Raw genomic sequence first — 115,343 nt, 5'->3', positions numbered from 1 at the left:
AACGCAAACAGAATTATCATAATCGTACCTGCCGGAGAGATATAAGGTATTCTATTCACAATCGAATCCCCAATCACATCTGTCGAACTCGATTGTACACCAGATGATACTCCGGATGCTGCTGAACCTCCGCCTCCAATCAACACTGCGAGTAACCCAACAAGCACTGCCTTCCAGTAATTTGCTTTTAATCTGATCTTTGCTTTTTCTTTCAGTCCTTTACGACTCCATGTTCCCATTATAACTCCTCCTGTCTCCTTTTATATTTCAAAAAGTAGTTCTTTGTTTTCTATGCCTAGAGTATAGCAAACGAATCTTAAAGTACAATGGGCGGAACCTTAATATAACCTTAAACACATCTATGTCAGAAAATACAGTTTATCTTTCTATATACTTTTTGTTGACATTTCTCGAATTCTACCTTAGAATGTCTATATAAGAAACGAAGTTTACTACCGTGTAACAATTCTATTGTTCAGGCGGGCTGCTCGTTTCTTTTTTTGTTCTTACTAAATCATATAAGTATAATTTTCCGTCCGAATCACATCGCACTAATATTCTTGCTGTATAAACATTATATTTTGTTATTTCTCCTTCCGAATCATATGTTGGAATCCCAAACCTCGTATCATATCTATACCACCCATATTTTGCTTTTTGTTTATGTTTTTGTTCATAATCTTCATCTGTCGACTTATTTGTTGCAATACTGATTAACTCTTCAATTGCTGTCACCATATTAGCTTTCGCTTTTGCATTAGCACCTTTTAACTTCATCTTATCATTTGCGTGACAAAACTCATCTGGAAAATCCGAACCCACATATACTTTTTCTGACGTCTCTAATATTTCATAATGATTACCAATATACTCTTTTAGATAACTTTCAACCATTTTCCAATCTATCGTTCTTCTGGTCTTAAATTTTATATCGTTAATTAAAACAAGTTGCTTTCCATCTTTGTCACTAATTATTTTGACCATATCCTCTTGCACATCTCTACCTCTCATTTCGTAGTATACCGTTGGTATATTTTATATTAATATATTCCAATGGTATATTCAAGTAAAATATGCTATACTTTGATCAGTTCCAATATTACAAACAAAAGGGAGCACTAATTATGAATACAATTACTTTAAATTGTGAACGACTTATCCAATGTAGAAAAAAAATGGGCATTACAAAACAAGAAGCTGCCAAACGAATGAACATGTCTCAACCTGCTTATTTAAGATATGAATCTGGTACCAGAACTCCTTCTATTCATGTTATTAACTCTATGGCAAATGTTTTGAACACATCAGCAGATTATCTTATAGGCACAACAGACGATCCACATCCAGACAGCTATTTAATTAACAAAGATACTGATCCTGAGTTATTTACCCTTATAGAAGATTACCGTTCTGATCCAAACGTAAAAAAAAGATTAGAAACGTATTATAAATCTATTTCCAGTATATATGCAAACAATCCTAAAGAGTTATAGTTTCCTTCCATATATCCTTTCGCTTATTATTTATTGCAATTATCTAACTGTGAATCATATTATATATAATAGACAGTCTTGGAAAGGGTGCCAACCAACTCTTATGAGCCACTCCACCCTTTCCATTTTCATTCAACAAAAAATCATGATTTTTTACCACAACTCCTAAGACACACTCTTTATCTTCTTATACACATTCATATACTCGCAATTCCCACTTCTCTCTTTAAACGCCGGATACAGGAATCCCGCTGTTGGTTTTCCCGGCTCATACTCGCCTTCCAGCGGACTAAGTGTACACAGCAGATAAGTATAGACTTCTTCCGATCCTTCCAACCATTCCTTATCACTGCCCTTGACCGGCACATCGTACTGTCCGAAATATAAGAAGCATGCGTAAGAATAACCAGGCTGATATTTCTCGCCGATCACCTCGTATAAGATATCTAAAAATGCATCATTTTTTAATTCTGATTCCAGTATTCCATCGAGAAGCTGCCAGATACTTCCCGGTTTCCGTTCTGCTGCCGGAATCGGATATTCCTTCAGTTCCTCGTTTGTTTTAGCGAGGAGGAGTGTCTTGGCCAGATTCAGATTACGACTGCGCTCTGCTGCTGAAAGCTTCAGAAAATGTGTATTAAATGTTCCATCTACATAACCTTCTTCATCAAAATATGCACCTGCGATTCTTGCCACTGATGCCCTGGCCGGTGTCATTCTTCTGCTGAGCTCCAGCATATCTTCTCGATTAATCATTCCCTTCATTGCTCCCTGTTTATATTATCCTTATTTCAGTTCTTCTAAGATAGAATATCCAACGGTTCCTTCCGGCATACGGATATCAAAATTATCTGCGATCGTCGCTCCGATCACCGCAAATGTATCTGTATCCGGCATCTTTCCGCCTTCTTTCATTTTCTTTGAATACGCCAGTAACGGCACGTATTCACGCGTGTGATCTGTGCCGGTGTAGGTCGGATCATTCCCGTGATCTGCCGTTATGATCAGCAGATCATCTTCCCGCATGGTATCTAAAAGTACGCCCAGGTTCTGATCCATTTTTTCAATCTCTCTTCCGTAACCTTCCGGATTCCTGCGATGTCCCCACAGCGCATCAAAGTCCACCAGATTCACAAAGCACAGCCCTTCAAAGTCCTTCTTACAGATATCGATCGTCTGCTCCATGCCATTAACAGAACTGGTGGAATGCAGACTTTCGGTAATTCCTTCACCGCAGAAAATGTCATGAATCTTCCCAATGCCGATCACATCATACCCTGCATCTGCAAGTGCATTCAGTGTAGTTGCTCCTGACGGCTTCAACGCATAATCCCTGCGATTACTTGTACGCTTAAATTCACCCTTTTTCTTACCAACATATGGCCTTGCAATGACTCGTCCGACACGCCATTCTTCCTTCATCGTCAGTTCCCGGGCGATCTCACAGCATCGATACAGATTCTCCAGATCGAAGGTCTCTTCATTGCCACAGATCTGCATCACAGAATCAGCTGACGTATAGACGATCATAGCTCCGGTTGCGATTTCTTCCTCGCCCAGCTCTTCGATAATTGCTGTACCACTGGCGCTCTTGTTGCCAATAACCCGCTTTCCACAGCGTTCTTCCAGTTCTTTGATCAGTTCCAGCGGAAACCCTGTCTCCGTAAATGTACGGAATGGCTTCTCCGTACGCAGTCCCATCATTTCCCAGTGCCCTGTCATAGTATCCTTGCCATTGCTGCACTCAGCCATTTTGCAATATCTTCCCACAGGCTGTTTGATACCTGTCATATCACCACCAGAATGCAGATTCAGCATACCAAGCTTCCGGAGATTCGGAATATCCAGTGTCCGCATCCGCTCCAGAATATGTCCAAATGTATCCACACCAATATCTCCGAATTTTTCCGAATCCGGCATAGCACCAATGCCCAGTGAATCCATCACGATCACAAATATTCTCTTATATTCTTTCATATCCGTCACTCCTCGTCTGCTGTCATCACCTATTGCTCTGTGTTTATCTTGCAATTCTTGCCGGTCCAAAGCCTTCCGGCAATAATTCTTTTAATGTATAAATCCGATACTCTTCCCGGCTGATCGCAAGTATAATTTTGAATTGCTCCGGTTCGCAAAATTCCATCATTACCTGTCTGCACACGCCACAAGGTGATGTATAATCGGCAAGCTTCCCATCTTTTCCACCAACAATGCAGATGGCGGTAAAATGCCTCTCTCCCTCACTGACTGCTTTGAAAAACGCAGTCCGCTCTGCACAGTTAGTCGGTGTATATGCTGCATTTTCGATGTTGCATCCTGTATATATCTCACCACTTTCTGTCAGTAATGCCGCGCCTACACGAAAACCGGAATAAGGCGTATATGCACAAGACATTCCCTCGATTGCGCGATCAATCAGTCTGCGAATCATATCTGCATTTAATTCTTCACATTTAGCCATTCTCATCGTGCTCCTTCTTTCCTGCCTTTCTGTGGTCATCCTGTATCAGCCTGCGCACAGCATTAACCGCCACACGGACAGCAAGATCTGTATCGTGAGCTACCGGATTCCAAAGCCCGGCTTTTTCCCGCTCCTGATTAGCCATTACAAGGAAGCACGCTCCTGCCCTTGCCCGCAGATGGGATGCCACGATAAAAAGTGCCGCCGTCTCCATCTCTGATGCAAGACAGCCAAGCATCTTCCAGGCTTCCCATTTCCGGATCAGTTCATACCCTGCCGGTAATTTCTCCGGTTCGTGCTGTCCATAGAATGCATCCTTGCTCTGCACAACTCCGGTATGATAATCTGCGCCCATCTCCTCTGCCGCATCTGCCAGGGCATTTATCACGTTCAGGTCAGCAACCGCAGGATACTCAATCGGTGCATATTCCTTACTGGTTCCTTCCATCCGCACCGCACCAGTCGCGACCACAACGTCTCCACTCTTCACTTCCGGCTGAATGCCCCCACAGGTACCGATCCTGATAAATGTATCCGCACCACACCGATACAGCTCTTCCATGGCAATTGCCGCCGATGGTCCGCCGATACCTGTCGATGTCACACTGACTTTCTCACCGCACAGCTCTCCGGTATATGTTACAAATTCACGATTCTCAGCTATTTTTACAGGATGATCCAGGTACTGTGCAATCTTCTCACAGCGCCCCGGATCTCCCGGCAGGATCACATAGCGTCCTACCTCGCCCTCTGCTGTCTGTATATGGTATTGTCTGTTTGCATCTTCTGAATAATTTTTCATACGCAGTCACCTCTTCTGTCCTCAGTGTAGCACACACATTTTCACAAGTAAAGGCGGTGTATGGCAGTTGACATTTACCTGATTTTCGGAAATAATGTAGCGAGAATGCTTACTTTACGGAGGTCATTATGTACCACTATTACATGTTCAACAAACCATTTGGCTGTGTCTGCGCCAGACGCGATGACCGTTACCCTACCGTTATGGATTATTTTTCCGATCTTGATAATCCGGATCTGTCTCCGGTGGGACGGCTGGACCGTGCTACCGAGGGACTGCTTCTCGTCACCGATGACGGTATGTTTAACCAGAAGCTGACACATCCCTCTTATAAAAAAGAAAAGACCTACCTCTTCACAGCAATGGGAACGCTGTCAGAGGAAGATCTCTATGCATTGGAACACGGTGTACAGCTAACGGGAAGCGACAGGCTGACGGCTCCTGCACACGTAAGTGTCACCGCCACAAGCGTATTAAAAGAAGTCCTTCCCACACTTCATCCGGAGATTCAGTCTGCAAGCTGCCATAACCGTCCGGAGCACCCGATCGTTTTTGGTGAGATTACCGTCACCGAAGGAAAAAAGCATCAGGTACGCAGAATGCTTAAGGCTGTAGGCTGCTGCATCATCGCGCTGAAAAGAGTTACCATGGGAAACTTCACATTAGACGAAACTCTCGCACCGGGGGAATTCAAAGAAATATTCCCGGAATTATAATGCGTTGTGAAGCAGACCAAGAACTGTGCTTAAGTCATTTACCCCCATCTGTCCTGGGGCAGAAGCCTTCTTAGCAGCTCCGAATGTAAGTGCCGAGCCAAATACCTCCCCGCACAGACGGCTGATCACACCTGTTCCTGCCATAGACATTGTGATGATCGGTCTGTCTGCATATGTGCCTGACATCTCTTCTGTAGCAGCAAGAAGTGTGAGCACATCTTTTCTGTTCTGCGGCATAACTGCGATTTTCGGAATATCTGCACCCAGATCCTGCATTTTTCTAAGACGGGACACAATCTCATCCTTGTCCGGTGTCTTGAAGAAATCATGATTAGAAGCTACAACCTTCACACCTGCCGCATGAGCACTTTCGATGATCTGTTTTACAATCTCATCACCTGTAAACACTTCCACATCTATAAGATCAACATATCCGGACTGCGCTGCCTTGATATTTAACTCAGCATATGCGGCATCCCCGATTGCTTTTTCGCCACCTTCTTTGGAAGTACGGAATGTCATAAGAATCGGAGTCTCTCCCAAAGCTTTGCGCAATTCCTTCAGCACATCCAACACCTTGTCAAATTCAAATACATTCTCAAACCAGTCTACACGCCACTCAACAACATCAACCGGAATAGACTCGAACGATTTTGCTTCTGTGATAATCTCTTCTTTTGTTATACCAACAATTGGTACGCAGATCTTTGGAACTCCTGCACCGATCTCAACGTTTCTTACTTTTACGATATTCATAATCTATCTCCTTCTCACGATATATTAAAAATCTTTATCCATGATTCTCTGGCATCATTATATTATTCTTCGCTTGTCAATTCCACCATTTTTATTTTTTGGTGACTGCCTGTTTGAGAATTGAATGACCTACATCATGAATGAAAGGCTTTAAGTACAAAATTAATGCGTTTAGGCTATCAATATGTTATGGTATATTCAAGGAAGAGGTGTGAATATGACATTCAATCAATTATTATATTTTCAAACTGTCTCAGAATATGAGAACTATCATAAGGCTGCAGAGAAGCTCTATCTTTCGCAGCCATCCTTGAGCAGATCCATTTCCTCGCTTGAGAAAGAACTTGGCGTGACGCTGTTTGAAAAGCAGGGGCGGGGAATTGTACTTACTAAGGCCGGCAGACTGTTTCAGGAGTATACGGAACGTATTTTATCCGAATGCGAAGTTGCTAAAACTAAAATGAACGAGATTGCATCCGGTCATGGCTACATTGACATCGGATACATCTTCCCACTTGCCAGTCACTACATCCCGCATAAAGTTCGAAAGTTCCTTAATATAGAAGAAAATGCAAAGATATCGTTCAACTTTTACCAGAATCACAGCCCCGCCATCGCTCAGAAAGTAAAAATGGGCGAACTGGATCTGGGATTCGGTGCTTATATAGATAATGATGATGAATTAGCGTTTTATCCATTACAGAAACAAAAAATGGTAATCATTACTCCAAATGAACATGAATTGAACCAGTATGATGATGTTGCAATCCAGGAACTGATGAATTACCCTATAATCGGCTACGACAAGGGTTCCGGTCCCGGAAGATATTCCAAACGTTTATACCGAAGACTGGATATGAAACCGAATATCATCGTAACATGTCCGGATGAGCACTCGATCATGGCTCTCGTAAAAGAAGGATTTGGAATTGCACTGGTACCGGAGGTTGATTCACTGGATGAAACATCTATTCGTATTCATTCTATTAAAGATATGGATCTTTTTTACCGCCATTACATGTTCTGGATGCGGGATCGTTATCAATTACCGGCTGTACAGCGGTTCATTGAATTTATAAAAAAAGAATCCGAAGATTAATCGATAGTTTAAACGCATCATTTCTGCCATTAATTAGTATTTGTAGTTATTGTTAAAATGAAGTATGATAATTTTGTCACAAACAAAGAGTTCCATATAAACCATATATTTAAAGTAAGGAGATACACTTCATGAAAACAAAATACCCAAATATTTTTGAACCATTGACCGTAAAGCGTACAACCATTCGCAACCGTATTGCAATGACACCAATGGGAACAAATTATGGTGAAGCAAACGGAGAAATGAGCAACCGTCATATGAATTATTATTCACTTCGTGCAAAGGGTGGAGTTGGTCTTATCATATTAGAAAATGCAAACGTAGAATATCCTGTTGGATCAAATGGTACAAGCCAGATCCGTATTGATCATGACAGTTATATGCCGCGTTATTATCAGCTGGTAGAAAGTCTTCATAAGGATGGAGCAACTGTTGCAATTCAGATCAACCATGCAGGTGCATCCGCATCTTCAGCAAGGACCGGAGTGGAAACTGTTTCTTCTTCTAATGTTCCAACAAAAGCCGGTGGAGAGATTCCTCGCCCGATGACAAAAGAAGAAATCTTGACAACCGTTAAGAAATATGCAGAAGCAGCAAGGCGTATTCAGGCAATCGGATTCGATGCAATCGAAATTCACTGCGGACATTCTTATCTGATGAGCCAGTTTATTTCTCCATACTATAACAAAAGAACAGATGAGTTCGGTGGATCTGTAGAAAATCGTCTTCGTTTTCCTCGTATGGTCCTTGAAGCAGTAAGAAAAGAAGTTGGACCTTGGTTCCCGATCATCGTTCGTGTTTCTGCCGAAGAACGAGTACCTGGCGGAAATACACTGGAGGATACATTAGAGTATCTTGAATATCTTGATGAGTTCGTAGATATGTACGATGTATCATGCGGATTGAATCCATCACTTCAGTATCAGATTGATTCAAACTTCCTTCCAGATGGATGGCGTTCCTACATGTCAAGAGCTGTAAAAGATAAATTCGGCAAACCTGTAATCAACACCGGAAACTACCGTGATCCTAAAACTGTAGAAAAAGTACTCGAGAGCGGTGATGTAGATATCGTCGGAATGGGACGTGGTCTTATTGCTGAACCAAACTGGGTAAAGAAAGTACAGTCAGGTGAAGAAGATATGCTCCGTAAGTGTATCTCTTGTAATGTCGGATGTGCAGGCAACCGTATCGGAGTGAACCGTCCGATCCGCTGTACCGTAAACCCGGCCGTTCCGGAAGGAGACATTTATAAAAAACTGAAAGTTAATAAAAACTGTAATGTAGTGGTCATCGGAGCAGGTACAGCAGGTATGGAAGCTGCCTGTACAGCTGCTGAAGTCGGATGTAATGTCTTCCTGCTTGAAAAGAAAGATCATGTCGGCGGCCTTTCATCCTTCATCTCTAACCTGCCTAGCAAGACACGTATGAAAGATTTTCCGAAGTATCTGGAAAACCGTGCATCCAAGCTGGATAACTTATATACATTTCTGAACACAGAGGCCAATGTTGAGCTGATCAAAAAGTTCAAACCAAACATCATTGTAAATGCAACAGGTTCTGTTCCGCTTGTTCCACCGATAAAAGGTCTGAAAGAAAACCTGGAGGCAGGAAATGTCAGTACCATCTTCGACATGATCAATAATGTAAATGACGGTAAATATCCTGATGACGTCTGCAACGGAAAGAAAGTTGTAGTAATCGGTGGTGGATCTGTTGGTCTTGACGTAATTGAATATTTTGCACCACGTGGAGCAGAATGTACAATCGTTGATATGCTGCCACAGATTGGTATGCTCGCCGATCCTATCACAAAATGCTCTATGCGTGAAACACACGACAAATATGGCGTAAAAGAATATGTGAATACAGCTCTTCAGGAAGTAAAGGAAAATTCATTTGTTGTAAAACTTCCAAACGGAGAAATGACAGAGCTTGCATTTGACCTTGGATTCAACTGCCTTGGTATGAGAGCAAACAATCCACTGCTTCCGGAGCTGAAAGAAGCATTCGATGATACAGATGTAGCCATCTATCAGGTAGGAGATTCTGTACGTGCCCGTCGTATTATGGAAGGTACCATGGACGGACGTGCCGTACTGAATGTACTGGAAGCACACGGATATCTTGACCTTGATGAAATCAAATAATTATCTGTGATGCTGTTCCGGACACGGATTGCCCCTAAGCAGACAACGTACCCCGTCTGCTTAGGGGTTATTTTATTCCAAACAAATGCAAAAAAAGGACTGCACACTACTTTCGTGTACAGTCCTGTATCATTCACACTTATTCTCTTATTTGGAGCTTGAGGAACTTGAATCTGATGAAGATGATGAATCAGACTTCTTATCACTCTTTACCTGAATGCAGTTATCAGCCAGGAATTCTTTCACCTTATTGGTGATTACGATATTCTTAAGTGTATCTTCGCTTGCGATCTCTTTCAGCGCATCTACATCTTCATATCCGTACTGCTCTGCCAGTTTCTTATATTCTTTGTTCAGCTCTTTCTTGCTTGGTGTCAGCTTTTCTTTATCGGCGATTGCCTGTGCCACCAGTCTCTGCTTTACAGTCTCTTTTGCCGCATCTTTAACCTGCTTATTAAAATCATCCTCTGACATGCTGTAATACTGTGCCAGGAAGTCTTCGAATGCCAGTCCGTAAGAATCTGCCGCATTCTGATACTGCTCTTTGATCTGATTCTCAATATCCTCTACGTCTCCATCCGGATATTTCTTAACCTCTGCTTTGTCCAGAACTGCATTCCATGCCTCATCCTGAAGCTGTGTATCATAGTCTGTCGTGCTGCTCTCTGTAAGCTGCTTTTTAATCTCTTTCTTATACTCTTTGACCGTCTTGGACTTCTCAGATACTTCCTGTACGAACTCATCGTTCAGTTCCGGAAGCTGCGTCTCACCATTAATGTAATTAACTGTAATGGTAAATGTAACATCCTTTCCTGCCAGATCCGGATTATTACTGTAATCATCCGGGAACTTGCCATTCCAGTCAAATGTCTCACCTGGTGTGTGACCGATAATAGAATCCTCAAATCCATCGATAAAGGAACCTGATCCGATCTGAAGATCATATCCTTCTGCACTTCCTTTATCAAATGCTTCTCCGTCTATCTTACCTACGAAATCAATATTAACCGTATCTCCGGCGATAACACCTCGGTCTGTGATCTGCTCGGAAGTTGCATACTGATTGCGGACTGCCTCAATGTAATTATTAACATCATCATCTGTCACTTCAGCCGGCTCTTCCACGTCGTCTACTTCGATACCTTTATATCCACCTACTGTTACGTAATCATTGGATGCGTCATTGCTGGAACATCCTGACAGAAGCATAGATGCTGCAAGGGTTCCCGCAACTAACACTGCTAATTTCTTTTTCATAAATACACCTCGTACTTTCTTTCATCAAACGCCCTTTAGTATAGCACAATTAACTTTTCAAAAAAACCTTTTTCACAGAATCTTTATAAAACCGGCGACAGCAGCCTTGATACCTGCTCCTTGATCCGGATCACCATGCCACGATTCCTGTACATCTTGCGTGTAACCAGCGTGGACTTCTCTATATCATTATGAAATGCCTGTTCCAGCTGTCTGGTTACTCTGGCACTATAGATTACCGCGTTAACCTCAAAGTTCAGCGCAAAGCTTCGGATATCCATATTTGCAGTACCCATACAGGTCACCTGCCCATCTACGCACAGACACTTGGCGTGCAGGAATCCATTGTCATAAGTATAGCATTTGGCTCCCGCTTCTATCATCTCCCCGAGATAAGAGTACGTTGCCCAGTATACAAATGGATGATCCGGCTTACACGGGATCATAATCCTCACATCTACACCAGATTTAGCTGCAATCTTAAGCGCATCCAGGATATCCGTATCCGGTATAAAATATGGTGTCTGAATACAGATACTTTTCTTCGCCAGATGGATCAGATGCAGGTAATTATCGCGTATCTCCTGGCTGTGAGAGTCCGGTCCACTGGATATGATCTGCACCGGCTCCCTGCCGTTGCGTTCAAAGTGCGGTGTCTCAAACAGGCGGTCATCCAGGAAAAGATTCTCTGATGCCGCATAGTTCCAGTCCAGAATAAAACGGATTGCAAGCGACAGTACTGCGGAACCTTCCAGACAGATATGTGTGTCTCTCCAGTAACCGAATTTCGGATCTCTGCCCAGATATTCCCTGCCGATATTAAATCCTCCAACAAAACCAATACGCCCATCAATCACCGCAATCTTACGATGATTACGGTAATTCACACGAAGCTGCAATTTTCCAAGTACTGCCGGAAAGAATTCTGCCACATGGATACCTTCTGCTTCCAGCCGCTCCCAGTCTTTATTATGCATGGTACGGCACCCCATACTGTCAAACAGTACACGGACTTCTACTCCCTGTCTCGCCTTACGGATCAGCACCTCCTCGATCTGCTTCCACAATTCATCTCTCTTGATAATATAATACTGCAGATGAATATAACTTCTGGCGTGTTCCATTTCCCAGAGAAGTGCTTTGAACTTCTCCTTACCATCCGTATAAATACGAATATCATTATTATCTGTAAGCACTGCCTCACCGGCATTCAGATTATACAGCATCAACTGCCTGTACCTGTCAAGCTCGGGATCTCTGAACCTGAGTTCCCGCCGATAGATGGATTCCCCTTGCTTGCGGACGGCATATTTAACCTGACCTTCAATCTCCTTCATTCGAAACATTCGGTCTTTATGAAAATTCTGTCCCAACACCAGGTACAGGATAAATCCGAGACCCGGAATAAAGTAAAGCACCAGAAGCCACGTCCATACAGTTGTCGGATTGCGCCTCTGGAAGAAAATAATCAATATCGACAGTATAATATTAATAATCAGCAGATGATCCATAATCCACCAGAATGACAGGTGGATTCCATCCATCAAAAGCTCTATCATGTTCTCACCTCTGTACTCTCAGAACTTATTCCTCTGATAATGCTTCATTATACAATGGTTCTTTTATAAAAGTAACCCCCTAATCATGTAAATTGCTTGCGTTAAGAGAAAAACGATGTTAGAATATGTATTGATTCAGTCGAGACAGGTATATTCTGTTTCACCACAGATCAGAATACATATTTAGGAGGGTTCCCGTGAGTAAAGGTACAATCATTTTATTAATCATATTAGCAATCGTTCTCGTTGCATTGGGTCTTCTGTACTACTTCGGCAATCGTATGCAGAAAAAGCAGGAAGCACAACAGGAGCAGTTAGCCGCAGCAGCACAGCAGGTCAGTCTTCTGGTCATTGATAAGAAGAAGATGAAGCTGAAAGATGCCGGTTTCCCACAGATCATCGTTGACAACACACCAAAGTACCTGAGACGTTCCAAGGTGCCGGTTGTTAAGGCTAAGATCGGTCCGAGAATCATGACCATGATGTGCGACACACAGATCTATGATCTGATCCCGGTTAAGAAGGAAGTCAAAGCTACTGTAAGCGGTATCTATATCACAGGCGTAAGAGGTATCCGTGGTTCACTTGAGACGCCACAGAAGAAAAAAGGCTTCTTCGCAAGACTTCGTAACAAATAATTTCATAATGACATTTAAAAAGAGAAGGTTTTTGCGACCCTTCTCTTTTATATTTTAATTCAGATATGACTTATCCGTCACACTGGATCCCGGAAGCGGAAAACCATTGTCGAAATACTCATCATTTTCGCCCAGTTCTCTCTCAGATAACAGTTCCGTAGATACCTTGCCATTATTTAATGTGATACGGCTGATCATCTCATATCCCATATGACCCTGAAGCTGCAGAATGGAATTGCCACTTCCTCCTTTCGCATCTTCATAGAACATGGTGTGTCCACCTGGTATCGTATCCAGATACACTGCAGCTCCGTTCTCGATTGTATAGATATAATACTGATAATCCGCCTCACAGGTTCCTTCCTGCAGCAGAAGTTCTTTTACACCGTCATTGTCAATATCATAGATATAATAATAATTGTATTCTCCATATGCGGCATTCACCTCATCCAGCAGTCCGCCATACAACGTATAGTAATCCGGCGCACTGTTCTGTGACGGCGTCTGCGCTGTAGATGAATCATCTTCCAACGTGTCATCAGATATGTACTGCGGCTGCATATCACCGTATTTAATCTCCAGCTTTACCTTGCCAAGAGCTGACACATCCCCGGTGTCAAAATATGCATAAGGATCTCCACCTTCATTTTCTCCGTGAATACGGAGTAATGTATGGTCTGCCTGATCCATAAAGCGGAACACCGGCATATTATCGCTTCGTATCCAGTCTGCATCCTTAGGAAGTCCGATCTGTTCCAACAGATCTGCCATCTGATTTGCCACATCCGCTTCACCGGACCACTCTGAGCCTGCAATCGGATTCTCCTGTCCGGCCTGTACCTGGAATGTTCCATCCGTATAGGTAAGTACAAACGACTTGATCAGCGTTCCATTTGCATACATATAGACATCATTGACACAACTGCCACAGATATAGATCGTGTCGTCACTCTTCTTCAGGAAAATGCCATCATCCTCCTTGTCTCCATACCCAAGCACCGGAATAAGTCCTTCATAGGTTGCCTGAAGCTTCAGTTCCCCATCTTCCATCTCGTACATCTGCAGGTCAACTTCATTGCGCACAATACTGTCATCATAGTCCTGAGAGAACTCCTTTGCATTATCCAGCGTTAATACCAGCAATTCTTCCTCACCGTCATTATCATAGTCTGCTATATACCAGTTCAGTACACCCTTCAGATCATGCAGTGATTCTACCCAGATCACACCAGCTGCATTCTTCTTATACTCACAGGTAAGATCATCCGAAGCATCGCAGCTGCCTTCCTCTTTCTTCAACGTCTTTTCCGGATATGTATAGATCTGGTAACGGGTCTCTACCGCCTTAATCTCACTTTTATCCACATATTTGACCGCTTTTTCCAGCACCTTCTGTGCCTCTTCCGGCTTGTCCTGTATAATATACAGATCAGCAAGTCCCAGATACGGCTTACTCTTCTCCGGTTTCAGCTTGATCGCATCCAGATATTCCTTTTTTGCCTTGGAATAATCAAGATCCTTCATGCTTTTTTCAGCCTTAACGAGCTTTCCTTCGTACTCTTTCTTATCAGACTGTTTTTTCACCACTACAATCGCCACAACAGCAATGATAAATAAGATCAGAATAACCAACACAATCCATGGCCATTTTTTCTTTTTCTTCTTCGGTGGATGGTTCACATCCGATGGCTTCTTTTCTTTTCCTGATGGTGGTGTCACCGGAATCTCATCCTCCACCACCGATGTACCGCATTTCGGGCAGAACTTTCCGTCATCCGGAATCTGCTCCCCACATTTCGTACAAAACATAGCTTCACCTGCTTTCTAGCCCACACTTCGGATATTCACCTTTAACTGACATTCCGATACTGCTTCTTCATTTACATCCAGTCCATAGGAAATCTCGACATCTATGTTCTCTTCTTCCACATGAACCTGAATATCTCTCGTATGGACACCTACCAGCACCTCACCGTATGGCGTCTGGTAATTCGTCATATTCATCTTGTCCTTCTCGAATACCATCCTGCTTCCGCCGCGGCCGCTTTTTGTAACCTCAAACATGCTGTCACCGGTAATCTTTACCGTATTACGGACAGACCCCGGCATCCCCTCTGCTACCTCATCATAAATCACATAATGTTTGCCATTCTTCAGATAATACGTAGCCGGAGTGATGACTTCGATCGGTTCTGCTTCTTCTCCATCGGCATTCCAGTCTCCATAGTGCAGACCTGTAATACTGATCAGTACATCCTTTTTCATACCTGTTCACCTGATACTTTCTCTAATAGTCCTCGATATTAATCTGCCGGATCGTTCCCACATCATATGGTAATACGGAATTGGCAAATTGCTTGAATTTCTCTGCCGCATCACTGACATAGAACTCGTACTTGTTAAATTCGTTTACGCCGCGGCTGATACCGCGTTCTTCCAGAACCTTCTTCAGATCCATAGCTGTCTCATACGCCGGATTCACAATATGTACCCGATCCCCCATATAACGCATGATCGCTGACCGCAGTAACGGGTAATGGGTACATCCAAGAATCATGGTATCCACTTCCGAATCGCGGATCTCACGCAGATAAATATCAATTACTTCTTCGGTAACATGATGCTTGGCAAATCCTTCTTCCACTAATGGCACGAATAGCGGACATGCTTTACCGACTACTTCTGCCTCCGGATCCATTTCCTTAATGATTCTTGTGTACATATTACTGCGGATCGTGCCCTCTGTTCCGATTACACCGATCTTTTTATTTCTCGTCTCTTTGACCGCTGCCCGTGCTCCCGGCTCGATCACGCCAATGATCGGGGTATCGCATTCTTTCTGCACGGCTTCCAATGCCTGTGCTGTCGCCGTATTACATGCGATGACGATTGCTTTAACTTTTTTTGTCTGCAGGAAACGAATGATCTGCTTTGCAAAACGGATGATCGACTCCTTTGACTTACTTCCATAAGGCAGCCTTGCCGTATCTCCAAAATACACGATATTCTCATCCGGAAGCTGACGCATGATCTCCCTCGCTACCGTCAGTCCTCCGACGCCGGAATCAAAGACTCCGATCGGTGCTTTTCTTAATTCTTCTGTATTCACAGTACCCCCTACCTTTCAATAGACTTTTCCACAACTCTGATCCGGTCTTCTCCATAATAGTTCTTCAGCTTCACGATCAGTGCCGGTTCCGCGCACACATTACGTCCTGCCGAAAGCCGCTTGATCGCACGCTCTTTCTTACAGTAAATAACCACTGTATCATTGCCCTCACTCTCTCCAAGCATATCAAAGAGATGTGGTTCATCTTCCCCATATTCCAGCTTGTCTCCGTACTGGATCCACAACTCTCTCTTTGTCTGTTCAAACGGAATGATCGTCTCGCAGATCAATTTGCTCGGCGCATCATCTTCTTCAGACACACGACCTTTTACAAAGACCTTACTGTCCTCGTTCAGATAATTCTGATTGCGCTCATAGTCTCTCGGAAATACCACAACTTCTACCGTTCCCATTAGATCTTCGATGGTCAGGAACGCCATGGTCTTGTTATTCCTTGTATATTTGATCGTTTTATTGGTAATCATACCACCAACGATTTCCTTCGCTCCGTCACGAACCCTTGACCTTCCGGTCTCGTCATCAATCTGGAAGTCCAGCGTTGTTCTGGAAATGCTCTTTTTCCACTTCTCTTCGTAATCCTCTAACGGATGTCCGGTCAGATAAACTCCAAGTACTTCTTTCTCGAACGCAAGCTTATTCTCTTTCTCGTACTCTCCCACTTTCGGAAGCGGAATCTCGAATTCTTTCTTCTGCTCATCATCCACCAGATCAAACAGTGACATCTGCCCGGTCATGGAATATTTCCGCTCCTGATTGACCTGATCCATGATCTGAATGTAGATCATCATGAACTGCTTACGGGTGCCGCCCAGGCTGTCAAATACGCCTGCCTTGATAAAGTTCTCAATTGTACGCTTATTGACTTCCCTGCCACCCATGCGCTCGATAAAGTCCTTCAGATGCTTAAACTCACCGCGCTCGTTCCGCTCTTCAATGATTGCCTGGATCACCGGTCGTCCCACGCTCTTAATTGCAGTCAGACCAAAACGGATATTGCCGTTCTCTACCGAAAATGTTCCCACACTTTTATTAATATCCGGCGGCAGGATCTGGATGCCCATCTGGCGGCAGCTGTAGATATACTCAGCCACTTTACCGGAATTATCAATGACTGAAGTCAGCAGTGCTGCCATAAATTCTACCGGATAGTAGTATTTCAGATATGCAGTCTGATAAGATACCACTGCATACGCCGCTGCATGTGACTTGTTAAATGCGTACTTTGCAAAGTCGATCATCTCATCATAGATTTTATTCGCTGTTGCTTCATCGATACCATTCTTAATGCAGCCCGGTACGCCTTCTTCCTCATTGCCGTATACAAAGTTCTGACGCTCCCGTTGCATGACCTCGCCCTTTTTCTTAGACATGGCACGGCGCAGCAGATCGCTTCGTCCCAATGTATAGCCCGCCAGATCACGCACGATCTGCATAACCTGTTCCTGGTAGACGATACATCCATAAGTCGGTTCCAGGATCGGTTCCAGCTGCGGACAATCGTAGATGATATCATCTCTGTTATTCTTACCTTTAATATACTGCGGGATAAAGTCCATCGGTCCCGGACGATACAACGCGATACCCGCGATAATATCCTCCAGGCTGTAAGGCTTCAGTTCCTTCATGAAACTCTTCATGCCCGCACTTTCAAGCTGGAAGATACCGTCTGTCTTACCTGTTCCGATATAATCCAGTACCTTTTTATCATCATAATCGATCTGGTTCAGATCCAGTGCCTTTCCTGTATCCTTCCCGATCATCTCCACTGCATCACGGATCACCGTCAGGTTGCGGAGTCCCAGAAAGTCCATTTTCAGAAGTCCCAGTTCCTCCAGTGTCGTCATGGTAAACTGCGTTACCACTGCACCGTCTGATCCCAAAGACAACGGCACGTATTCATCCACCGACTTCTGACTGATCACGACGCCCGCCGCATGCATGGACGTATGCCTCGGAAGACCTTCCAGACGTTTGGACATATCCACAAGTTCCTGCACCTGCTCGTCTTCCTGATATAGCTTGCGGAACTCTCCATTAGCCGCTAACGCCTTGTCCAATGTGATATTTAATTCCTGTGGCACCATTTTCGCAATGCTGTCCACGAACGCATATGGAAGATCCATCACACGTCCTACATCGCGGATTACACCACGGGCTGCCAGCGTACCAAAGGTTACGATCTGCACCACACAGTCGGCACCGTATTTGCGGCTGACATACTCGATCATCGCCTGTCTGCCCTCCGGTTCAAAGTCCACGTCAATATCAGGCATGGATACACGCTCCGGATTCAGGAAGCGCTCAAAGAGCAGCTGATACCGGATCGGATCGATGGTCGTGATCCCCAGACAGTAAGAGACAAGACTTCCGGCAGCGGAGCCACGCCCCGGTCCTACCATGATGCCATGATCCTTTGCATATTTGATAAAATCCCACACAATCAGGAAATAATCCACATATCCCATGGTCTTAATAACCGATAATTCATAATCCAGCCTTGTCGTCAGTTCTTCTGACACCGGCTGATAGCGCTCCGCCAGTCCTTCATGGCAGAGCTTATTCAGGTACTCCCAGGATGTCCAGCCGTCCGGCACGTCATATTTCGGAAGCTTTGTCACACCGAATTCAATCTCCACCTGACAACGGTCTGCGATCTTCTGAGTATTTTCGAGTGCTTCCAGCGCATATGGAAACAGCGCCTTCATCTCTTCTTCGGACTTAATGTAATACTGTCCGCCCTCGTAACGCATACGGTCTTCGTCTGCCAGTTTCTTACCGGTTTGCAGACACAGCAGAATGTCGTGCGGCTTCACATCATCCGCATACGTATAATGCACGTCATTCGTTGCAACCAGCGGAATCCCTGTCTCCCTGCTCATGCGCAGCAAACCCTGATTCACCAGCTGCTGCTCCGAAATCCCATGATCCTGAAGCTCCAGAAAGAAATTCCCCTTTCCGAAAATGTGCTCGTATCTCAGTGCTGCTTCTTTACCTTCTTCGTAGAGTCCGCGCGCCACGTATCTCTGCACTTCTCCTGCCAGACACGCACTCAGCGCAATAATGCCCTCGTGAAACTCTTCCAGCACCTCCAGGTCTACTCTCGGCTTGTAATAATAGCCCTCAGTAAATCCCCGGGACACGATCTTCATCAGATTGTGATAGCCTGTGTCATTCTCTGCCAGCAGCACCAGGTGATAATAGCGGTCTTCATTGCCCTGCCCCGGCTCTTTGCTGAATCTGGAGCCCGGTGCCACATAGACCTCACTTCCAAGAACCGGATGAATCCCTGCTGCCTTCGCCGCACGGTAGAAATCAATCACGCCATACATCACACCATGGTCTGTGATCGCCACACTGTTCATGCCAAGTTCTTTTACTCGCGCTACACATTCTTTAATTTTATTGGAACCGTCCAGCAGACTGTACTCTGTATGGACATGTAAATGTGCAAATGCCATTCCATTTTCCTGCTTTCTTCTGTGTCGGCCTGTGCCTTATTTTGCCCGGATACCATCCGGTGTAATCTCGATCTTACCTGCCTTCAGCAGTCTTCCTACTGCGCGCTTAAACGCATTTCTGCTAAGTCCGGTCTCACGCTTGATCGTCTCCGCATCTGCCTTATCCGTAAATGGATATCCACCTCCACGGCTGTTCATATCCTTCAGGATCTTCTCCGCATCGACATCCATCTGGATAAATGCTTTCTCACGGACACTGAGATCCAGTTTACCGTCTGCCTTCACACCTGCTACTCTCGCTTCTACACGCTCACCCACATGGAATTTACCATAAGCTTCACGCTTCGGGATCAGTGCGCAATACTGGTCATCTACTGCTACAAACCATCCGAAATTATCACTGTGTTCGTAAATGATGCCCTGCACCTTGTCATCTTTCTTATAAGGAGAGTCCTTGCGCAGCATCTCATATACCTTCATAGTTGCACAGAGCCTGCCGGACTTGTCCACATAGAGTCCGACCAGACACTCCTCTCCCTTTTTCAGCTTTGCCGTCTGCTCGCGGAATGGGAGCAGCAGGTCCTTCTCCAGTCCCCAGTCTAAGAACGCACCGATGCGTCCGGTATCTGCTACCGTAAGTGCTTTCACTTCACCTAATGTGATCTTCGGCTCTGCTGTCGTCGCGATCAGTCTGTCCTGTGAATCCTTATAGATAAATACTTCTATCGGATCACCGATCTCGATGCCTTCCGGCACCTGTTTGCCCGGAAGCAGCACCTTATCATCATCGGTTCCCAGATATACACCAAATTCTACTTTTTTTACTACCATTAAGGTAACTCGTTTTCCAAGATTCTGTTCTATCGTCATTCTTTATTCTCCTGTAAATTCTACTACGGCATAGATGTGTCCTTCCGGATCACACAGTTCTACTACCGTACGGTTATCTTCTTCTGCCACCCTCGGCAGGATACTGTCATTATACACTGCTGAGTGCTTATACTCCACACGAACCTGATGAACGTTCAGTTCTTTCTCTACAGCTTCCAACGCCATCTGTACATACTGGCAGTTATTCACATGTTCATTCGTATCAATGTGATACTTGCGCACTTTGAATGTCTCTCCGTCTGTCATCTTTTCCGGCAGACGAATCTTGCGTGGCTCATAATGCATCTCAAGCGGCTCTTCCATTCCATAGGCATCAATCTCATCCTGTCCCGGCTTAACCGGGCGTCCTTTTTGCTTATCCATAAATGTCCATACCGAATTGGCATAGGCCACAGCCTGACCAGACTCATCCACCATCCGGAAATTACGCTCTGCCAGAATTCCTTTGAAACTGGTTGCCCATGTGCTCACCTTTACCCGTTCTCCGATCTTTGGGTAACGCTCGACTACGACCTGCCAGTAAGACAGTACCCATGCCTTTCCTTCTGTCTGAAAACGTTCTACTCCATAACCGATGTCTTCTGACTGAAAGGTACTGCAATCCTGAAAATAATTGATAATTCCCGGCAGTGTGATCGTCCGGTGATGATCGATCTCGCTGTATCTGATCCTGCTGTCAAATGTATAATACACGTTATCTGTCTCCTTCGTATCCTCCGAAAAAGAACCATTTGATCCGAAAGTCGGATGTACAGGTGACCATCTCATAGGCATCCTCATCAACCAGTGTCCTAAGTTCCTGCATGTCCTTCTTATCCGCTTCCACATGCACCGCATCCGTAAAGCAGAGCCCCGGATACAGACAACACCACCAGTTGTGACCTTCACCGCTGCCAATCCGTATGCGCAGTGCTTCGTATTCACCTTCCGGAAATGTAAGTGTTCCGTAGGTCTTCTCTGGAAATTCATCTCTCGCAAGTTCTACCGTAACAGCATCTGCACTTCCTTCCCGGCGCACCGTCTCCCGTGCCAGCTTCTTAATCTCCGTAAGATGCTCTCTGATAAATGCTTCCATTTCTTTCCTGTCTGCATCCTCCGGCCGGTTCTCATGCAGCCATGTTACAACTTCTTCCTTTACCTGCATCTTGATCTGCTGGTCTCTCAGACTATCGCTGTCTGCCAGTACATGAAACCTCAGAACCTGTCCCGCCAGGTTTTCTGTGGCTTCTTCTGCCCTCGCTTCCACCAGCATGCCGCGCTGCCACACAAGCCATGCAGTCAGCATCATAGCCAGGAGAACTGCAAAGACCAGACAGCCTCTCTGCATGATTCTTTCTCGCTCTTTCTGTTGTTTTCTATAATTGTTATAATAATGTTCCATTATGTACACACTCCCTTCTGTCAGGAGTATACACATATTAATGCCTGTCTAAACGCGTCCGTTCTTTTTATTGCGGATAAATTCCGCAATCGCCTTTTCCTGATTATCAATGTGCCTGCAAATAATGTCCTTTGCCTGTGCCTTGTCATGTTTTATTACTGCCTGGATCAGGAACTCATGCTCTTCAAGGAGCTGCTCGTACACTTCGTTATTCTTCAGATATTCTACCCGGTAACGGTACATCTGCTCCCGCAGATTATTCAGAATCTGGATCAGTTTCTGATTATCTGTCGCCATATTAATCGCATCATGAAATGCCACATCTGCCTCTGCAATTCTTGTTACATCATCTCCGCTCAGACTCTCTTTAAATACCTGTGCCGCCTGTTTCATCTCCTCAATCTGCGCCTGTGTGGCATGTTCACATGCAAGCTTCACAGACAGTTCTTCCAGTGCCTCTCTCACTTCCAGCACATCCCGCAGATTCTGTTCTGTAATCTCTGCCACCTCAGCTCCCCTTCTCGGGATCATCAGCACCAGACCTTCCAGCTCAAGCTTACGGATTGCCTCCCGGATCGGTGTCCGGCTGACTCCAAGCTTATTCGCAAGCTGGATCTCCATCAGCCTCTCACCGGGCTTCAGTTCGCCTCTTAAAATCGCCTGCCGCAGTGTATTAAACACTACGTCGCGAAGTGGCAGATATTCATTCATAGTCACTTCAAAATTGGGTTCTTTCATGGCTTCCTCCTTACATTGTGAACATTGGTCACATACACCTGTCTTGCCAGACCTCTGCTCTTTATCTTGCGGGCACCTTCCTTAGCTGCGCCTCTTGTCTTATAAATGCCAAATACCGTCGGACCACTGCCGCTCATCATAGCTCCGAGTGCTCCCGTCTCCAGCATCATTTCCTTAATCTCTCCGATCACCGGATATTCCGGTATCATAACCTGCTCCAGTACATTGCCCATACCTGCTGCCACTTCTCTGATATCGCTCTGCTCCAGTCCGCGGATCACACGGTCAAGATCCGGATGTTCGACATGCTCCAGCGCATCATATCTGGCATATACTTTTTCTGTGGACGCAGACAGCGGTGGCTTTGCGATCAGGATATAGCATCTCGGACATGGCGGAAGTGGTGTCAGCACCTCTCCGATCCCCTCTGCCAGCACACTTCCACGCATAATGCAGTACGGCACATCTGCCCCCAGCTTCACACCCCGCTCCTTTAACGCTTCTTCCGACAGGCGTAAGTGATACATCCGATTCATACCAAAGAGCACCGCTGCCGCATCGGCACTTCCGCCGGCCATACCTGCTGCCACCGGAATATGCTTCTCCAGCGTAATACGGATGCCTCCTTTGATATGAAATTCTTCCTTTAAAATTGCTGCTGCCTTATATGCAATGTTATTCTCATTATTCGGAAGATAAGCCAGATTACTCTGAATCTGAATCTCATCCCCCTCCGTCTTCTCCAAGAGCACCCGATCATAGAGATACACAGTCTGCATCACCATCCGCACCTCGTGATATCCGTTCTCCATCTGTCCCAGAATATCAAGGCCGAGATTCAGCTTCCCCAGTGCTTTCAACTCTAATTTATCCATTGTATTCTCCTTGTATCTTGTATACAAAATTCCTTTCTACAGTATACCCAGATTTTCCTTGAAAATCAATATTTTTTCGCCTGTTTTCGGCTCTCCCTCGCCAATTTCATTTACCTCTCGGATACGCTTCTCCGTCGTATGATATTTTCTGGCAAGATCCCACAATTTATCCCCATCTTTCATCACATAACCGACAATCCCCGGTGCCTCCGAAAGTGCTTTTTTATCCAGCGGTTCTGTGTGGATCTCACAGATGTTCGACACCATCTCTCTGCGTTTCAAAAAAATCTGAAACTCCAGCACGGCTTTGATCTCAGCCTCACCATTTCCCAGCAGACTGACCACCGGCTGTCCGCAAGTACTCTGGATCTCATATTCCATTCCCGCCTCTGCACTTCTGCATTCTGCCACATAGGTAAATGGCACCATACCCTGCCAGATCTCAAATGGCTCTGCATCATCTGCCCGAATATACAGGAAACCGATCTGCAAAATGCCTTCACACATAATTCCATCTGCCACGATCTCAGTGTGCTCGATTCTGACTTTCCCGGATGTATGACAGATCTGCAGTACCTGACCATCAAGCTCCGGAACCCGGATCTGTTCTGCCATTGCATACTCACATGCTTTCTGCATCACAAGCTCTGACAGTTCTATCTCTTCTTTTTCCAGTGTAACCTGCTCTTTTAACGAATACATATCTTCCAGTACATCCGCCTGTTCCTCACCATACACAACCGCACACACTTCCATGACTGCTTCTATTCCAAAGATCCGGAGTTCTCCATCCTCATCCAGTTTTACATCTGCCATTGCATCCACGATCTTTGGCTCTGCCTGATAATACATTGTCTCATCTGCACCATAACAGTCGATTTTTCCTTCATAAGGCACCGCCTGTTCTGTCCAGCCAAGCTTTCCCTCCGTCGATTCATACAGTACAAAGATTGACAGTTCTCCACGCATCTGCAATGCATCGGATACCAGTCGAATCTCCGTCCGTTTCTGTGTGATATCGGTAAACAACACCTTTCCCACAGGATCCGATTGTTTCGGAAGAGCACACTCTTCTTTAATCCGAAATGATTCACGGCAGCTCTTATGAAGCGTCAGGATCTCTACATTCTTCCAGCGTCTGCACAGCCCTTCCTCTTCTTCTACATCCAGCGTCAGATACTGTTCTTCCTCTCCCTGGGAAATAATCTCAAGTTCTGCCATAGCACGAAGTCTGAGTTTTCTTGCGTGTACGATCGTTACTGTTAATTCCGCACTGCTCTCTTTCATCCACAGCGTTCCGAGCATTTCTTCCTCTGCATACACCATTTCCTCAAATGGGAGTTTCCCCTGGAGCACACTGATGCTACCATCATTCCCTCCGGCAAGATAAAGGATCTGGTATTGAATGCGCCCGGACACCCGCACATAACTGCCGGACTGTTTCATATCTTCCACCCGGAGCATCCCCTGACTGTACACGATTCGTCCCACGTCACCTTTGTCATCCGGCACATTTACATCACCGTCCACATAGAACTGGTCCGACATCTTCCGCCCTGTTACACTTTTTCTGACTGCTTTTTTTAGCTGTTCCATCCGAATCCTCCTGTTTTGCTATTCTACTTATTATATTTTTCTGATATTTCTACTTTGTTATGACATGTTTGGGATTATACTCCGTCTGAATCACCAGATATGGGCAAGTCGTTCCATGGTCTGTATCGGTATCTGGTTCCGGCCCCAGAAGCGTAGTTGCAAACACCAGTACATTACTGCTCTCGTAAAATGCATCCACCTGAATCTGATAACCTGCCGTATCCTGCTTCCCATACCCCCGTGCAATATAAAGCCTGCCTTCATTTGCCCAGGTATATAGAAATGACTCCTGCTCCTGATCTGCAATCGCCTGCCGCATTTCTTCCGGCACATCATATTCATCTACAACGGTATATGGCAGATCTCTTACTTTTCGGATATCTATACGTATTACGCTACATCCGCACAACAGTGCTGCACAGATTGCACTCACAAAGAATATTTTCCTTATATTTTTATATGTTCGTCCTTTTCCCTCCCTCATTACACACTCCCCCAGACCTGCTCTCGACTGTTCAAGAATGCCTCTGCAATCCTGCCGGAGGCTATATCAGCTGGGGAATTGACTCCCAGCTGATATACATATCTACGCGGAATCACTAGGAAAAATGCGTAATTTATGATAAAATAACATGATATTAAGATGCAACGCACGGAACAATCCGTAGGGCCTCATACAATGTCGCTCAGGCATCATCAGAATTTTATAATTCTATAACAAACTAAGGAGACAAGTAACACATGAATGGAACATCTTTGCCGCGTACATCCGGCATTCTATTACATCCCACTTCACTTCCTTCCCCATATGGGATCGGTGATCTGGGACGCAGTGCTTATGAATTCGTAGATTTTCTGGCACAGGCAGGTCAGCATCTCTGGCAGGTGCTTCCTCTGACACACACAGGATTCGGAGATTCCCCATATCAGAGCTTCTCCGCTTTTGCAGGACAGCCACTGTTGATCAGTCCGGCTTATTTGCAGGAACTTCAACTGGTCAGCCAGGATGACCTGAATTCCTGTCCACAAGGCGATCCGACGCAGGTAGATTACGGTGCAGTGATCCCTTGGAAAAATGGTCTTCTCCGCAAGGCCTTTCAGTCTTTTCAAGAGGGACGTGCTTCTCACCTGAACTGGGATTTTGAGAATTTCTGCCGGGAGCAGGATGCATGGCTCTCAGATTATTCATTATTTATGGCCATGAAAGATTGTCATGAGGGACGCTGCTGGCTGGACTGGCCAGAGGACTGCAGGAGACCGGATCCAGACAAAAAGGCAGCCCTCCGAGCAGAACTTACGAATGAATCACGTTTCTATGCATTCGTCCAGTTCCTGTTCTTCCGTGAATGGATGGATCTGAAACGTTATGCTAATGAAAAGGGCGTGCGTATCATCGGAGACATTCCGATCTTTGTATCCATGGACAGTGCTGATGTGTGGGGCAACCAGCATCTGTTCCAGTTAGACACTAAGGGGTTCCCAACGGCAGTTGCAGGAGTACCGCCGGACTATTTCTCTGCTACCGGTCAGCTCTGGGGCAATCCGCTTTACGACTGGTCTGCTCATGACTGCGAAGGCTACCAGTGGTGGATCTCTCGTGTAAGGAATCAGTTACAGATCCTGGACATTCTCCGGATCGATCATTTCCGGGGATTTGAAGCATACTGGGCCGTCCCGTATGGTGAGCTGACTGCAGTAAACGGTCAGTGGCAGAAAGGACCGGAGGGAAAATTATTCTCAGCTATCCAGAATGCACTGGGTGAGAATCTTCCGATCATCGCAGAGGATCTCGGTGTGATCACACCTGAAGTAGAAGCACTCCGGGACAGCTTCTCATTTCCGGGCATGAAGGTGCTGCAGTTTGCCTTTGAAGACACAGGAGAAAGCAGCTTCCTGCCACATCAGTTCACGACTCCGAACTGTGTCTGCTACACCGGAACTCACGATAATGACACCACACGCGGATGGTATGAGACGCTTCGCGATGACTGTAAGCACAAGCTCCGCCGTTATCTGCACGCAGCCGACACCGATACCATCAGCCTCCAGCTGATCCGTCTGTGTCTGTCAAGTACCGCTGCCTATGCGATCTTCCCATTGCAGGATGTACTGGACATCGGCAAAGAGGGACGCATGAATATGCCTGGTCGTGCTACCGGTAACTGGAGCTGGCGTTTCCGTTCCGGTCTCCTCACCGAAGATCTGGCCAGAGAACTGCGCGATATGTCACAGCTCTACGGCAGATATTAAGGAGGGTAGTTATGATTCGATTTATATTTGTTGCATTATTTTTATTTTTATATCTGATCCTGGGCATCCCGGTCTATCTGATCCTGCGTCTCGTATGTAAGATCAACAAAAAAGCCGGAGACTATGCTTCCCTGCGATTGGTTCAGTGGGCATTCCGCGTGATCCTGAAGATCAGCGGCACCGAGATCACCGTGATCGGAGAGGAAAATGTACCTGACGAAGCGGTTCTCTTTGTAGGTAATCACAGAAGCTACTTTGACATTCTGCTGACCTACTCTCGCTGCAAGCATCTGACCGGATACGTAGCAAAAAAAGAGATGTTAAAGTATCCTCTGCTCCGCGACTGGATGAAGGCACTCCACTGCCTGTTTCTGGACCGTGACAATGTACGCGAAGGGCTGAAGACGATTCTGCAGGCTATCGACTATGTCAAAGAAGGCATATCCATCTGCATTTTCCCAGAAGGAACCCGGAATACAGGCGAAGAATTAAGTCTGCTGCCATTCAAAGGCGGTGCGCTGAAGATTGCCGAGAAATCCGGCTGTGCCATTATTCCGCTTTCCCTGAATAATACCATCGAAATCTTTGAAGCACATCTCCCGCGGATCAAGAAGACACACGTAATCATTGAATACGGCGCTCCAATCTATCCAAAAGATCTGGACCGGGAGACACGCAAGCATCTGGATACCTATGTAAGTGATATTATCCGGGAGACAATTCGCAAAAATGCCGCTCTGGTGTAAAGCAATCTTTTAATTTGCAATTTAGGATGATATAATAAGATATTAAGATGTACAGTGCGGAGCAATTCGTCGGCATCTGTTTAGATTTATATTTAGATTTAGATTTAAATGAAACAAAAAATATATAAAGGAGTTAAATCAAGATGAATCAAAGAGATTTAACCTTGCTGACTGATTTTTATGAATTAACCATGATGCAGGGCTATTATGAAAAGGGCCAGAACGAGACCGTTATTTTTGATGTATTTTATCGTCAGAATCCCTGCAATGGAGGTTACGCAATCTGCGCCGGACTGGAACAGGTCATTGAATACGTAAAAGGACTGAATTTCACATATGAGGATGTTGACTATCTCAGAAGCCTCGGCATCTTTGACGAGGAATTTCTGCACTACTTAAGTGGATTCCACTTCAGTGGTGACATCTATGCGATCCCGGAAGGAAGCGTCATTTTCCCAAAGGAACCACTACTTAAAGTTGTCGCTCCGATCATGGAAGCTCAGCTTGTAGAGACTGCGATCCTGAATATTATCAATCACCAGTCTCTGATCGCCACCAAGGCTTCCCGCGTTGTATTTGCGGCAGCCGGCGATGGAATTATGGAATTTGGGCTGCGCCGTGCCCAGGGACCGGATGCAGGTCTTTACGGTGCAAGGGCAGCTGTGATCGGTGGATGTGTAGGTACTTCCAACGTACTTGCCGGTAAGCTTTTTGATGTACCGGTGCTCGGAACTCACGCACACAGCTGGATCATGAGCTTTTCGGATGAATACACTGCATTTAAGGCTTACGCTGATCTCTATCCGGATAACTGCACTCTGCTCGTTGATACGTATGACACTCTGAAATCCGGTGTGCCGAACGCAATCCGCGTATTTCAGGAAATGCGTGACGCAGGTGTGAAGCTGACCCGCTATGGCATTCGTCTGGACAGCGGTGACCTGGCTTACCTGTCTAAAAAAGCACGTAAGATGCTGGATGAAGCCGGATTCGAAGATGCTACGATTGCAGCATCCAATGACCTGGATGAATATCTGCTTCATGACCTGAAGATCCAGGGCGCAGCAATCACTTCCTGGGGTGTAGGTACCAACCTGATCACCTCCAAGGACTGTCCATCATTCGGAGGCGTGTATAAACTTGCTGCTATCAAGACAGAGGATGGCGAATTCGTACCGAAGATCAAGCTGTCTGAGAATACAGAAAAGATTACCAATCCTGGTAACAAGACCATTTACCGAATCTATGATAAGGCAACCGGTAAGATCCGTGCTGATCTGATCTGCTTTGTAGGTGAAGCATTTAACCCGGATGAAGATCTTGTGATCTTCGATCCACTGGAGACATGGAAAAAGACCAAGCTCAAAGGCGGCTCTTACACCATGCGAGAACTGATGGTGCCAGTCTTCCGCAACGGCGAATGCATTTACCAGTCACCATCTGTAAAAGAGATCGCAGCATACTGTACCCAGGAAAAAGCAACTCTGTGGGATGAGACCAAGCGTCTGTTCTATCCACACCGTGTATACGTAGACTTATCTGATAAGCTGTACGCAGTAAAGAAAGAGCTGCTGAATCAGCTTGGAAGAGAATAATTATAAGGGAGTATTAATATTATGAAGATTATTGTATTAGCAGGCGGCTACAGCAACGAACGCGACGTTTCTCTGAATTCCGGTGCCAGTGTCTGCAAGGCACTGCGTGAACGCGGACACCAGGCTTATCTGCTGGACGCATTCATGGGACTTGACTGGGATTCCAACAAATTAGAAGAAGTATTTAACCAGGAAGATGGCGGTCTTGGCATCGCTGCCGATATCCAGATCAAAGAGCCGGATCTGGATGCTCTGTGGGCATCCCGCCCGGGTGATTCTTTAAGTTATCTGGGACCAAATGTATTAGAGCTCTGCTCCATGGCAGATATTACATTTATGGCTCTGCATGGAAGTCTGGGAGAAAATGGCAAACTGCAGTCTGCCTTTGATATCCTCGGCATCCGTTACACCGGACCGAATTCTCTTGGATGTGCCCTGTCTATGGATAAGGGTGTTACCAAAGAAATCTTTCAGGCACAGGGCGTTCCAACACCAGCCGGTACACATCTGTTCCGCAAGGACAAAGACTGCACGCTGGATGAACTGGGATTCCATCTTCCGGTAGTTGTAAAACCTTGTTCCGGCGGATCCAGCATCGGCGTACACATCGTACATACAGATGCGGAATATCGTGATGCCATCGAAACATCATTTAAAAAAGAAGACGAAGTAGTCATCGAGCCATTTATCGACGGACGTGAGTACGCCTGCGGTATCGTAGACGGCAAAGCTCTTCCGTTGGTTGAGATCATTCCAAAGGACGGCGTATTCGACTACGTAAATAAATATCAGATTGGGGGAGCAAGCGAGATCTGTCCTGCACAGTCACTGAATGCTGAGCAGACTGCACAGATTCAGGCTGCCGGCGAAAAAGCATTCGAGGCACTGCGTCTGGATGTATATTCCCGTGCAGACTTTATCGTAGATAACCACACCGGAGAATTCTACTGTCTGGAAGTCAACTCTCTTCCTGGTATGACAGGCGCAAGCCTTCTCCCGAAAGCTGCAAAGGCTGCCGGATACGAATACGGTGAATTCTGCGAACTGATCATCCGCAAATCATTAGAAACCAGATACCAGAATTAGGAGCGAACACATGAAGAATCTTACTTTAAGAAACATCACCCGCGCCTGCCAGGGTACCTATCACGGTAACGAAAGTCTCTTAGACCGGGAAGTTGCCGGCGTTACCATTGACAGCCGCAAGGTAGAAAAGGACTTTCTCTTTGTAGCGATCAACGGAGAGCGTTTTAATGCACACCAATTCATCCCGGATACCATCGAGAAGGGCGCACTCTGCGTTGTATCCCACGAAGATCTGGGTGATACCGATTATCCTTACATACTGGTAGAGGCTACCGGCCAGGCTCTGCTTGACATCGCCAAACTCTACCGTGACTCCTTCGACGTAAAAGTCGTAGGCATCACCGGAAGCGTCGGCAAGACCAGTACCAAGGAAATGATCGCATCCGTACTGGCTCAGAAATACAACGTTCACAAGACACAGGGAAACTTTAATAATGAATGTGGGCTTCCGCTGACTATTTTTGAAATGAACGAAGAACATCAGGTATCCGTGCTGGAAATGGGCATCAACCACTTTGGAGAAATGCGCAAGCTTTCCACTGTTGCAAGCCCTGATATCTGCGTAATCACTAATATCGGCGTAGCTCATCTGGAATTCCTGAAGACACGCGAAGGTATCATGCAGGAAAAGACACAGATGTTCCAGGATATGAAGCCGGGTGGTTCCGTTGTATTGAATGGAGACGATCCGCTCCTTTCCACTATCGGACCTGTAAAAGGTTCTGATCCGATCTTCTATGGACTGGATCAGGATAAGAACGTGATATACGCTACAGATGTAGAACCATTAGGACTGAAAGGAACTTCCTGCACCATCCATCTGCCGGAAGGAAGCTTCTCCTGCGTTGTACCAATTCCTGGTATCCATATGGTATCCAACGCACTGGCAGGATCCGCAGTCGGTTCCAAACTCGGACTTACTACCGAAGAGATTAAACGCGGCATCGAATCTCTGCCATCCATTCCGGGACGCAACCATATCATCCAGACTGATCGCCTGATCCTGCTGGATGACTGCTACAATGCCAACCCTGTATCCATGAAGGCCTCCCTGGATGTACTGAATATGGGTATCGGACGTAAGGTCGCTGTACTCGGCGATATGGGTGAGCTGGGACCGGATTATGCAGCACTTCATCGTTCTGTCGGTGAATATGCTGCAGAGATTGGTATCGATCTGGTATGTGCCATCGGTCCGATGTCAAAGGAGATTGCCGAAGGTGCTGCTTCAGATGGCACAAAGGCACTCTGGTTCGAGACAAAAGCAGACTTCCTTGCACAGACAAAGGATATTCTGAAAGATGGAGATAATGTGCTGATCAAGGCATCTCACGGAATGGAATTCCCAGAGATTGTAGAAGCATTGAGATAGATTTTTTAATATTTTTTCATAAACTCCGACAAAAACTACCACAAAAAAGAATATTTTCATTCTAGTGTGAAATACTTGAAAGGTCTATCAACATATGCTATATTATTGATAGATAACTGATACCAATGTCCAACTGGACGAACGAAAGCCCCACAAGGTTCCAGCTTGTGGGGTTTTCTATTCCGTAAAGTGGATTAAACTTTTAGGCTAGTTGTCTTCGTCATTTCTGTCTAACCATTTGCAAATATAATTTTATCAATTATTATTCATTTTAAATAAGTTCTTTTCATCTTCTTATATAATCCGCAAGCCACAACACATACCACCAACTCCGTCAGCGGAAATGTCATCCACACACCTGTAAGCCCTGCCACATTTGCCATGATAAATGCCAGCGGTATGATCACGATCAGCCCGCGAAGCAATGAGATCATCTGTGCCGGAGCCGCCTGATCTGTTGCTGCGAAGTATATCGCAAGCAGGATATTCGCTCCTACGAATGGACAGGCTGTAAAATAAATCTTAAGTCCTTCTACTGCTATTCTCTGCAGATCCATATCCCGACCGCTGTTAAAGATCATTGCAATCACATCTGCATTCCAGTAAATCCCCACGTAGATCAACATCGCAAGTATAACCGTAAGCATCATTGCCCAACCAAGGAATCTATGCACATTCTTTTCCTGGCTGCGCCCGTATTCACGGCTCAAAAGCGGCTGTACACCCTGTGCAATACCATTATAAATAGCAATTACGACAATGGATATATTAGCTACCACACCATATGCCGCCACGCCTACATTTCCCGCCAGACCAAGGATCAACAGATTAAATACTGCAATTACCAGTCCGGATGACACTTCTGTTACCAGGGACGGCACACCGAGCCCTGCTGCCGATGCCACGAGTCTCACATCAGGTCGGACACGTATCAATCGAAACTGATTCTTCTTTTTCACAAAATGCTGCAACAATATTAATATACTGATGATCGGAGCAACCGCCGTTGCAAGTACCGCACCGAAGAGCCCCATTCCAATCGGGAATACAAAGATATAGTCAAATACAATATTAAACAGACATCCACTCAGCATCGCAGTCATTGCCAGAGACGTATTGCCGTCATTCCGGATCATAGCACCAAGCAGATTGTTAATCATAAACATTGGAGAAAATAATAAAATCACCTGCAGATACGTTCTTGTCATATCGTATACTTCTGCATTGGCTCCCACAAGCGCCGTGATTGGATCTGCTGCCAGCAGACCGATCAACATAAAGATTACAGCCAGCACCGTCACCACACACAAGCTGCTGGTAAACAGCACATCGCCACGTTTTTCATTTCCCGTGCCCTTCATAATGCCGTATTTTGTTCCACTTCCGATGCCCAACATAAAGCCACAGCCGTTCATCACGCTGAATACCGGTATTGCCAGATTCAGTGCTGTCAGGCCATCTGCCCCGACACCTTTCGATATAAAATACGTATCAGCCAGAATATAGCAGGATACGCCAAGCTGACTAAGCACGCTCTGCGACACGTATTTCCCAAATTCCTGCAGCGTATTCTCTTTTCCTGCCATACCTCATCCCCCTGTATTCAGCTAAGTAAAGCGGACATTCGCAATCCGCTTCGCTACTTGCTCATGAACGCAGTCGCTTCGCGATCTGTCAGTGGGAGCTTTCAACTCCCACTGACATAAGCATCCCCCCTCACCCGCCGCTTAGTACTCCGCGCACTTGAAGCGGGGGGAATGCTTATCTGCGTTCATTTTCACTGATTTGTGGTAAATTCTCCATGCAATCAATGCCGTGATCGTCTCTGAAATCCAGAATGCATGCCATACCCATTCCGCGCCACCAATTCGACATAAGATCCATGCTGCCGGAACAATCGTGATCAGATATCGGAACAATGAAATCTGGAAAGATTCTTTTCCTTTTCCCAGTCCTTCCAGTGCTCCCGATGTGGTCACCGATACTGCTGAGATCACAAAGCCCATACTAATCACACGAAGTGCTGTCTGTCCGATCCGGATCGTCTCGTTATTTGTCGTAAAGAATCCAATCAGCTGGCCAGATGCCAGCAGACAGAGTATCGTACCAAGAATCATAATACTTCCTGTCATATAGAGTGTCAATCGATAAATCTTCTTTACACGCTCTCTCTCGCCCGCTCCGTAATTATAACCGATTACAGGGCGCATTCCCTGAATGATTCCATTTGCCGGCAGATACAAAAATGTCTGCAACTTGTAATAAATACCCAGCACTACTACATAACTTTGCGAATACACTGCAAGCAGTCCATTTAACAGCGAGATCAGAAGTGACGGAAGTGCCAGATTGAAAATTGCCGGAATCCCCACGCCGTACAGCTTCCGGTCAATCGCGCTATCCGGATGACAGTATTTCCATTGGAAATGCACCGTCTGCTTCGGGCTGAGATACGCAACAATATAGATTACCCAGGTCAGGAGCTGACCAAGTCCTGTTGCCAGTGCCGCCCCGCGGATCCCCATCTCCGGAAATGGACCAATGCCAAAGATCATCAACGGATCCAGGATAATATTCGCAATCGATCCACACATCAGACTTAGCATGGTAACCTTCATATTACCTGTCGCCTGAAATAACTTTTCAAATACCAGCTCGATCATAATCGTCGGCGCAAATAAAAATACAATTACAGAATACTGCATACCCATTTCGATCACTTCTGCATCTCCGGTGAACATTCTAAGAAATACCGGCATTAACAGAATTCCTGCTGTCATCATAATCACACTATGGATCAATGCAAATATAAATCCATGCGTTGCTGCAATATCTGCTTTTTCTCTGTTACCTGCTCCCAGATGAAATGCAATTACTGCATTAATACCTATACCAAAACCAATTGCAATCGCATTCATCAGATTCTGCAGCGGATATACAAGTGACAATGCCGTCATTGCCTTCTCATTAATCTGCGCTACAAACAGACTGTCTACAATATTATAAAGTGAATTTACCAGCATGGACACTACCATCGGTAATGCCATAGATGTCAGCAGTGGCAAAATCGGCTTCTCTTTCATAAAAGTATCGTTCATCATATCCTCCCTCATAACTCCTGATATCTTATTACAGAACAAAGAATGTGCCTTGGCACATTCTCGCGCCTGCGGCGGTCGCTTGCGACATCTACCTCATCCGCCGCAGTGCGCATCCTCGCGGAGCGTTTTTTACTTTACAGGAAAACAATTTCCTGTAAAGTAAAAAAACGCCATACAACCACTATCATAGTGATCGTATGGCGAAAATGGTTACACCAGAAAAATCCATACAGGTTTTAGCTTCCCTAACATAACAGAATCTGTCTTATCTGTCAAGTTCCTCCCCTTCCAGCTTATAGAGCAGTTCCTCTTTGGAAATATCGCCGCGTATCCTTTTAACCAGAAGCCTTACGTCTTCTACCAGAATACTCAGGTAACGGAAGAAGGATTCTGCTGCAAACGAGAACATGACAAACAACAAAATACAAATTGTGGACATACCACTCATAGCAAACAGCTGATTCAGGAATACTCCACAGAAAATCATCCCCACAATACATCCGATGAATACCGCCAGGCGGACACTGTTCATTGGCTGACAGATCTTATACAGGATCATGAATCCAACAATCGCCAGAAGCATCGTAGCTGCCGTTGCGATATCCTCTGACGGGAGTCCGAATACATGTCCGCATACAACCAGCGCTCCCACTGCGAACACATCCGTAAGCCCGGCCGGAAGTGCTTTCAGAAGGACATTGGTCATAAAATGTCCCTTGATACGAGTCTTATTCGGTTCCAACGCCAGGAAGAATCCCGGAATACCAATCGTAAACATGCTGATCAGAGATACCTGCGACGGTTCCAGTGGATAGCTGATCATAAATACCGCAGACAGGATTGACAGCAGTAACGAGAATATATTCTTAACCAAGAACAAACTCGCTGACCGCTGGATATTATTAACTACACGTCGTCCTTCTAATACTACGGAAGGCATACAGGAGAAATCCGACTCCAACAGCACTACCTGCGCAGCCTGGGTAGCTGCCTCGCTTCCGGATGCCATCGCGATACTGCAATCCGCATCCTTCAGCGCAAGCACGTCATTGACACCATCACCGGTCATGGCAACCGTGTTACCTGCTTTCTGCAGTGCATGTACAAACTGTCTCTTCTGATTCGGCGTTACACGGCCGAATACGGTGTATTTCTCCATGGCTCTTGCCACCTGTTCATCCGTCTTCAGAGTAGACGCATCTACATAGTGCTCAGCTCCGGCAATCCCCGCCTGAGCTGCGACCTCAGATACGGTCATCGGATTATCACCGGAAATCACCTTGATCTGCACATCCTGCTCCGCAAAATATTCAAACGTCTCTTTTGCCTTGTCACGTATTGGATTGGCAAGCGTGACATATCCTAACGGCACTACTTTTTCAGTCAGTTTCTTACCGTCAATCTCACCTTCATATTTACCAAATACCAGCACACGATATCCTTTTTTCGCATACTGTTCTATCTCTGCTTCATAGAGAATGTAGTCATCCCGAAGCACCATCTCAGGAGCACCAAGTACATACGCCCCATCCTCAAATGTAACACTGCTATACTTCACCGCTGAAGAGAATGAAGTCATGCTCACCGCTTTCTTCCCTGTATTCTCTGTGAAGTAAGCTTTTAACGCTTCCATAGTGATATTATCAGCCGTCATCGCTGCCGCAAAATCGCCGATCATCTGATCCAGAGGTGGGTACTTCTCCTTTTCCTTCCCGCTGGAATAATCCAATGTCTCGACTGCTTCATGGACCGCCATGGTGTTCTCGGTAATCGTTCCCGTCTTATCCACACACAGCACATTGACTCTGGCAAGTGTTTCGATGCTCTTCATATCGTGAAGCAGTACCTGCTGCTTGGCAAGACGCATGGCACTGACCGCCAACGCAACAGTTGCCAGCAGATACAGTCCCTCTGGAATCATACCGATCACTGCCGCTACCATCGAAGTCACACTGCTCTGGAACGGATCGTGGTTAAAGAAAAAGCTCTGCACTACCAGAATAATACCAATCGGAATGATCGCAATACCGACCCATTTGACCAGCTTATCCAGTGCACGGATCATCTCTGACTGCTCACCCTCGCCCATCTTCTTCGCTTCCAGTGTCAGCTTGGAAATATAGGAATCCTCTCCAACCTTGTCAAGTCTGGCATGACACTTGCCGGATATTACAAAGCTTCCGGACATGAGCTGATCTCCTCTGCGCTTCGTGATCTCATCTGATTCACCGGTCAGCAGTGATTCATTCACCTGCACCTCTCCGGCAGACACGATTGCATCTGCACAGATCTGATTGCCTGCACTGAAAATCACGATATCATCCAGCACCAGATCCTCCGAAGCCACCTGCTGCACCTTACCGTCTCGCACTACCTTGGCATGAGGCGCATTCAACATACTCATCTTATCCAATATGTTCTTCGCCCGAATCTCCTGATAAATGCCGATTAACGTATTACCAATAATGACCGGCAGAAATGTCAGGTTACGGAATGATCCTACAATGATCAGCAACACCGCCAGCACGAAAAAGATCAGGTTGAAGTAAGTAAATGTATTCTCCCTGACAATATCCTTGGTCGTCTTAGACGGAGCCTCCACAGACAGATTCCGCCATCCCTGCAACCGATGCTCCATAACCTGATTCGTCGTCAGTCCTTCATGATAATCCGGATCATACCTCTCCGGCGTAATCCGTTCTCTGCGTCTCGGCTGCTCCTCCGCAGTTCGTCTTTTTACTGGTTTCTTACCTTTATGTGCCATAATTATCTATCTTCACTTCCTGTACTTTATCCGACGTTATTTCTCAACATCTTTTTCCATTATACGCCAATTTTCTTTCATGTCTATGAAGAAAGTATGAAACTTTCCTTAATGAATTGTTCAATCATCCTAACGCTACGTCAAGTACCATCATAACCACAAAGCCAAGTGCAAAGCCCACCGTTCCTATATTGCTGTGTTCTCCTTCGCTTGTCTCCGGTATCAGTTCCTCCACAACTACGTAGATCATGGCACCTGCTGCAAATGCAAGCAGATAGGGAAGTACCTGTATCAACACATCTTTCAATAATATCGTAATTCCAGCTGCAATCGGTTCTACGATCCCTGATCCCGCTCCGTACAGAAATGCTTTGCCTTTGTTCATGTTCTCTTCACTTCGAAGCGGCATGGATACGATGGCTCCCTCCGGAAAATTCTGGATCGCAATTCCGACCGCCAATGCAAATGCTCCCGCCAGCGTGATATCTGTATGCTCAGCCGCGATTCCTGCAAATACAACTCCCACAGCCATTCCTTCCGGGATATTATGGATTGTCACAGCCATGACCATCTTCATGCTCCGGCTCCAGTTCTTCTTTACACCTTCCGCTTCTTCCTGTCCGAGGTGCTGATGTGGCACATAACTGTCCATCAGCAGAAGTGTAAGTATTCCAACCATAAATCCGAGTGCCGCCGGGATAAAACAAAGCTTACCCATGGGCTCAGACATTTCCATAGCAGGAATTAAAAGTGACCACACAGAGGCGGCCACCATAATGCCGGACGCGAAACCCAGAAGTGCTTTCTGGACTCCCGCCCGAATATCATTTTTTAATAAGAACACACATGCAGCACCCAGTGCTGTACCGGCAAACGGTATCATAATACCTAAAAATATATTCATATACTCTCCTGTATTCTCATCTTACATTGTCATCTTATGCCAGATAACAATATCGGTTAATTAAAATATACCAGCTCGTCTTCCGGCTCCTGAATCGGTTCCAGAGATTCCAGTGTGATCACCGGTCCTCTGCCACGGTAAGCACGCTTAAATTCAAAGCCTACTTTACCTCTGGCTCTTACCCAGGTATTGGCTTTCATATCTTCGATTGCCATATGCTTGCAGATAAAGCCAAGGAATGTAATATCATCTGCGCAGCAGGTCATAGCACTTCTTCCAAGTACAAATTCACCCTTCGGAAATCCTTTGGCCTTTCTTGCTCTTCCCTGAATCTCCACAACCTTGCCTTTATACTTTTCCGGGTTGTCCATCATATCTACATACCAGATACCGTAATCCATATCCTCAATCTTAATAACCGGTGCATCCAGATCATAAGGCATCTGATCGCTGAAGATATCTTCAATCTCGCCTTCTGCACCCTCAAAGATAATCTGTGCTCCCTGATTCACTACTTTTACACTTCTGCGGTAACCGGCTAACGGCATATCCTCCGTACAACGGTTAAACAGTACCATATCTGCATTACGCACCATTTCTACAAAAAGCGACTTCATATTGGCAATATACACATCAAATGTACTTGCATCTACGGTTGTGATCTCCTGGATCAGCCCCCAGCCATCCGGCACATCCAGCGCTTCCATCTTGCTGACCGGATACATACCATTACATTCAAAGATCACACGCTCCGGATGGTACTTATCTTCTACTTCCTGAAGGAATTCCTTTGTCAGTTCTTCCGGATCTTCTACGGTAACAATCTTCGCTTTTGCACGTGCAAGAAGGTCTTCTTCATATTCCTCTTCGCCTTCCTCACACAGAATAATAACCGTCGTTCCGTCTATTTTAAAATACTGTTTATCAATCGTCTGTTTCAGGAAAGAAGTCTTACCACTCTCCAAAAATCCAGTCATCAGATAAACTACTACTCTTGCGTCATCTACCATCTGCATAATCAGTCACCTATACCTCAAATAATTCTGCCAGTGCGTCCTCTTTCAGTTCAGAACCGATCACACAGATGCGTCCTGTGAATTCAGGCTCTCCTGTTCTGACTTCCTGCTCACCCGGAACCATGTCAAAGTAGATCCACTGTCCGTCATCGCCTGCAACCATACCTTTTGCTCTCAATACTACACCATAAGTATCGGCTGCATCCAGTGCTGCAAGTTTCACTTTTAATTCTTCTTTATTGAATTTCTTCACAGTCTCTTTGCCCCAGCTTGAGAATACATCGTCTGCATGATGATGTCCATGGTGGTGATGATCATGGTCATGGCAACCACAGGTACAGTTTTCATCATGCTCATGGTGATGCTCATGCTCGTGATGATGGTCGTGCTCGTGATGATGCTCGTGTTCGTCATGGGCATGGTGGTGCTCATGATGGTGCTCGTGTTCATCATGCTCATGATGGTGTTCGTGCTCGTCGTGGTCATGATGGTGTTCGTGCTCGTCATGGTCATGATCATGGCAGCCACAGGTGCAGTCCTCGTCATGCTCGTGATGATGCTCATGCTCGTGATGGTGTTCATGTTCATGTTCATGGTCATGCTGATGGCGCAGTTCCTCTTCTAACATCTGCTTTTCCAAAGAATCCACATGTTCCATCGTCTCCAGAATCTTAGCACCATCCAACTGTTCGATCGGAGTTGTGATAATTGCTGCATTTGCATTCATCTCACGAAGCATCTTAACAGCCTCTTCAGCCTTTCCTTCCTTCGCCACATCAGTACGGCTCAGGATAATAGCTCCTGCTGTTTCTACCTGATTGCTGTAGAACTCACCGAAGTTCTTCAGATACAGTTTGCATTTATTCACGTCTACAACTGTCGTGTAGCTGTTCAATACGATGTCTACACTGTCTTTTACATTCTCTACTGCTTTGATCACATCAGACAGCTTGCCAACTCCGGATGGCTCGATCAGAATACGATCCGGATGGTATGTCTCAATTACTTCCTTTAAAGAAGTGCCGAAATCACCGACCAATGAACAGCAGATACATCCGGAATTCATCTCACGGATCTCTACTCCGGCTTCCTTCAGAAACCCTCCATCAATACCGATCTCACCGAATTCGTTCTCGATCAGTACTACCTGCTCGTTCTGAAATGCTTCTTTCAAAAGCTTTTTAATCAACGTAGTCTTGCCGGCTCCAAGAAAGCCGCTGATAATATCTATCTTTGTCATCTTAATACACTCTCCTTTTTTAGTCCTAAACTTTGTTTTAGCACAAATATCACAAAAAGTAAAGCCGCCATCCGTATTCTTTCCTATTATAGAGAAATCGTATCATTCATTTGACATTTCCTCCGAAACTTGGTAGTATGAAAAAGATATTCCTAAACCAGTTTAATAATAAGAAAGAAGGTTACTTATGAATATATTTCTGGATGTTCTCCAGGATACCGTATCAGACAGCCTGCATATGCTGCCTTTTTTATTTGCGGCATTTCTGCTGATCGAGACTCTGGAACATTACTCAACAACATTTATCAATCAGACACTGATAAAGATTAATAAAGCAGGTCCGTTAGTCGGTGCTATCCTTGGCTGTATCCCACAGTGCGGATTCTCCGTTATGTCTGCGAATCTGTATTCCAGCGGTGTCGTATCCCTGGGTACGATGCTTGCTGTCTTTCTGGCGACTTCCGATGAAGCGATCCTGCTTCTGCTCGGTCACCCGGAAAGCGCAGGAAGTATCTGGACACTGTTGACAGCTAAACTGCTCATCGCTGTAATTGCCGGTTATATCACAGATTTGTTTCTGGCGAAGCGAATCTCCACACCAAAGCACTTCGGTGATCTCTGCGACCACTGTGGCTGCCATGAGCATCACGGCATTGTACTTCCGGCATTCAAGCATACACTGAAGCTTTTTGCATACATTTTTGTATTCTCAGGCTTATTGAATCTGATCATTGCTTATGCAGATCTGAATACACTTTCAACCATTCTGTTAAGTGGGAGCCTGTTGCAGCCATTTCTGGCCGCACTGATCGGATTTATTCCAAACTGTGCAGCATCCGTAGTACTGACAGAATTATACCTTAGTGGAACACTGTCTTTTGCTTCTGTCGTTGCTGGTCTCTGCACCAATGCAGGTGTCGGACTCGTTGTTCTGTTCGAAGTCGATAAAAATCGTAAAGAAGACCTTAAAATCGTAGGTCTCCTTTACTTCTTTGCAGTAGCAGCCGGACTGATCCTCTCTATTTTTTAAGAGGCTGTCCGGTCATCTGCTCATGTTCACTTTTAATCTCATGATATAATCTTACAGAATCCCATTCCTGATTCACCGGTGTCAGCACCGCTTTTAACGGTATATGCACTCTTTCTTTGCGCAGATAATTAAGCAGCAGATCCATCTGCCTGCCAAGCTGGCACATCACCAGCATCTCATCGTCAAAACTTTCCAAAACTTCCTGTTTACAATCGCCATCCGGTACTTCCGACGATGCCTCAAAAAGAGTACGGATTGCTCTTCCGTAGTCTTCTTTAGCAACCATCTTTACTCTTATCCCATGCATTCCGCAAAATGCCTGGATCTTATTCTTTCTCTTTCTATCCGTAAAATTATAAATCAATATCGTAGGTTTTACTGACATACCGCTGTCTCCAATGCAATCTCCATCATCTGTCTGAATCCATTCTGTCGTTCTTCGGCACTGAGCGATTCTCCATTTACGATCGAATCCGATACGGTAAATATTCCCAGTGCTTTCACCCCAGCCCGTGCTGCCTCACAGTATAATGCATAGCTCTCCATCTCTATGCCAAGCACGCCAAGCTCTGCCCAACGTTTCCATTCCGGAGTCTCTGTATAAAACAGATCGGAAGACAATACATTGCCCACATGACTGACTGCATGCAATCGCTCCGCAGCTTCTTTTGCTGTACTTAAAAGACCGAAATCCGCGATCGCACTGAATGTGCCCGGCAGCTGATACTGATGTGCATAATTACTGTCTGTGCAGGATGCCTGCGCCATGATAATATCTCCCAACAGAATATCTCCCCGTATTGCTCCACAGGAACCAATCCGAATCAGATTCTTCACTCCATATACATGAATCAGCTCATGACTGTATATTCCCATTGAAGGCATTCCCATGCCCGTCCCCATAACAGAAATGCGCTTTCCTTTATATGTTCCGGTGTATCCAAACATATTCCGAACCGAATTAAACTGAACTAAATCTTCCAGATAGGTTTCTGCAATGAACTTCGCCCGGAGCGGATCTCCCGGAAGCAGAATTGTCTCCGCAATATCGCCTGGATTTGCTGTATTATGTGGTGTAGCCATAATTATACCTCCCTGTGTTCAAATTAACTATAGTATACCACAGAGGGATTAATCCAGTCCTGCTCTTTCCCGAAATTCTTCGATTGAATCCATGTCGGCTACATGCTAAAATCTATTCAGAACATTTTGGAGGTCACAACATTATGAATGCAAATCATTTTATAATAAAGCATGCTTCCCAGGAAGATATCCCAGCTCTCACAGCCGTTGAAAGGGAATGCTTCCCGGCTGCAGAAGCAGCATCCGAAGAAGAGATCGCCGCCAGAGTACATGCATATGGAAAGCATTTCTGGCTTCTCTTTGAAGGCAAGAAGCTGATTGCTTTTGTGGATGGTATGACGACTGATCAGGCTGATCTGACCGATGACATGTATGAGGATGCAAGCCTGCATGACGAGAACGGCGCTTGGCAGATGATCTTCGGTGTGAATACGATCCCTTCCTATCGCAGACAGGGACACGCAGGTCTTCTGATCCGCCAGGCAATCGAAGATGCCAGAACCCAGAGACGTAAAGGTCTCGTTCTCACATGCAAAGAAGCATTGATTCATTATTACGCCAGCTTTGGATTTGAAAATGAAGGTATCTCTGAATCAGTACACGGTAATGTCACCTGGTATCAGATGCGTCTGACATTTCCTGAAAAATAACCGCTATCAGTTTTCACACGGAGGTCTCTCATGAAAGAAAAAATCGGCATCACAGCCTGCTCGGATCCCATGAAGCCTGAATTTCAGTCCAATATGGATCGGCTGTGCGCTATTTTAAGTGATGTTGGATATGAACCAGTCATCAGTAATTGTATATATCCTAAAATATATCCCAAAGCATACGGTCTTCACGGCACCGGGTCAGAACGCGCTGCGGAATTAATGAAACTATATACAGATCCTGAAATTACAGCGATCTTCGACATATCCGGTGGGGATATGTCCAATGAACTGCTGCCTTATCTGGATTTTGAAGTGATCAGGAACTCTGAAAAAAAGTTTTACGGATACAGTGATCTTACTACGATTTTGAATGCTATTTATGCCAAGACAGGCAAAGAAACAGTTCTTTATCAAATCCGCAACCTTCTTTATCGACACGGTGAGGTGCAGCGCCGCGATTTTATCAACACACTGCAAAGGAATGGTAATAATCTCTATGATCTGGATTATCATTTCATCCAAGGTACTACTATGGAAGGTGTTATGATCGGCGGTAATATCCGCTGCTTTCTGAAGCTTGCCGGAACCGAATATATGCCGGATCTTCACGATAAAATCCTGCTTCTGGAAGCATTGAATACAGGTATCCCACAGCTCATCACCTTCTTAAGCCAACTAAAGCAGCTTCATGCATTTGATCTGGTGAATGGCATTCTGCTTGGGACATTTACCAGGATGGAAAAAGAGCAGGTACAGCCGGATGCAGTTACGCTGGTCAGAGAATTTGCAGGTCCGGAGCTCCCAATTGCTAAAACTGCTTATATCGGACACGATTCTGATTCCAAGGGCGCTGTGATCGGCAGATATTATTGCATTTAAAAATCTGTAAAACTAAAAAACACTTATACCACAAGGAGACTACACTATGAAAATTACCATGTTAGGAACAGGCAATGCCCTGGTAACGGAGTGTTACAACACCTGTTTTGTATTAGAAGATGAAGGAAAATATTTTATGATAGACGGAGGCGGCGGCAACGAAGTGCTCAAGCAGTTGAAGCGTGCCGGGCTAAACTGGATGGATATGCGCGATATCTTTGTCACGCACAAGCATATCGACCACATTCTCGGCATCGTCTGGATGATGCGCCTGATCTGCCAGAATATGAATAAAGGAACTTACGAGGGTGATGCATTTATTTATGGGCACGATGAAGTGATCGCACTTCTAAAAGATATAGCAGAGAAATTATTACAGCCAAAGCAGATAAAAATGATTGGGGATCGTCTGCATCTCATCACAGTTCATGACGGTGAGATCAGAAAAATCATGGACAGAGATGTTACATTTTTCGATATTCATTCTACCAAAGCGAAGCAATATGGCTTCACCCTTGATATGGGCAATGGAGACAAATTCACCTGTTGCGGTGATGAACCATATAACGATGCAGAACGCCCTTATGCAGAGAACAGCAAGTGGCTGCTGCACGAAGCATTCTGTCTCTACAGCCAGGCAGACCGTTTTTCGCCGTATGAGAAACACCATTCTACGGTAAAGGATGCCTGTGAGCTTGCCGAAGAATTACATGTACCAAACCTCCTCCTTTACCATACAGAGGATAAAAATATTACCCATAGAAAAGAATTATATACCGCGGAAGGAACCGAGTATTACCACGGTAATCTCTACATTCCGGAAGATCTGGAAACAATAGAATTATAAGAATTTATAAGCTCTGATGGAATCCCCTGATATACCAGATCTACTTTCATGTATACCAGGGCAGGATCACACTCCTGCCCCGGTACGGGATGGTATATCAAGCTATGCGAAAAGTCATTTTATAATGCCAGGGTCAAAAGGTCTAAATACCTATGCAGTTGCCGGAAGTACACGTGACAGGAATGTCTGTGTTCTTCTCTCTTTTGGTGCAGTGAAGATCAGTTCCGGCTTTCCTTCTTCTACCACATAACCATCTGCCATAAAGACTACCCGGTCCGCTACATCTCTGGCAAATCCCATTTCATGTGTTACCACAAGCATCGTCATTCCTTCTTTTGCAAGTGCTTTCATAACATCCAGCACATCTCCCACAAGTTCTGGATCCAATGCCGATGTAGGTTCATCAAAAAGCAGTGCCTTTGGTTCCATGGCAAGTGCTCTGGCGATTGCCACACGCTGCTGCTGTCCACCGGAAAGTGTGTGCGGATACACATCTGCCTTATCCTTAAGTCCTACTTTATCCAGAAGTTCCAACGCTTTTTCTCGGGCTTCCGCTTTATTCATATGTTTGGTCAGAATTGGTGCCATCATTACATTTTCCGCTACCGTCTTTAATGGAAACAGATTAAACTTTTGAAATACCATACCGACCTCTTCACGGAATTTACGGATATCACAATTTTTATCCAACAAATCGCGTCCTTCATACTGAACGGTTCCTCCTGTTGGCATTTCAAGCTGATTAATACATCTTAAAAATGTGCTTTTCCCGGATCCGGATGGCCCGATAATGCATACTACTTCGCCTTCTTCAATATCCAGATTAATATCTTTTAATACTTCCAGGTTTCCGAACTTCTTTGATAAATGGTTAATTTTAATCATATCACTGCCTCCTGTTCCGTGTACTGTTCTGAACGATAACTATGCACGCATCTTCCGTTCAATCTGTTTCTGAGCTATGATCAAGACAGAAAGGATTACCAGATAAAATGCTGCCAGCGCTGTATATGTAGGAATCGCTTTGAAACTGAGTGCCGCATATGCCTGTGCCTGATGCGTGATCTCATTTACTGCGATTGCGGACAACAGTGCCGTATCCTTTACCGACGTAATAAACTGGTTAAAAAGTGCCGGAAGTGCCGCTTTAAATGCCGGAGGAATAATCAGATGGATCATTGTCTGTGAACTGGTCAGTCCAAGTGATGCACCTGCTTCTTTCTGCCCCGGATCAATTCCCATCAGCGCACCTTTGACAATCTCGGAAATAAATGCTCCTGAGTTCAGGGCAATGACTCCGATACCGACTACTGTACTGCTGATATCCACTCCCATAAGCTTCGGAATTACGAAATATCCATATAATGCCTGCACCATCAGCGGTGTTGCTCGGATAATCCAGATATATACTTCTGCAATTGCCTTTCCGATTTTATATTTTGACTGGAGCAGGTATCCGCACAGGCTTCCTACAAGGAAGCCAATGCCGATGCCGACCACAGCGATTAATATCGTAAGTTTTAATCCGTCAAACATCATCGGGAGTAAAACATCCAAAAACTTCATATCCATATACCATCCATCCCATCTGTCATTTTACTATATCTGTGCTGTGTGCTTATTCACACCATTTTGCATACAGCTCATCGGTTGTTCCATTTTCAATCAGAAGCTTTACTGCTGCATTAATCTCATCGTAATATTTACAATCTTTGGAAATTGCCACACAATATGGAGCCTGTCCCTGATTAAATTCGTCTCCAACCACTTCCAGCTTGCTGTCCGGTGTAGTCTTAATATAGAAGCTTGCGCCAGGACCGTCCTGGATAACTGCGTCTACCTTGCCCTGTTCCAAAGATTCATAAGCTGTAGTGATCGTATCATGAACTTCCAGCTCTGCATCACTCAGATTCTTAGAAGCATATGTGTGAGAAGCGGTTCCTTTTTCTACAGCAACTTTCTTGCCTTTCAGGTCATCCACACTCTTGATTCCTTCATCATTATCTTTATTTACCATGACCACCTGACCGGAATCACAATAAATCTCTGAAAAATTCATAACTTCTTTTCTCTCATCTGTTGCACATAATGCTGCAGCTCCCATATCCAGCTTTCCTTCAGCCAGCGAAGTTGTCAGCGCTGAATAATCCATCGCCTGTACTCCTCCGTCAATCTCAAATCCCAGGATATCCTGCAGATTCTGTATAAGATCCAGATCATATCCGATCAATGTCTTACCATCTTCATCATAGTAAGAAAATGGTCCAAAGAGTCCGGATGTACCGACCTTTAATGTAACTCCATCCAAACTTCCTTTGATATCGTCTTCTGACAATTCTTCCTTTGTTTCAGAGGAGCTGCTGGATGAATCCTCACTTTCTTTACTTCCACAGCCAACACCAAGCATTGTTACCATAGTTGCACACATCAAAACTGCTACAATTTTTCTTTTCATAATCCCGTTCCTCCTTGTTATCCATTCAGTTCAGTAACGACAAAAGGCGCTGCAGATAACTGCAACGCCCTTGTTGATTCGTGTTTGTTTTTTGAACTTGTGACTATTCTAATCGCATTTCCGCTCTTCGTCAATCCACAATTATTTCCAAAATCATCACGTTCAAAGCTATAATTTTTATATTATTTTCACAATTCAACATTTCATTTTCATAATTCTTACAATTTTATTTAATTTTCTGTGTATTATTTTATCTTATTTCACCATTACGTTTTCTAATGTCTATTATTTAACCTCCAAAGTAAAATCCGTTAAAATTGTATTTATATACTCTGTAAATAAATTTTTCGATATCCATCTGATACGTAGCAATCACCTCATGGTTCTCATCATATTCTGTAAATGTGCCCTTGAGTCCAGAATCTACGACCGTATGTCCGTTCAGATCCTGCACACTGCTGACATGGTGATAGTTTTTTCCATCCTGTTCAAAATATCGTTCATATCCACCAGATGTGATCACTGCTTTGTCTTCAATGCTCAGCACTCCCAGACAGTCATCCGAATCATCCGGACTCTGCACCACTACGCGCCATTTACTTCCATCTGTCTTGGTTCCGAGTGCCTGCACATTCCCGCCCAGATTCACCAGACCGCTTGAAATGTTATTTTCCTTATAAATCTCCATAATTCTCGATGAAGTATAACCTTTCGCAATTCCGCCAAGATCAATCTTTATCCCTTCCTGATTGAAAGAAATGCCCCGGTTATCTTTATCGTATGTAATCTGGGATACATCGCAGAGCTTCAGCAATGATTGCAATGTATCCTCAGACGGCACCTGATAATTCTGTGTCGGGAAGCCCCATGCTTCCATAACCGGATAAATCGCAATATCAAACGCTCCATCCGTCTCCTCATTCAGTTCCAGCGCACGCTCTACAAGATAACCTGCATCTTCAGACAATGTTGCGCTTCCACTTTGATTTAATTTTGCGATCTCGCTCTCTTCGTTTCCTGTAGAAAGCAGATTGTCAATCCTTTCAATCTCAGCACCGGCTTCATCGACCGCTTCCTGTGCCTGCTCTCCATACGCAGTTACTGTCATATATGTGTCCATCGCAAAGATGTCCTTTGAGGCTTCCTCATCCGAAACGTCCTCATCTGATTCTGTCTGTTCTTCTGTGTGTGAACTCTCTGTCGTTGTATCTTGTTTTGTATTATTGCATCCACCAGTCAAAAGCGATGCGCTAAGACAGACACATGCCATTACTATTTTCCGTTTCATCCCTAAGGTACTGTCCTTCCTTCATTTGTTAGTTGTTTCTAACCGTTTATACTATACTTTATCTTCTAATTAAATATCAACTTTTATTTTGATATTGAGACTCTTTCTCATTATCCATTCAAAAAAGACAGAACCTCAATATAAGGCTCTGTCCATGATTTCAGCTCTATTTCTCAAAATATTCCTGCGCATTCACCTGTACTTCCCCGGTCTGTGCACGCACATACTGGCCATCTGCCATCTGAATACGCGCTTTTACATTATCTGCCATCAGGATATCAAACATCTCAAGAACACGTGCTTTCAGGTCCGGATCCAGCACCGGTGTTGCTGCCTCCACACGGTGAATTGTGTTGCGTGTCATGAAGTCTGCTGATGCAATATACACTTCGTTTCGTCCGAAAATATAGATGCGCGAGTGTTCCAGATAGCGTCCCACAATACTTCTGACGGTAATATTCTCCGTATATCCCGGCACACCTGCAATCAGGCAGCAGCTTCCTCTCACGATCAGCTCTATTTTAACACCTGCCTGCGATGCCATGATCAGCTTGTCGATAATACATTTATCCGTCAGAGAATTCATCTTCGCGCCTACATACGCCGGCTCTCCTTCTCTCGCAAGGGCAATCTGCTCATCGATCTTATCCAGAATCTTATTGCGCAGACATTTTGGAGCTACCATCAAAAGCTCTGTCTCCGGCATTACCTGCCCCATGCTAAGATGCTGGAACACCTCATTAGTCTCCTCACCGATTCCCTGATCTGCCGTCATCAGAGACAGGTCTGTATAAAGCTTCGCAGTCTTTTCATTATAATTACCCGTCCCGATCTGTGTAATATAAGAAATGTGTCCCTCATGCATCCTTGTGATCAGGCATAGTTTTGAATGCACCTTCAATTTGTCCAAACCGTACAGAATACGGCATCCGGCATCTTCCAGCCTTCTGGACCAACCGATATTATTCTTCTCATCAAACCTCGCACGCAGCTCTACAAGCACCAGTACTTCCTTGCCATTTTCCGCTGCACGGATCAAAGCTTCTACGACCTTACTGTCATTTGCCACCCGATACAGCGTCATTTTCAGAGATACAACCTCCGGATCTTCTGCCGCCTCATCCAGTAATCTGAGGAAAGGATTCATACTTTCATATGGGAAGAATAACAGACGGTCTTTCTCCTGAACCTGTGGGATTATCTTCTCATCCATATGGATATCTGCCGGAACATGTGGCGTGTATTTCGGATAAAAGAGTTCCCGCTTGCCTCGCAGCAGATCTCGTATCTCAGAAAAGAATGAGAAGTCTAACGGTGCTTCTGAATGAAACATCTGCTTCTTCTTAAGCCCCAGATATTTGCCCAGACGGTTCAGCACGGCATCATCCATCAGACGGCTATACTCCAATTTGATCGGACATAACTTCTTTCTGCGCTTTACCATCTGCTCCATCAGCTGTCTGAAATCGGTATCATCATCATACATTTCCTCATCCAGTTCAATATCCGCATTACGGATAATGCGTATCAGCGACTTGCTCTTAACACGGTAATGTTCAAAGATCTGCGGGATATAATGCAGGATCAGTTCTTCCATCAGCATATACCGATTCTCATGCCCCGGGATCTTTACCATTCTCGGAAATACTTCCATATTGCACGGTACGATTCCAAGCTTTTCATGTCCTTTCTTTTCCAGCACAACTACCGCATGGATATCTTTATTCTTCAGAAACGGAAATGGCTGTTTCTTACCAACAATCTGCGGCGACAGGAGCGGATGCACTTCCTCTGCAAAATATGTATCCAGAAACCGGATATCTTCCTGCGCCATGTCCGCATAATTACAAATCTCTATCTGCTGCTTCTCCATCTCATGCAGAAGCGCTTGATATGCCTCGTCCTTGCGCGCTGTCAGATGACGAACCTGCTCATAGATTGCAAGCAGCTGTTCCTCACAGGTCATTCCTGTTTTGTTATCCTTGATCTTCTGCGACAGATGCATCTGATCATACAGCGATCCGCACCGTACCATAAAAAATTCATCCAGATTACTCTGAAAAATAGAGAGGAATGACAGTCTTTCGCAAAATGGATTCCTGTCATCCTCTGCTTCCTCCAGAACTCGCGTATTAAATTTCAGCCAGGATAATTCCCGGTTATCATATACCATAGGATCCGTCATAATCTTATTCTCCCTTTTCCCAATTAATTCCAGAAACCATTCAAAGATTCGAATTTTCACTGTATTTCCTCTTTATCTTCATCCCGAGACAGGATTGCATGATACAAATACCCTTCTCTCACGCCATATTTGCTGACAACAATCCTCTCACAGCCCGCTTTCTCCAGAATACTCTTCATCACCAGCATGCCTGGAATAATTGTATGCACTCGTTCCGGACAGATTTTCAGGATCATATTCTGAATCTGCTTTTGTTTATTTGTTGCCATCTGAAAGATTTCTTCCAGCTGATTCCTTGTAATACACCGATTTTTCTCCTCCAGACGGTAATATAGACTAACCAGTTTCAGAAGGGCACGCACGGTACCTCCCACACCGATAATATCTTTATTTTTCGTCTGTCTTGCCAATACCCTGCATCCAAACAGATCATCCAGTTCCTGCTGAACTTTTTCTTCCATGGCCTCCAATTCTTTTTTCTTCGGAATGATCTTCCCCACAAATTGATTATATAAATTCAAAGATCCAATTCCCGCACTTTCAATGGTACATGGTTTTCTATTCTCAAATGTCACGAGCTCCGTGCTTCCTCCACCAATATCAAAGATCATGCCTGTATCAATATAAATATTGTACATAACTCCATAAAAATCACAGAGTGCTTCTTCGTGCCCTGAAAGCACCTTGATCTGGTATCCGGTCTCCCGGAACAACTCCATAACCACTTCATTGGAATTATCAATATTACGGAGTGATGCTGTCGCAAATACCTCCGTGCGGTCGATCTCAAACTGCTCCAAAATAGATCGGAACTTATTCAATGCGGCTGCTGCACACAGCATGCCGTCTTTTTCCATTCGATGATGGGAAATATAACTCGCCAGACCTGTTGTTTCCTTGGATGTGAAAAGCTGTCTGAAATTCTTTCCTTCCGTCTGGTACACCGACAACCGGATCGTGTTCGATCCCACATCTACCACTGCACATTTCATATCTGTTTATCCTCTTTATATCTTTTTGCTCTTAGTATATCCAACCTGATTCTTCCTATCTATCTTCCTCCCGTTAAATTAAGTTAAATCCATGTAAAGTGCAGACACGATTGCTGCACGGACATTCGACTTGAATTTATCTTGTACTCTGCATTTTCGCAGCCAAATGTGATAGAATAATAGAAATAAATTCATCATCCCACAAAGGAAAGGAGCATAATATACATGAAATTTCATATGCCAGTAAAAGTATATTGCGAACGCGATTGCGTAAAAACTTACAGCGACGAATGGACCTCTCTCGGACACAAAGCCCTGATCGTAACCGGACGCAGTTCCGCGAAAAACGGAGCTCTTGCAGATGTAACTGATTCATTAAATGCACATCAGATCTCCTACTGTATCTTCGACCATACCGAGGAGAATCCTTCAATAGAAATGGTTATGCAGGTACGCGACATGGGTATCCGCGAAAATGTCGACTTCGTCATCGGTATCGGCGGTGGTTCTCCAATGGATGCAGCCAAAGCAATTGCCCTTATGATCTATCACAAAGATAAGGATGCCGACTATCTCTATCAGCAGGGAGACAGCACCGCGCTTCCAATCGTAGAAGTTCCTACAACCTGCGGAACCGGTTCTGAGGTAACACCGATTTCCGTGCTGACAATCCACGCCAAGCGCACCAAGTCCAGCATCCCACACCGTATCTTTCCACAGTATGCATTAGTGGATGGCAAATATCTGGCAAGCGCACCTAAGAAGATCCTGGTAAATACATCTGTAGATTCACTTGGTCATCTTATCGAAAGCTATATTAATCTTGGTGCAAGCCCGTTTAGCCGCATGATCTCAGAATATGGTATGGCACTCTGGAAAGATGTAAAACCTGCCCTTCTGAGTGATCATGTAACAGATGAAGACCGTGACCGCATGATGCTCACCTCCACACTTGCAGGTATGGCAATCACCCATGCCGGCACAACCCTGCCACATGGTTTAAGCTATTTTCTCACTTACGAGATGCATATTCCACATGGACAGGCTGTGGGATATTTCCAACCGGGCTATGTAGCCGCTGCCGCTCCTGAGACACAGGCAAAAGTTCTGGAATTGATCGGCTGCAAAGATATCGCTGAATTCGCCAATCTGATCCACACTCTGCTTGGACCACTCGAAATAGCACCGGATATGGTCGATACCGCCATTAAAGGTATCATGGCAAACGAACGCAAATTAAAACCAGTACCATACGAAGTAACCGAAGAAACACTTCGCAAATTCTTCGAGATGGCAATGTAACACAACAACAGGGCAGATCAAAAGATCTGCCCTGCCATAATATCTATCTTATATCATCTATATAAATATACTTTGGTTGGAATCAGGCGGCAAAGATAGTGAATTTTGAAATAACCAGTATATTCTTACTATCCGGGGTAATTACTCCCAGGGGGATCAGCCTTCACTGAACGTGCAACCACATGCTTTACTATAACGTTATCGCATCGGTTCGCAATTATCTTTCTGTTCGCCTTTTAACTTTCTATGCTTCCGGTCCTGCTGATACCAGTGCCTTACCAGCTTCATTACCTTCATATTTTGCGAAATTCTTTACGAATCTTGAAGCAAGATCCTTTGCCTTTGCTTCCCACTCAGAAGCATCTGCATAAGTATCTCTTGGATCCAGAATTGCAGGATCTACACCTGAAAGTTCTGTCGGTACTTCGAAATTGAAGTATGGGATCTTCTTAGTCGGTGCATTCTTAATGTCTCCGTTCAGGATCGCATCGATGATTCCACGGGTATCCTTGATAGAAATACGTTTGCCTGTTCCATTCCATCCTGTATTAACAAGGTAAGCCTTTGCTCCACTCTTCTCCATCTTCTTAACAAGCTCTTCTGCGTACTTGGTTGGATGCAGTTCCAGGAATGCCTGACCGAAGCAAGCTGAGAATGTAGGTGTAGGCTCTGTGATTCCACGCTCCGTACCTGCAAGCTTAGCTGTGAATCCTGACAGGAAGTAGTACTGAGTCTGCTCCGGTGTCAGTACAGATACCGGCGGAAGTACACCAAATGCATCTGCTGACAGGAAGATTACGTTCTTAGCTGCCGGTGCAGAAGAAATCGGACGTACGATATTCTGAATATGGTCGATTGGGTAAGATACACGAGTATTCTCTGTCACACTCTTATCAGCAAAGTCAATCTTACCATTCTCGTCCAGAGTTACATTTTCAAGCAATGCATTTCTCTTGATCGCATTGTAGATATCCGGCTCAGATTCCTTATCGAGGTTGATAACTTTCGCGTAGCATCCACCCTCGAAGTTGAATACACCGTTGTCATCCCAGCCGTGCTCATCATCACCGATCAGCAGACGCTTAGGATCTGTAGACAATGTCGTCTTACCTGTTCCTGACAGACCAAAGAAGATAGCTGTGTTCTCACCGTTCAGGTCTGTGTTAGCTGAGCAGTGCATTGCAGCCATGCCCTTCAGCGGCAGGAAATAGTTCATCATAGAGAACATACCTTTCTTCATCTCTCCGCCGTACCATGTGTTCACGATTACCTGCTCACGGCTTGTAATATTGAACATAACAGCTGTCTCAGAGTTCAGTCCGAGTTCTTTATAATTCGTTACTTTTGCTTTAGAAGCATTGTATACAACGAAGTCTGGTTCAAAGTCCTTCAGTTCTTCTTCTGTCGGCTTAATGAACATATTAGTTACGAAATGAGCCTGCCATGCTACTTCTACGATAAAGCGGATTGCCATACGAGTGTCCTTATTTGCTCCACAGAATGCATCTACAACATAGAGCTTCTTATTAGAAAGCTCCTTCACAGCTAACTCTTTTACAGAATTCCATGCTTCCTGTGTAGCCGGATGGTTATCGTTCTTGTATTCCTCAGATGTCCACCATACGGTGTCCTTAGAATTCTCATCCATTACGATAAATTTATCTTTTGGAGAACGACCTGTGTAAATACCAGTCATAACATTGACTGCACCAAGTTCACTGACCTGTCCTTTCTCATATCCTGTAAGTTCCGGTTTCGTTTCTTCCTCAAACAGAGTCTCGTAGGAAGGATTATACACGATCTCGGTTGTTCCTGTAATGCCATATTTGCTCAAATCAATCTTCGCCATGTCCAATACCCCTTTTCTTTCGATATTATTAGTGTCATACCAATGTGGAAAATGTTGCCTGTTTTTCCCTTATCCTAATTATATGGATATTTTTTATAAAATCAAGTCAAAAATGAATTTTCAGACATCTTTTCTTGCGTTTTTTGCTATTTCAATAGATATTTAATGATATTCCGGTCTATTTTTGAAAGTTTTCACATGCATCCATAGCAATTATTGTTCTATTTGTGCCCCAATATGTTCTCCCATCTTCACCAGAGTCTCTGCATGTTCTCTGGTATTGGTGCGCAGATCCTGATCTGGTATCACCTTCCCAGGCTCTGTCATTACGATGATCGTTGATCCGCCGAATTCAAATCTTCCTTTTTCTTCACCTCTGTGCACCTCACATGGCTGTTTCACATAATTGCAGATTTTCCCCACCATCAGTGCACCGACTTCCATCGTAAGTACCGTTCCAAGTTTTCTCGTCTTCAGCAGACAGTATTCTCTGGTATTCATCTTATAGATCGGATAGCAGTCATTTGCCACCGGATTCACCGTATGAAGCACTCCCTCAATCCTTCTCCCGGAAGATCTGTAGCCATCTGACACATAACAATAACGGTGATAATCATCCACTGTCAGACGGATCACATAGATCCAACCGCCCATATACCGGTCAGCCAACTTGTCATCCCGGAGAAGCTGACGCACCGTATAAGGCGTATGTTTAATCCGAAATATGCCATTTTCCTCAATCGGATACACACTCACTTTACCGTCACTCGGACTAATCAGCACATTCTCCCGCACATCAGCCGGACGCTCTGCTGCCCGTATTTTTCTGGTAAAGAATTCGTTATAAGACGCAAATTCCTGCTTCTCATAGATGGACAGGTCGATTCCATTACTTTTCACAAATGGACGAATCCCCAGCTTCGATATCCTGGTATTCAAAAATGCCCCGCCTATGCGGGACACTATTGGTGACAGAAGCGGACGGATCAACAGTCTGGTCACAGCATGTCCATAGACAAATGCAAGCAGTCTGTCCTGTCCATTCTCTCCATTATATTCATTTCCTTTACGATCTCTGTATCTCATACTGACCCCCATCATTTACCAGACATGTAGTCCACGAAGCACTGCCAGTGCCACAATGATAACCATGATAGTCTGTCCCAGCTTTTTCGGCTTACGGAGTCTGAAATTCGTAATAAATAAAAGTCCAATAACCAATACCAGTGCATGCAGTGCAATAATAAATTCTCGCTCCAACAGCGGACGGAATACAACCAAAATCGGAAGTGCAATTGCCATAGAAGTGATTGGCAGGCCCTGATAACATTCTCTGTTTTCCTCTGTTTCATTCTGGCGGATCTCTTCGGACACGTTAAACCATGCCAGACGGATCAGTCCTGCCAACACATAGAACATAAGAATCGCTATGCCTACAATGTGATTCATTCCCATGCGATATGCGATCAACGACGGAGCCACACCAAAGCAGATAATGTCTGCCAGCGAATCAATCTGAATACCAAAACGTTTCTCCACTTCTGTGCGGTTCTTTTTTGTCCGGGCAATCTTGCCATCAAACATATCACAGAATCCAGATACTGCCAGACAGACGACTGCCATTTTCGGACAGCCATTCAAGGAGAACAGCATTCCTCCCATAGATATCAACACACTCACATAAGTCAACACTACTGTGTAATCATAAACTCCTAACATATTAATCCTCTTCTCTTCTTCCTATTGTAAAGTTTGCCACGATCGTAAATATCGCACTGATAAACAACTCCGTGTAATAGCCAAGTCCCCGGCTTAAGATCATACCCGGAAGCAATAACTGGCTTCCGAATATCGGTAAGAATATTCGAAGGAACAACTGCTCGCTGATTCCCATGCCTCCCGGAAGCGGCAGCATATCCACTGCTACTGCAATCGTTCCCTGCAAGATCACAATAACCACCGCTGACGTTCCCGACAAACCAAATGCACGATATACAAACCATGTCGCTGCAAATAACGCAACTCTCTGGAATACAGTAATTCCAAATACTTCTATCAATACTTTTACATGTTCTTTCAGATATACCGCTGTTGCCCGGTACTGGTCCATCGATGCCTCCAGCTTCTCAAGTCTTGATCTTCGCGGCTTCATCAAATGCATTTTCTCTATAAGGGCAAGTCCCTTTACCATGATGTCTCTTGCAAGCACTGGATGAAATACCAGGATCAGCATCGCTGTTACACAGAATACGTTCAATGCCGTGCCCAGATAAAATACATGACGTACATTCCACAGATATGCGTGAATAAATCCCTGCCCGAATATCGTCAGCGCCACACCAATCACAACGAGTACCAACTTATATGTAATCGTCACGATCATCAGCACCAGTGTAGACACCGGAATGGGGATTTTCTCTTTCTTCATATAATAAATCTGCGCCGGCTGTCCCCCCGAAGCAGACGGTGTGATGCAGCTAAAGAAAAATCCCACCGATGAAAACAAAAAACAGGTTCTCTTTTTCAGACGTATCCCAAGTGTATGCATCATATAATAAATGATAATGGATTCTCCCCAGATAAATACCACAACGCAGGCAACGCCCGGTATCAGCCACAGGGGATTGACCGTTTTTATAATCTGTGCAATCTCTCCCAGGTCTTCTCCATAGAATACTCCATAGATTGTTCCAACAAAAACCACGAGCAGAAATACCACATTAAATATTGTTTTCTTTTTATTTTCCATTCTTCTTCCCACTCAATCTTCCGACACTCCAACCGGCTACGGTCTCCGTAACTTTCTGCAGGAGCTTATATCCGTCCCCCCGGTTGCTGATATAGCAGGCAAGTTCTCCCAGTAGGATTCCGCCGGCTACATCGATCAGCACATGCTGTCTGAGCGCCAGCGTCGATACAAACACCAATACAGCGATAAACTTCGATACCCATTTATACCACTTCGGAATGCGGTCGCATCCACGCAGACCAATGCAGCACATCCAACTCACCAGACAATGGATCGACGGGAACAGATTCTGCGGTGCATCCCATTGATATAGCGCTCTTACAGCCTGCGTCCAGATATCATGACCGATCAGTTCCGGTCTGGTATTGGTCGTCGGAAATACCACAAATATCACCAGACAGACCAGTCTGGAACAGATATCCGCTGTAAAGAAACGATACCTGTGCTCGTCTCCCTGTGCCGAGATAAGCAGATAATTAATCACCCAAAAAATATAACACCCTAAATACACAACAATAAACGGTGGTAAAAATGGCACCAGATCATCCAGATTTCCCGAAAGATTATATGCCGTTCTTCCCACCGTAAATAACGGTGCTCCCCAGTATACCATACAATTTACTGTAAATGCCATAACTGGTGGCAGCAACGTACAGAATATTCTTTTTGTATCGATCTCTTTTATATTTATTTTTTTCATATCTGCTATTGTAACAGGTATGAAAGAAATAACAATGCTTTTTTGAATATCTTAATAAAACTTGAGAGATTCCTTAAGAATTTTCATCTATTTTGTTATCCGCAATCAAAAATTGATTATAAGATGCGAAAAACCTGTTCCACTGTATCTGAAAGATTTCTTCTCGCATTCTGTGTATTCATTGCCTCTTTTTTAGTAGTGATGTTTCTGATAATCGGAAAAAAAGCATCAATTCCTTTGTCATTACACTCTCGGGCACCATCAGATACTACGCCCGCGAACGCTAATACTTTTAACTCCTGATATTTATGTGCAAATCGCGCAACTCCGATCGGAGCTTTTCCCATTGCTGTTTGAGAATCAAGACAACCTTCCCCTGTGATTAATACATCCGCATCTTTCAGATCTTCTTTAAATTTTATGATATCCAGAATCAATTCAATTCCCGGTATAAGCTCAGCATGCAGAAAACTCAAAACTGCAAATCCTAATCCTCCAGCTGCTCCCGCACCCCTGAACTTTGAAAAATCTTCACCGATATGTCTTGACGTGATTTGTGCATAATGCTCCATATCACGATCAATTTTATTCATAAGTTCATCAGGGATTCCTTTTTGTGCCCCATATACATAAGTAGCACCCGTTAATCCACACAACGGATTTTCCACATCACAAGCCACCCGAAACCTGCACGATTTTAATATTTGGAGAATTTTGTCATCAGAAATTGAAGCGATAGCTCCTAATCCCTCTGCACCTCTGCTTACTTCGCAACCTTTTGAATCTCTAAATTCCCATCCCAGAGCCTGAAGCATTCCTACTCCTCCATCATTTGTGGCACTTCCTCCCAGCCCTAATATAAAATCACGGCAGCCACGAGTAACTGCATCTTTTATCATTTCACCCAGGCCATACGTAGTTGCTGTTAAAGGATTCCTGTTATCTGGCTCAACAAGAACCAGCCCGGCTACGGCAGCCGTTTCTATTACAGCCATATTTTTTTCTTTTATATACCCATAATATGATTCTATCTTTTCATTATTCGGTCCTGTCACGGTTATATTAACTTTTTCTCCTCCCAGCCCCTCCATGAGTGCCTCAACAGTGCCTTCTCCTCCGTCCGCCAAAGCTCTTACCACAACTTCTGCATCCGGATACACTCTCAATACCCCTTCTTTGACCGCATTCCCAGCTTCTCGTGAGCTCATACTACCTTTAAACGAATCAACAGCAATGACCACTTTCATATCGATTACCTCCATTTTATCAAATCATTGTAAATTGCTGTAAGTGCGCCTTCGCCGCTTTGTTAAAAAAATATATCACACGTCCTACACCCAGCATCGAGAGAACCGTACCCAGACCGATTCCCATCAGTGGATTACCAAACGCCAACCCAATTGCCAACGAACAAACCACACAAAAAGCATCAAAGCAATTCTTGCAGAATCCCAGTTCCCTGTTAAATCGTTCCGCCAGACTGCTTACGATACCATCGCCAGGATTTGGAATCAGATTCATATCCACAGTCATAGCTGCACCGATACCTGTAAACAGAATCCCCAACAGCAGCACCACCAAATCATTTATAAAAACTCCGCTTTCATAACCGATCACATATTGGAATAACGCCATAAAACGAGTGAACACAATGCTTACCACTACCTGAAGCGCATCAATCCATCTCCGGTTTTTCCCCTTGATAAAAAACTGTGCCACAACCAGCACACAATAAGCAATCAGTGTCAGGTTTGCAAAATTCATCCCGGTTCCCTGACTGATCGTGTATGGCACAGACACGATTGCTGATGCTCCAAGACCTGCCTGCGTATTCAATGTAATCCCTAATGCTAACAACACCATTCCGAATAAATATATTACAACGCGCATACTCATCTGTTTCTTTTTCGTTGAATCCAAATTCAAATTAATCATCTCCCGGTATTAAAGTTTTCTGAATAATCATAGCTTTATATCTGATCATTTGTCAACTTTGCAGGCTTATTCAATACTTGCTGATCTACATTTTAAAGTTTGGCAATGTAACGCAAGGCAATCTGTAATCGCCTTGCAATTCGTATCTTCCACCTTGTTCTTCAAATAATGTTGTCATATAAAAAATCCTTCTGTAATTTGATTTAATATCATTTTACAGAAGGATTTTTCTTTTTCACTTCTTTTGCCACGTCCTTAATGCTTTCTACACTATTCCAATAGCATTTGTCTGTTCAATCCATTTGGTCGGTGTCATAACAAATCTGTTTAATCCCACCTCACTTCTAACCGCCTCGAATTGCACACGGTTAAAATCTGGATTGTGAAGTTCTTCCCAGACCGCCAAAAACTCAACTGTATTCCTGTTTCGCATCCAGTTCTGAATGACTCAAGTCTTAGTTCTTAATGGATATTCTTCTTTTTCTTTTCCGGTAATTCTTCCCACATACTCTCAACCAGTTCATACAAAAACTGCCGATCATCTACATTATCAACCAAAATCATTTCTTTCGCACCATCATACGGCAGTTCCATCTCGGCATCCGGCATCAGCCGCAATGCCATCGGGACCGGCTTCACCAAAAGTCTGTCATCATATATTCCACCAAAAATCTTTCCACGGTAATAAAGGATGTATTCGCCCATCATTGCCCTGCTACTGAGTTCATCCAGTCCTGATAATTGTTCCAGAACAAAGTCCAGATACTCTCTTGTTGATGCCATATTGTCTCCTCCTACCTGCTCACCAGCTTTAAAAATTTCTTTTCATTCATCTGCTCATTCGTAACATACTCCCCATCGCAAAACAGTGCATAAGTCGTGATTGGCGTTGGTGCATTCTGAGCATCTTCCCTACTTTCAATCTTCACAGTCTTGAATGGTATGCCATTCTTCTCAGCGGTTTCTTCCAAGATTGGTACATATTTTGCATTGAAAGGACATTGGTTTGTATAGTAAAGAACATAGCCGCTCTCATTTATATGAGGATGTTTTGCACATTTCCTGAATACCGGTGTCTCAGTTCTCTCTTCAAATGGCAGATACCATAGCTGGATTCCATTATCAGCCTCATCACCGACTTCAAATCCTTTATATTTTAGGAACCTTGAATCGGCCAGAAATGGCTTTTTCTTTGCTGCGGCAAGAATACAAAGTCCCTTCTTTCCCTTTGCTTTACTATCCTCAATGCATTGGGAAAGTAAATCGCTCGAATATCCATGACCTTTGAATGACCCGGAAACCCACAGGCAATCAATATACATATATCCAGGGGCTTCGATTGGATTCCATGCATATTCTGCAGGAATATACTCTACGAAACACTTGCCACGCTCCACACTTTTCAAAAATACAAGTCCTTCATCAAATCTATCCGCAAGCCATGCCTTCTTTGATGATACCTGAATATCTTTATTGTTGGAAATGGCACAGCAAATGTGCTCCTTTTCAAGATTTTCTTTCGTAACTCTAATATATTCCATACCTTTAAGCCTTCCTTATCGGATGTCTGACCACAGTCTTCAGTTTCTCCGGTGCCACCCTCCGTGCATCACTCAGATAAATCTCGTGGTGCATTCTCTGATCCGTTATATCAAGTGTATATCCCTGTTCTTCCATAAATCTGTGCATTGCATCTACCGTAGCAGGCTCATCGTCATACGCTCCGATATGCATACACTGTACACATAAGCCCTCCTCATAGGAAAAAAACTCAACCTTAGAAAAATCCTGTTTTTTCTTTGCCGTAGCTTTCCTGACAGCCCAGTCGAAATCTTCCCTGGTAACAAAATCTGGCAAGCGAATAACAGAGATCCACTTAAAATCTTCCTTACGAGCATAATCAATTCCGGATACTCTGTCTCGCCTGCCGGCTCGGTCGGTTCGCAGCATGGCGTCCCCCGGACGACGCTCACCCTGCCACCAGAATCCCTCTAATGGCGGCACAACATAATCGAAATATCCATCAATCTGATGATCTTCCTTTTTGCTCATTTTAATCGTAAATGCAATTCCATACAGAAGGCCGATAGCCTGCTTATATTCTCCATCTTCATCATTTGGATTGCCGCTTCCTCTCACTGCTATATAATTCATTTTCGGGACTCTGACAATAGACGGTGTTCCCTTCGGCATATAAAACTCTTTATATTCTTTTTTATAGTCAAATACCATACTCCTTACTCCTCCAGATCCTTTTCTTCATAAGGCTTATTCCAAGAACCAATCTCTATCAGATTTCCTTCCGGATCAGCAATATAGCAGGTTCTCTGTCCCCAAGGTTCAAGTTTCGGTTCAAGCACAAATGATCATTCAGGCCCTTGATATACTCATATCGCTGGTTTGTCATTTTCGCAAAATCATTCCGTCCGTATAGCAGAAAAAGGGTTCCGTCTTTCACAAGATAAACATTGGAAGTATTCTCTTCATCCTTAATTTCAAATCCGAGAACATCCTTGTAAAAACGAATCATCTTTGCCATATCATCAACAAACAACCCCAAACCGTCTAATCTCATTTTCCTAATCCTCCATAGATTTTTATTATTTCCTCTGCATTCCTGCGAATAATGTCCCGCACTTCTTCCGGCTCAAGCACCTCTACTTTTGCTCCAAATGTCATAAGCCATGTCACAAGGTTTTCCATATCCGTATAGTCTGCTGAAAAGAGCAGCCTTCCATCGTCTGTTTCTGTAAAGCAGTTCGGTCCAAATTCTTCAACCAGCCGCCACTTCATATTCGGTGTAAAAAGAGCTTTTACCTTTATCCCACCCGGAAATATCTTCTCATTTGACAAATCCGGCATTGGTACATCTCTGCACAGAAATCCACGATCTGTTTCAACAACACAATCCATACGGTTCAGTTTGAACAGCCTGTAATCTTTACGTTCTAAACACCACCCCCATACATACCAGCTCGACCACTGGAAAACCAGATAATATGGTTCTACCCTTCGGTTACTCTCTCCGGACGGAGCATAATACTTAAATCGTATGATACGCCTGTTTTCTATTGCACTCTGTATTACCTCAATCTTTGGAGCAAGAGAACCCTTATACCATGAAGATAAGTCAATCAGCATAGAGTCTCTTCCACTGATGAACTCTGATGATCCGGTCTGGATTTTCTCCATCAGCTGACTGTAGTATCTGCTTCCGCTCACACTGTCAAGACTCCGCAAACCCGCAAGAATCATCTGCATATCTTTGGAACTCAAAATCGTCCTGTCCATACGATATCCATCCATAATACTAATACCACCGCCGGTACCCTGTGCAGTTTTTATAGGAATACCCGCTTTACAAAGATCTTCAATATCCCGGTTTATTGTCCTTCGAGATACCTCAAACCTTTCTGCCAGTTCAGGAGCAGTTGTCTTTTCTTCCTGCAATAAGATTGACAATATACCGATAAGTCTATCTATTTTCATCGTTTCTTACACTCCATACATATCATACCTGATTCAACACGACAGCTATATGTCATGTTTATTATATCCGCGAAAAATTTTTCTTTATACAATAGAATGCACGCTCCGCAAGCATTCTATTGTCATGAACAAAAAGCCTACGAACATCAGGTTTTATTCCCAATGTCCGAAGGCTCAATAACATTAGTTGAATTTTCTCCATCCGATAAGCCAAGTCAGCCTATGATTCACTTGGAATCATCTGAAAATACTTCAACGCATCTTCAATCGCTATTTCTTTTTCTTTTGGGCATTCCGGCTGTCCGCCCTTCTCAGATTTTGGCTTATTATAGTTCTCTCTTTCTATAATTCCATGCTTCTGCTTTATCTGTTTTTTTTCTCCAATATTTTTATTGCATTCAGGTAGTCTTCTTCCACCGTGCTGAGTGTTCGCGCTTTATATTTTTTATATTCACCAGTTGCTTTATCAACAGCCTGTTTGTGTGATATACTTCCATTCCCCTGCAAAAGCTGTTCACCGCTCATTGTCAGAATCCGATCCAGATGCTCTGCCCAGTCCCTCATTGTCATAGCCTGTTCTCGTTCTGCCTGACGTTCTGCAAAATCAAGATATCCCGATACCAGCTGTCCATTTCCAGAACCTGACGATAAAACACTTTCTCGGATGCACGAATATCACGGATTCTCTCCAACAATTCCTTGAAATATCCACCGCCACCCAGATTTTTCAAACGATCATCATCTAAAGCAAAACCTTTTCTCATGTATTCTTTTAAAATCCCAGTTGCCCAGATTCTGAACTGTGTTCCTCGTTTTGATTTTACACGATAGCCAACAGAAATAATAACATCAAGGTTGTAATAATCTACATTGTAAACTTTTCCATCAGAAGCAGTTGTTGCAAATTTTGCAACAACTGAATCCCGCTGTAATTCACCTTCTGTAAATATATTTTTTATATGTCTGGAAATGGTTGATTTATCTCTCTGAAACAATTCTGCCATCTGATCAATAGACAACCAGACTGTATCACCATCAAAAGTAGTTTCAACTTTCGTCAGACCATCCTCTGTCGTATAAATAATCATATCTGCTTTTTCTTTGTCCATAAATTAATTTTCCTCCAAAATCAGATACATTATCAACGTGAACGAGTCACTATAGCGAAATCATCATTCCTCATCTTTACCATTTATAATACGATAGTAATCATCCATATCCACGCTGAGGTTTACCGTAGTATCTGCTTTTCGTTTGCCCAAGAGGCACACCGTCTCGACGGTACTTTCGTTGTCCCAACAAAGTTCCTGTGTCTCCCTGTCTCCAAAATACACTGGAAAACGGAACTTTATGTGCTTCAGGAATCTGCCATCTGGCTGCTCCTGCTCATAAATATCCACCTGTTCCACAAAGCTGTTAAGAAATTCTTTCTTCTCCAGGTCGGTGAACTTATCATATAGTTTATCAAAATATAAAAGAAATTGATAGACGTTTTCTTCTGATATTTTCTGTTGCCGGATATTCAGCAGACGATTCTTAACTTCTTCTATACTGTTCTCCACGCCTTCAATTTCATCATACAGACGATATAAGCGTGTCTCCATATCCTGATATTTCTTTTCATAAAATTTATCCATGATGTCCAGGCTATCCATCTGCTGTCCAAGCCTTGCTTTTGCTCCGGTCAGTTGTCTGTGCTGTTTTTCCAGTCCTTCAATCTCTTTTTCTATTTCTTCTGTATCTATTCTTGAACCGATTTTATTCAGAATTGCTTCTTCAAATTTCGGATTCTTCACCAGCTTCCGAATAACTTCTTCCACTGCATTGTTAATCTTCTCCTCGCTCCATTGTTTACGATATCCACATTTATGACCATCTACCAGGCGACGATGTTTGCAGGCATAATAGAAATAATCCTTATATAAGGTTCCGTCTTTCTTTTTCTTTCGGTTCACGTTTCCATACATACCGCTTCCACATAACGGACATCTCAATATTCCGGATAAAATATGCTCATGATCGAGACTATGTGTCTTTTCATATTTCACACCTGTTTTTTCCCGTTTTTGATGTGCCAGCTCCCAGTCTGTTTCTGAAACAATCCCTTCATGGATACCATCGTGCAGCATATAATTTTCCTGCTTTACAATGCGGTATTCATTTCTTGTACCAGAAACTTTCTCGTTTTTCCTTCGTCCATAAGCCAGCTTTCCACAGTATACCGGATTATCCAGAACGCCTTTTATAAATGAAGCGGCAAATGCGTCCAGTGTATTATTCTGTCGTTTTTTCTTTTTATATCCATGCTGGTTCAGCCATGCGGCAATCGCAGAGATTCCCATATTGGTATGAATAAATTTGTCATAGATCAGACGAATAATCTCTGCTTCGTCCTCTGCGATCTGCAATTCTCCATTTACCAATTCATAACCATATGGTGCAAATCCGCCGTTCCATTTTCCTTCCCTGGCTTTCTGCTTACGTCCTTCCATTGTCTGAACAAGGATATTCTCCCGTTCAATCTCTGCCACCGCAGACAGAACAGAAATCATCAGCTTTCCACTATCTTTTGAGCTGTCAATCCCATCTTCTACACAGATCAGATTCACTCCAAAATCCTGCATCCTCTGCAAAGAATTTAAAACATCTGCCGCATTACGACCGAATCTGGAAAGCTTAAACACCAATACAAACTGTACCTTATCTGTTCCATTCTCAATATTATCCAACATTCTCTGAAATTCCGGTCTGCCCTCTACGCTCTTTCCAGACTTACCTTCATCGGAATACTCATTTACGATTTCCATGTTCTGAAATTCCGCATATCTCTTGAGTTTTTCTTTCTGAGCATCCAGACTGTAGCCATCTACCTGCATGGTTGTGGATACTCTGGTATATATATCGCATTTAATCTTTTTATTCTTCATAATCTTCCTCGCAGTATAACTCTGTTTTATTGTCCCAACCTTATTTTAGTACTTGTTCCAACTATTTTCAATACTTATTTTCCGTATTGACGCATTTCTTCGCCAATCGTATAATTAAGTTAGATACAGAGCATTTCTGTTATCAAAATATTGCCCGCCCACCATTGGCGACTTATAAATGATTGGCTCGAAAATATTGTTCGCTTACCGGAAGCGTCTAATAAATGTCCGGCTTGAAAATTATTTAGAAATAATTTCTGTTTTTGATATTGTGTTTTTATCACACATTGCATATACTATAAATACACAAAAAAGCCAAAAAAGAGGAGGTGTTAGTATGGCTACTTCAAGTATTACTCATAATTTTGTCGTATCCAATCCAAATAGCGTAAAGCGTTTTGTCGCAGCAATTGACGAAGCCGACCGTGACCGCACACCAAAGCAGACACTTCCCGGACGTCAGTTAACGAACCCACAGGAAATCTTAGCTTTAATGTCAAAAAGGAAGAAAAAACATGTCTGATAAATATTTTACCGTTAATATTCGGGCATATTTGGATAAAGACGAACCGACATATATCGGAGAGGAAAGTCTTTACGACTTACTCTCCGATTTTTCTTGTCCCAAAAATCCCGATGTGGAATACTTTTTATTACATAATGCGATTGAGTTTACCAAAAAAGATCAATCTATCACTTATCTGGTATTTGATGCTGAAGATGCTTCACTGGTTGGTTATTTTTCACTTACAATAAAACCAATCTCTGTCCGTGCTTCAAATATCAGCAAGACAATGGCAAAAAAACTGTCCCGTGTCAGTATTTTGGATGAAGAAACACAATCCTATACTACCGCAGCTTACCTGATTGCCCAGTTGGGAAAGAACTATTCTCTTCCAAAGAAAAAACGAATTCCTGGAAATATTCTACTGGGATTTGCACTGGAAACCATATCCAGTCTCAAATATTCCGTAGGTGGCGTTATGGAGTTTCTTGAATGCGAAGATAATGAATTTCTTCTGAGCTTTTATACGCAAAATCATTTCAAGCCATTTGATACGCGTATTACCGCTTCTCAGAATAATGAGCCACACACTCTGCATCAGCTTTTAAAATTTATTTGATTTAAAAATGCATGAAAAAAGCGACAGTCTGATTTACATTTTGTATTTCAGGAAACTGCCGCTTCTTTTTCTTCCTTATTCTGTTTTTCTTCCTCCAACTCCCGGAGGACTTCTTCGCCGTACTTATCAATCATCCGTACCAGAAAATCAATGCACCGCTCAAATTCAATATTCTGTTGCATAAGCTCCTCCCGTTATTGTTTGTTCTGAGCTTATTTTACAGAACCTGCCTGAAAACCACATTGAATAGAAATTGATTGTAAATTGACACAATCACTTTAAAAATATCCGTATTTTCTTGAATCGAATATATGTTCGTGTTATGATAGATATACTCAACCTTAACTACGAAAGGGGAATTTCTATTGAATCGATGCGATTTTTCTTCTATTAGCACTTGCTTAAAAAATCATATCAGCGAAAGTAATCAAATGAGTCAGCCTGATTTTTTATACGAATTATTTGAAGATTTTATGGATGATCCGGCAAATCAGGATTTTTCAATGGATAACGGTCTGGTTTGCCGCTGGATGACTGGTCAGGCTAAAATCAGTCCTAAAATATCCGCTTACTATTCCAAGCCATCCAATCAGGAAAAATTAGCCCATACCATCCACCAGAATCTTCTTCCACTGATGTCTGACTGTAATATGGCTATACAAGATATTTACACTTTATTCATTCAGGATGACAGCATCTCAGATGCAAAAAAGAAAAATCTGACTCCCTTATATAAACCAGCCAGTTCAAGACTGCTGTTTCTTGCAAAACTGATTTCTTTTGGCATGGAACGCCAATTCATCAAACGTAATACCAAAAATCAGAAGCTGCTCGCCGGAGGCGCTTTATCCCCCATTGTGCTGGATTATATTATGGACAGTGAGGTTCCGAAACCATGCCGTCATTTTATCGGAAGAGATAAAGAACTGGAAGAATTATATACCGTGCTTGAGGAAAACCGTCATGTTTTCCTTTGCGGAATCGCCGGAATCGGAAAAAGTGAACTTGTCAAAGCCTACGCAAAGCGGTACATAAAGCAATACACCAATATACTTTATATAGAATATACCGGCAATCTTCATCAGGATATTACTGACATGGATTTTATTGACGATCCGCCGGAAAGCACTGACCAGGAACGGTTTCAAAGACATAACCGTTTTCTGCGTTCCCTGAAATCTGATACTCTGCTTATCATAGATAATTTTAATGTCACTGCGACACAGGACAGCTTTCTGTCAGTAGTATTAAAATATCGCTGCCAGATTTTGTTTACAACCCGAAGCAAACTGGATGAATACTGTACTCTGCCATTAAAAGAAATAGAGGATATGAACGCTCTCTTCCAGCTGGCATCAGTATTTTATTCAGAGGCAGACACGTACCGGGCAACAGTTGAAAAGATCATCGAAACTGTTCACTCTCATACTTTTGCCGTGGAACTGGCAGCAAAACTTCTGGAAAATGGAATCTCAACTCCAGACCAGTTATTAACAAGACTTCAGGTGGAAAAAGCATCTTTCCATAACGAAGATAAAATTAAAATAATCAAAGATGGACAAAGCAGCAAAGCCACCTATTACAGTCATATCCATACGCTGTTTTCTTTATACACTTTATCTCTTGAACAGCAGGATATCATGTGTAATATGTGCTTTCTTCCTTCCACCGGTATTTCTGCCCGTATATTTGCCAAATGGCTGGAAATGCCCACACTAAATGAAATCAACGATTTAATTGAGACTGGTTTCGTTCAGACAACAACACGTCGCACTATCTCTCTGCATCCGATGATTCAGGAAATCACCCTTTCAGAGACAAAACCATCTGTAACTCGCTGCCACATATTACTGGATTCTTTACAGAAAATATGTTTAATGCATGGAATGGAAGTAGATTATTACAAAAAGCTATTTCAAACAATCGGAAATATCATAGTATTGATTGAAAAGGATGATATACCAAAGTATCTGCTTTTTCTGGAAAATGCATTTCCATACATGGATAACTATAACTACCACAAAGGTATGAATGGAATCATTCAGGAACTGACGGGGCTGTTAAAGACAAAAAACATTGGAACCGACTCTGACCGGGCATTATTACTAGATTTTCAGGCAACTCTTGAAACCAAACCTGAAAAAGCAATAAAACTGGAAAAGGATGCACTTGCCCAGATAGAAAATATCACTGCTGACAATGCTCGCCTTGTTTCCAACCTTCATGCCAATCTCGGTGGACTTTACCGCATGAACGGTCATCCCGATCTTGCAAGAGAACACATGGAAAAAAGTATCTCACTGCTTGACCAATTTAACCTGCTTCATATAAATGACAGCATACCTCAGATTGCCAATTATGCAATGTTCCTGACAGAACAGCAGGAACCCGAAAGAGGCATCTCTGAATTGCAAAAATTATCCGGCATCATCAAGGAATACCATTCCGATGACTGTCTGGATTATGCCAAAGTACAGGAAACCCTTGGAACCATTTATCTGATGACTGCCAATCTTCCGCAAGCCAAAACACATTTTAAAAGAGCTTTCAAAATATATGAAAAGATCTGGGCTGATGAACCAGAAATGATTGAAGCAAAATATCAGGAAATTCAGGAGTTATATCCACAGATTGGATTTTGCATTGGAAAAAATCTATCCGGTCTTTTAACAAAATAAGTACAATTTACGGCGGGCAACTTGCCCGCCGTTATATTCAACTATTCGTCAAATAAATATATGCATCTTCCAAAGTGATATCATTATCCAGGACACAATTCTCATTTGGCTTTCCTTTGCTTAATACTTTCATATGAATTCCATTTTCTACATACTGCTTAGATGAAATAGAATAATTGGCTTCTAACAAACGGGCTTCTTCTGCGTTTTGTACCGTACAATTCCAAACACAGCCCTTTGCATTTTCCAGCAACCCACTCACGCTTCCAGAATATAAAAAACTTCCCTTTTTCATAATGGCAAGCTGTGTACAGGTTGCTGCTAAATCTTCTACTACATGAGTGGAAAACAGCACAGTTCTATCCTTTGAAAAATCAACCAAAAGATTGCGGATCCTGATTCTTTCTTCCGGATCTAACCCGGTGGTAGGTTCATCAATAATCAAAAAATCCGGATTATTAAGAAGTGCCTGTATGAGTCCGACACGTCTCTTCATACCACCAGATAATTGCCGCATTTTTTTATTCTGATGCTCTGTAAGAGAAGTCTTTTCCAGATAATAGGTAATTCTTTGTTCGAGGTCATTTCTGGCTACTCCTGACAGTCCCCCCATATATACAAGACATTCTTTCACCGTAAGATTCGGATATAAGTCGATTTCCTGTGGAAGATAACCAATCTTTTTCTGTATTTTCTCATAATTTCCCTCGTTATACAGAATTCCATCAAGGGAAACCATTCCTTCCGTTTGTTTTAAAACAGTTGTAAGAACCCTCATCAAAGTGGTTTTTCCGGCACCATTCTCACCCAAAAGTCCGTAAATTCCCTTAGGTATTTCAAGAGATGCCTTATTTACTGCAACTACACCATTTTTAAATCTAACTGTTAAATCATTTATTCTAATACTCATAATCTATCCTCTTTTCTTTAAAGTCATTGGTAATACTGCAAATAAAAACAGCCCCGCTATAAAAGACACAAGCGTTCCATAAATCCAACTCTCGGACATTAATTGAGTAGGTTCACAAAAGCTGAAAGAAAACAATCCCAGATTTCCGAAAAATGAACTTCCCGCTTTTGATATAAGTCCAATGACAATTCCAAATAAACATCCAATACCTGCCCACATATTTCGAAGCAATGTACACAAAATCACAGAGCATATACTCCAAAGCCAGATAGTTCCAAACATTGCAATGAAATATAAAAGAAATATCTGAATACCCGAAATGCCTTCGTTTACACTGCCCGGTTTTTGCCAGAAAAACAAAACATATCCAACACAGGAAAGTATTAATAAATATAATATTTGAACGCCCACTCTCTGCGATATTACTTTTAACTGCTTTTTTTGATCATACAAATGAAATACATCGGCACGCTTACTTTTTACTTCCATCAAATATGTGTCACTACAAAAAATAATTGTTAAAAATGCTATTGGCGACTGAATCGCTGAACCGATTTCTTCATAGTATATAATCGGATGAATAGCACACAATATCAGTATAAATGCACATGAATAAAAAATCTTATATAACGACAGGCAGTTTTTTAGTTCCGTTTTCAATGAACCCTCCTCCTTTTCCAGATTGTAACAGAAATACATACTAATATAACTGATGAAATTACAAGAATAATCTGATTTATGTTTGACATTTTGGCTACATGTGTTTCAAAAAATCTGCCAGGGAATCGCACCATAATAGAGAACGGTCTCATATAATAAATATCATTCTTCATGGTCAGCATATTTGAATATATAATGTGTAAAAACAAGATTGGTGCTGCCGGAAGCGGATTTTTAAATATTAATGCTGTAATTGTATAGACACAACATATCATCAAAAGATTCGGAACAATATAGATCAGAGAATTCACGCAAAAATCAATTGGTGTTACTGGAAAGCCCGATTCTAAAGACGTTTTCAAACACAGCATAAAGAATATAACATTCAAAATCACTAATACTCCCAGCATACTAATGAATCCGCTTATTACTTTCCCACATATATATTGGATTGCCGTAACAGGCTTTGTATGTAATAATTCATAGGTACTTTTTCGTGTATCCTGAATAAATAAAAATGATAGCAAGACTGTTGCAAAAAAGGCCATATGCAATCCTGCAAAATCCGTAAATTTTTTGGCAAAGTACCAGGAAAAAGAATGTTCGGATAATTTCCGCTCGATATAATGATTGATTTCTTCTGCTGTCCCCTTATGAATTTCAAGGTCCTCATAAGCATATATTGCATTATAATAGCCATATTGGGATTCCAAAAACTCAGAAGCAGTCTTTACATCCATATTCTGAATTTCTTTCATTACATGATCTGCTTCCTGCCTGCTAAATCCAAAACCATTTTTGGAGGTGTCCATTAACGTCCCTTTGATCGTATCTTCCCACTCCCTTCTTCTTTCTTTATCATCAGATGTGGGAATGTACCCATCCATGACATCAGCATCTTCCAATGCTACGTCATTTTGTGTGATCTGTTCATTCTGTTTGATATAATGAATTTGCAAATACGATGACAGACATTGATACATACTGGCAACTATAATAATCAAGCCAATCCACAAAACAGGGTTCTTTAAATAATCAAGTATACTTCTTTTTATGATTGTTTTCATTGTATCTCTTCCTTTCTTTATTTCTTTAACAACATCATACAAATCAATTCTCAATAAATTCACAACAAAAAAGACTAAAACCACTTTATTTGTGATTTCAGCCTTATAAAGTATTTTTATTCAGCTTTGAAAAGAGCTTCTACATGAGCACCGCCTTGTCTGGCATTATATATTTTCAAATTTCCTCCATGCTTTTCACAGAAAATACGAGAAATATACATACCAAGGCCAAAATGCTTTAAATCATCTTGTGGATTCTTATGATAAAATGGCTCTGTTACTTTTTCCTCAGTATCCACAAATCCTATTCCATCATCTTCAACAGAAATTATAAGAAAACCATCCTTTTTCTTTATCTGCAAAGCAATACTTTTTTGTGCATATCGAACCGCATTTTCCAGTAAGTTGTCTGTCACTTCCATGACAAGTTCCTCATCCACTTTCACAATGTTTTGTTCCTGCACTCTTTTTACCTTACATAATTTACTTTCCTTCTTGGACAGCATGGCAGCTTCTGCCTCAATCTTTTTTGCCAGTTCCGATAACTCTATCTCTGAGCATTGCAGTTCCCTCTGTTCTAAATGGGACATTTTTCTCATGTTTTCCGTGAAATGCTCTATACGGTCAATCTGATACATGCCTGTTTGTAAGATATCAATAACATCCTCTGTTTTTATACTCTCGGCAGAAACAAACTCTAAGAGCATTTCCTGATACCCACGCAATATGGAAAGTGGAGAACGTATATCATGTGCAATTGCATTCCGCAAAGCCTTCTCGTCATCAATCATTCGCCACATCTTTCTGTTGTTATCTGCTAAATCACTTCGCATCATTTCAAATTCTTTACACAAAGTTCCCATCTCATCTTTATTTTCATAGGACACATGAAAATCCAGTTCATTATCTGCAATCATTTGTGAGGCATCTTTTAGTTCCTGTAGAGGTGTCTTTAACTTATTTTTATAAAAAAAGAATACCGCAACAACACTCCCAACAATCGAAAAAATCAGTACCGAATATGTTTTCATAAAGTCACACATTTCCGAAAGATGATAGTCCAAACGATTCATCTGCGATTGATTAGGTCTTGATATCTCAATCTCGTATTTCTTTCCATATTGCTGAAACACGTCCGTATAATCTGCATAATCAATATATTTTTCCCATATTTTATTCTGCATATTTCCTGCAAAATGAACTGTAAATCCAGATAACAGAAATGCTGCCGTTAAGCTGATCACAAAATAAAGCAGAATTGTTTTTTTCAGTGACAAGTTTCTTATTTTTTCCATCGGTATCCAATCCCCCATACAGTTTCTATGTATTCTTTTTCTGAATAATCCGCTATTTTTTTCCTTATACGCCGTACTAATTCCGTTATCGTTCTACTGTCCCCTTCCGCATCATATCCACAGACTTGTGCATATATACGTTCTTTATCAAACACCTGCCCTGGATGCATGGATAAGAATTCAATAATCTGATATTCAATTTTTGTGAACTCCATCCTGTGTCCGGCTATAGCTACTATTTTTTCAGAATAATCAATCAGCATTTCATCCATGAAACGGTATTCCGTTTTTTGTTGATGCCTTTCTTCTCTCTTTATGTTTGTGACAATCCTTGCTTCCAACTCCCGAAGACTAAATGGTTTCGTAATATAGTCATCCCCACCCGAAAGCAACCCGTTAATTTTATCATCTTCATCAACTCTTGCTGTTAGAAACAAAATCGGGCATAACACTTTACTGCGTATCAGACGACATACTTCAATCCCATCCATGCGTGGCATATTGATATCCAACAAAATAATATCCGGTTTCATTTTTATTTTATTTAATGCTTCCATTCCGTCTGTAGCCGTAATGGTTTCATATTGTTTCATATTAAAATAACTACAAAGCATTTTCACCAATTCTTTATCATCATCGACAACTAAAATCTTGTATTTCATCCAAACCACCTCCAGTATCCATATTATACGATAAAAAACAATGAAATCACAACAAGAGTACATGAAGAATGTACGCACAATATATCTTTTTTCTCAATTCCAGCTCAATTTCCACTCAATGTCTTTTACCTCCGATTTTCGTATGCTTATCTCACAGCAAAGCAGTACCACACCGGTATGACCTGCTGAATCAATCAATACGAAAACGGAGGTATTTTTTATGCGAGAACTCAAAAACACAAAAATCATCGCTGTAGATCATGGCTATGGCAATATGAAAACAGCAAACACCGTCACACCAACCGGAATCAAAGCCTATGAAACCGAACCAATCTTCACCGGGAATATTCTGGAATATAACGGCATTTACTACCGGATTGGCGAAGGACACAAAGAATTTATCCCGGATAAAGCTATGGACGAAGAATATTATCTTCTGACGCTAATGGCTATTGCAAGGGAACTGAATGTCTTTTCCATCCGTGAAGCAGATGTTCATCTGGCTGCCGGACTTCCTCTGACATGGATCAGAAATCAAAGAGAAGCTTTTCGTTCCTATCTGCTCCAGAATCCAGAAGTCCATTACCGTTTCAACGGCAAAGAATATCATCTCCACTTTGCGGGATGTAGCCTTTACCCACAGGGATATCCGGCTATTGTAAACCACCTTGGAAATTTCAAGGGAACTAATCTCCTTGCAGATATCGGAAACGGAACCATGAACATTCTGTATATTAACAATAAGAAAGCTCAGGAGAGCCGATGCTGGACAGAAAAACTTGGTGTAAACCAGTGCATGATTGCCGCAAAGAACGCTGTTCTGGACAAATTCGGAGTGAAAATTGAAGAATCCACAGTAGAACAGATTCTGCGGTTTGGAACAGCTGACATTTCAGCACCATATCTGGATTGTATCAGTTCTATTGCCAGACAGTATGTGGCAGAACTTTTTTCCACGCTCCGCAAATATGAATATAATCCTGACCTGATGCGCCTGTATGTGGTTGGCGGCGGTGGATGCCTGATCCGTAACTTCGGAACGTATGACAAATCACGAGTCACAATCATTGATGACATCTGCGCCACTGCCAAAGGTTACGAATCTCTGGCTTATATGAGCCTGAAAAGGAGGGGATAAACCATGCAGAACAATATCCGCAACACAAACCTGCGCTTTAATCTGGACAAAGAACAACAGCGGAGAGCCTGGGAATATTTACAGACGATGGACAGGCAGGATTTTAAATCTTACAGTCAGGTAATCTCTCTTGCACTGGTAGATTATTTTGACCGCTACTACCGCACACAGGCTGATCCTTATCTGGAAACAAGAGAACGGGAAGAACTTTTTGTGAAACAGATTGTAGATGCAGTGGAAAACAGTCTGAAACAGGAATTGCCACTTTTTCTTTCCGGACTGACTGTAGGCATGGCGCAAAGGAAGCCCCAAATCAGGGCGTCCTTTCCAACACCTGAAAATTCACAGCCGGATAATGATGTAGACTGGGATTTTCTTGGAGAATAACTGATTGGAGGTGAACACATGACGGACTTTCTGACAGCAGACACCAACCTGCCATCTTATATGATGTTTCCCCGTTTCCTTCTGGACATGGAAATAAACGAAACTGCCAAAATGCTTTATATTATCCTGCTCGACCGGGCAAGGCTTTCCCAGAAAAATGAGGGCTGGTCAGATATCGATGGTCATGTGTTCATTTACTTTACAATTGAAGCACTGGCAGAAGTTCTCCACAAAAGCCAGATGACGATTAAAACTGCTCTGGCAGTACTGGAAAAACAGGAGCTTATCTTCCGAAAACGGCAGGGACCCGGACAGCCCAATCGAATTTATGTAAAACTCCCAAAAGAAACCATCCACTATACAGACAGATTTCTTTCCCTAAGACAGACAGAAAACTGTCCTATTGACAGACAGGATTCTTTCCCTGATACAGACAGAAAACTGTCTGGTAATAAGAAAGAGATAAAAAAGAACAATTTAGCAATAAGAGGGAGTAAGGAGCCACTCTCACCCTATGGAAAATTTCAAAATGTTTTTCTGTCAGAAAAAGAGCTTGAAGATATCCGGCAGACAATCCCTGACTGGAAGGATTATATTGAACGCTTATCCGGTTATATGGCTTCTACCGGAAAACAATATCAGAACCATGCAGCTACCATCATCAGTTGGGCAAGACAGGATCATCCTGCTTCCCGGCAAAGAAATTACGAAAGTGAGGAATACGAAACACTATGACAAGATTTACAGGAAAAGCAACCGCTATAACACCAAACAGAGAGCTTCAGCCTGATGAATATTTTAACGAAACAGACCACCTGATCTACTGTTCCAAATGCAATACGCCAAGACAATGCCGGCATGAATTACAGGGAAAGGTGCTTATTCCTTCCATTCGCTGTAAATGCCAGCAGGAAATCTTTGAGCAGGAAGAAACCCAGAGAAAACTTCATGAAAAACAAATGGAAATAGAGCATCTTAAAACCAGCGGCTTACAGGACAAAGCACTCTATGACTACACTTTTTCCAAGGATAACGGCATCAATCCGGAAATAAAACTGGCACACAATTATGTAAGCAACTGGGAAGAGATGAAAGCAAACGCCTCCGGACTTCTCATCTGGGGTGATGTCGGTACTGGAAAATCTTTTTTTGCAGGCTGCATTGCCAATGCCCTGCTGGAAAAAGGCGTTCCTGTACTGATGACCAACTTTTCCCAGATTCTGAATACCCTTACCGGAATGCATTTTGAAGACAGAAACCAGTTCATCAACAGCTTAAACCGCTACAGTCTTCTGATTATTGATGATCTCGGAATTGAGCGGAACTCTGACTTTGCACTGGAACAGGTATTCAATGTGATCGACAGTCGTTACCGCAGTAAAAAGCCCCTGATCATAACGACCAATCTCACTTTATCAGAGCTGAATAATGCCGCTGATATCGCACACAAACGAATTTATGACCGTATTCTGGAGAGATGTATTCCTGTCCGTATCAATAACCGGAATATCCGTCAGGACAATGCAACAGATAATTTAAAACGGGCGAAAAAAATCCTGTTGAACAATCATGCTCCGAACCAGAATTGACTCAAAGAAGTATAACGCAATGATTATTTTTCACTGACAGTGGTACTACTATCTTTCCTTATTTTTCACCAAGAACATGCCACTGTCAGTTATCTAAAACCATAGTACCAAACCAAAAGATTTTAAAACCAAAACTGCCCGGATACGGGCATAAAAAGGAGGTGCCAGGTATGGCAGATAAAAGAATCATGACACCGGAAGAAAAAGCACTTTTACAGGCAAGACACCGCCAGGAAGAAGCTGAAGCAAGAAATCGCAAAAAAGAACGTGATGCCAGAACACACCGATTAGTCCAGGAAGGAGCCATTCTGGAAAGTATTGTTCCCCATATTAAAGAAATGGATTTAGATTCCCTAAAACGGGAGCTGATGATCCGGCTACGGGGAATGTAAACGCACAAGTTCTACTCCCGAAGGGCCCGAAGGGCGCACTTACTCACCACCTGATAAATCAGGCAGTGGTATCCCCTTCGGGGCTCGTGCGCTCTGCCGAGGGCTTTATCCGCTGTTGCAGGCAACATCGAAAGGAGGTGCCAGATATGGCAATTTATCATATGCAAGCCAAAGTCGTCAGCCGTGGTTCCGGTCGGTCTGCCGTTGCTGCTTCTGCTTATATGAGCTGTAGCCGCATGTACAATGATTATGACGGCATCCAGCATGACTATACCAGAAAGCAGGGGCTGATCTATCAGGAGGTGATGCTTCCTCCAATGGCTCCATTGGAATGGAATGACCGGGAACAACTCTGGAATGCTGTGGAAGAAACCGAAAAGACCAAAGACAGCCGACTTGCAAGAGAATTTGTTGTCGCACTCCCCGTTGAGTTGGATAAAGACAGCAATATTTCTCTTCTTCAAGATTTTATTAAAAAGAATTTTGTAGATATGGGGATGTGTGCTGATTTTGCCATTCACGATACAGATGGTCACAATCCCCATGCACACATTCTTCTTACTGTCCGACCATTAAATGAAAATGGAACATGGCAGTATAAAACAGAAAAAGAATATCTCTGTATCAAAGATGGGGAAGAAAAAGGGTTTACTGCTTCTGAATTTAAAACTGCTCAGAAACAGGGATGGGAAAAGCAATATCGCTATAAAGTTGGAAAAAAGAAAGAATATCTGACTTCCTCTGTTGCACAGGAAAAAGGATATGAACGGATTGATAAACACCCCAAGAGCAGCCGATATGGCAGACAGAATCCTATTTCCCAACAATGGAACAGTGATGAACAACTTTGTATCTGGCGGGCAAACTGGGCAGATGCCGTAAATAAAATGCTTGCACGTAATCAGATAAATGCTACCATTGATCACCGCAGCTTTGCAGATCAGGGAATCACCGAACAGCCAACCATCCATGAAGGCTACATTGCCCAGAATATGGAAAAGAAAGGCATGATAGCAGACCGCTGTGAAATCAACCGTCAGATTCGTGCGGATAACAAAATGCTCCGAGAATTAAAAGCAAAGGTAGCAAAACTGGCTGAAGCTGTAGAAAAGTCTATTCCAATAATAGCTGAAACGTTAGAAGCGATCCGCAATCATATGATTTTTACACAGTATCATTTGCTCCACAATGAGATGCAAAAAGAAGTGATCCATGACTGGATGAATCATTTTAATCCAATACTGAATAAATACAACACCATTAAAAAGAAACTCAAAGCTAAAGTTACAGAGCGGAAAGAACTGAATGTGAAAAAAGAGAAAACCAGTATTTTGAATCCCATCCAGCATATAAAATTGAATCAGCAGCTTACCACTGTTACCGAAGAAATTGAAGAACTGAAATCAAGGAAAGAGCAGCTAATCTTCCAGGCACAATGCTCTACCGATAAAGATATGACAAATCTATCCAAGAAATATGACCAAATGAATAACAATCTTGATATCCTAGATTCTCAGGACATCTCGCTCAAAAAACAGCTTGAAAAAGATGCCGCCGCTTTCCGGGAAGAAAAATTTCATCCTGAACCAGAACAATATGCCGAGTTACTGGATACCAGAATCCAGATACGTCCTGATTTCCGGGATAAGCTGATTGAACAGCTCAAGGGGACTTTCGGTAAATATTATGACTATCACCGTCGTGATATTGCAGCCGATGAGGTGGATTATCTCAATGTGGAGGATCCTGATGTTTTCTCCCATCGTGCATGGGAACTTAAATATCAGCGAGAACAGGAAATGCGGCGAAATCAGCCTGCAAGAGCTAAGAAAAAGTCCTATGATATGGAATTGTAATCATCTTCGAGTAGATAACATGCTCTTACAAATCTCTTGTTCAAAAATAAACTCCTTTCAAAAAGGCGTATGGAAATCAAAACTTCCATACGCCTTTTTATATTCTGCTCTTCAAATTGTCTAAAAGTTGACTAAAAATATATCACCGTTCATATGATACAATAATTTCTTTGCTATCTGCTGTTTTATAATCAATTGTTCCCAAATTACCAATCAAATCAAATGTCATATCTGCATTAACCTGCAATTCATCTTCAAGCTTGACTGCAGACGGCTCATCTTTTAGAAAAACTGTTAATCCATAAGGCTCTGTTTCAGATTGTATCTCTATACTATCATATGAGTATCCCTCCGGATACTCTTGACCGCTTACAATATTTATAACATTCGAAGAATCTCCTACATAATCTGTCTTATACTTCGATAGGTCAGGAATTTCGTATAGTTTTTCTTTTTTTCCGCACGCCGAAATCAGCATTATTGATACGGCAACCAACATAATTGCAAGTACTTTTTTCTTCATAGAAACACCCCCGAAAGCTTTATTCAAAAATTTACGATTTGAGTAAAAGCCCAAGGAACTTTAATGTCCCTTATGCTTTTCTCTTTTCTTTCGCTGTTTCAGTTCAAACATTCGCTGCTCTTCTGCCTCTTTTCTCTTGCGGCTTTTCTCTTTACGTTCCTGCTTGTTCTGTTCCTGTTGTAATTTCAACGCCTGTTGCGATTTTGTACCAATGCCTATTTCCAGCATCTGCTTCTTTGTTTCCCGCTGCATCCGTTTCGAATTTCTTTTGATATCCTTTACAACAGTTTCAACAACCGGACTGAATTTCAAACTGAAATAGCACTTTTGAATATATTCCTGTACTTCATAATCTTTTGGCTCTGCACCAAATGTTACCTTTGCCACAGATAGTTTACCATCTTCGATGCGTTCAAAGATTCCCACCCAAAACGGCTCTTCAAAAAATACTGTCAGCTTTCCATTTACTTTGTCCACAAAAATCCCTCCTAAAAATGATTGAACAAAGAATGGACAACCCGGAGGGGCAGGTTACTTACCCTATTTATATAGGACGGCCGGGCTACCTACCGGCTCTGGTACATCAAAGATGTACGTTGCGTTTTTATCTTTGCTTTTATAATCAAGCCATGTGGCACGATTAACTTAATTCTGAAACTTCTAAGTTACTTTTTATGCTAAATAGCGAAACCATCACCTTTTGAGAAAAAATTTATACTCCACTTAGGGAGATATCATTTAACTCACCATTTAAAAATCAATATCGGTATACTTATTTTTCAACTTGTAAAATGCTATTATTACACTTGTATAATATTGCATCATCCAATCATACCATATTTCTTTGCTATAATCGTTCTTTTGATCTGCACGATTATGGCGAATATTATAACCATTAACTATACCAAAAATCAACTTATCATGTTCATTTTTAGGAACTTCATACTCAGCATTTAAAGTATCTTTTACTTCTTCACGTTCACTTTCCAAAATATCGGCAAGAATATTAATAGCTTTCTTTTTCTGTTCTAAATTGGCATCAAAACGATAATACATTTCTGTGGCTGTTGCTAATTGCTCATATACTGAATCGGGTAAATCAGAACCGTCATATTCTAACTGTTCACGCAACGCACCGTTAGGTATTTGCATTATAAATCCATTTGTCGGTTCAAGATAATATCCCTCTTTATATGCACGTAAGATATTATTAATTTGTTCAGCAAATTCTTCCTTTTGTGCTTCATTTTCAAACTGATCTGTTTCATAGTTATAAACACCAATATGGTCGTATAAAATCTCAATCACTGAAAACAATGTCTGCTCATCATATTCTTCAAGATATTGCCAAATTGGCCAAACCTCTTTATCCTGTAAGCATGTTGCAAAATACACTTCCGGTGATGGCAACAAACTTGGTGGTAAAATCTGCTCCGAATCCTGCGTATAAGGAATTTGCCTCCACACTCCTCTTGTAGCCACTTCAAAATACTCTTTATCACAAAAATATTTATATACCTGTCCGAAATACTGTAATAACTCATCAAAATCTATCTGTAGTTGCTTTGTAAGTAAACCATGTCTTTCTGCGTAATATTTTTTCATATTTTTCTGTTCTCCTTATGTCAACTAAAAATTGCCTTGTTCATTTTTAATACTATTTTCCATTAATCTAATCAAATCATCAATGAATGCATTACAGATTTCCCCAAAGTCATAAGCCTTATATTCGCAGGCAAATTGATTTGCAATTACATTTCTTAATTCATCAACTTTCCTCATTTCTGTCCGTTCAATCTAATAGTATTATTTTACCATATCACTTGTTTTTTTACCATCTTCAAAAGAGCAATAGCAAAAAAGCTGATCAAGAATCATAACCTTCCAATATTTTTTCTCTCTGCATCTGTTCCATGTAAATAGATTGCTTTCCGGCACGAGAAAAAATTGTTTGTAGAAACGGTAAAAAGCTCCCGAAGGAGCTTTCCACGCTTTAAATATACACTAATTCTTTTAAGACAATCTCTTCTGCTACATTTCGGATATTATTTACAGCCCTGACCCATTCCATCTGGTCACAAGCTTTCATTTCTTCCGTAATGCCTTCCTTTTCCATCATCTGACGCACTAGAATGTCCATTCTCTCCTGTGCTTCATCGTCCACAGCATTCAGATGTTCTGTCAATCTGTCTTCCAACATATACAGTGAATACATTGCCGGACGATGCTCTTTCAGATACGTTTTTCGCATCATTCCATATTTCCCATAATGCGGTTCTTCATCTGTACTAACAAGATTCGGATAATAAATTCCGTCTGCGCCAAGTGTGTAGGTTCCACCCATTTTTTCAAATGTGCTTTTCATGTGTTATTCCTCCTTGAAATCAGCGATGTTCTTAGATCATCGCAAAATATTTCAGGGCAGCCTTGATAGCATCTTCTTTCTCTTTCGGGCATTGTGGAACTCTTGCATTTTCTGATTTTGGAAGATTATAGTTTTCTCCCACTTCAATTCCACATTTGCGTTTTACCTGAGAAATATATAAACTTGAAACCTTCAAGCCAGATTCTTTCAGCACATAATCCTTGATTTCCTGATAGGTTGCTTTCAACTCGGCACTGGTGGCATCCAGCTCATCCAGATCTAAGTCGATCTCTATCGTGTCATCTGGTTTTTGTTGGGACAAAAGAACAACCGTCTCCACATGGACCGACATCGGAAACATATCTGTCGCCTTCACTTTCCTGATCTCATACCCATTCTCCCGCAGATACTTCACATCTCGTGCCAGTGTTGCAGAATCGCAGCTCACATATACAATCCGCTCCGGCTCCATCTGAACCATGGTATCAAGCACACTCTGTTCGCATCCTTTTCGCGGCGGATCGACTACGATCACATCTGCGTGCGCATGTTCTCCCGGATGCTCTTTAGTATAATCCGCATAGTATCCCGGCAGCACTTCTTCTGCCTTACCCACGAAAAATTCAGCATTAGTCAGCGCATTGATCTCTGCATTCTTTTTCGCATCGTCAATTGCCTGCGGAACGATCTCTACACCATAGACCTGTTCCGCTTTCTGTGCAAGGAAGAGAGAAATGGTTCCGATTCCACAGTACAGATCCCACACGGTCTCGTGACCGGTAAGTCCTGCATATTCTAACGCAGTTCCATACAGCACCTCGGTCTGCACCGGATTCACCTGATAAAAAGAAAGCGGTGATATCTGGAACTTTACTTCTCCGATATAATCTGTAATATACATCTGTCCCCACAGAAGCTGGATCTTCGTTCCCATGATGACATTCGTCTTCTCGCGGTTGATGCTGCAGGTAATACTCGTCATCCCCGGTATTTTTGTAAGTCTCTTCACCAGCTTCTCACTGTGTGGAAGTGTCTTTCCATTGATAACGAGGCAGACCATGATCTCGCCTGTACGGAATCCATAACGGATCAGTACATGGCGCACCAGTCCGCTGTGATTTTCTTCATTATATGGTTCGATATGTTCCACCTGCATAAATTCCAGAATTGCGTCCAGGATTTCTTTATTCTCTTTTACCCCCAGTACGCAGTCACACTCCGGCACCGGAATAATCTGGTGTGTCCTGCCTGCATAGAATCCGGCAGTCAGCTTTCCATCACGGTCTCTGCCAATCGGAAACTGTGCTTTATTGCGATAACGGAACGGCTCTTTCATTCCTGCTGCCGGTTCCATAATCTCATCCAAAAGTTCCTCTGGAATACCGCCCAGTCGGATCAGATTGTTGCGCACCTTGTTATGCTTAAATTCCAGCTGTTTCTCATAGTTCAATGCCTGTATCTGACAGCCTCCACATTGTCTCGCCACCGGACAGACAGGCTCTACTCTGTCTTTTGATGGCTGCAGTATCTTCATCAGGCGTGCATAACCATAATGCTTCTTCGCCTTCATGACCTTCACTTCTGCCACATCACCAATAACCGCATCCTTCACAAACAGCGTATAGCCGTCTACCTTACCGATGCCTTCGCCGCCGACACCCATATCTTCAATTGTAACTGTTGTCAGATCATTTTTCTTCATACTCATCGTCTATTTATATACTCTTATCCGTCTACTTTTCCAGACTGCTCTTTCTGAGATTTGTCTCAAACAGTCGGTTATATCCAGTCCATTCTTTATCTTTCATATTCTTGCTGTCTTTGAAGATCTCAGTCAGCGTCTCCATCTTGGCATCTGCACAGTCTGCAAAGTTTAGAGCAAATGCTTCCGGCAATGCCGGTTTCTTCGGCGAGCCATACTCCAATTCTCCATGATGTGAGATGATGCAGTGCTTCAGTTCATTGGCCAGCTTCTCCGGGAAATCCTGGATCTCACGAATCGCATCATTTAACATCTCCACGCCAATCACAATATGTCCTAATAACTGTCCTTCATCCGTATAATCATTCTTTGGAAATGCGGACAGCTCTTTCACTTTGCCGATATCATGACACATTGCTGCGGTATACAGCAGATCACGATTCAGGATTGGATATGCGCCAACCATGTATTCACACATCTTCACAACACTTAATGTATGTTCCAGAAGTCCTCCTGCGAATCCGTGATGCACACTCTTCGCTGCGGAATGCCCCTTAAACACCTTTACAAATTCCTGATTATTTACGAAATAATACTCCACCACCTGTTTCAGATAAGTGTTGCCGATCTGTTGCCCGTAATTCAGAAGTTCCTGATACATGGTGTCTTCATTCTTCTCAGTCGTCGGCATGTAATCTGCCGGATTATATTCATCCTCATATGCCTTGCGGATCTGACGGATATTCAACTGAAGGGCATTATTATAGCTGGTCACTTCACCGAACACCTCGATAAAGTCCAGCTCATCATAATCTGCGATCCCACTTGAATTCGGATCCCACACCTTACCATCCAGCGTGCCGGTCTTATCCTGCAAGATCAGATTGTCATATGGCTTGCCATTTCTCGTCTCCGCCGAACGCTTCCCTTTACACAAATACACATTACGAATTGTCTCGCCCTCACAGAGGGTATTGATATATCTCATGATAAATTCTCTCTTTCTATTATGTTCTTCTGATTTTATAAATGCTCATAACAGGTCTCATCTGAAGCTTCCTACAGTCACATTATACTGCGCATCCACATAACCATCGGTTCCCTTTCGCATTCCCTTCACGCGAATGCTGTCACCGGTCTTCTGCTTCATCAACACTGTATGATATGCCGACAATGTTGTCACCGCTGTCTTAGCAACTTCCGTGATCACATCGCCGCTCTGGATACCTGCTTCCATAGCCGGTGAATCTGCTTCCACCTTCTGCACATACACACCTCGTGGTATTCCCTGGTCACTGGCAATTTCCTCTGTAACAGACACGCCGGTAATTCCAAGATACGGTACCGTCTCACCATTTGACAGACATTCGATCATCGATTTCAGATCCGAAATCCCATACGCTGTTACCGTTGTCATATCTTCATCTCTGGCAGCTGCATCGATCATGCCAACGACCTCGCCGTTTACGTTAAATAATGCACCTGTTCCATCCGATGTACCGGAAATGTCAGTGCCGATCACATGGTATTCCCCATCGGTACGGTTCTTTTCTGTACCAGATGACGCAATAACTCCATAACCGATAGAATCTCCGTAACCAAACGGATCACCCATAGCAATAACCGTATTCCCCTGTTCCGCAGTTCCTGTGCGTCCAAGAGCTGCCACCTGTATCTTCTCCGCCGTAGATGACGCAAGACTGCTCTTATGCACTGCATACACAGCATATCCAAGTGTTCCGTCGGTCTGCTTCACACTAGCCTCATAACTTCTGCCGTCTGCAAATGTCACTTCTACAGCTTCTCCCTCCTGACACACTCTGTTGCTTCCAAAGATCAGATATTCCTGACCATTATCCGCTATGATCACGCCAGTTACGCTATCTGTACCCGCTACATCTGTCTCATCTGCTCCTGTTATATTCTCCGCATCAACAGTGTCATCTGCAGCTACCGATATTCTAACCATACTGCATTTTGCCTTGTCAGCAATCTCTGTCAGGGCTGCACTCATCTCCCGGTAATGATCCATGCTCACTACAAGTGGCTGATCTTCCTCAGCTGTGGCTGTATTCCCTTCATCTTCCTCTTCTTCCGGAATTGTTATCTCATCAGGATCTCCAAGCATCAGATCTTCTGCCCATGGTTTTAGCGCAAAAAAACCAAGACTGGCCGCCATACCAAATACCAGTCCCAGAGCTGCACACTTTATAATCGTACTTTTTCCGATTCTGCCCCGCTTCTTCTCGTCCTTCAAGGTCTCCTGCAGAAACTCATATTCTTCATGTTCTGCCCCGGATTCACCCTCTCTGTCTCGCGGATCACCGTGGTTCTCCATGCTGTTCGTCTCCTTTAACAATTCTGCTATCAGTATACAATATTGCAGAATAATGTTCAATATTTATCCTTTTCTTTAAACCTCAAATACGTTAGAATAAAAAGGAATTAACAGGAGATGTCATATGAATAAGAAAACACTTACCAAACTGGAATTTTATAAAATCACAGAGCTTCTCATGAATGAAGCCACTACACCGGGTGGGCAGCGCAAATGCCGCAATCTCAAGCCTTCTACAGATCTGACGAAGATTGAGTCCATGCAGGAAGAGACCGCCGCTGCATTTACCCGCATTGTTAAAAAAGGACATCTGTCTTTCAGTGGATGCTATCCGATCGAAGAATCTATGAAACGCCTGGAAGTCGGGGCTGCATTAAATGCTGCCGAGCTTCTACGTATCGCCAAGGTGCTTACCGCAGCCGGAAGAGCCAAAGCCTATGGACGTCATGAAACCATCGAAGAACTTGCCGACTGTCTGGACAGTTATTTTGATATGCTGGAACCGGTATCTCTTCTTTCTACCGAGATTGACCGTTGTATCATCAGCGAAGACGAGATCAGTGACGATGCCAGCAGCACACTGAAGCAGATCCGCCGTCAGATCGGCGCAATGAATGACCGTGTACACTCTACATTGACCGGTATGGTCAATGGTCCACTCCGCACTTATCTGCAGGATGCTATTATTACCATGCGTGGTGACCGCTACTGTATTCCGGTCAAGGCCGAATACAGATCTAAGGTGTCCGGCATGATTCATGATCAGTCTGCTACCGGTTCTACACTTTTTATCGAACCTATGGCAGTTGTAAAGCTGAATAATGATCTGAAAGAATTATATGGCAAAGAACAGGAAGAGATCCAGGTGATACTTGCCCGGCTTAGTTCTGATGCCGCTGATTATATTGAAGAGATCCGCACCGACTATAAAGTCATGACCGAGCTGGATTTCATATTTGCAAGAGGAAGCCTGGCGCTTTCCATGAATGCCAGCCGACCGGTCTTTAATAACGAGCGGCGCATTCTGATCCGCGAAGGCCGGCATCCATTGATCGACCGCAAAAAGGTTGTGCCGATCACCATTTCTCTGGGTGACACCTTCGACCTGCTGATCGTAACAGGACCAAACACAGGTGGTAAAACGGTTTCGCTGAAAACGGTCGGACTTTTTACCCTGATGGGACAGGCAGGACTCCATATTCCGGCACTCGACCGTTCAGAACTCGGTATTTTTGAAGATGTCTACGCAGACATCGGCGACGAGCAGAGTATTGAGCAGAGCCTCAGTACCTTCTCTTCTCACATGACGAATATTGTTTCATTTTTAATGAAGATTAAAGACGATTCTCTGGTACTCTTCGACGAACTTGGTGCCGGAACCGATCCTACCGAAGGCGCTGCTCTTGCCATCGCGATTCTGAGTCATTTGCATGCTCAGGGCATCCGCACCATGGCGACCACTCACTACAGTGAACTGAAGATTTTTGCGCTCGAGACACCGGGCGTAGAAAATGCGAGCTGCGAGTTCGACGTTGCAACGCTCCGGCCAACTTACCGTCTGCTGATCGGTATTCCGGGAAAGAGTAATGCATTTGCCATTTCCAAAAAGCTGGGACTTCCGGACTATATTATCGAAGATGCCAGAGCGCATCTGTCCAGCGAAGCAGAATCCTTTGAGGATGTCTTAACGGACCTCGAAGCCAACCGCCGATTAATCGAAAAAGAAAAAGAAGAAATTGCATCTTACAAAAGGGAGCTGGAACGCCTGAAGAACGAGACCGCATCCCGCCAGAAGAAATTAGATGACCAGCGTGACCGCATCATCCGCGAGGCCAACGAAAAGGCTCACGCTATCCTGTTGGATGCCAAAGAAACTGCCGACGAAACCATGAAGAATTTCCGCAAATTCGGCAAGGAGAACATCTCTGCTGCTGAGATGGAAAAAGAACGGGAACGTCTCCGCAAAAAGCTGAAGTCTACCAGCAGCAAGGTAACATTGGAAACTGCCAAACCAAGAAAGAAACATAAGCCTTCTGATTTCAAGCTTGGCGAATCTGTACGGGTTCTCAGCATGAACCTGAACGGTATCATTACTTCTCTTCCGGATGCAAGAGGCAATCTTCATGTTCAGATGGGTATCCTGAATTCGCAGGTACACATGTCCGATCTGGAGATCATCGAAGAACAGCCTTCTTACTCTGCCAAGGGTCTGCAGCGCACTTCCAAGGGCAAGATGAAAATGAGCAAATCCTTCTCAGTCAGTCCTGAGATCAACCTGTTAGGCAAGACAGTGGATGAAGCAGTCGCAGAGCTTGACAAATACCTGGACGATGCCTATATTGCGCACCTAAGCCCGGTACGCATCGTACATGGCAAAGGTACCGGCGCACTCCGCAACGGTATCCATGCTTATCTCCGCCGCCAGAAGCATATCAAAGAATTCCATCTGGCTGCATTTGGTGAGGGTGATGCAGGTGTAACAATTGTCGAGTTCAAATAGCGATGCACTCTGACAACATTTATCATAAACTCAAATAGTGGGGAGAAATAATTATGGTTAGCAAACAGAAAATACTGATCGTTGACGACGATGAAAATATCGCAGAACTGATCTCACTTTATTTAGCAAAAGAATGTTTCGACACCAAGATCGTTCACGACGGAGAAAGTGCTCTGCTCGCATTTGATGCATGGAATCCGGATCTGATACTTCTGGATCTGATGCTTCCGGGCATTGACGGCTATCAGGTATGCCGTGAGATCCGTGCCCATTCGCAGACACCGATCATCATGCTTTCCGCCAAGGGCGAGGTCTTTGACAAAGTGCTCGGTCTGGAACTGGGCGCCGATGACTATATCATGAAACCATTTGATTCGAAAGAAATGGTCGCCAGAGTCAAGGCCGTACTCCGCAGATATCATCCTGCAAAGCCGGAAATTCCTGCTGACAGCAACAGCAAATGTGTGGAATATCCGGGACTTGTGATCAACCTGACCAACTATTCGGTCCAGGTAGACGGAGAGACCGTAGACATGCCTCCAAAAGAATTGGAGCTTCTCTATTTCCTGGCTTCCTCACCAAATCAGGTATTTACCAGAGAACAACTCCTGGACCACATCTGGGGTTATGAATATGTCGGTGACACTCGTACCGTAGACGTACATATCAAACGTCTCCGCAAAAAGATCAGTGATCACCCATCCTGGAATCTGGGAACCGTATGGGGCATTGGATATAAGTTTGAAGTCAAATAAGGACGCGCGTTATGAATAAAACACCTTCACACACCGGCAGTACGCTGCGATTAAAAATATTGGCAATTTATATCATATTTGGATTTCTGGCAATATTCACTACATCCATTCTGGTATCCGGTTATGCCCTTGATAAGCTCACGGACTATACCGCATCCCGGTTATATAAAAGTGCTAATGTTACCGCATCACAGTATCTGCCCAAATATTTTAATGAAACAATCTCCTTATCGGAAGTCCGCACACAGCTCAGTGGTATCGAATCCTACACGGATGCTGCCGTCTGGCTGGTAGACGCAGAAGGGAATCTGATCTGCAGCAAATCTCCGGATGACTACCCGGATGCGCCAACCGTCATTCCTGACTTTGACCCAACGGAAAATGTCGGAAGTATCTGGCAAAAGGGTGATTATCACGGTTGTTTTACCGAAGATGTTATTACAGTTATTGCTCCTGTCACTCAGGATTTTACAACCAAAGGCTATCTTCTGATCCATCAGAATCTGGACGAGATCAACGCTCTGCAGAATGCGCTGCTCCAGCGTGTATATATTGCCCTGATCATCATCTATCTGCTGTCATTTATGATCTTCCTGGCATTTGAACTGCTGGTACACCGCCCACTGGTTGAGATCACCCAGGCGGCTACACAGTATGCATCCGGCAATCTGAACTACGAGATTCCGATCCGCACCAGTGATGAAATGGGATATCTGTCGGCATCACTCAACTATATGTCTTCACAGCTTCGGGATATGGAGAACTATCAGAAGAAGTTCGTGGCCAATGTCTCCCACGATTTCCGTTCCCCTCTCACCTCGATCAAGGGCTACATAGAAGCCATGGCTGATGGTACGATTCCTCCGGAAATGCAGAGCAAGTACCTGAATATTATTTTATTTGAAACAGAACGACTGACAGATCTGACGAGAGATCTTCTGGAGTTAAATGCATTTGACACACAGGAACTTCTGCTGAACCGGGAATCTTTCGATATTCATGATGTGATCCGTTCCACCGCCGCCTCTTTTGAAGGCACATGCACACAGAAGAAGATATCGATCGAACTGGTTCTTGCCACCAGGCATTTGTCCGTATTTGCTGACAAACACAAAATCCAGCAAGTGCTCTACAATTTGATCGACAATGCGATTAAATTCAGCGATCCGGACTCTATTATTACAGTTGAAACCACCGAACGCGGTGAGAAAGTCTTCGTATCTGTCAAGGATAACGGAGTCGGCATTCCGCGTGATTCGCTGAATAAAATATGGGAACGTTTTTACAAGACAGATTCTTCCCGTGGCAAAGATAAAAAAGGAACCGGACTTGGTCTTTCCATCGTAAAGGAATCCATTCAGGCTCACGGTGAGAATATTAATGTAATAAGTACGGAAGGTGTCGGAAGTGAATTTACTTTCACCCTTCCAAAGAGTAAAGATAGCGCACACTGGTCATAGAAATTATCAATAATTAAGCTTTTCGTATGATAAAAATCGTATGCAATATGTCTCATGTGTAGCAAAAAAGGTGCAGGCAAATGCCGCACCTTTTTCGTATCATGCTCTATCTTCATTCTGACCGGTTATATCCGGCTATTTCTCTGCATACAGAATATCTTGTACTGTCCTATCTTCTATATTATCCGGTGTTACCCAGGTATACCCTGTGTTAACATTCGCTTCATTCCCCATATTCAGGACACATCTTGCTTCTGCCACAACCGTTGCATACCCCATACCATATGGATTCTGAACGATCATCCCTGCAATTCTGCCATCTTTCATCGCATCGATCTCTTCCTGATCCGCATCATATCCCATGATTACAACATCCTTCATGTCTTTTCCTTCACATGCTGTCAAAGCCTGCATGGTAGTGTCTCCATTGGTTGCAAAGATACCTTTCACATCCGGATTCATCTCCAGAATATAATTATAAATGTCTTCATCCGTAATCTGTGCGATTGCATCATCAAGTGCCGTCTGCTGTTCCTCATCAAGTTCCTGACCTTCCACTGGCACAATATCAAGCTGCTGTTCTGCGATCGTCTTCTTTATATCATCGATCTGATCCATGTAATATGGACCTGCCACCGACATATTCGGATGATTATTCTGAATCTCTGCAATAAAATTATTTACTCTTTCCTGCGAAGTCAGGGACTTGCTGTCATGAGCGATCACAACAACCTGTCCGGCATCTCCAAGGCTCTCCACCATATGTGTCGCTACTTCTGTGGATGCTTTCGCATTATCCGTCATTACACTGGCCATGATTCCCTGATAATTACCCACAGAGTCAAATGTTATCAGCGGGATTCCGTTCATAGTCGCCAGATCAAACTGCACTTCACAGGACTTGGAATCTACTATTGCGATTGCCAGTGCCGCCGGATATCTGTCCAACTCTTCATCCAGAATACTGACCTGCTCATCCACATCGTCTGACTTACCAGGTCCACTGTATACTACCTTGATCTTATCCGAACCTTCATACCCAAGTTCTTTATTCAGATCAGTAACTGCGTCCTCGGCACCTGCTTTGATCGTTTTCCAATAGGTCTCAGAACTGCCTTTACCAATGATCGACAAATATGTACCTTTTTCCAGCTCTAATCCATCCACATTACCATATGCTGCCGGATTGATCAGATCCAGTTTCGCCTGCTTTGCCTTTTCAGCCTTCTCTTCAGCAGTCTCTTTCTTCTCTCCATTCTGCTGGGTCGAAGATGTATCCGCTTTCTCTGTCTGCGTACTGCATGCACATGTAAGCATTGCCATGCATATACCAAGCGCCGCTACTCTCCATCTCTTTTTCATGCTATCTCTCCCAATAACTGTTTCTTCTTAATCTGCCGATGTCGTATAGGTAACTCCTTATTACGTGTATCCTCTGACATCACATAATATGTTATACACCAAAACTGTGAAAAAGTCTTGAAAAATTTCTTAAAAAATTTATTAACATTGACTTTGTATCTGTTTTTAAGCAGGATTTAGCTTGTATATTTCCCTCATTTGTATTATGATTAACTAAAGCTGAGGTATTCAGCCATAATGATTATCACATATTATATAAGGAGGTACTTATCATGGCATACGTAATTAGTGACGAATGTGTTTCTTGTGGTGCTTGTGCAGCTCAGTGTCCTGCAGAAGCTATCAGCGAAGGAGATGCTCATTTCGAAATTAACCCAGATGCATGTCTTGACTGTGGTGCTTGTGCAGATACATGCCCAATGTCAGCTATCTCTGCTGAGTAATTTCGCAAGAATAATAAAGAGTAAAAGCAGCCTGTTCTTAATTGGACAGGCTGTTCTTTTTTCCGCAAATCTTCCAATGTCACTTCCTGTCAGTCAAATCTATTATCTTCCCGACTCCCTTTGACAAATGCTTCCGTTTGGACATGTTATACTCTGTCTACATGAACTAAGGGGGGATTATATGGGCAACGTATTAAATACATTAAGCAGCGCAACGAAAGAAGATGCCAAGCTCTATAACTGCATCAAAGAACTATATGACCAGGGTGTGCCGTTTGAAGAGCTGAAAGCTCTGATTCCGGATATGAAACGCACCCGAGAACAACTCCGCATCAAGCGTATGTTGGAAAACAATAATGAAATGCTAGTGTCTATGATTACCAAAGAAATGTCTTTTCTTCTGGATGCCAAGGAACGCCAGCAGGAAGAAGAATTCCGTAAGCTTGACCAATTGATCCGCCAGCAGCAGAATTACCGTAAAAATGCTGCTCACAGCGGTGCTGTAACAAGACTTCGCAGGCTTCTGCTTCCCGGCACATCAATATAGAGCATCATCCTCTTACTCGATACAGTACGTAAACAGGGCCATGATTAATCAAACAGTTTTGATTACTAATAAAATCTGTTTGATTAATCATGGCCCCGAAAACATGTCTGTTAGTTCTTTTCCCAGGTAAGATTGGCGAATTTTGTGTAATCCGGCAGCCATGCCAGATTCACTGTACCAATCGGACCATTTCTCTGTTTAGCGATGATGATCTCTGCCTGATTCGGTGTCTCTGTATCCTTATTATAATAATCATCACGATAAATAAACATTACCACGTCGGCATCCTGCTCGATGGCTCCTGACTCTCGAAGGTCAGAAAGCATCGGTCGGTGATCCGGTCTCTGCTCTACTGCCCGGCTTAACTGCGACAGCGCAATGACCGGCACATTCAGCTCTCTCGCCACTGCTTTCAGTGAACGGGAAATATCTGAGATCTCCTGCTGTCTGGAATCACTTCTGCCGCCAATACTGCCACTCATCAACTGCAAGTAGTCGATAATGATCAGGTCAAGACCGTGCTCCAGCTTGAACTTACGACATTTGGAACGAAGTTCTGTAACAGAAATACTTGGTGTGTCATCGATGATCAAATGCGACTTACCGATGATTCCGGCACTCTCGATCAACTTCTCCCAATCGGCATCTTTCAGATTACCCGTTCTGAGGCTCTGAGAATCTACCTGTGATTCCAATGAAAACAGACGGTTCACCAACTGTTCCTTTGACATCTCAAGACTGAATACCGCTACATATCTGTCGCTCTTGAACGCCACATGCTGAGCAATATTCAGGACGAACGCCGTCTTACCCATAGATGGACGCGCCGCCACAAGGATCAGGTCTGACGGCTGCAATCCGGATAATTTGTAATCCAGATCCAGGAAACCTGTTGGAATACCTGTTACCGTTCCTTTATTTTTAGATGCTTTTTCAATCTTCTCCAATGCGTTAAGTACAACGTCCTTAATCGGGACAAAGTCTCCTGCATTACGATTCTGCAGCAGTTCAAATACCTTTTTCTCAGTCATTTCCAAAATCTCTTCCATCGGCTGAGAAGACACATAACAGGTATTGGCTATCTCTTCATTTAACTTGATCAGCTTACGCAGAACCGATTTCTCATATACGATCTGCGCATAGTATCTTACATTGGCAGAAGTCGGCACAGCTGCCACCAGCTCACGGACAAATTCCAGGCTGGATATCTCTTCCGGTACATCCTTTTCTTTCAGGCGCTCCTGAAGTGTGATCAGATCTGCCGGCTTACCCTCATTAAAAAGTTCTACCATGGATTCAAAGATCACACCATATGAAGTTTGATAAAAATCCTGCCCTGTAATGATCTCTGACGCTGTCAGAATAGCCTCTTTGTCCATCAGCATGGCTCCGACTACTGACTGCTCTGCCTCAATACTGTGAGGCAGCACCCGCTTAATCAGCGCTTCCTCCATGGCGACCTCCCTACTCTTCTACAACGTGTACTTTCAGTTCTGTAGTTACCTTTGGATGAAGCTTAATCGGTACATTGTGTACGCCAAGGCTCTTGATCTGCTCTTTTAACTGAATCTTCTTCTTATCGATCTTCAGACCAAGCTGCTCCTCAGCAGCCTGCGCAATCTCTTTGGAAGACACGGAACCAAATACCTTACCGCCCTCACCGGTCTTAATAGACACTTCAATCTTGCCTTTAGCAATCTGTTCTCCCAGTTCTTTGGCTGCTTCCAGGTTCTCCTGTGCCACTTTATCTGCATTAGCCTTCTGAAGCTTCAGATCATTCATATTCTTGCCATTAGCCTCAATGCCTTTCTTCGTTTTCAGAAGAAAATTCCTCGCATATCCATCATTTACATTTACTACATCTCCTTTTTTACCAAGAGACTTTACATCCTCTAATAAGATTACTTTCATTTTATATATCTCCTTCCTCGATCATTCTGTCAATCTGCGCTTTCACACAGTTCACCGCTTCTTCCATATTCGTATGGTCAAACTGTGCACCGGAGGCATTCATATGACCTCCGCCGCCCAGACGTTCCATAATGATCTGTACATTTACTTCGTCAATGGAACGTGCACTCACATAGATACGTCCCTGGTATACCGTCAATACAAATGAAGCGCGGATACCTTCAATATCCAGCAGTTCATTGGCCGCCTGTGCACCAATAATCGTCGGGCTGTCCACCCGCAGATTCTGACCTCTGGCAATTGCAAACTGCTGACGATATACTTCCGCATTACTGATAATCGATGCTTTTGCCCGATAAGAATCCATATCATCCCGGAATATCTTGCGAACATATGGAATATCTGCCCCACATCTTCTCAGGAATGCTGCCGCCTCAAAGGTTCGTACACCGGTACGGTTCGTAAAATTATTCGTATCGATCATCATACCTGCATACATACTACTTGCTTCCAGTGGCGGGATCTTTATATCTTCATCGATGTACTGCAGGATCTCAGCTACCATCTCACACGCAGATGATGCATATGGCTCAATATACGACAGCATGGCATTATCAATATTATCACGGCTCTGTCTGTGATGATCCAGTACCACAATGGTCTTCGTCATCTGCAGCAGTTCCGGGCACTCCGTCATCTGCGGACGGTTCGTATCTACGACGATGACCATCGAATTATTATTCATCATGTCCTTTGCTTCCGATGAACTGATATACATATCTTCCGGATAATCCGGGTTATTAATATAATCTTCATACACGGAACGAATCGAATTCGTCGGTCTATTCAATACGATATGTGCTTTCTTACCAATTGACTCTGCAGCGCGATAGATACCAATCGCTGCTCCCAGCGAATCTACATCTGTCATCGTATGTCCCATAACCAGAATATTTCCACTGGTCATCATATACTCACGAAGAGCTTCCGCTTTAACCCGCGCCTTAACACGAGTGTTCTTATAGCTCATTTCCCGTTTGCCACCATAATAGGTAATACCGTTACAATCCTTGATAACTGCCTGATCGCCACCTCTGGCAAGTGCCTGGTCGATAGCCACACGGGCATAGTTATAACTCTGTGAATAAGAGTCGCTGCTGAGTCCCAGCCCCATACTGAGTGTAGCCGGAATCTTGTTGCCCACACTGACCGACTTCACATCCTCCAGCAATGAGAAACGATCTTCTTCCAGCTTCTTGAAATCTTTCTTCTTCACTACAACAAAATACTTATCTGTCTCGACCTTTTTGACAATACCATTAACCTTCATGAAATACTGGTTAATCTTTCGATCGATCAGTGCCAGCAACAGACTCTGACGCACCTCTTCCACACTCTCGATCACTTCATCATAATTGTCAATATAAAGCATACCGGCAACCAGTCTCTGTTCTTCATTGGCACGGATATATTCATTACGTTCCGTTATATCCTGCATATGCACTGCAATAAAGTACTCCTGCTCTTTCGGCATCTCCATCAACTGCTCAGAATCGCTAAATCCTTTTACAGATATCTTTCTTAGCTCTACAAGATATTCTCTGTCCTCATAGCGCACCTCACGCTGTACTTTCTGGTCTTCTTTTTTGGGGAACAGACTGCGGTTGATCTCTGGAATATACTTTGCAAGGCTTCCGGACACTTTACCTTCTCCCTCAAAGATCGCATTAAATTCATCATTCACCCACAGGATCCTGCCATCTTCCATCAGCAGCGCATATGGTACTGACAATTCCTTCAGCAACGTATTCTGTACAACGCCATACTGTGCTGAGAACTCTACCAGATCTCGAAGGATCACCGCCCGGTTGGAAAAATACAATGCTCCTACGATCAACATATAAATCAGAACAAAGATCAGCATGATAAATCCTGCTCTGTGATCAATCTTATAGATCCATACATTCATTGCCAGAAGAAGTACCGACATGATTGCCGGCCACTGCATATATAACTTCAACTGTCCTTTCAGCTGTATGTCCTGTTTGTCCTTCATGATGACTCCTCCATCGGCACACAATCGCATACGCGCGCCCTTTCTGGGCATGTGACTCCACTATGCGTACATTATACTACCTTTTTCAGGGAATGGAAACTATATATTTGCGCAAAAAAAGTCATTTATACAACATTAGCAATATATCTCGTAAGCCTTGAAGAATCCTTGTGATGCAAGAAAGCCCTCAGGCTCAACCGTACCTGAAGGCTTTCCATAATCCTTTTAAACTTACTCTGTCTTATTCTCTGTTAAGTATCTGCTCTCTTACGTAATCGATGCTTCCAGCGGACATACTGAACTCATCCAGACCAAGATCCAGAAGAAGTTCAACAGCCTTCTGATCACCAGCCATCTCACCACACATGCCGACTTTGATGCCTTCTTTGTGTCCTGCCTCAATTACCTGCTTAATTGCACGTACAACAGCTGGATTGAAGTAATCGTACATCTTGGCGATCTTCTTATTACCGCGGTCAACAACCAGAATGTACTGAGTCAGATCGTTCGTTCCGATACTAAAGAAATCAGCCTCTTTTGCGAATTCATCTGCAAGCATTACACTGGCAGGTGTCTCGATCATCATACCCATCTCGATATTCTTATCGTAAGCCTGTCCTCTTTCGTCAAGCTCTTTCATACATTCTTTCACGAGTGCCTTAGCATTCTTAAGCTCTTCCATAGCAATGATCATTGGGAACATGATTCTCACATGACCAAATGCACTTGCACGCAGGATAGCTCTCAGCTGCTCTTTGAACATATCCTTCATGTCCAGAGAAATACGGATTGCTCTCCATCCAAGGAATGGATTCTCCTCTTTTTCAAATTCATAGTAAGACAGTTCTTTGTCTCCACCGATATCCAGTGTACGGATTGTCAGTTCCTGAGACGCAAGCTCTGCCGCCTCTTTGTATACCACAAACTGCTCTTCCTCTGTCGGGAAGTGTGTATTCTGCATGTAAAGGAACTCACTACGGAACAGACCTACACCATCAATATTCATCGGAAGTGCATTTCTGATATCCTGTACATTACCAACGTTAGCACACAGATAGATTCTCTTGCCGTCCTTGGTAACTGCCGGAGTACTTCTCAGGCCTTCCAGACGTGCTCTTTCCTGCTCATAAGCAGCTTTCTTGTCCAGATATTCCTTCTCTGTATCCTCGTCAGGTTTCACAACAATAATACCCTCTCCGGCATCCATACAGATGTACTCTCCATCGTCTACCTTAGAAAGGATACCCTTTACACCTACCAGTGTCGGGATTCCAAGACTCTTGGCAATGATAGATACGTGGCTTGTAACACCGCCTTCTTCTGTGACGATACCTTTAACCAGCGCCGGATTGATCTTGACTGTATCAGACGGATACATATCTTTCGCCATAACGATTACAGGCTCAGTCAAAACTCCCAGATCCGGAAGCTTAACGCCCTTAACTACTGCCATCATACGCTTACCAATATCACGTACGTCTGCAGCTCTTTCTTTCATGTACTCGTCATCCATAGATGCAAAAATCATAGCAAACTCATCAATTGTGTTGCTGATTGCCTGCTCTACATTAGACTTGCTGTCCTTGATCTTGCTCTCAACGCCATCCTGAAGCATAAAGTCGTTCGCAATTTCCAGATGTGCCGCAAAGATCTCATTCTTTTCAGCAAGCTGACCAAGTTCTTCTACAACAGCATTCTTAGCTGCCTCGAACTTCTCAATCTCAGCCTGAACCTGATCATCAGCGATCGTACCGGTTGCCGGAGTCAGATCTGGCTCAAGATACATATATACTTTTTCAACAACGATGCCTCTGGACGCTGTCTTCTCAACACGAATCTGTTCCATATATTACTCTCCCAGTCCACTTTCAATAGCTTCTACTACAGTCTTGAGTGCTTCTGCTTCATCTTCACCATCACACTCAACTGTGATTTCTGTTCCACATTTGATAGCTGCAGACATGAGGTTCAGAACGCTCTTAGCCTGAAGTCTCTTCTCACCTGCCACAAGAATAATGCTGCTCTTGAACGGAGCTGCTGTCTTTGCTAATGTTGCTGCTGGTCTAGCGTGGATTCCTGTTGGATTTGAAACTGTTACTTTCTGAGATACCATAATATCTTCCTCCCTTATTGATTGTTATATTTAATAAATAATAGTGTATACTTCCAGTCATAACTATACACATTGCTAATTGTTAGTATAACCTTTTCACGAATACTTGTCAAATTATTCTAGGCAAAATATCAGTCAAATATCTCCATCATACACTCTTCCTCAAACTGTCTGGAATAAAGGTTATAATAATGTCCTCTTCTGCCAATTAATTCCCGATGTTTTCCCTGTTCTATGATCTTTCCATCCTTCATCACCAGAATCAGGTCTGCATTGCGCACCGTTGACAGTCTGTGTGCGATCATAAATGATGTATGCCCTGCCAGCAGTTCATCCGTTGCCTTCTGAATCAGCTGTTCTGTCCAGGTATCAATCGAAGACGTCGCCTCGTCCAGGACAAAGATCGCAGGCTTTGCAAGAATCGCTCTGGCAAATGAGATCAGCTGCTTTTCTCCGGTAGAAAGACGGTCGCCACCTTCGCCAACATCCGTATCATAGCCCTGCTCCATACGGTCAATTACCTGATCTGCTGATACCCGTCTTGCGGCTTCTTCGACTTCCGCATCCGTAGCATCCAGTCTCCCATATCGTATATTTTCCCGTATCGTGCCGGAGAACAGGTGCGGATTCTGCAGCACATATCCGATCTGACTGTGCAGCCAGAGCTGGGAACGTTTCCGATAATCCACGCCATCAATTAAAATCTCTCCGGATGTAGGCTCAAAGAATCTGCCTGCCAGGTTCACAATTGTCGACTTACCAGCTCCCGTATCCCCTACGATTGCCACTGTTGTTCCGACCGGTATCTTCAGATTCAGATGTTCCAGTACATATTCTTTACCATCCGGATACCGGAAACTCACATCCCGGAACTCGATATCCCCGCGGATCGGTTCCCAGTTTTCCCGCTTCGGCTCTGCCGAATCGCCATACCTTTCCAACACCTCCGGTGTATCGGTAATATTCGGTTCCTGCTCCAGCAGATCTGCCACTCGTTCTATATTGGCCTGACAGGAAATCATATCAGACAGGAGCCTTGCCAGCTGCTGGATCGGTTCAAAGATTCCCACTGCATAAGACAGAAATACCGACAATGTACCCAGTGCAATGATCTGATGCTCTACAAAATATCCGCCACGCGCCAGCACGAACGCTGTCACTACGGAACTAAAGAACAAAATCATCGGCATATAGACTGCCGTAAGTCTGGCAAGTGTCATGGAGTGCGACTTCATCCGTCCTGTCACATTACAAAATGTATGATCATTTAACTCCTCCATCGCCAGCGTCTTACTGGTTTCCACTCCGGTGATCCCTTCATTAAACGCTCCTGTTATTTCTGAATTAACCTCTCGGATATTCCGGTTCCAGAACAGCATCTTTTTCTGAAAAACAAAAGTCAACACTGCAATAAACGGAACTACCAGCATAATGATCACTGCCAGCTTCCAGTTCAATGCGAACATGATGGCAAATACACCAAGTACATACCCAAACGCCCAGAACATATCTACCAGTCCCCAGGCAATCACTGATGCGATCTTTGAAGTGTCACTCATCACCCTCGCGTGGATATATCCTACCGGAGTTGTATTATAATAAGAAAATGAAAGCTTCTGCAAATGCACAAACTGGGCTCTCTTCATATCTCTTCCCACGTTCATTTCAATCGTAATTGCCGCCCGGACACTGAAAAACACACAGACCATCTGCATAATGATTACACCCGCATATGCGATTGCAAACAACCAGATTCCGTGCAGTGTATCCGGCACGATAAAATGATCGATCGCATAGCTCTGGAATAGCGGAACTGCCACATCCACAAGAATCAGCAATATATTCAGACCAAACGTGGTCGCAAATTCCTTACGATATGGGCGGAAGAACGGAAACATCTGTCTCCAGATTCCGACACTGAGGCTCTTCGGTTCTTTTTTATTACTCTGCATCAGAATCACCTCCCTCACTCAGAAGTCTCCTGTCATCCTGATTCAGCTGGATCTCATAGATTTTCTGATAAATGCCTCCGTGACGGATCAGTTGTTGATGTGTGCCACACTCCTCGATCACGCCATGATTCAGCACCAGAATCTGATTTGCTTCCATCAGCGTCGTAATCCGGTGCGAGATCAGAATTACGGTAGCTTCTTTCATTTTTGACCGGAGTGCACGCCGGATCCGCACATCCGTATCTGCATCCACCGCGGAAAGCGAATCATCAAAGATCATGATCGGTGCCTTTGCGATCAGCATCCGCGCGATTGCAACCCGCTGCCTCTGTCCGCCAGACAAGGTCACACCGCGCTCACCCACGATCGTATCATATCCATCCGGAAATGCCATGATTGCATCATCCACGCAGGCAATCCTTGCAGCCTCACGGATTTCATTCATCGTCGCATCAGGATTGGCAGCTGCGATATTGTCCCGGATGGTTCTGGAAAATAAAAAAGGCTCCTGCAGTACCATTCCTACATGACTGCGTATCCAGCTTCTCGGAATATCACGAATATCCACACCCCCGATCTGTACCGTTCCCTTCTCCAACTCATAAAGTCGATCCAGCAAATGTACGATCGTTGTCTTACCGCTTCCCGTTCCACCAAGAATACCGCAGGTTGTCCCTTCTTTTATATGAAAGCTCACATCTTCCAACACAGACTGATTCTCTTCATATCCAAAACTTACGTGGTCAAACGCAATCTCCGTATGCTCCGGAATTACGCCGCCCTCACCCATTTCTTCTTCTGCCGAATCCAGAATGTAATTCACTCGGTCAAATGACACACCCGTCTTACTCATTTCCGACAGGATTCTTCCCAGGCTTCGCACAGGCCATACCAGCGTCGTATTATAAGATGCAAATGCGATAAATTCTCCGGCCGTAATAGATCCATGCACCGCCTCAATCGCACCAAGCGTTACGATCACAAGCACCTGCAATCCGGTAATCAGATCTCCCACCGCCCAGTACAATCCCGACAATGTACCAAGCCGGATCCAGAGTCTGGCAAATATCTCATTTTTCTCATCAAACTGATCAATTTCAAACCTTTCTCTTCCAAATGCCCGCACTACTCGCACACCCGTCGCATTCTCCTGCACCACCGTTGACAGATCTCCTTCTGCCTCATCCGCTGCCGTATAATTCTTCGCGATCAGATGATAAAATATGCCGGAATACAGTACAACAACCGGTGTAAAGGCAAGTGCCACCACTGTCAGCTTCATATTCATTGTAAGCATCATTGCCAGCGACACCACCAACAGAAACACCGTACGAAACACTTCCAGCACCTGGGTAACTACAAAGTTTCTTATTGTCTCTACATCTGCAGTGCAACGCTGTATAATATCGCCTGTCTGCACACCATCATGCCACTTCATCGGCAGTCTCTGCACATGTGCAAACAGAATATCACGCATATTCTTTGCAAAGGTCTCTCCCGCCTTTGCCGTCTGACTCCGATACAGATAGATCATAATTCCATTCACAAGAGCAATGCCGATCACCTCTAGCGAAATCAGCCAGATATGCTCTTTCAGGTACGGAATTCCATCTTCCACAAGCACACGGTCAATAGTAAATCCAAAAATTCTCGGAATCAGCGAATTCAAAAGCGTAGACGCAAGTGATGCCAGCAGAATAATGATAAAACACCCTCTGGTGCCCTTTGAAAATCTGAGGATCAGTTGTATTTTTCCATTCTTGTCTCCCATACACACTCCCTGTAACTTCCTGTATAGTCTTATACAATTTTTGTTATTGAGTTTATTATACATGAAGCAGTATACTATGTATATAACGTAACGCCGATTGTAAAAGTACACCTTACAAAATACTTTACAGGCATTTTCACACAATCAAATGAAAGGATTTTATCAATTATGAAAACAAGATGGAATTCATACTGTACTCAGTGTCTGCTGAAAAAGCACCTGACAAATTACCCGGATACAGCCACGGAAGAAGAACGGCTCACCTACATCCGCCGACTGTTCTCCATTCTGACAGACATAGCTCCCGGTGAAAGCTCCCCGGTCATCGTCAACCGCATCCTTACCCTTCAGAAAGAAATGTTTGATCAGTTCGTCGATTATACCGATATCAAGAAACATTTCAATCAGCTTATGCTGGAACAGGAAGACTGGATCTATGCTGATATTTCTTCTGCCACTGACCCGATCCGCCGTGCTTTACAATACGTCATGAAGGGAAATTATATTGACTTTGGTGTGCTGTCTGATGTAAACAGCGAAAAATTAATGGAACTCTTGTCGCAAGCGAAAGACCAGACAATCGATGAGCAGATATTTGAAGAACTGATGCAAGATCTTACATCAGCGAAAAATATGGTACTACTGACCGACAACTGTGGCGAGATCGTATTAGACAAGCTTCTCATCCGCACGATCATGTCTCAGTTCCCGGATCTGCAGATCCACGTCATCGTCCGCGGCGGTCATGCACTGAACGATGCCACCATGGAAGATGCCTGTCAGGTCGGGCTCCCGGATCTGGTTAAGGTCATCGGTAATGGCACCTGCCTGCAGGGAACTTATCTCCCGGACATATCAAAAGAAGCCCGTGACCTTCTGGAACAGGCGGATGTAATCCTTTCCAAAGGCCAGGGCAACTTTGAAAGTCTGCAATACTGCGGACTGAATATTTATTATCTTTTCCTATGTAAATGCGATTTATTTACCAAACGCTTCCACACACATTTATACAACGGCATTCTTACGAACGACCGTTATGTGTAATCCTGTGAAATACTATCGTAAAGATGATGCCTTTGACCACTGAAGTCAGAGACATTGCCCACCAGATTCCATCCAATCCCAGCGGTGTGATCGCAAGTGCCATTGCAAATGGGATTCTGGATCCAGTAAACACGATACTGATGATGCTGCACAGTCTGGTTCTTCCAAGACCGGACAGTGCACCTATCGTCATCAGCTCCACGCTCATAAATGCTTCACTGATTCCAATGATCAGAAAATAACTCACTGAGATCTGTATCGCTTCCGCTTCATGGAAGAATATCTCTGACAACGGTTCCGGAAAGATGAAAAAGAGTGCCATGATCAGGCATCCCCATGCTGCGATTGTGCGGAATGCGATCCAATATCCATTACGGATTCTGTCCATCTTCCCTGCCCCGTAATTCTGCGCAGAAAATGCATTGATCGACGCCGCGAATCCATCTGCCGTATTCCAGGACAATGCTTCTACCTGTCCCCCTACCCTCTGGACAGCCACCGCCGCCGGGCCAAAATCTGCCACCATACGGGTGAGTACCATGGAAATCGCACAGTATGCAGTACTTTGAAGTGCCGTAGGCACACCAATCCGAAAGATCCCCTGATAATATTTCTTTTCCGAAGGGCGAAACAGATAACATTCTGACAATACATTTTTCTTGCCGTCTCTGATCACACCAAGTACCAACACCGTCATTACAATAAACTGTGCCAATACCGTTGCGATCGCCGCACCGACTACTTCCAGTCTTGGAAATGGACCAACCCCCAGTATCAACAGCGGATCCAATACTACATTTACAAAAAGTCCCAGAAAATTCGCCACGAGCGGTGTCTTCGAATCTCCCTGTGCCGTATAAATCCCCGTAAGCACGAACGTCAGATAGGAAAATATCACCAGTCCGCAGGTAATCCGTGTATATACCACCGCATATCGTACCGTCTCAGCATCTCCCACATGAAAAAGTGCGATCAGTTCATCCGTAAAAAGGGTACAGACTGCCGCAAATATAACAGCAAATATAACCGTAAGCTGGACAGCTGAACAGGCATACTGTCCTGCTTCATCACGCCTTCCACGTCCCAGCGCCTGGGCTACATTCACCTGTCCTCCCATTTTCGCCAGAGCAGACAATCCCTGCGACAGCCACACGTACATACCGCCCACACCGACACCAGCCACTGCACGTGAACCAAGCATTCCAATCCACGCCATGTCCGTAATGCTGTAAAATGTATTTAAAAAGGACGTTGCCATGATCGGCAGCGCCAAAGCAATCAATGCTTTCAAAATAGGTCCTTCCGTCAGAACCACCTGTCTGTTCTTACTCATGTTCTTCTCCAATCAATGCTCTACCATAGACATGATAGCATAATCATCCCTTGTCGTAAATCGGATATCCGGCTTTTAAATACTTCCGATATCATAGACCGGTTCCTGCCTTTCACGAAGCACAAACCGGTCATCATCGAACTTTAAATCTGATTCTCCTTAATGCAGGCATAAACTGATTCTGCTAAGCTTTTATGTTCTTCCGGCATCAGATGCAGCGCATCCTCTTCGGATGGCTTGGCTGCCTGTGCCGCATCCAGGAAAATACATCCATTCCGGTCAGCTACTGCCTTGTAGCAGGCCGGAAATTCTTTAGATCTTGTTATCGCGCTGTCATCAAAATGATCTCCGAATGTCAGCTTGCTGATATTTTCCCCAATCTCCGGCGGTGACATCAATATGATCTTCGGGCAGAACTTCTGCTTCTCTGCTGCAAAATCATGGATCTCCTTCACCAGTCTCTCCGCACCTGCTGCGATCTCTTCCGTACAAAGTCCAAAGTCCATCTTCAGGTCATTGGTTCCAAGCATCATCACCACTGCATCGACCGGCTTGTGGGAATTCAGGCATGGCTTGAGATATTCCAGACCGCTCTTCCATCCCTCTCCCGGCGCCTTATACATCGTAGTTCTTCCGTTACATCCTTCTTCGATTACTTTATACTCGTCTCCCAAAAGTTGCTGTAACCGTCCTGTCCAGCGGATGTCCTCTGGCCATCTGCCGCCAGTCACAGGATTATAACCATACGTATTAGAATCACCATAACAAAGAATTGTTTTCATCACTCCACCGATCCTTTCTTCAAAATCCGGAACATATTCTTATGAAAATCCAAGATACCTTCCTGTTTCATTTTTCCAAGTTCTTTTGACAGGGCGCTTCGATCCAGATTCAGATATTCTGCCATCTGCTGCCTGTTAAATGGAATCTCGAAAATCTCACCGTCCGCTTTCAATGACTGTGCTGTCAGATACGTAAGCACACGCTCTCTGATCGTCTTCGGCGTCGTACAGAAAATGCGCTGGGATAAGATCAGATTCTTCCGCAGCGAAATCTGCAGCATATTCTTCTGAATCTTCTCCTGCCAACCGCTTCCTGTATTTGTTAGAATCCAGCGGACATCCAGCCAGAGTACATTCGTATCCTCAGCCGCAGACACTTCCACCATCATCGGTTCCTCACAGAACGCATACGTCTCCGCAAACACTTCGCCTTCTCCCACTTCACTCAGGATACTTTTATTCCCCCATGGATCTACGGTCTCAATATGGACCCGACCTTTCGTCACGACCCCCAATTCGTGTATCACATTTCCCATCTGACAGATTCGCTCATTCTTCCGATACTCCGTCTCCCACAGACAATTCATCTCTTCCATTTCTTTCCATTCTGCATCGCTCACGCCCTGGAATAACGGATTCGCAATATCATTCATATTCCGTCCCCTTTCGTGGTTATAACCACCGATTTTTCATTTTCATTATAATAAACTAAGTCCAGTAACACAAGATTAATATTAGGAGGAATCACTTATGATCAGAAGAATTATTCATATAGACGAAGAGAAATGCAATGGATGCGGAGCCTGCGCAGATGCCTGTCACGAAAGTGCTATTGGCATGGTTGATGGAAAGGCAAAGCTCCTGCGAGATGATTACTGCGACGGGCTGGGCGACTGTCTGCCGACCTGTCCGACCGGCGCCATCACATTTGTAGAACGAGAAGCCGCGGCATATGATGAAGCTGCCGTGCTCGCCAACCAGAAAGCAAAGCAGGAAAAGGCTACCGTCCAGGCAAACACGCAGTCAGCACCTGCTGCCAAGCCTGTATTCTCCGGATGTCCCGGCTCCAGAATGCGTACCCTGCACACGGAAGTCTCTGCCAGTGAGACATCCACAGAAACTGACAACGGGACATCCACACCGGCTGCTCCGCTGACCTCTCAGCTTGGCCAGTGGCCATGCCAGATCAAACTGGTCCCGACACACGCACCTTACTTTAACGGCGCAAAGCTGCTGATCGCAGCGGACTGTACTGCATACGCTTACGCCAACGTGCATCAGAAATTTATGAAAGGCAAGATTACAATCATCGGATGCCCGAAACTGGATGCTGTTGATTACAGTGAAAAGCTGACAGAGATCATTGCCGGAAATGATATCAAGAGTGTCACCGTGCTCCGCATGGAAGTGCCATGCTGCGGCGGACTGGAACAGGCTGCTATCACCGCATTGAAGAATAGTGGCAAATTCATCCCGTGGCAGGTAGTGACATTCTCAATCGATGGAAAGATATTAGAATAAATCCATAAAAAATCACTCAAGCGACCAGAGCCTGAGTGATTTTCCCTTTTTATCGCCATAAGATTACCCACTTCACGGTCAGAATCCTGTGGAAGCTGCACGCATACCTGAACGTATATTTTTTCTAATTCAAATTATTTTTAAATATTTTTAGATTCGTAACATTTGTTACATACTTTCTCCACATTTCCGGTTATCCTATAGACACAACAAAGAAAACAAATCAAACAACAAAGGAGTGTCAGTTATGAAAAAATATATTTGTGAACCATGTGGCTATGAATACGATCCGGCAATCGGTGACCCAGACGGCGGTATTGCACCGGGCACGGCATTTGAAGATATCCCGGACGACTGGGTATGTCCAGTCTGCGGATTAGGAAAAGACGTATTCGTTCCTGCCGAAGATTAATTACCCATTTTCGCCAGACACCTTATCGTAGTCCAGAATCTGTATTTTATTTCTGGAAGACAGACGAATCAATCCCTCGTCCTGGAGCGCAACCAACATCCGGGACAGGGATGGTCTCGTCGCATTCAGATACGAAGCCAGTTCTTCCCGATTCATATGCAGCGTCACGCTGTAATCGGAATTACAGTTTTCCAGCAGAAATGCACAGATTCTCTGACGGAGATTACCGCTTGTAAGCACTTCAATCTGATGATTATTCTTATCCACTTTTTCAGCAAAAAGCTGAAGCATATTAAAGATCACCTTACTGTGATGCACACAGTTACGCTCACATCTTCCTCCAAAGAAGTTCTGTGAGACTTCCAACAGTGTCGCTTTCTTCCTTGCTCTGGCATAACAGGAATACCCCGGCTGACGTAAGAACAGTTCAACCTCACCGAAATATTCCCCTTCAGCCAGCATGGACATCCGCGTGATCTTTCCATTCAGATTAATGCTTCCAACTTCCACTTCTCCCTCAAGAATAAAATACAGCTTCTGCGGACGGTCTTCCTGTCTGAAAATGTATTCATTTTTCTGATATGTACGAGTCACTGCCTGAGAGCAGACCAGACTTTTCTGCATCTCTTCTTCAGTCAGATCTCGAAATATCTGTAGCTTTTGTAACGTCATAATACCAGCCAACCTTTTCTCTGATGATATGGTTTCATTATAGATCAGTGAAAAAAGTGATTCAATAACGCGAGGTGATTTTCATGAACAACAAGGCAATGTACAACTTATCTTACGGACTCTTTGTATTAACCGCACGGGAAAATGAGAAAGACAACGGCTGTATCGTAAATACAGTGGCACAGGTCACCACTTCTCCGAATCGAATTCTCGTGGCTGTGAACAAAAATAATTATACCCATGGCATGATTCTTCGGACGGGTGAATTTAATGTTTCCATCCTGACGGAACGTGCTGCATTCGACACATTTAAGCACTGGGGATTTCAGAGCGGTTCTGACGTAGATAAAGCTGTCGGCATTACCTTTCGGCGTGCAGACAATCAGCTTATTTATCTCACTGAAGAAACCAATGCCTATATCAGCGCCAAAGTCATCTCCACTACAGATCTTGGAACACATACCTTATTCCTTGCCGATGTAACAGACGCAGAAGTATTGTCCGATGATCCATCCGTAACCTACAGCTATTACCAGCAACATATCAAGCCGGCACCGGCGAAGACTGCAAAAAAAGGCTATATCTGTACCGTATGTGGTTATATCTACGAAGGAGATCCATTACCGGAAGATTTCATTTGCCCGATCTGCAAACATCCGGCATCCGATTTCAAACCGTTGTAACAATAAAACGATTGTATTCATAAAGGAGAACCGCTTATGACAAACATTACATTTGACGATAATTTAATCACTGGAAACGATACCATTGATACCCAACACGAAGAACTGATCAACCGCATTCAACAGTTCGTAGCAGCCTGCGAATCCGGCGATGGCAAAGTCAAAGCTATTAAAATGCTAGATTATCTGGACGAATACACCAACTTCCATTTCCAGGCCGAAGAAGAATTGCAGAAAAAAGTATCCTACCCAGAGCTTGCAAAGCATCAGGAAAAGCATGATGAATTTAAGAAATCTATCCAGGAATTATATGATTTTCTGAATGAGAACGAAGGTCCGAACGAGCAATTTATAGAACAGGTGAAAATCAACGTCGTAGACTGGCTCTTCAAACACATCAAAACCTTTGACCGGTCAGTTGCAGAATATATACACCTTAATAACAATGCGGAAAGATTATAAACACCAAAAGCAAAAAGAGGAGCAAATGCCCCTCTTTTTACATCTTTTCGAATAATCCTGCTATCTTATCCGTGTATTTCTTCACATATATTACAAATGTCCAGATTCCAAAATAATGCTTCATCAGTTCATCGCATTCTTTCCTGGTAATCTCCGGCTCTCTGTCTGCCACGCACATGGCATCATACATAACGATACCTTCCTTCACCTGGAACGGCAGCATCTTGAATCCGTTACTCTCATAGAATGCCTTACGTCTCACACGCTGCTCATAATTCTCTGCATTCGGATCCATCTCTTCGATACACAGGAAAATACGACTGTCACTGTACTTTTTCTGAATAGTCTGTAAAATTCTGCCTCCGTATCCGGCTCCACGCTTCGTATCATCTATCGCAAGATAGGATATATAGATGATATCTTTATAATACACATTATATACCAGCCCGATCAGCTCCTCCTGATCATATACTCCGTAGAATTCTCCTCTGCCGTCACGCGTCAGCATCTTGAGCATCCAGAATGGTATCTTTTCTTCTCTTGGAAAGGCCTCTTTATATATATCCTTCAGTCCTTTCCGATTCAATTTGTTATTCCTGTATCCGACAAATCTAAGTCCTGACATTCTTTAATACCTCTCGCTTATCATTAGTTTCCAAACATCATAGCACACTTAGAATTGCTTTTCAATCTCTATACACATTCTATATAATCTCGGTAATCTGCCTCGCTGGCAAATAACATATATTCGTCTTCCACGTATCCCATATAACCTTCTGCCGTTGCATATCCTTTCATATTTACACCTCCGCCATCGCCTTGTTTTCAGGCTTTTTACTCTTTTATGGCTTCAGTATAATAAATAAGGTGTCCATTAATACGGACACCCACAATCTTTTTATATTCTATTCTTCTTCCTCTTCAACCTCTTCTCCGGCAAGCTTCAGGATATCTGCCACATCATCCTCGGATATCTGCATCCGGTCTGCAACTTCATCTACAGATACTTTCCTTCCGTACTCTTCTTTCATATTGCGAATGGTCTCGTCAAGATCAGATACCTTTTGCACCATCTTGTCTTCCTGACGCTTCGTCTCACTCTGCGACTCCAGTGTCATCTGCATATCCATGCGGACTTTCTCAAGAATCTCTTCTTCCACGGGCTCGCCTTCTGCTTCACTCATTGCCATCATCAGACTCAGGCTTCCCTCCTGGATCAGATCTCCAATAAATGCACCTGTTGTATGCACCTTGATTGCTTCCTCTACAACTTTCGGAAGATAATAATCCAGCATTGCCTCCTGCTCATTCGTCACATCCATGTTACTGATGTCCTGCAAGTACTCTGCCACATACGCCTTTTCCTGCTCGGTAAGGCTGGCTCTCGGATCTTCCTCCCCAGCTTTCTCGCTGGCATGACCTGTATATCCTGCCACCTCGATCTTCTGTGCCATCAGGAATTCCACCACCAGCTCCATCTGTTCTTCCGTAAGATTCTCGTCACGGAAAAATGCCGCCAGTTCTTCCTGCGTCATACGGTTACCCTGCGCTGCTGCTTTCGCAAGAAGCTCTGCTAATTTTTTCTGAAATTCTTCTCTGTCTGCCATATCTATAACCTCTCGTATTTGTCCATATAAAGATAATCACCTCAGAACCATATCCATGATCACTCTCTGAGCACTACACCTATTGTAATATGACGCAGACAAACTTTCAACTACATTTCCCCGGCAGTAATCGCTCCGACCGGACAGACCTTTTTGCAATTACCGCAGCAGATACAAGTCACAGAATCGATCACCGCATGCCCGCCATCCATCTGGATGCAGGCGCGCGGACAGGCATTCTGGCAGGCTCCGCAGCCGATACAGCCTTCCTCTACTTTATACGTTTCGCCTTTTACCTGCTCTCCACCAAATGCAAAATTCTTCTTCTCAATCCGCTCTGTCTGCAGGGAGAACCATTCGCCTTGTCCACGGAAGATCTGAAATACTGTCAGTACTCCCCGGGATTCTTCCGTCGGGTAAATATCATACATATACGGATTCTTCTCAAAAAGTCCAGACAGTAACTCCGGTCCAAGTTCTCTCACCTCTCCGACAACAGATACCGCCACACTGTGCATGGTATCCGTTCCTTTCAGAGCTGTCAGTGCAATGTGTGGCGAACAAATCAATCTCTTATAAAATCCCTTTCCCGTGGCAGTCAGAAAATATATACTGTCATCATCACAATCCATCAGGTCAATGGCGCAGGTCACAGGATGCCCATCCTCGTCTGTTGTCGCCATGATAGATGTATGTATTTCTTCTACCACATATCGGAAAATATCTTTAACTTCCATTGAATTATCTCATTCCTTTCATTGCCGGAGATACACGCTTGTACACCAGCATCGTAATCACTGATACGATCAGACCTTTAAATATATTGCCCGGCAGCGCACTGTACAACACTACATCCAGTTTGGTATGGATAAATGGAATCACCTCAGCAAATGATGCAATTACCTGATCAATCGGCATGAATATCTGATACATCGGAAGCAGTACAAAGTAATTCATAATTGCCGCCATGATACCCATTGCCACGCTTCCTGCCACACAGGATACTACTGCTATCTTTCTGGTCTTTTTCTGCTTATAGATCAGTCCTGCGATAAATACCAGGCTTGCACCCATCAGGAAATTCGCCAGCTCACCGATTCCACCGGTTGAAGTAGACAGTGCCTGCAGTACATTCTTAATCAGTTCTACAACGGTACCTGCCACCGGTCCTAATGCAAATGTAGTCAACAAAGCAGGTACATCCGATGCATCCATTCTGGCAAATGACGGTGCTAACGGCATCGGCACTTCCAGAAATGCAAGGATATAGGAAATTGCCGCCATCAACGCAATTACCGTAAGATAACGTGCCTTACCTGTGGTCTGTGCGCCGGCCTGTACTGCCGCTGTTTTTGTTGTGTTCTTTTCTGTTGTGTTACTCATGATGTTCTTCCTCCCATTCTTTCAGGGGAGCTCTGTACATAGTTGTGTAATCAATGTCATCTCGCTTGTTGCACAAATAAAGGCAGTCCCATTCGGGGACTGCCTGATCTACATCTTTATACGGATATCGGAATCTCCTGATTCCTTCATCGATATCTGCTCTTCTATGTACATCCTCTTTCATCCGGACTATAACCGTCGGTACTGGAATCTCACCAGTTCGGCTCTGACTGTGTTCAGAGTTCGCAGACTTTACTGCCGGTGGGGAATTGCGCCCCGCCCCGAAGATATTGTTATTTTCAAGAAAAGGTTAGCACTTTCTAATCCATCTGTCAACCCTGGATTCTCCCCTTGCTTCTTCTGCCTCATCCAGCATCTGGTTTGCAGCTGCATTAATATATTTTGTCATATGAAATTTATCCACACAATACAAGCTACGATCAACATA

The 115,343-nt window shown here is 43.7% G+C and carries 110 protein-coding genes, 1 pseudogene and 1 riboswitch (1 of these 112 running past the window's edge); of the genes and pseudogenes, 34 read left to right on the top strand and 77 right to left on the bottom strand.

Annotation, left to right across the window (positions count from 1 at the left end; translation table 11 throughout):
- Positions 1 to 239: the 5' portion of a DUF975 family protein gene (locus OCV65_RS06075; protein WP_262581325.1), read on the bottom strand. 517 nt of this gene lie to the left of the window's left edge; the window shows 239 of its 756 coding nt (coding positions 1–239); the start codon lies at positions 237 to 239; its stop codon lies off the left edge, out of view.
- 229 nt (positions 240 to 468) lie between these two features.
- Positions 469 to 996: a hypothetical protein gene (locus OCV65_RS06070; protein ID WP_262581324.1), complete on the bottom strand. Its 528-nt coding sequence runs from the start codon at positions 994 to 996 to the stop codon at positions 469 to 471.
- A gap of 128 nt (positions 997 to 1,124) precedes the next feature.
- Here OCV65_RS06070 and OCV65_RS06065 point away from each other — a divergent pair, with 128 nt between their 5' ends.
- A complete protein-coding gene (locus tag OCV65_RS06065) occupies positions 1,125 to 1,493 on the top strand; it encodes a helix-turn-helix domain-containing protein (protein ID WP_262581323.1) in 369 nt (122 codons plus the stop codon).
- Positions 1,494 to 1,658: 165 nt separating this feature from the next.
- Here OCV65_RS06065 and OCV65_RS06060 read toward each other — a convergent pair whose 3' ends face one another.
- The 4 genes from OCV65_RS06060 to udp are packed head-to-tail and all read right to left on the bottom strand — an operon-like array spanning position 1,659 to position 4,756.
- Positions 1,659 to 2,249, bottom strand: coding sequence for a DUF4317 domain-containing protein (locus tag OCV65_RS06060; RefSeq protein WP_262581322.1), 591 nt, complete (start codon positions 2,247 to 2,249; stop codon positions 1,659 to 1,661).
- 30 nt (positions 2,250 to 2,279) lie between these two features.
- Positions 2,280 to 3,470: a phosphopentomutase gene (locus OCV65_RS06055; protein ID WP_262581321.1), complete on the bottom strand. Its 1,191-nt coding sequence runs from the start codon at positions 3,468 to 3,470 to the stop codon at positions 2,280 to 2,282.
- A 43-nt stretch (positions 3,471 to 3,513) separates the two neighbouring features.
- Complete coding sequence (locus tag OCV65_RS06050; protein ID WP_262581320.1) at positions 3,514 to 3,954, bottom strand: cytidine deaminase; 441 nt, start codon at positions 3,952 to 3,954, stop codon at positions 3,514 to 3,516.
- Positions 3,947 to 4,756: a uridine phosphorylase gene (gene udp / locus OCV65_RS06045; protein ID WP_262581319.1), complete on the bottom strand. Its 810-nt coding sequence runs from the start codon at positions 4,754 to 4,756 to the stop codon at positions 3,947 to 3,949. The genes OCV65_RS06050 and udp overlap by 8 nt, the downstream gene beginning before the upstream one ends.
- 128 nt (positions 4,757 to 4,884) lie before the next feature.
- Between udp and OCV65_RS06040 the strand changes: the two genes are divergently transcribed.
- On the top strand, positions 4,885 to 5,472 hold the full coding sequence (locus OCV65_RS06040; RefSeq protein ID WP_262581318.1) for a pseudouridine synthase: 588 nt from the start codon (positions 4,885 to 4,887) through the stop codon (positions 5,470 to 5,472).
- On the opposite strand, the gene aroD is transcribed toward OCV65_RS06040, so the two are convergent.
- Positions 5,467 to 6,228: a type I 3-dehydroquinate dehydratase gene (aroD, locus tag OCV65_RS06035; RefSeq protein ID WP_262581317.1), complete on the bottom strand. Its 762-nt coding sequence runs from the start codon at positions 6,226 to 6,228 to the stop codon at positions 5,467 to 5,469. The genes OCV65_RS06040 and aroD overlap by 6 nt on opposite strands.
- 217 nt (positions 6,229 to 6,445) lie before the next feature.
- Here aroD and OCV65_RS06030 point away from each other — a divergent pair, with 217 nt between their 5' ends.
- Positions 6,446 to 7,327 carry a LysR family transcriptional regulator gene (locus tag OCV65_RS06030; protein ID WP_262581316.1) on the top strand — a complete coding sequence of 294 codons (882 nt, stop codon included), beginning with the start codon at positions 6,446 to 6,448 and terminating at the stop codon, positions 7,325 to 7,327.
- A 131-nt stretch (positions 7,328 to 7,458) separates the two neighbouring features.
- A complete protein-coding gene (locus OCV65_RS06025; protein ID WP_262581315.1) occupies positions 7,459 to 9,480 on the top strand; it encodes an NAD(P)/FAD-dependent oxidoreductase in 2,022 nt (673 codons plus the stop codon).
- A 147-nt stretch (positions 9,481 to 9,627) separates the two neighbouring features.
- On the opposite strand, the gene tig is transcribed toward OCV65_RS06025, so the two are convergent.
- Entirely contained in the window at positions 9,628 to 10,737 is a 1,110-nt protein-coding gene (gene tig / locus OCV65_RS06020; protein ID WP_262581314.1) for a trigger factor, read from the bottom strand.
- An 83-nt stretch (positions 10,738 to 10,820) separates the two neighbouring features.
- A complete protein-coding gene (cls, locus tag OCV65_RS06015; RefSeq protein ID WP_262581313.1) occupies positions 10,821 to 12,296 on the bottom strand; it encodes a cardiolipin synthase in 1,476 nt (491 codons plus the stop codon).
- 197 nt (positions 12,297 to 12,493) lie between these two features.
- Between cls and OCV65_RS06010 the strand changes: the two genes are divergently transcribed.
- On the top strand, positions 12,494 to 12,934 hold the full coding sequence (locus OCV65_RS06010) for a hypothetical protein (RefSeq protein WP_118382979.1): 441 nt from the start codon (positions 12,494 to 12,496) through the stop codon (positions 12,932 to 12,934).
- 54 nt (positions 12,935 to 12,988) lie between these two features.
- Here OCV65_RS06010 and OCV65_RS06005 read toward each other — a convergent pair whose 3' ends face one another.
- The 11 genes from OCV65_RS06005 to OCV65_RS05955 are packed head-to-tail and all read right to left on the bottom strand — an operon-like array spanning position 12,989 to position 25,436.
- Complete coding sequence (locus OCV65_RS06005; RefSeq protein WP_262581312.1) at positions 12,989 to 14,743, bottom strand: zinc ribbon domain-containing protein; 1,755 nt, start codon at positions 14,741 to 14,743, stop codon at positions 12,989 to 12,991.
- A gap of 15 nt (positions 14,744 to 14,758) precedes the next feature.
- Positions 14,759 to 15,199: a YwiB family protein gene (locus OCV65_RS06000; protein WP_262581311.1), complete on the bottom strand. Its 441-nt coding sequence runs from the start codon at positions 15,197 to 15,199 to the stop codon at positions 14,759 to 14,761.
- Positions 15,200 to 15,221: 22 nt separating this feature from the next.
- Complete coding sequence (murI, locus tag OCV65_RS05995; protein WP_262581310.1) at positions 15,222 to 16,043, bottom strand: glutamate racemase; 822 nt, start codon at positions 16,041 to 16,043, stop codon at positions 15,222 to 15,224.
- Positions 16,044 to 16,051: 8 nt separating this feature from the next.
- Positions 16,052 to 19,522 carry a DNA polymerase III subunit alpha gene (locus tag OCV65_RS05990; RefSeq protein ID WP_262581309.1) on the bottom strand — a complete coding sequence of 1,157 codons (3,471 nt, stop codon included), beginning with the start codon at positions 19,520 to 19,522 and terminating at the stop codon, positions 16,052 to 16,054.
- Positions 19,523 to 19,558: 36 nt separating this feature from the next.
- Positions 19,559 to 20,392 (bottom strand): CvfB family protein, encoded by an 834-nt coding sequence (locus OCV65_RS05985; RefSeq protein ID WP_118452409.1) that lies wholly within the window; start codon positions 20,390 to 20,392, stop codon positions 19,559 to 19,561.
- A 3-nt stretch (positions 20,393 to 20,395) separates the two neighbouring features.
- Positions 20,396 to 21,106, bottom strand: a complete 711-nt coding sequence (locus OCV65_RS05980; protein WP_317258788.1) for an acyl-[acyl-carrier-protein] thioesterase — start codon at positions 21,104 to 21,106, stop codon at positions 20,396 to 20,398.
- 1 nt (position 21,107) lies between these two features.
- Positions 21,108 to 21,794, bottom strand: a complete 687-nt coding sequence (spoIIR, locus tag OCV65_RS05975; protein WP_262581307.1) for a stage II sporulation protein R — start codon at positions 21,792 to 21,794, stop codon at positions 21,108 to 21,110.
- Positions 21,795 to 21,842: 48 nt separating this feature from the next.
- Complete coding sequence (locus OCV65_RS05970) at positions 21,843 to 22,532, bottom strand: GntR family transcriptional regulator (RefSeq protein WP_262581306.1); 690 nt, start codon at positions 22,530 to 22,532, stop codon at positions 21,843 to 21,845.
- Positions 22,529 to 23,407, bottom strand: coding sequence for a 4-(cytidine 5'-diphospho)-2-C-methyl-D-erythritol kinase (ispE, locus tag OCV65_RS05965; protein WP_262581305.1), 879 nt, complete (start codon positions 23,405 to 23,407; stop codon positions 22,529 to 22,531). The genes OCV65_RS05970 and ispE overlap by 4 nt, the downstream gene beginning before the upstream one ends.
- A gap of 36 nt (positions 23,408 to 23,443) precedes the next feature.
- Complete coding sequence (locus OCV65_RS05960) at positions 23,444 to 25,003, bottom strand: DUF3794 and LysM peptidoglycan-binding domain-containing protein (protein WP_262581304.1); 1,560 nt, start codon at positions 25,001 to 25,003, stop codon at positions 23,444 to 23,446.
- A 49-nt stretch (positions 25,004 to 25,052) separates the two neighbouring features.
- A complete protein-coding gene (locus OCV65_RS05955) occupies positions 25,053 to 25,436 on the bottom strand; it encodes a protease complex subunit PrcB family protein (RefSeq protein WP_262581303.1) in 384 nt (127 codons plus the stop codon).
- A gap of 308 nt (positions 25,437 to 25,744) precedes the next feature.
- Here OCV65_RS05955 and malQ point away from each other — a divergent pair, with 308 nt between their 5' ends.
- The 5 genes from malQ (at position 25,745) to OCV65_RS05930 (ending at position 32,052) form a co-directional block, all read left to right on the top strand.
- The gene (malQ, locus tag OCV65_RS05950; RefSeq protein ID WP_262581302.1) at positions 25,745 to 27,253 is read left to right on the top strand and encodes a 4-alpha-glucanotransferase; all 1,509 of its coding nucleotides are present in this window, start codon (positions 25,745 to 25,747) and stop codon (positions 27,251 to 27,253) included.
- An 11-nt stretch (positions 27,254 to 27,264) separates the two neighbouring features.
- Positions 27,265 to 27,999: a lysophospholipid acyltransferase family protein gene (locus OCV65_RS05945; RefSeq protein WP_262581301.1), complete on the top strand. Its 735-nt coding sequence runs from the start codon at positions 27,265 to 27,267 to the stop codon at positions 27,997 to 27,999.
- A gap of 143 nt (positions 28,000 to 28,142) precedes the next feature.
- The gene (locus OCV65_RS05940) at positions 28,143 to 29,594 is read left to right on the top strand and encodes a nicotinate phosphoribosyltransferase (RefSeq protein ID WP_262581300.1); all 1,452 of its coding nucleotides are present in this window, start codon (positions 28,143 to 28,145) and stop codon (positions 29,592 to 29,594) included.
- Positions 29,595 to 29,615: 21 nt separating this feature from the next.
- Complete coding sequence (locus tag OCV65_RS05935) at positions 29,616 to 30,680, top strand: D-alanine--D-alanine ligase family protein (protein ID WP_262581299.1); 1,065 nt, start codon at positions 29,616 to 29,618, stop codon at positions 30,678 to 30,680.
- Between the two features lie 10 nt (positions 30,681 to 30,690).
- Positions 30,691 to 32,052, top strand: a complete 1,362-nt coding sequence (locus OCV65_RS05930) for a UDP-N-acetylmuramoyl-tripeptide--D-alanyl-D-alanine ligase (RefSeq protein WP_262581298.1) — start codon at positions 30,691 to 30,693, stop codon at positions 32,050 to 32,052.
- Positions 32,053 to 32,318: 266 nt separating this feature from the next.
- Here the strand turns inward: OCV65_RS05930 and OCV65_RS05925 are convergent, their stop codons facing one another.
- The 6 genes from OCV65_RS05925 to OCV65_RS05900 form a co-directional block, all read right to left on the bottom strand.
- On the bottom strand, positions 32,319 to 33,638 hold the full coding sequence (locus OCV65_RS05925) for an MATE family efflux transporter (RefSeq protein ID WP_262581297.1): 1,320 nt from the start codon (positions 33,636 to 33,638) through the stop codon (positions 32,319 to 32,321).
- A 141-nt stretch (positions 33,639 to 33,779) separates the two neighbouring features.
- Positions 33,780 to 35,150, bottom strand: coding sequence for an MATE family efflux transporter (locus tag OCV65_RS05920; protein ID WP_262581350.1), 1,371 nt, complete (start codon positions 35,148 to 35,150; stop codon positions 33,780 to 33,782).
- A gap of 268 nt (positions 35,151 to 35,418) precedes the next feature.
- Positions 35,419 to 37,917: a cation-translocating P-type ATPase gene (locus tag OCV65_RS05915; RefSeq protein WP_262581296.1), complete on the bottom strand. Its 2,499-nt coding sequence runs from the start codon at positions 37,915 to 37,917 to the stop codon at positions 35,419 to 35,421.
- Positions 37,918 to 38,041: 124 nt separating this feature from the next.
- Positions 38,042 to 38,821: a ZIP family metal transporter gene (locus OCV65_RS05910; RefSeq protein ID WP_262581295.1), complete on the bottom strand. Its 780-nt coding sequence runs from the start codon at positions 38,819 to 38,821 to the stop codon at positions 38,042 to 38,044.
- Between the two features lie 56 nt (positions 38,822 to 38,877).
- Positions 38,878 to 39,837: a TIGR03943 family putative permease subunit gene (locus OCV65_RS05905; RefSeq protein ID WP_243061170.1), complete on the bottom strand. Its 960-nt coding sequence runs from the start codon at positions 39,835 to 39,837 to the stop codon at positions 38,878 to 38,880.
- A 10-nt stretch (positions 39,838 to 39,847) separates the two neighbouring features.
- Positions 39,848 to 41,077 (bottom strand): CobW family GTP-binding protein, encoded by a 1,230-nt coding sequence (locus OCV65_RS05900; RefSeq protein WP_262581294.1) that lies wholly within the window; start codon positions 41,075 to 41,077, stop codon positions 39,848 to 39,850.
- A gap of 187 nt (positions 41,078 to 41,264) precedes the next feature.
- On the opposite strand from OCV65_RS05900, the gene OCV65_RS05895 reads away from it, so the two are divergent.
- Positions 41,265 to 42,107: a putative manganese transporter gene (locus tag OCV65_RS05895; protein WP_262581293.1), complete on the top strand. Its 843-nt coding sequence runs from the start codon at positions 41,265 to 41,267 to the stop codon at positions 42,105 to 42,107.
- Here the strand turns inward: OCV65_RS05895 and OCV65_RS05890 are convergent.
- Positions 42,097 to 42,492: a DUF3783 domain-containing protein gene (locus OCV65_RS05890; RefSeq protein WP_262581292.1), complete on the bottom strand. Its 396-nt coding sequence runs from the start codon at positions 42,490 to 42,492 to the stop codon at positions 42,097 to 42,099. The genes OCV65_RS05895 and OCV65_RS05890 overlap by 11 nt on opposite strands.
- A complete protein-coding gene (gene deoD, locus OCV65_RS05885) occupies positions 42,483 to 43,190 on the bottom strand; it encodes a purine-nucleoside phosphorylase (RefSeq protein WP_262581291.1) in 708 nt (235 codons plus the stop codon). The genes OCV65_RS05890 and deoD overlap by 10 nt, the downstream gene beginning before the upstream one ends.
- 143 nt (positions 43,191 to 43,333) lie before the next feature.
- On the opposite strand from deoD, the gene OCV65_RS05880 reads away from it, so the two are divergent.
- The 3 genes from OCV65_RS05880 to OCV65_RS05870 are packed head-to-tail and all read left to right on the top strand — an operon-like array spanning position 43,334 to position 45,569.
- On the top strand, positions 43,334 to 43,840 hold the full coding sequence (locus OCV65_RS05880; protein WP_262581290.1) for a GNAT family N-acetyltransferase: 507 nt from the start codon (positions 43,334 to 43,336) through the stop codon (positions 43,838 to 43,840).
- Positions 43,841 to 43,870: 30 nt separating this feature from the next.
- Entirely contained in the window at positions 43,871 to 44,722 is an 852-nt protein-coding gene (locus OCV65_RS05875; protein WP_262581289.1) for an LD-carboxypeptidase, read from the top strand.
- Positions 44,723 to 44,768: 46 nt separating this feature from the next.
- Positions 44,769 to 45,569, top strand: coding sequence for an MBL fold metallo-hydrolase (locus OCV65_RS05870; RefSeq protein ID WP_262581288.1), 801 nt, complete (start codon positions 44,769 to 44,771; stop codon positions 45,567 to 45,569).
- A gap of 150 nt (positions 45,570 to 45,719) precedes the next feature.
- Here the strand turns inward: OCV65_RS05870 and OCV65_RS05865 are convergent, their stop codons facing one another.
- The 6 genes from OCV65_RS05865 to OCV65_RS05840 form a co-directional block, all read right to left on the bottom strand.
- The gene (locus tag OCV65_RS05865) at positions 45,720 to 46,454 is read right to left on the bottom strand and encodes an amino acid ABC transporter ATP-binding protein (protein ID WP_262581287.1); all 735 of its coding nucleotides are present in this window, start codon (positions 46,452 to 46,454) and stop codon (positions 45,720 to 45,722) included.
- 39 nt (positions 46,455 to 46,493) lie between these two features.
- On the bottom strand, positions 46,494 to 47,141 hold the full coding sequence (locus tag OCV65_RS05860) for an amino acid ABC transporter permease (protein WP_262581286.1): 648 nt from the start codon (positions 47,139 to 47,141) through the stop codon (positions 46,494 to 46,496).
- 46 nt (positions 47,142 to 47,187) lie between these two features.
- Positions 47,188 to 48,024 (bottom strand): transporter substrate-binding domain-containing protein, encoded by an 837-nt coding sequence (locus OCV65_RS05855; RefSeq protein WP_262581285.1) that lies wholly within the window; start codon positions 48,022 to 48,024, stop codon positions 47,188 to 47,190.
- A gap of 289 nt (positions 48,025 to 48,313) precedes the next feature.
- Positions 48,314 to 49,312 (bottom strand): FAD:protein FMN transferase, encoded by a 999-nt coding sequence (locus tag OCV65_RS05850; protein WP_262581284.1) that lies wholly within the window; start codon positions 49,310 to 49,312, stop codon positions 48,314 to 48,316.
- 166 nt (positions 49,313 to 49,478) lie between these two features.
- The gene (gene ppk1, locus OCV65_RS05845) at positions 49,479 to 51,497 is read right to left on the bottom strand and encodes a polyphosphate kinase 1 (RefSeq protein WP_416810576.1); all 2,019 of its coding nucleotides are present in this window, start codon (positions 51,495 to 51,497) and stop codon (positions 49,479 to 49,481) included.
- Between the two features lie 56 nt (positions 51,498 to 51,553).
- The gene (locus OCV65_RS05840; protein WP_262581282.1) at positions 51,554 to 52,489 is read right to left on the bottom strand and encodes a Ppx/GppA phosphatase family protein; all 936 of its coding nucleotides are present in this window, start codon (positions 52,487 to 52,489) and stop codon (positions 51,554 to 51,556) included.
- A 225-nt stretch (positions 52,490 to 52,714) separates the two neighbouring features.
- Between OCV65_RS05840 and OCV65_RS05835 the strand changes: the two genes are divergently transcribed.
- Positions 52,715 to 53,791, top strand: a complete 1,077-nt coding sequence (locus OCV65_RS05835) for an iron-containing alcohol dehydrogenase family protein (RefSeq protein WP_262581281.1) — start codon at positions 52,715 to 52,717, stop codon at positions 53,789 to 53,791.
- A 244-nt stretch (positions 53,792 to 54,035) separates the two neighbouring features.
- On the opposite strand, the gene pckA is transcribed toward OCV65_RS05835, so the two are convergent.
- From pckA to OCV65_RS05760, 14 genes and pseudogenes are all read right to left on the bottom strand, one after another.
- Positions 54,036 to 55,640: a phosphoenolpyruvate carboxykinase (ATP) gene (gene pckA / locus OCV65_RS05830; RefSeq protein WP_262581280.1), complete on the bottom strand. Its 1,605-nt coding sequence runs from the start codon at positions 55,638 to 55,640 to the stop codon at positions 54,036 to 54,038.
- Positions 55,641 to 55,853: 213 nt separating this feature from the next.
- On the bottom strand, positions 55,854 to 56,726 hold the full coding sequence (locus OCV65_RS05825) for a phosphatidylserine decarboxylase (RefSeq protein WP_262581279.1): 873 nt from the start codon (positions 56,724 to 56,726) through the stop codon (positions 55,854 to 55,856).
- Between the two features lie 15 nt (positions 56,727 to 56,741).
- Positions 56,742 to 57,359: a CDP-alcohol phosphatidyltransferase family protein gene (locus OCV65_RS05820; RefSeq protein ID WP_118382939.1), complete on the bottom strand. Its 618-nt coding sequence runs from the start codon at positions 57,357 to 57,359 to the stop codon at positions 56,742 to 56,744.
- A gap of 1 nt (position 57,360) precedes the next feature.
- Positions 57,361 to 58,389, bottom strand: a complete 1,029-nt coding sequence (locus OCV65_RS05815; RefSeq protein ID WP_262581278.1) for a lysylphosphatidylglycerol synthase transmembrane domain-containing protein — start codon at positions 58,387 to 58,389, stop codon at positions 57,361 to 57,363.
- A complete protein-coding gene (locus OCV65_RS05810) occupies positions 58,379 to 59,089 on the bottom strand; it encodes a phosphatase PAP2 family protein (RefSeq protein WP_262581277.1) in 711 nt (236 codons plus the stop codon). Before OCV65_RS05810 ends, OCV65_RS05815 begins: the two co-directional genes overlap by 11 nt.
- A gap of 116 nt (positions 59,090 to 59,205) precedes the next feature.
- Positions 59,206 to 60,336 carry a glycerate kinase family protein gene (locus OCV65_RS05805; RefSeq protein ID WP_262581276.1) on the bottom strand — a complete coding sequence of 377 codons (1,131 nt, stop codon included), beginning with the start codon at positions 60,334 to 60,336 and terminating at the stop codon, positions 59,206 to 59,208.
- Between the two features lie 19 nt (positions 60,337 to 60,355).
- Complete coding sequence (locus OCV65_RS05800) at positions 60,356 to 61,015, bottom strand: YczE/YyaS/YitT family protein (protein WP_243007040.1); 660 nt, start codon at positions 61,013 to 61,015, stop codon at positions 60,356 to 60,358.
- A 471-nt stretch (positions 61,016 to 61,486) separates the two neighbouring features.
- Entirely contained in the window at positions 61,487 to 61,807 is a 321-nt protein-coding gene (locus OCV65_RS05790) for a TfoX/Sxy family protein (protein WP_262581275.1), read from the bottom strand.
- 11 nt (positions 61,808 to 61,818) lie between these two features.
- Positions 61,819 to 62,565 (bottom strand): N-acetyltransferase, encoded by a 747-nt coding sequence (locus tag OCV65_RS05785; RefSeq protein ID WP_262581274.1) that lies wholly within the window; start codon positions 62,563 to 62,565, stop codon positions 61,819 to 61,821.
- Positions 62,566 to 62,569: 4 nt separating this feature from the next.
- Positions 62,570 to 63,256, bottom strand: a complete 687-nt coding sequence (locus OCV65_RS05780; protein WP_262581273.1) for a GyrI-like domain-containing protein — start codon at positions 63,254 to 63,256, stop codon at positions 62,570 to 62,572.
- Between the two features lie 5 nt (positions 63,257 to 63,261).
- The gene (locus tag OCV65_RS13565; RefSeq protein ID WP_330666887.1) at positions 63,262 to 63,384 is read right to left on the bottom strand and encodes a hypothetical protein; all 123 of its coding nucleotides are present in this window, start codon (positions 63,382 to 63,384) and stop codon (positions 63,262 to 63,264) included.
- A gap of 211 nt (positions 63,385 to 63,595) precedes the next feature.
- Complete coding sequence (locus OCV65_RS05770; RefSeq protein ID WP_262581272.1) at positions 63,596 to 64,513, bottom strand: helix-turn-helix transcriptional regulator; 918 nt, start codon at positions 64,511 to 64,513, stop codon at positions 63,596 to 63,598.
- A 363-nt stretch (positions 64,514 to 64,876) separates the two neighbouring features.
- Positions 64,877 to 65,622, bottom strand: a pseudogene (rhuM, locus tag OCV65_RS05765) (RhuM family protein).
- Between the two features lie 63 nt (positions 65,623 to 65,685).
- On the bottom strand, positions 65,686 to 67,440 hold the full coding sequence (locus OCV65_RS05760; protein ID WP_262581271.1) for a recombinase family protein: 1,755 nt from the start codon (positions 67,438 to 67,440) through the stop codon (positions 65,686 to 65,688).
- A 337-nt stretch (positions 67,441 to 67,777) separates the two neighbouring features.
- Here OCV65_RS05760 and OCV65_RS05755 point away from each other — a divergent pair, with 337 nt between their 5' ends.
- Together OCV65_RS05755 and OCV65_RS05750 are read left to right on the top strand one after the other, a co-directional pair.
- On the top strand, positions 67,778 to 67,963 hold the full coding sequence (locus OCV65_RS05755) for a hypothetical protein (RefSeq protein WP_014080774.1): 186 nt from the start codon (positions 67,778 to 67,780) through the stop codon (positions 67,961 to 67,963).
- Positions 67,956 to 68,564: a hypothetical protein gene (locus OCV65_RS05750; RefSeq protein ID WP_055260430.1), complete on the top strand. Its 609-nt coding sequence runs from the start codon at positions 67,956 to 67,958 to the stop codon at positions 68,562 to 68,564. Before OCV65_RS05755 ends, OCV65_RS05750 begins: the two co-directional genes overlap by 8 nt.
- Before the next feature lie 47 nt (positions 68,565 to 68,611).
- On the opposite strand, the gene OCV65_RS05745 is transcribed toward OCV65_RS05750, so the two are convergent.
- Positions 68,612 to 68,746, bottom strand: a complete 135-nt coding sequence (locus OCV65_RS05745) for a hypothetical protein (protein WP_004844681.1) — start codon at positions 68,744 to 68,746, stop codon at positions 68,612 to 68,614.
- Positions 68,747 to 68,995: 249 nt separating this feature from the next.
- Here OCV65_RS05745 and OCV65_RS05740 point away from each other — a divergent pair, with 249 nt between their 5' ends.
- Positions 68,996 to 71,242 (top strand): tetratricopeptide repeat protein, encoded by a 2,247-nt coding sequence (locus OCV65_RS05740; protein ID WP_055260431.1) that lies wholly within the window; start codon positions 68,996 to 68,998, stop codon positions 71,240 to 71,242.
- 37 nt (positions 71,243 to 71,279) lie between these two features.
- Here the strand turns inward: OCV65_RS05740 and OCV65_RS05735 are convergent, their stop codons facing one another.
- The 5 genes from OCV65_RS05735 to OCV65_RS05715 all read right to left on the bottom strand — a co-directional run bounded on the left by OCV65_RS05735 (position 71,280) and on the right by OCV65_RS05715 (position 75,836).
- On the bottom strand, positions 71,280 to 72,152 hold the full coding sequence (locus OCV65_RS05735; protein WP_005348496.1) for an ATP-binding cassette domain-containing protein: 873 nt from the start codon (positions 72,150 to 72,152) through the stop codon (positions 71,280 to 71,282).
- Positions 72,153 to 72,155: 3 nt separating this feature from the next.
- The gene (locus OCV65_RS05730) at positions 72,156 to 72,812 is read right to left on the bottom strand and encodes a hypothetical protein (RefSeq protein ID WP_008705633.1); all 657 of its coding nucleotides are present in this window, start codon (positions 72,810 to 72,812) and stop codon (positions 72,156 to 72,158) included.
- Positions 72,809 to 73,879, bottom strand: coding sequence for an ABC transporter permease subunit (locus tag OCV65_RS05725; RefSeq protein WP_015560115.1), 1,071 nt, complete (start codon positions 73,877 to 73,879; stop codon positions 72,809 to 72,811). Before OCV65_RS05725 ends, OCV65_RS05730 begins: the two co-directional genes overlap by 4 nt.
- A gap of 116 nt (positions 73,880 to 73,995) precedes the next feature.
- Positions 73,996 to 75,174, bottom strand: coding sequence for a HAMP domain-containing sensor histidine kinase (locus OCV65_RS05720; protein ID WP_055260432.1), 1,179 nt, complete (start codon positions 75,172 to 75,174; stop codon positions 73,996 to 73,998).
- Positions 75,162 to 75,836, bottom strand: a complete 675-nt coding sequence (locus OCV65_RS05715) for a response regulator transcription factor (RefSeq protein WP_014080778.1) — start codon at positions 75,834 to 75,836, stop codon at positions 75,162 to 75,164. The genes OCV65_RS05720 and OCV65_RS05715 overlap by 13 nt, the downstream gene beginning before the upstream one ends.
- 220 nt (positions 75,837 to 76,056) lie before the next feature.
- Between OCV65_RS05715 and OCV65_RS05710 the strand changes: the two genes are divergently transcribed.
- The 6 genes from OCV65_RS05710 (at position 76,057) to mobQ (ending at position 81,198) form a co-directional block, all read left to right on the top strand.
- Positions 76,057 to 76,974, top strand: a complete 918-nt coding sequence (locus OCV65_RS05710) for a ParM/StbA family protein (protein ID WP_015560112.1) — start codon at positions 76,057 to 76,059, stop codon at positions 76,972 to 76,974.
- Positions 76,975 to 76,977: 3 nt separating this feature from the next.
- Positions 76,978 to 77,361 carry a hypothetical protein gene (locus OCV65_RS05705; protein ID WP_055260433.1) on the top strand — a complete coding sequence of 128 codons (384 nt, stop codon included), beginning with the start codon at positions 76,978 to 76,980 and terminating at the stop codon, positions 77,359 to 77,361.
- A gap of 18 nt (positions 77,362 to 77,379) precedes the next feature.
- Positions 77,380 to 78,096 carry a replication initiator protein A gene (locus tag OCV65_RS05700; protein ID WP_014080781.1) on the top strand — a complete coding sequence of 239 codons (717 nt, stop codon included), beginning with the start codon at positions 77,380 to 77,382 and terminating at the stop codon, positions 78,094 to 78,096.
- Positions 78,093 to 78,950: an ATP-binding protein gene (locus OCV65_RS05695; protein WP_015560110.1), complete on the top strand. Its 858-nt coding sequence runs from the start codon at positions 78,093 to 78,095 to the stop codon at positions 78,948 to 78,950. The genes OCV65_RS05700 and OCV65_RS05695 overlap by 4 nt, the downstream gene beginning before the upstream one ends.
- Before the next feature lie 170 nt (positions 78,951 to 79,120).
- Complete coding sequence (locus OCV65_RS05690; RefSeq protein WP_005362330.1) at positions 79,121 to 79,342, top strand: DUF3847 domain-containing protein; 222 nt, start codon at positions 79,121 to 79,123, stop codon at positions 79,340 to 79,342.
- Between the two features lie 146 nt (positions 79,343 to 79,488).
- Positions 79,489 to 81,198 (top strand): MobQ family relaxase, encoded by a 1,710-nt coding sequence (gene mobQ, locus OCV65_RS05685; RefSeq protein ID WP_055260434.1) that lies wholly within the window; start codon positions 79,489 to 79,491, stop codon positions 81,196 to 81,198.
- Positions 81,199 to 81,340: 142 nt separating this feature from the next.
- Here the strand turns inward: mobQ and OCV65_RS05680 are convergent, their stop codons facing one another.
- The 7 genes from OCV65_RS05680 to OCV65_RS05650 form a co-directional block, all read right to left on the bottom strand.
- Positions 81,341 to 81,721: a DUF4825 domain-containing protein gene (locus tag OCV65_RS05680; RefSeq protein WP_015560109.1), complete on the bottom strand. Its 381-nt coding sequence runs from the start codon at positions 81,719 to 81,721 to the stop codon at positions 81,341 to 81,343.
- Between the two features lie 60 nt (positions 81,722 to 81,781).
- Positions 81,782 to 82,198: a YjdF family protein gene (locus OCV65_RS05675; protein WP_015560108.1), complete on the bottom strand. Its 417-nt coding sequence runs from the start codon at positions 82,196 to 82,198 to the stop codon at positions 81,782 to 81,784.
- A 273-nt stretch (positions 82,199 to 82,471) separates the two neighbouring features.
- Complete coding sequence (locus tag OCV65_RS05670) at positions 82,472 to 83,326, bottom strand: hypothetical protein (RefSeq protein ID WP_015560107.1); 855 nt, start codon at positions 83,324 to 83,326, stop codon at positions 82,472 to 82,474.
- A 388-nt stretch (positions 83,327 to 83,714) separates the two neighbouring features.
- A complete protein-coding gene (locus OCV65_RS05665; RefSeq protein ID WP_015560105.1) occupies positions 83,715 to 84,086 on the bottom strand; it encodes a TnpV protein in 372 nt (123 codons plus the stop codon).
- Positions 84,087 to 84,117: 31 nt separating this feature from the next.
- The gene (gene rlmD / locus OCV65_RS05660; protein ID WP_262581349.1) at positions 84,118 to 85,788 is read right to left on the bottom strand and encodes a 23S rRNA (uracil(1939)-C(5))-methyltransferase RlmD; all 1,671 of its coding nucleotides are present in this window, start codon (positions 85,786 to 85,788) and stop codon (positions 84,118 to 84,120) included.
- 31 nt (positions 85,789 to 85,819) lie between these two features.
- Positions 85,820 to 86,776 carry a 3'-5' exoribonuclease YhaM family protein gene (locus OCV65_RS05655; RefSeq protein ID WP_262581270.1) on the bottom strand — a complete coding sequence of 319 codons (957 nt, stop codon included), beginning with the start codon at positions 86,774 to 86,776 and terminating at the stop codon, positions 85,820 to 85,822.
- Positions 86,777 to 86,833: 57 nt separating this feature from the next.
- On the bottom strand, positions 86,834 to 88,126 hold the full coding sequence (locus OCV65_RS05650; protein WP_262581269.1) for a S1C family serine protease: 1,293 nt from the start codon (positions 88,124 to 88,126) through the stop codon (positions 86,834 to 86,836).
- A 124-nt stretch (positions 88,127 to 88,250) separates the two neighbouring features.
- Between OCV65_RS05650 and OCV65_RS05645 the strand changes: the two genes are divergently transcribed.
- Genes OCV65_RS05645 through OCV65_RS05635 form a run of 3 tightly spaced genes read left to right on the top strand, consistent with a single transcriptional unit; the run spans position 88,251 to position 92,841 of the window.
- A complete protein-coding gene (locus OCV65_RS05645) occupies positions 88,251 to 90,626 on the top strand; it encodes an endonuclease MutS2 (RefSeq protein WP_262581268.1) in 2,376 nt (791 codons plus the stop codon).
- Between the two features lie 53 nt (positions 90,627 to 90,679).
- On the top strand, positions 90,680 to 91,381 hold the full coding sequence (locus OCV65_RS05640) for a response regulator transcription factor (protein WP_118382928.1): 702 nt from the start codon (positions 90,680 to 90,682) through the stop codon (positions 91,379 to 91,381).
- 11 nt (positions 91,382 to 91,392) lie between these two features.
- A complete protein-coding gene (locus tag OCV65_RS05635; protein WP_118382927.1) occupies positions 91,393 to 92,841 on the top strand; it encodes a sensor histidine kinase in 1,449 nt (482 codons plus the stop codon).
- A gap of 135 nt (positions 92,842 to 92,976) precedes the next feature.
- Here the strand turns inward: OCV65_RS05635 and OCV65_RS05630 are convergent, their stop codons facing one another.
- A complete protein-coding gene (locus tag OCV65_RS05630; RefSeq protein WP_262581267.1) occupies positions 92,977 to 94,203 on the bottom strand; it encodes a substrate-binding domain-containing protein in 1,227 nt (408 codons plus the stop codon).
- 272 nt (positions 94,204 to 94,475) lie between these two features.
- Between OCV65_RS05630 and OCV65_RS05625 the strand changes: the two genes are divergently transcribed.
- Both OCV65_RS05625 and OCV65_RS05620 read left to right on the top strand, forming a co-directional pair.
- Positions 94,476 to 94,646: a DUF362 domain-containing protein gene (locus OCV65_RS05625; protein ID WP_118382924.1), complete on the top strand. Its 171-nt coding sequence runs from the start codon at positions 94,476 to 94,478 to the stop codon at positions 94,644 to 94,646.
- 181 nt (positions 94,647 to 94,827) lie between these two features.
- On the top strand, positions 94,828 to 95,193 hold the full coding sequence (locus OCV65_RS05620) for a hypothetical protein (RefSeq protein ID WP_262581266.1): 366 nt from the start codon (positions 94,828 to 94,830) through the stop codon (positions 95,191 to 95,193).
- A gap of 110 nt (positions 95,194 to 95,303) precedes the next feature.
- Here OCV65_RS05620 and dnaB read toward each other — a convergent pair whose 3' ends face one another.
- The 7 genes from dnaB to OCV65_RS05585 form a co-directional block, all read right to left on the bottom strand.
- Positions 95,304 to 96,647, bottom strand: a complete 1,344-nt coding sequence (dnaB, locus tag OCV65_RS05615) for a replicative DNA helicase (RefSeq protein WP_118382922.1) — start codon at positions 96,645 to 96,647, stop codon at positions 95,304 to 95,306.
- Positions 96,648 to 96,657: 10 nt separating this feature from the next.
- Positions 96,658 to 97,104 (bottom strand): 50S ribosomal protein L9, encoded by a 447-nt coding sequence (rplI, locus tag OCV65_RS05610; protein WP_118452347.1) that lies wholly within the window; start codon positions 97,102 to 97,104, stop codon positions 96,658 to 96,660.
- Between the two features lies 1 nt (position 97,105).
- Positions 97,106 to 99,160 carry a DHH family phosphoesterase gene (locus tag OCV65_RS05605; RefSeq protein WP_262581265.1) on the bottom strand — a complete coding sequence of 685 codons (2,055 nt, stop codon included), beginning with the start codon at positions 99,158 to 99,160 and terminating at the stop codon, positions 97,106 to 97,108.
- Positions 99,161 to 99,401: 241 nt separating this feature from the next.
- Positions 99,402 to 101,006, bottom strand: a complete 1,605-nt coding sequence (gene ptsP / locus OCV65_RS05600) for a phosphoenolpyruvate--protein phosphotransferase (protein ID WP_262581264.1) — start codon at positions 101,004 to 101,006, stop codon at positions 99,402 to 99,404.
- Positions 101,007 to 101,009: 3 nt separating this feature from the next.
- Positions 101,010 to 101,273 (bottom strand): HPr family phosphocarrier protein, encoded by a 264-nt coding sequence (locus tag OCV65_RS05595; protein WP_118382917.1) that lies wholly within the window; start codon positions 101,271 to 101,273, stop codon positions 101,010 to 101,012.
- Between the two features lie 131 nt (positions 101,274 to 101,404).
- Positions 101,405 to 103,225 (bottom strand): ABC transporter ATP-binding protein, encoded by a 1,821-nt coding sequence (locus OCV65_RS05590; protein ID WP_262581263.1) that lies wholly within the window; start codon positions 103,223 to 103,225, stop codon positions 101,405 to 101,407.
- The gene (locus tag OCV65_RS05585; RefSeq protein WP_262581262.1) at positions 103,215 to 104,996 is read right to left on the bottom strand and encodes an ABC transporter ATP-binding protein; all 1,782 of its coding nucleotides are present in this window, start codon (positions 104,994 to 104,996) and stop codon (positions 103,215 to 103,217) included. Before OCV65_RS05585 ends, OCV65_RS05590 begins: the two co-directional genes overlap by 11 nt.
- Positions 104,997 to 105,164: 168 nt before the next feature.
- On the opposite strand from OCV65_RS05585, the gene OCV65_RS05580 reads away from it, so the two are divergent.
- Complete coding sequence (locus OCV65_RS05580; protein ID WP_262581261.1) at positions 105,165 to 106,040, top strand: damage-control phosphatase ARMT1 family protein; 876 nt, start codon at positions 105,165 to 105,167, stop codon at positions 106,038 to 106,040.
- Here the strand turns inward: OCV65_RS05580 and OCV65_RS05575 are convergent.
- The 3 genes from OCV65_RS05575 to OCV65_RS05565 all read right to left on the bottom strand — a co-directional run bounded on the left by OCV65_RS05575 (position 106,018) and on the right by OCV65_RS05565 (position 108,808).
- Positions 106,018 to 107,373: an MATE family efflux transporter gene (locus tag OCV65_RS05575; RefSeq protein WP_262581260.1), complete on the bottom strand. Its 1,356-nt coding sequence runs from the start codon at positions 107,371 to 107,373 to the stop codon at positions 106,018 to 106,020. The two genes, OCV65_RS05580 and OCV65_RS05575, sit on opposite strands and share 23 nt — an antisense overlap.
- Before the next feature lie 143 nt (positions 107,374 to 107,516).
- Complete coding sequence (locus OCV65_RS05570; protein ID WP_262581259.1) at positions 107,517 to 108,155, bottom strand: SGNH/GDSL hydrolase family protein; 639 nt, start codon at positions 108,153 to 108,155, stop codon at positions 107,517 to 107,519.
- A complete protein-coding gene (locus tag OCV65_RS05565) occupies positions 108,155 to 108,808 on the bottom strand; it encodes a Crp/Fnr family transcriptional regulator (RefSeq protein WP_262581258.1) in 654 nt (217 codons plus the stop codon). The genes OCV65_RS05570 and OCV65_RS05565 overlap by 1 nt, the downstream gene beginning before the upstream one ends.
- Before the next feature lie 97 nt (positions 108,809 to 108,905).
- Between OCV65_RS05565 and OCV65_RS05560 the strand changes: the two genes are divergently transcribed.
- Positions 108,906 to 109,676, top strand: a complete 771-nt coding sequence (locus OCV65_RS05560; protein WP_262581257.1) for an ATP-binding protein — start codon at positions 108,906 to 108,908, stop codon at positions 109,674 to 109,676.
- Between the two features lie 247 nt (positions 109,677 to 109,923).
- Entirely contained in the window at positions 109,924 to 110,088 is a 165-nt protein-coding gene (gene rd / locus OCV65_RS05555; protein ID WP_118382910.1) for a rubredoxin, read from the top strand.
- Here rd and OCV65_RS05550 read toward each other — a convergent pair whose 3' ends face one another.
- Positions 110,089 to 110,760 (bottom strand): Crp/Fnr family transcriptional regulator, encoded by a 672-nt coding sequence (locus OCV65_RS05550; RefSeq protein ID WP_262581256.1) that lies wholly within the window; start codon positions 110,758 to 110,760, stop codon positions 110,089 to 110,091.
- Positions 110,761 to 110,843: 83 nt separating this feature from the next.
- On the opposite strand from OCV65_RS05550, the gene OCV65_RS05545 reads away from it, so the two are divergent.
- Together OCV65_RS05545 and OCV65_RS05540 are read left to right on the top strand one after the other, a co-directional pair.
- Positions 110,844 to 111,443, top strand: a complete 600-nt coding sequence (locus tag OCV65_RS05545) for a flavin reductase (RefSeq protein ID WP_262581255.1) — start codon at positions 110,844 to 110,846, stop codon at positions 111,441 to 111,443.
- Positions 111,444 to 111,479: 36 nt separating this feature from the next.
- Positions 111,480 to 111,905 carry a bacteriohemerythrin gene (locus OCV65_RS05540; protein ID WP_262581254.1) on the top strand — a complete coding sequence of 142 codons (426 nt, stop codon included), beginning with the start codon at positions 111,480 to 111,482 and terminating at the stop codon, positions 111,903 to 111,905.
- A gap of 37 nt (positions 111,906 to 111,942) precedes the next feature.
- Here OCV65_RS05540 and OCV65_RS05535 read toward each other — a convergent pair whose 3' ends face one another.
- From OCV65_RS05535 to OCV65_RS05520, 4 genes are all read right to left on the bottom strand, one after another.
- Complete coding sequence (locus OCV65_RS05535; RefSeq protein WP_262581253.1) at positions 111,943 to 112,530, bottom strand: GNAT family N-acetyltransferase; 588 nt, start codon at positions 112,528 to 112,530, stop codon at positions 111,943 to 111,945.
- Between the two features lie 280 nt (positions 112,531 to 112,810).
- The gene (locus OCV65_RS05530; protein ID WP_262581252.1) at positions 112,811 to 113,512 is read right to left on the bottom strand and encodes an RNA polymerase sigma factor region1.1 domain-containing protein; all 702 of its coding nucleotides are present in this window, start codon (positions 113,510 to 113,512) and stop codon (positions 112,811 to 112,813) included.
- Positions 113,513 to 113,622: 110 nt separating this feature from the next.
- Positions 113,623 to 114,249, bottom strand: coding sequence for a 4Fe-4S binding protein (locus OCV65_RS05525; protein WP_262581251.1), 627 nt, complete (start codon positions 114,247 to 114,249; stop codon positions 113,623 to 113,625).
- Positions 114,250 to 114,253: 4 nt separating this feature from the next.
- Positions 114,254 to 114,895: an ECF transporter S component gene (locus OCV65_RS05520; protein ID WP_262581250.1), complete on the bottom strand. Its 642-nt coding sequence runs from the start codon at positions 114,893 to 114,895 to the stop codon at positions 114,254 to 114,256.
- A gap of 168 nt (positions 114,896 to 115,063) precedes the next feature.
- Positions 115,064 to 115,188: riboswitch (FMN riboswitch) on the bottom strand.
- Positions 115,189 to 115,343: the final 155 nt, after the last annotated feature.

The sequence above is a fragment of the Dorea ammoniilytica genome, from assembly GCF_025567415.1.
Lineage (GTDB): Bacteria > Bacillota > Clostridia > Lachnospirales > Lachnospiraceae > Claveliimonas > Claveliimonas ammoniilytica.
Note: the sequence above shows the minus strand (reverse complement) of the source record. Positions and strands in the feature narration are given on the sequence as shown.

Excerpts from the sequence above, each read along its gene's own strand:
- cls (WP_262581313.1), bottom strand. The coding sequence starts at position 12,296 with ATGATAGAGCTTTTGATGGATGGAATCCACCTGTCATTCTGGTGGATT.
- malQ (WP_262581302.1), top strand. The coding sequence starts at position 25,745 with ATGAATGGAACATCTTTGCCGCGTACATCCGGCATTCTATTACATCCC.
- rd (WP_118382910.1), top strand. The coding sequence starts at position 109,924 with ATGAAAAAATATATTTGTGAACCATGTGGCTATGAATACGATCCGGCA.
- OCV65_RS06005 (WP_262581312.1), bottom strand. The coding sequence starts at position 14,743 with ATGTTTTGTACGAAATGTGGGGAGCAGATTCCGGATGACGGAAAGTTC.
- OCV65_RS05605 (WP_262581265.1), bottom strand. The coding sequence starts at position 99,160 with ATGAAGGACAAACAGGACATACAGCTGAAAGGACAGTTGAAGTTATAT.
- OCV65_RS05910 (WP_262581295.1), bottom strand. The coding sequence starts at position 38,821 with ATGAATATATTTTTAGGTATTATGATACCGTTTGCCGGTACAGCACTG.
- OCV65_RS05935 (WP_262581299.1), top strand. The coding sequence starts at position 29,616 with ATGAAGATTATTGTATTAGCAGGCGGCTACAGCAACGAACGCGACGTT.
- deoD (WP_262581291.1), bottom strand. The coding sequence starts at position 43,190 with ATGGCTACACCACATAATACAGCAAATCCAGGCGATATTGCGGAGACA.
- OCV65_RS05525 (WP_262581251.1), bottom strand. The coding sequence starts at position 114,249 with ATGGAAGTTAAAGATATTTTCCGATATGTGGTAGAAGAAATACATACA.
- OCV65_RS05880 (WP_262581290.1), top strand. The coding sequence starts at position 43,334 with ATGAATGCAAATCATTTTATAATAAAGCATGCTTCCCAGGAAGATATC.
- OCV65_RS05805 (WP_262581276.1), bottom strand. The coding sequence starts at position 60,336 with ATGAAAGTGGTCATTGCTGTTGATTCGTTTAAAGGTAGTATGAGCTCA.
- OCV65_RS05590 (WP_262581263.1), bottom strand. The coding sequence starts at position 103,225 with ATGCAGAGTAATAAAAAAGAACCGAAGAGCCTCAGTGTCGGAATCTGG.
- OCV65_RS05735 (WP_005348496.1), bottom strand. The coding sequence starts at position 72,152 with ATGAGTATTAGAATAAATGATTTAACAGTTAGATTTAAAAATGGTGTA.
- OCV65_RS05625 (WP_118382924.1), top strand. The coding sequence starts at position 94,476 with ATGGCATACGTAATTAGTGACGAATGTGTTTCTTGTGGTGCTTGTGCA.
- OCV65_RS05840 (WP_262581282.1), bottom strand. The coding sequence starts at position 52,489 with ATGAAATGTGCAGTGGTAGATGTGGGATCGAACACGATCCGGTTGTCG.
- OCV65_RS05875 (WP_262581289.1), top strand. The coding sequence starts at position 43,871 with ATGAAAGAAAAAATCGGCATCACAGCCTGCTCGGATCCCATGAAGCCT.
- OCV65_RS05815 (WP_262581278.1), bottom strand. The coding sequence starts at position 58,389 with ATGGAAAATAAAAAGAAAACAATATTTAATGTGGTATTTCTGCTCGTG.
- OCV65_RS05835 (WP_262581281.1), top strand. The coding sequence starts at position 52,715 with ATGAAATTTCATATGCCAGTAAAAGTATATTGCGAACGCGATTGCGTA.
- OCV65_RS05565 (WP_262581258.1), bottom strand. The coding sequence starts at position 108,808 with ATGAATGATATTGCGAATCCGTTATTCCAGGGCGTGAGCGATGCAGAA.
- OCV65_RS05940 (WP_262581300.1), top strand. The coding sequence starts at position 28,143 with ATGAATCAAAGAGATTTAACCTTGCTGACTGATTTTTATGAATTAACC.
- OCV65_RS05725 (WP_015560115.1), bottom strand. The coding sequence starts at position 73,879 with ATGAAAACAATCATAAAAAGAAGTATACTTGATTATTTAAAGAACCCT.
- rplI (WP_118452347.1), bottom strand. The coding sequence starts at position 97,104 with ATGAAAGTAATCTTATTAGAGGATGTAAAGTCTCTTGGTAAAAAAGGA.
- OCV65_RS05540 (WP_262581254.1), top strand. The coding sequence starts at position 111,480 with ATGACAAACATTACATTTGACGATAATTTAATCACTGGAAACGATACC.
- OCV65_RS05770 (WP_262581272.1), bottom strand. The coding sequence starts at position 64,513 with ATGAAAATAGATAGACTTATCGGTATATTGTCAATCTTATTGCAGGAA.
- ppk1 (WP_416810576.1), bottom strand. The coding sequence starts at position 51,497 with ATGACGGATCCTATGGTATATGATAACCGGGAATTATCCTGGCTGAAA.
- aroD (WP_262581317.1), bottom strand. The coding sequence starts at position 6,228 with ATGAATATCGTAAAAGTAAGAAACGTTGAGATCGGTGCAGGAGTTCCA.
- pckA (WP_262581280.1), bottom strand. The coding sequence starts at position 55,640 with ATGGCGAAGATTGATTTGAGCAAATATGGCATTACAGGAACAACCGAG.
- OCV65_RS05960 (WP_262581304.1), bottom strand. The coding sequence starts at position 25,003 with ATGGAACAGCTAAAAAAAGCAGTCAGAAAAAGTGTAACAGGGCGGAAG.
- OCV65_RS05820 (WP_118382939.1), bottom strand. The coding sequence starts at position 57,359 with ATGTTAGGAGTTTATGATTACACAGTAGTGTTGACTTATGTGAGTGTG.
- OCV65_RS05640 (WP_118382928.1), top strand. The coding sequence starts at position 90,680 with ATGGTTAGCAAACAGAAAATACTGATCGTTGACGACGATGAAAATATC.
- OCV65_RS05890 (WP_262581292.1), bottom strand. The coding sequence starts at position 42,492 with ATGTCAGTAAAACCTACGATATTGATTTATAATTTTACGGATAGAAAG.
- tig (WP_262581314.1), bottom strand. The coding sequence starts at position 10,737 with ATGAAAAAGAAATTAGCAGTGTTAGTTGCGGGAACCCTTGCAGCATCT.
- OCV65_RS05580 (WP_262581261.1), top strand. The coding sequence starts at position 105,165 with ATGAAAACAAGATGGAATTCATACTGTACTCAGTGTCTGCTGAAAAAG.
- OCV65_RS05945 (WP_262581301.1), top strand. The coding sequence starts at position 27,265 with ATGATTCGATTTATATTTGTTGCATTATTTTTATTTTTATATCTGATC.
- OCV65_RS05920 (WP_262581350.1), bottom strand. The coding sequence starts at position 35,150 with ATGAACGATACTTTTATGAAAGAGAAGCCGATTTTGCCACTGCTGACA.
- OCV65_RS06040 (WP_262581318.1), top strand. The coding sequence starts at position 4,885 with ATGTACCACTATTACATGTTCAACAAACCATTTGGCTGTGTCTGCGCC.
- OCV65_RS05895 (WP_262581293.1), top strand. The coding sequence starts at position 41,265 with ATGAATATATTTCTGGATGTTCTCCAGGATACCGTATCAGACAGCCTG.
- OCV65_RS05780 (WP_262581273.1), bottom strand. The coding sequence starts at position 63,256 with ATGGTATTTGACTATAAAAAAGAATATAAAGAGTTTTATATGCCGAAG.
- ispE (WP_262581305.1), bottom strand. The coding sequence starts at position 23,407 with ATGGATAAATTAGAGTTGAAAGCACTGGGGAAGCTGAATCTCGGCCTT.
- OCV65_RS05740 (WP_055260431.1), top strand. The coding sequence starts at position 68,996 with ATGAGTCAGCCTGATTTTTTATACGAATTATTTGAAGATTTTATGGAT.
- OCV65_RS05700 (WP_014080781.1), top strand. The coding sequence starts at position 77,380 with ATGACGGACTTTCTGACAGCAGACACCAACCTGCCATCTTATATGATG.
- OCV65_RS05620 (WP_262581266.1), top strand. The coding sequence starts at position 94,828 with ATGGGCAACGTATTAAATACATTAAGCAGCGCAACGAAAGAAGATGCC.
- OCV65_RS05535 (WP_262581253.1), bottom strand. The coding sequence starts at position 112,530 with ATGTCAGGACTTAGATTTGTCGGATACAGGAATAACAAATTGAATCGG.
- OCV65_RS05905 (WP_243061170.1), bottom strand. The coding sequence starts at position 39,837 with ATGCAGATGGTAGATGACGCAAGAGTAGTAGTTTATCTGATGACTGGA.
- OCV65_RS06025 (WP_262581315.1), top strand. The coding sequence starts at position 7,459 with ATGAAAACAAAATACCCAAATATTTTTGAACCATTGACCGTAAAGCGT.
- OCV65_RS05900 (WP_262581294.1), bottom strand. The coding sequence starts at position 41,077 with ATGACAAAGATAGATATTATCAGCGGCTTTCTTGGAGCCGGCAAGACT.
- OCV65_RS05930 (WP_262581298.1), top strand. The coding sequence starts at position 30,691 with ATGAAGAATCTTACTTTAAGAAACATCACCCGCGCCTGCCAGGGTACC.
- OCV65_RS05715 (WP_014080778.1), bottom strand. The coding sequence starts at position 75,836 with ATGAAATACAAGATTTTAGTTGTCGATGATGATAAAGAATTGGTGAAA.
- OCV65_RS05680 (WP_015560109.1), bottom strand. The coding sequence starts at position 81,721 with ATGAAGAAAAAAGTACTTGCAATTATGTTGGTTGCCGTATCAATAATG.
- OCV65_RS05570 (WP_262581259.1), bottom strand. The coding sequence starts at position 108,155 with ATGAAAACAATTCTTTGTTATGGTGATTCTAATACGTATGGTTATAAT.
- OCV65_RS05865 (WP_262581287.1), bottom strand. The coding sequence starts at position 46,454 with ATGATTAAAATTAACCATTTATCAAAGAAGTTCGGAAACCTGGAAGTA.
- OCV65_RS06050 (WP_262581320.1), bottom strand. The coding sequence starts at position 3,954 with ATGGCTAAATGTGAAGAATTAAATGCAGATATGATTCGCAGACTGATT.
- spoIIR (WP_262581307.1), bottom strand. The coding sequence starts at position 21,794 with ATGGAACATTATTATAACAATTATAGAAAACAACAGAAAGAGCGAGAA.
- OCV65_RS05545 (WP_262581255.1), top strand. The coding sequence starts at position 110,844 with ATGAACAACAAGGCAATGTACAACTTATCTTACGGACTCTTTGTATTA.
- OCV65_RS05560 (WP_262581257.1), top strand. The coding sequence starts at position 108,906 with ATGATCAGAAGAATTATTCATATAGACGAAGAGAAATGCAATGGATGC.
- OCV65_RS05705 (WP_055260433.1), top strand. The coding sequence starts at position 76,978 with ATGCAGAACAATATCCGCAACACAAACCTGCGCTTTAATCTGGACAAA.
- OCV65_RS05990 (WP_262581309.1), bottom strand. The coding sequence starts at position 19,522 with ATGGCATTTGCACATTTACATGTCCATACAGAGTACAGTCTGCTGGAC.
- OCV65_RS05825 (WP_262581279.1), bottom strand. The coding sequence starts at position 56,726 with ATGAGATACAGAGATCGTAAAGGAAATGAATATAATGGAGAGAATGGA.
- OCV65_RS05530 (WP_262581252.1), bottom strand. The coding sequence starts at position 113,512 with ATGGCAGACAGAGAAGAATTTCAGAAAAAATTAGCAGAGCTTCTTGCG.
- OCV65_RS05785 (WP_262581274.1), bottom strand. The coding sequence starts at position 62,565 with ATGGAATATATTAGAGTTACGAAAGAAAATCTTGAAAAGGAGCACATT.
- OCV65_RS05575 (WP_262581260.1), bottom strand. The coding sequence starts at position 107,373 with ATGAGTAAGAACAGACAGGTGGTTCTGACGGAAGGACCTATTTTGAAA.
- OCV65_RS05595 (WP_118382917.1), bottom strand. The coding sequence starts at position 101,273 with ATGGTATCTCAGAAAGTAACAGTTTCAAATCCAACAGGAATCCACGCT.
- OCV65_RS05810 (WP_262581277.1), bottom strand. The coding sequence starts at position 59,089 with ATGAAAAAAATAAATATAAAAGAGATCGATACAAAAAGAATATTCTGT.
- OCV65_RS05670 (WP_015560107.1), bottom strand. The coding sequence starts at position 83,326 with ATGAAAAAATATTACGCAGAAAGACATGGTTTACTTACAAAGCAACTA.
- OCV65_RS06030 (WP_262581316.1), top strand. The coding sequence starts at position 6,446 with ATGACATTCAATCAATTATTATATTTTCAAACTGTCTCAGAATATGAG.
- OCV65_RS05720 (WP_055260432.1), bottom strand. The coding sequence starts at position 75,174 with ATGGAAAAAATAAGAAACTTGTCACTGAAAAAAACAATTCTGCTTTAT.
- OCV65_RS05665 (WP_015560105.1), bottom strand. The coding sequence starts at position 84,086 with ATGAAAAGCACATTTGAAAAAATGGGTGGAACCTACACACTTGGCGCA.
- OCV65_RS06055 (WP_262581321.1), bottom strand. The coding sequence starts at position 3,470 with ATGAAAGAATATAAGAGAATATTTGTGATCGTGATGGATTCACTGGGC.
- OCV65_RS05750 (WP_055260430.1), top strand. The coding sequence starts at position 67,956 with ATGTCTGATAAATATTTTACCGTTAATATTCGGGCATATTTGGATAAA.
- OCV65_RS06060 (WP_262581322.1), bottom strand. The coding sequence starts at position 2,249 with ATGATTAATCGAGAAGATATGCTGGAGCTCAGCAGAAGAATGACACCG.
- OCV65_RS05655 (WP_262581270.1), bottom strand. The coding sequence starts at position 86,776 with ATGAGATATATCAATACCCTCTGTGAGGGCGAGACAATTCGTAATGTG.
- OCV65_RS06000 (WP_262581311.1), bottom strand. The coding sequence starts at position 15,199 with ATGAAAAAGGATGTACTGATCAGTATTACAGGTCTGCACTATGGAGAC.
- OCV65_RS05645 (WP_262581268.1), top strand. The coding sequence starts at position 88,251 with ATGAATAAGAAAACACTTACCAAACTGGAATTTTATAAAATCACAGAG.
- OCV65_RS05985 (WP_118452409.1), bottom strand. The coding sequence starts at position 20,392 with ATGACGATAGAACAGAATCTTGGAAAACGAGTTACCTTAATGGTAGTA.
- OCV65_RS05695 (WP_015560110.1), top strand. The coding sequence starts at position 78,093 with ATGACAAGATTTACAGGAAAAGCAACCGCTATAACACCAAACAGAGAG.
- OCV65_RS05790 (WP_262581275.1), bottom strand. The coding sequence starts at position 61,807 with ATGGCATCAACAAGAGAGTATCTGGACTTTGTTCTGGAACAATTATCA.
- OCV65_RS05585 (WP_262581262.1), bottom strand. The coding sequence starts at position 104,996 with ATGGGAGACAAGAATGGAAAAATACAACTGATCCTCAGATTTTCAAAG.
- OCV65_RS06065 (WP_262581323.1), top strand. The coding sequence starts at position 1,125 with ATGAATACAATTACTTTAAATTGTGAACGACTTATCCAATGTAGAAAA.
- OCV65_RS05925 (WP_262581297.1), bottom strand. The coding sequence starts at position 33,638 with ATGGCAGGAAAAGAGAATACGCTGCAGGAATTTGGGAAATACGTGTCG.
- OCV65_RS05690 (WP_005362330.1), top strand. The coding sequence starts at position 79,121 with ATGGCAGATAAAAGAATCATGACACCGGAAGAAAAAGCACTTTTACAG.
- OCV65_RS05915 (WP_262581296.1), bottom strand. The coding sequence starts at position 37,917 with ATGGCACATAAAGGTAAGAAACCAGTAAAAAGACGAACTGCGGAGGAG.
- OCV65_RS05860 (WP_262581286.1), bottom strand. The coding sequence starts at position 47,141 with ATGGATATGAAGTTTTTGGATGTTTTACTCCCGATGATGTTTGACGGA.
- OCV65_RS05630 (WP_262581267.1), bottom strand. The coding sequence starts at position 94,203 with ATGAAAAAGAGATGGAGAGTAGCGGCGCTTGGTATATGCATGGCAATG.
- mobQ (WP_055260434.1), top strand. The coding sequence starts at position 79,489 with ATGGCAATTTATCATATGCAAGCCAAAGTCGTCAGCCGTGGTTCCGGT.
- OCV65_RS05520 (WP_262581250.1), bottom strand. The coding sequence starts at position 114,895 with ATGAGTAACACAACAGAAAAGAACACAACAAAAACAGCGGCAGTACAG.
- OCV65_RS05755 (WP_014080774.1), top strand. The coding sequence starts at position 67,778 with ATGGCTACTTCAAGTATTACTCATAATTTTGTCGTATCCAATCCAAAT.
- OCV65_RS05760 (WP_262581271.1), bottom strand. The coding sequence starts at position 67,440 with ATGAAGAATAAAAAGATTAAATGCGATATATATACCAGAGTATCCACA.
- udp (WP_262581319.1), bottom strand. The coding sequence starts at position 4,756 with ATGAAAAATTATTCAGAAGATGCAAACAGACAATACCATATACAGACA.
- OCV65_RS05550 (WP_262581256.1), bottom strand. The coding sequence starts at position 110,760 with ATGACGTTACAAAAGCTACAGATATTTCGAGATCTGACTGAAGAAGAG.
- dnaB (WP_118382922.1), bottom strand. The coding sequence starts at position 96,647 with ATGGAGGAAGCGCTGATTAAGCGGGTGCTGCCTCACAGTATTGAGGCA.
- OCV65_RS05635 (WP_118382927.1), top strand. The coding sequence starts at position 91,393 with ATGAATAAAACACCTTCACACACCGGCAGTACGCTGCGATTAAAAATA.
- OCV65_RS05745 (WP_004844681.1), bottom strand. The coding sequence starts at position 68,746 with ATGCAACAGAATATTGAATTTGAGCGGTGCATTGATTTTCTGGTACGG.
- OCV65_RS05650 (WP_262581269.1), bottom strand. The coding sequence starts at position 88,126 with ATGGAGAACCACGGTGATCCGCGAGACAGAGAGGGTGAATCCGGGGCA.
- OCV65_RS05710 (WP_015560112.1), top strand. The coding sequence starts at position 76,057 with ATGCGAGAACTCAAAAACACAAAAATCATCGCTGTAGATCATGGCTAT.
- OCV65_RS05970 (WP_262581306.1), bottom strand. The coding sequence starts at position 22,532 with ATGAAAGAACCCAATTTTGAAGTGACTATGAATGAATATCTGCCACTT.
- OCV65_RS05855 (WP_262581285.1), bottom strand. The coding sequence starts at position 48,024 with ATGAAAAGAAAAATTGTAGCAGTTTTGATGTGTGCAACTATGGTAACA.
- ptsP (WP_262581264.1), bottom strand. The coding sequence starts at position 101,006 with ATGGAACAGATTCGTGTTGAGAAGACAGCGTCCAGAGGCATCGTTGTT.
- OCV65_RS05850 (WP_262581284.1), bottom strand. The coding sequence starts at position 49,312 with ATGAAACGGAAAATAGTAATGGCATGTGTCTGTCTTAGCGCATCGCTT.
- OCV65_RS05870 (WP_262581288.1), top strand. The coding sequence starts at position 44,769 with ATGAAAATTACCATGTTAGGAACAGGCAATGCCCTGGTAACGGAGTGT.
- rlmD (WP_262581349.1), bottom strand. The coding sequence starts at position 85,788 with ATGAAGAAAAATGATCTGACAACAGTTACAATTGAAGATATGGGTGTC.